Origin of the sequence: Gluconobacter sp. Dm-44, assembly GCF_018256175.1 — a bacterium.
Taxonomy (GTDB): domain Bacteria; phylum Pseudomonadota; class Alphaproteobacteria; order Acetobacterales; family Acetobacteraceae; genus Gluconobacter; species Gluconobacter cadivus.
Window position 1 is genome coordinate 57,672 of sequence record NZ_JAERLZ010000004.1, and the last position, 115,343, is coordinate 173,014.

The window sequence follows — 115,343 nt, forward strand, 5'->3', positions numbered from 1 at the left end:
GGCCTCAGCATGGCCATGTTCGAGGGCACCGAAATCGTCGATGGCACGATCAAGGATCGCAACCTTAACACCTACACCCCGCTGCGTCTTCCAGACGTACCGGAGATGGACATCGAGTTCGTCCAGAACACCGAAAAGCCCACGGGCCTTGGTGAGCCGGGTGTTACGGTTGTCGCGCCTGCCATTGGCAATGCGATCTTCAACGCCGTCGGCATCCGCCTGCGGCATCTGCCGATGCGCCCAGCCGATGTGCGCCGCGAACTGCAACAGCACTCACGCTGAGCCGTCAGCCAATCAGGAAAAGGCCGTAGCCCCAGCCGGGACTGCGGCCTTTTTCATACAGGACCACAGGCCCGAACCCGTCATCCGGGCAGGAGGGTCTTGCCAAGCCCCCCGAAAGTCGTGACAGACTGCAGTGTTCTGGCCCCAACAGGCCCCGAACGATGCGCCGCCGGGAAAAGGACAAACTGTGAGCTGGTTTTACGAAGACCATGGCACCCGCAAGGGACCGGTGTCCGCAGACGGCATGAAAGCCCTCGTGACCGAAGGCATCATCGGGCATTCCACCCTGTGCTGGACCGAGGATTTCGGCGGTGAATGGCACCCTGCCGGAAGCTGCGTCTTCTGGCCTCCTCAACCCGAAGGGGTTCCTCCGGCCCTCCCGGCCAGCCTGATCTCGAACCGCTGGCTGTGGCTCAGTCTGGTTGGGCCGTTTTTCGGCAGCATGGCGGTCAGTATCCTTCAGGGTTTCGGATTCATCCCTGATTTCGCCAGCAATTTCGCGTCCATGATCGTGAGCATCGGCATTTTCTACATGGCTCTCGTCATGGACCGTCGCAGCCTGCTCGCTGCGGGTTTTCGCCCCGGCACGATCCTGTGGATCCTGCTACCACCGCTTTATTTTTGGCGCCGCATCCAGAGTGTCGGACACGGCATGCTGCTTTTCTTCCTGTCGGTTCTGGTGTTTCTCTGCGAATTCGTTCCAGCGCTCACCACGGGGTGGCACATCTTCCCGGATGTCGGCCTGTCGGATTACGTCTCCCGCCGCTACTACGAGCTGTAAGGTTCAGCAGTACCGGCGGTAAAAAGCCTCGACGCTGCTTGCCGCCGTGGCGATCCGGTAACGGGACATATCCCACTGACGCGGCGCCGCAGCTTCAAGACGCCGCAACCCGGCCATCAGCGCCTCCAGACAACCGGACGGCAGCAAACATTCCGGCGCATCTGCCAGAATATCCTTCACCCCACCCGCCGCCGTCGCACAAACCGGCAATCCGGCCTCCATGGCTTCCAGCAGCACCAGTCCGAACGGCTCATGACGTGAGGGCACGACGAACGCATCGAACGCGGCCAGAAGATCAGGCATGTCCGTGCGATAGCCGGTGAAAAGAATATCCGTCCGGCCCTGCGCCGCTTTTTGCAGCGCACACCGCTCCGGGCCATCCCCGACCAGAACCAGCCGGGTCTCGGGTCTGAGACCGGCCTGTTTCCACGCCTTTATCAGAAGCTGGAAATTCTTTTCCTCAACCATCCGACCGGCTGCACCGATCACGACCCCGCCCTCAGGAGGAATCCGCCATTCAAGCCGCATCCGTTCCCGCAAAGCCGCCCGACATGCCGCGGTGGAATGGGGAGGAACCGTCCAGTTGGGAATCAGCGCACAGGCTTCGCGCTGTCGTTCCGGCAGAACATCGCGCTGCCAGGACGCGATACAGACCAGCCCGTCATGCGTGCCATAGCTGCGACCGCGATAGGAGGTGTGCAACGTCGCAACGACAGGCACCGATCCTGCAAGCCCCGCCCGGCGCAGCCAGCTCGCCCGGGCAGAGGCCCGCCCGAGATGGGTATGAACAATATCGTGCCGCCCGCTGCGTAGCTCCGCAGCCAATGCGGGCAGATAACCTGCACGCCCAGCCCGCACGATTTTCACGTCAGGACACAGAAAACCCTGAATGTCCCCGCCCGTGCGTGCATCGGTCGTCCTGCGTTCCAGAAGCAGCGTGACGTCATGGCTCCGCGCCTGAATGGCGGAGAGTTCCGCAAGATGTCGCTCCGTTCCCGCAAATTCCCGGGTCGAGAGACAATGCAGAATTCGCAGTCGGGATGTCACGCGCGTGTTCCTTGATGGGCGTGGCGAAGAAACCGGATGTCAGGAGTTCACCGGCCCCCGGCCGTGCCCCAGACGCCTTCAATGACCCGACCACTACGGCTGGACATGCGCTGGAACGGCGGACGCGGCTGACAGGCCACCAGATAAAGACCAATGGTAAAGAGAAGCTGGGAAATCGTGGTCAGCTGCGTCACCAGCCAGACAAAATCAGGCGCGCCCAGACCCCGGAACAGCTGATACGCCAGAAAGGCCAGAGACAGCAGCCGCATGGCCCGGAGCAGTGGACGCAGCGGGTTGAGCATTCCGGGTCGCACCATGGGCGCAGAACGCCTCATGCCCAGAAAGAACGCCAGACTGACGCACCAGATCAGCGTACTGTCGATCATGTTGCCCAGACTGGCCCCGAACAGCAGCATCGGCAGCAAAAGAGAAAGCCCCTCCAGCATCAACGCCCCAAGCTGACAGCTCAGGCCGAGATGGAGCGGCGTCAGACGCGCTGGAAGACGATCCGCCAGAGGCTGGAACAGCCGGTCGAGCAGCCAGTCATCCACTTGGGCAATGCGTTCAGGTAAAGTCATCACACATACTTTATCCGCCTCTCCGCTCTGCTGCACATAATTTTTTCTTCATCCGGCCGTCAGATACAGCGCTTCAGACACGGGTTACACATGGTGGACAGAAACCGACGTAACAGCTTTACTCTTTTGTGAAGATACGTTTCTCCTCAGGAAAGTTCTGAACCGATGTCCGCACTCTCCCGTCTCTCCCGCCTGTCGCTGCTGGCAGCCACCATGCTTGCCCCTCCGGTTCTGGCGGGCGCGCATGCCGCCCCTGAAGCGGCACCAGTGGCGAGTGCCGCTCCGGCGACGGTCACGCGGGCAACACTGTCCAATGGATTGCGGGTCATCGTGGTGCGCGACACACTCGCGCCGGTCGTGCAGACCATGCTGAATTACGAAACGGGTTCCGTAAATGCACCGAAGGGCTTTCCCGGCACGGCCCATGCGCTCGAACACATGATGTTCAACGGCTCAAAGACCCTCTCGCGCGACCAGCTTTCCACCATCAGCGCGCAGCTCGGCAACAACGACAACGCCGACACGACCTCGGACGTCACGCAATATTACTTCAAGGCCCCCGCCAGCGATCTGGACGTTCTGCTGAAAATCGAAGCCGGACGGATGCGCGGCCTGAACATTACCGAAGCCGAATGGGCGCATGAGAAAGGCGCGATCGAACAGGAAGTCTCGCGTGATCTCTCCAGCCCGATCTACCGCTACCTCTCACAGATCCGCGCAGCCCTGTACGCGGGCACACCCTACGAACACGACGCTCTCGGCACGCGCCCGTCCTTTGACGCGACCACTGCTCCGCTGCTGAAAAAATTCTATGACACATGGTACACGCCCAACAACGCCGTTCTGGTCATCACCGGCGACGTGGACCCGCAGGAAACGCTGAAAAAGGTCGAAGCCGCTTTCGGCAGCATTCCGGCCAACACTCTTCCCGAACGCGGCACCGTCTCCCCGACCCCGGCCAAGGCCCAGAGCATTTCCCTCGACACCGACCTGCCGATTGGTCTCGTGACGATGGCATGGCGGATGCCGGGACAGCGCGACCCCGATTATGCGGCGACAACCCTGCTCGCAGACGCCATCAGCAGCCAGCGCGCCGCCCTGTTCGCCCTCGTACCTGAAGGCAAGGCGCTGGATACGGGCTTTATGTATGACCCCGATGCGCAGGCCGGGCTGGGCGTCGTGTATGCCGGCTTCCCCAAAGGTGCCAATCCCGACGGACTGCGGACGGCCGTTGCGGCCATCATGGAAAATTTCCGCACGCACGGCATTCCGGCCGAACTGATCGAAGCCGCCCGCCGCAAGGAAATCGCAGCGCTTGAGTTCAACGCCAACAGCATTTCCGGCCTCGCCGAAAGCTGGTCGCAGGCCGTTGCGATCCAACACCTCAACGATCCGCAGGACATGCTCGCCGCTTTCCGCAGCGTCACAAAAGAACAGGTCGACGCGCTGGCGAAAAAACTGCTCGATCCGGCCCATGCCATCAGCGCGACCCTGACACCAAGCGCTTCGGGCAAACCCGTGGGCCAGAAGGGCTTCGGCGGTGCGGAATCCTTCAATACCCCCCCTGCGGGCAAAGTCACCCTGCCGGACTGGGCGCAGCAGGCTCTTGCCCGTCTGACGATCCCTGCCGCAGCACCTCTGCCCACGACATACACGCTGCCCAACGGACTGCATCTTCTCGTCCAGCCCGAACATGTCAGCCATACGATCGAGCTGATCGGCAGCATCCGCCAGAACGCGGATCTCGAACAGCCTGCCGGTCAGGAAGGCGTGGCAGACGTCACGCAGCAGATGTTCCTCTACGGCAGCAAAACGCATGACCGTCTGGCCCTCGCCCGCGCGCTTGATGACCTTTCGGCAGACGAAGAAGCCGGTCCGTCCTTCTCGCTGAGCACGCTGACGCCGAACTTCGAGAAGGGCCTCGCCCTGCTGGCCGATCATGAACTGAACCCGGCTTTCCCGGAAAAAGCGTTCCGCGTCACCCAGATGCAGGCCGCGCAGGCACAGGCCGGTGAACTTCAGTCGCCCGGCTATCGCTTTGGCCGCGCCGCCCGCAAGGCGCTCGTTCCCCCGCAGGACCCGACCCTGCGTGAAGCCACGCCTGCCACGATCAGCAAGCTCACACTGGCGGACGTTCAGGCCTATTATGCCCACACATATCGCCCCGACCTGACCACCATCGTCATCGTCGGCGACATCACCCCCGAGGCCGCAAAAGCAGACGTCGAAAAGGCGTTCGGCGGCTGGAAGGCCACAGGGCCCAAGCCTGACGTCGATCTGCCCGCAATTCCCCTCAGCCGCGCCTCTCAGGCCGTGGTCGCGGATCCGGGCCGGTCGCAGGACGAAGTCAAACTCGTCGAGACCATCGGCATGAAAGTGACCGACCCGGATCGTCACGCCCTTGCCGTCGGTAACACGATCCTCGGAGACGGGTTCTCCTCGCGCCTGATGCAGGATCTGCGCGTCAAGACGGGCTATGTTTACGGCGCCGGAAGCGGTTTCAATTATTCCCGCACCCGTAGCGGCTTCGGCATTACGTTCGGCGCTGATCCGGACAAGGTCAGCAAGGCCCGCGCACTTGCCGTGAAGGATATCGAAGACATGCGGACCAATCCCGTCTCACAGGAGAGCCTCGACCTCGCCAAGGCGACCCTTCTGCGCAGCCAGCCCATGTCCCGCGCCAGCTTCAGCGCCCTGGCCGGAAGCTATCTGTCCCTGATCGCGCTGGACCTGCCGCTCGACAGTCAGGCCAAGGCCGCGCAGGCCATCTATGACATGACCCCGCAGCAGGTGCAGGCTGCTTTCCGCAAATGGGTCCGCCCGACCGATCTCGCCCAGATCGTCATGGGCCCACAGCCGAACTGAACCGGCTTTTAAACACAAAAGGCCGCGGAAGCAGTTCCGCGGCCTTTTTTATGAAGGTCGTCCTGAACGAGCGTCAGTCGATCAGGCCCTCGTCTTTGAGAACACGCAGCGCATACTGAATGCGGTGCCGGTACAGATGCTCAGCCTGCGTCCGCGCCTGCGCCTTGCGCGCCATCTTCACACGCAGTTCGTTGTTGTTGAGATAGATCGCAACCAGCCGCTCGAAATCAACACGGTTCGAGAATACCGGGATTTCATCAGCCGAATAATAACGGCGGATTTCATGGGTATCCTCGTGGAACACCTGAAACGCCCCGGCCAGCGCAGCCTCGAAGGTCCGCGGCCCCGGCGTGGAAGGCGCAATGATGAAACGCTTGTTCTCGAAGCTCAGCGAGCGCCCCAGATTCAGCACCAGCTTGGACCGGCGATACAGCTCGACAAGCTGGGACTTCTCGATCCGGGCATCGGAGAACCCGATCCCCAGTTCCCCCCAGCCCGGCCCGACGATCTTGATGTTCAGATCCCGCAATGCTGGCAGAAGATTGCGGACGATATCCTTGCGATTGGTGAACGCAACACCACAGAACAGGACGTCGATCGTCTTTTCCGCATGATCTTCGATTTCGCCGTAATGCAGCTTCGGGCTCGCCGCCAACGGCAGATGGAACACCCTCTCGCGCTGGTAGAAATTATGGCCCCAGCGGTCACAGGAGAAAATCACATCGAAATCGTCAGCAATGCGATAGTTCGCATCCTGCTCATAGGGGTCTTCGGTCGCCCAGAAGACCGTGACGGCGCCGATCTTCTTCGCCTCTCGGCAAACCTCACCGAAATAGGTGCTTTCAGGAAGATAGGAGCCGATGGCAAAGACGATCGTCGGCTTGAGGAACCGGATGGAGCTGGCTGCGGCCGAGATATGAACGGCCGTGACATTTTCCTCGCCAAAACAGTCCGCCCAGCCATCCATGATGGACTCGCGGATCTGCGTGTTGGCCTGACTTTCATACCGTCCACCGCTACAGACGAGCACCCGGCCGGTCATGCCGGCTGGTGCGCTATCCGTCACGCTGACGTTTTCGACGTCCACGACCGTATCATTCACTGCGTCCATAACCTTCCTGCTCTCCCCAAACTTCTAAAACCGGTCGTATCCGGTCCGTCATGCCATGCAGCTCTGAACAATCTCAGAGAGTGTCTGTCGGAAATCGGCCGGAGAACAGTCCCGCTCGACAGCCGCAAGGGCCCCGCTGCGCAGAGTCTCCCACAGTTCTCCGTCCTGATAAAGCCGTTCCACAGCCGCCGCGAAAGCCTGCGGATCATCCGCCGGAGCTGCCAGAATCTCGGCACCCTCAGCCCAGCCAAGCTGCTGTTGAAGCAACGTCGTCACGACCTGCGGCAGACCATAAGACGCTGCTTCATGGACCTTGAAGGGAATACCCCCCGCAAACCGCGTCGGCGCGACAAAAACCCTGTGCCGGTCGAACAGCTCCCGCGGATCCCCGACAGGCCCCACGATCTCGACCCGGCTGTTTGTCGAAAAGACCATCATATCCACATCCGGCCCGACAAAACCCGCAATCGTAAAATGGACATCCGGCGGCAAAACCCTGTCCAGAAGAGGCAGAACGCTCTCCACGAACCAGACAAGACTGTCATGGTTGGGGGCACCCTCGTCATGAATCGCGCCAAAGAACAGGATGTTGTGACGGTTCTCGAACGGGGCGGGGGTCGGCTGGGGGCTCAGCTCATGTCCAAGTACCGAGACATTCACACAACCCGCGCGGCGCGCCAGTTCGGCATCATGGGCCGTCACCGTCAGGACCTTCTGACAGAAACGGGCACAGTCCAGTTCCTGCTGAAGCATCTCGTCGAAACTGATCTCCGGAGCCGGAAGGCCCAGAATCCGTATCCGCTCCAGCGTCCGCGGCGTGGCAATCACCTCCGTATCCAGAACTGGTCCGGCGACCGGAAGATAGCGGCTTGATTCATTGAGCAGCGGCAGAAGGCGTTCCAGATTATGCGTGCGGCCGATCCAGACCAGATCGTAATATCCCACACGTTCCTGAATAAAATCGGCAAAGCTGGAAAAATTACGGTCGACGATCAGTTCCACCGTTTCGGGAAAATCCCCGAACAGGTCGATAGATGTCTGATCCCGCAGCAGAACGGGAAAAACCGTAACCTGATACCCAAGAGCCGTCATCTCGCGGATGATGTCATTGGAACGGACATAGCCCGATCCCAGACGTCGCAGCGGCAGACGATCCTCGATGAAAAGAATTCTCCTGCGCTGGCTGACGCGATGTTCACGGCCAAGCACGGCATTGCGGATATGGGCGGGCTGCTGATGCCGCAGGAAATCCTGTTGCAGACGCGCAAAGGTTTTCAGGTTACCGCGGATCAGGGCATGAGAGCCGGCCGCACCTGAACTTCCGAATTCCAGATGCTCGATGACCACGCTCGGATCATAGACAATCCGCTTCCCAGCCTTGAGAATCCGCACACACAGATCCGCATCCTCAAAATAAGCGGGCATGTAACGCGGATCATATCCGCCAAGACGACGCAGCAGTGCAGTCCGCACCATCAGAAAAGCGGCTGAACAATAATCCACGTCCCGAACAAAATTGGCGCTCGTCAGGTTCGGGTCGTCCTCACGCAGATAGCCGTAAGTCGCTCCGTCCCGCCAGATGATCGATCCGGCTTCCTGAAGACGCATGTTTGTCCGGATCAGTTTGCCGCCGACAGCCCCGATATCAGGTTGCCCATGAAACCGCTTCAGGGCGTGCAGAATGGCATCGGGATAAAGGCGGATATCGTTGTTCAGATACAATGTAAGCGGCGCTTCCGCTTTTTCCAGCGCAAGATTACAGCCCTGAAGATATCCGATGTTGTGCCTGAAACGCAGGACCGTGGCACCACGCACCATCCGGCCGATATGCCGCGTCTGGTCATGAGAACCGGAATCCACGAGGATGAGTTGAATATTTCCGCCATAGTTGGCACGCAGGGATGCCAGCGCCTGTGCCGTCAGGGCGATCCGGTCATAAACCACCATCAGCACACTGACTTCGGGCACGCCATGAACGGTGAAATCCAGCGGATGGCGGACCAGTGACGGCAGGATGGCTTCAGCCTCACGTTCGAACAGCGTCCGGGACTGTTCCTCTGGAATGGCGGAAACAGCCGCAAGAGCCGCCATCCGACCCTCGCCCAGACCCGTGCGCCCCGCCACAAGATGGGCAAACGCGCTGTCATACAGACGATTGCGCACATCGTTGCGGACCTGCGTCTGCGACATATGGGCCGCAAGATCCACGCCTGCCTGCGGAATACGGCCTTCCTGCGCACCGTAACGGACGAAATGATCATAACCGTTACGAAAAAAACCATGCTCCAGCGACGGAAGAATGTCGGGATGGGCCGAATCGTAGAACTGTTCGGAAAAGAACTCCTGAGGATCAAAAAGCCGGGGCGTTTCATTCGTCAGGTAATGATGAAGCGCGCTTGAATAATGCCCGGCGGCGATCTCCTGACGGACTTCGGGATAACGCGTCAGATACCACACCGGATCGAAATACCAGGACACGCGTCCAGCATCGGCAACATGCGCCGGCAGACCAAGCCAGGAGCCGAACAGGCCAATCCGGCTGTCGAAATGATCCGGAAATGTCAGCGCCAGTTCCCGGCAGAGTTCATCATCGAAGAAATGATGCCCCCGGTAGTAATGACTTTCGCCGATCTCAAGAAAATGGTCGTAGCCGTTGAGAAAGCCGTTTTCGGTCAGAAAACGCTGTGTCAGCTCCGGATAGCGGCGGCGATAGCCCGGTTCATCGAACAGCCAGTGCGGCGCGTGGGTTTTGTAACCCGTCGCGATATAGTGCTCAAACCCTGACGCCCACTCTTCACGGATGAGACCCTGACGCACATCCTTGTGGGTCTCGCGATACCACACCTCGTCAAAATACCGATTGGGGGAATGTCCGTAACGCTGGCCCGTCTGCTGATAGAACTCATACGGGCCCTCCTGCCCCTCTTCCCGCATCCAATCCCGAACCTCGGGATAGCGCAACAGATACCACTGCGCATCAAAGCGGGACCATCTAGGGATACGCTTCTCTGACAGTGGCGCTGCAACACTTTCAGACATCAGGGGCAAGCCTCCCGCTCGCAGGTCAGGAAATGATCTTTGCCGCGAGAAGACGCTCGGCACGTTCGACGTCATGGGGTTGCACGTCCGTCCGTTCGACCGTCAGGACAGCCCCCTCGGCAAATGTCACGACGATATCCGTCATTCTCGATCCGTACACATCTCCCACAACGTTCACGAGAATGAAGCGATAGACACCGTCGAGCGGAAGCGCATAGCCTTCACGCGGCAGGAACTCCCCCCTAAACCCGACGCAGAGAGGCGCGTCCCGGTGAACCTTGCCGACATCGGTGCGGGCCACCCGGTCCATCGCAAAGAAGATGATTTCTTCCCGACTTTCCGAAACCAGGCCACCATAAACCTGCCCGGCTCGAGACAGATTACGGAAGAATATCCATCCGCAGACCACCAGAGGAGATTCAGGATCGGAGGGAAGAGAGAGATCACCGATCAGCCCACTGAACTCGTCGATGAAATACTCCAGAGCACCCGCCGTGTACGGATGCATCGGGTGTTTGCCGACACCGGACAGTTTGACATTCCGCATCAGACCATCGCTGTGAGAAACACGATGAAAGTCAGACAGGACGAGATCGTTCGACGGAACACTGCGGGCAATGTCCCGGATCTGGCCGCCTTCAACCTCGATCTGAATCGGAGTCAGCTGGAACGCACCCTGACCGTTGATCACATTGATCAGACCGACGCGGAAACGCCCTTCACACCATTTGCCACGCAGCGCGACCTTCCCCGAGAAACCGGCACGCCGGGGTGCATCGACGAAAAGCTCCGCGATATCGCCCCTGATTTCGCGTTGGCATTCCAGAAAAATCATCGGACTATCCGGATCTTCGCCGATCAGAACCGTAAACATCTGTCCGGCAGAACTCACACCGGGAAGGATCATCCAGCCCCGGATATGGAACTCGGACGCCCCCTGGAAAACGTCTTCCTCCAGACCGGAGAAAACATGATGGCAGATATCGTCGATGTAGCACTCCGCACCCTGCACGGAGAACCAGTCCGAAATCGCGACCGGCAGCTCCACAGACAGGTCACGGGCGGTCGGGGGGTCGAAAATATGACGCGGCGGAGCCTGATGACGCCATGACGCATGCGGCAGCAGGTGAACCTGCCCGGCATCCAGACGCAGCTCGGACACGCCCATTTCACGCCGCGGGGCCGTATCGTGATAAAGGGCGAGAAGCTCGTCCGCATAGTCCCGCGCATGGGTCCAGAGCGCGGGCGTAATGTTCTGCATGATCTGACGGCGCAGCGGCTCGGAAGAACGCAGAAGCTCCAGACGCTCAAGCACCATGCTGGGACGGCTGATGGGAACCTTGAAACCGTTGACACCGTCTTCGACGCGGTCCCCCAGAGCCCCGACATCCGTAACGATGGGAATAAGCCCGTTCTGCCATGCTTCGGAGAGGGAAATGCAATATGTTTCGGGCCAGATCGACAGGTTCAGTGCGACATCCGCGACTTTCAGCGCATCAATGTCCCCCATGTCGTAACGGCCATAAATCTTGACATTCGCACGCGGGACAGCCGTCAGCACCGCCTCATATTCCGGGCTCAGATATCCGAAAATATGAAAAACGAAATGATCCGGATGCGCAATCTCGATCAGGCTGAGGATCGTATCTGCACCCTTGGTCCGCAGGAAATTTCCGACAATCGCGACGCCAAGAGGGCGTTCCCCGAGAGGTTGATACGCTTTTCTCAGAACCGGAACCGTATTGTCCGGGCTCGGAATACCCATCACGAGGCTGCGCTTGCTATCGAGAACTGGATAGATCTCATGCGTCAGATTACGCGAATGAACCGTCCCGAACAGGATGGCATCAACCGAGTGCAGCATCTTCGCCACGAAGGCGCGGCGAGTCTGCTCACCACCATGTTCCACGTTTTCTGACGCCTTGAGGGTAATGTCAGCCGCGAGAACGGAACGGATCTCGTCTTCGACATAACGCAGCTCATGATTGAGCAGATTGTAACGTGCGGAAAGCAGCCAGAAATCATGGGCGGAGAAAATCACGCCCGTACCGTTTGCCTTGGCAATGATCGGCAGCGACAGGGCATGGTGGCCCAGATGCTGGAAATGGACGAGATCAATGTTGTACTGACTGAGAACGCTTGAAAACGCCATTTCTTCGGGCGCATCACACATAGCGTCCTGCCAGCCCACTTCCGGGACGTCAAAACGCTCCAGTTCGTGACCATTGGCTGTTGTCAGGCGGCAGAAATTTCCGCGACGCAACCAGTAGAAATATTCTACGTCACGCGCCAGCAGCGTGCAAAGACCCTGCTGATAGACCTCGACACCGCCCCATGCTTGCTCATGAATTGTGGAATGTGTGCACATCAGCACACGCAGCCGCCTGCGCCGGTGCAGCGGCGCAATCGCATGGGTGCGACGGCCAAAATCGGCTCCGGTAATACTGCGGATTTTCTCAAGTCGATGTTCGTAAAGGTGCTGCGACAGAACCGACTTCTGCGCGGCCAGCGCAGCATTGCGACGCGCACCTTTCTGCTTGAGCAGCTTTGCGATGGCGGCCACGACCTGATTGGCATCCCGGGCCAGTTCAATGCCATTCACTGTCTCGAAATGGGCGGCGTCCATACTTTCCGGAGCTTCCACGACCTGCGCCGCGCCCGCCAGAGCGAGTTCGAAGAAACGCGGGCCGGGCGCCGTCGCCTGACTGACCTCGCCATGGCTCGCGTAATCGCGGAACATGGTCAGAGTAACGGCGCTGACATTCGCGAAATCTATGAAAGCCTCATGGCTGATAGGACGCTGAATGGCGAGAGCCGCCAGATCGGCTGGCAGAGGCGGCAGGAACTCGTTGGTCGGACAGACCAGCTTGAGCCGGGCATCGGGGAACGCCGCAATGACCTTGCGCAGGGTATGGACGCGATTGGGCCACATCGTCCCCGCAAAGAAAATATCGTATTCCAGAGCGTCAGCGGGAAGCACGCTCCGTTCATGGATCGACGGGCTGGCAGCCAAGGGAAGGTAATGTCCCTTGCCATGATAGTATTCGGCGCAGGACGGGTCATTCGTGAAGACAAAATCGAAAAGCTCGGCATTCTCGACATTGAAATCCCGCATGAAAGGATCTTCAAACGTCCAGAGGATCATGGTTTTGAAAGCAGGACGGACCCGACGGATCAGCGGAAGATTGATGCGCTGGGCGTCCAGACAGATCAGGACATCATGTTCGCCTGAAGCGGCGATCCCCGCAAGGCTCATGTTGTCTGCGACCGCGACATTGTCTTTGCCGAAAAGCGCCTGAGCCGCCCGCTGTACGGCCAATGTCAGATAGGAATTGGGATTGTGGGTATAGTTCGTGTTGTAAATGACCGCCATCAATCTCCTGGGCGCTGACGCCCACTCCCATATTCAATATTGGCCAGCCGTCCGGATTTCAGCAGAGCATGCCTTCCGTTTACGGTATTTTTTTCTCAACGCATCTTCTTGTGTAGCGGATGACACGTTTAAGAAAAAGCCCACCGCAAAAGAATGAATTTTTAATAAAAAAAGGGCCGCCGAAGCGACCCTTTATTCTCCGACCGAAAGAGGAAACCCTCTTTCAGTGGCCTGTGCAGATGCTCAGGCGTCCGTGTTGCGACGGCGGATGGCGGCACCCAGGATATCACCCAGGGACGCGCCGGAGTCAGAAGACCCGTACTCGTTGATGGCAGCCTTGTCTTCCTCGACCTCACGGCCGCGGATCGTCAGAGCCAGCTTGCGCGACGCGCGGTCAACGGAGACGACCTTGGCGTCAACCTTTTCACCGACTGCGAAACGCTCCGGACGCTGCTCGGCCTTGTCACGGGCCAGTTCAGCGCGACGGATGAAGCCCTGCAGGACGTCATCAACCTTCACTTCGATCCCGTTGCTCTGAACAGCGGTCACGACGCAGGTCACGACAGCACCCTTCTGAACGCGGGACAGGGTGTCAGCTGCCGGATCTTCCTGAAGCTGCTTGATGCCCAGGGAGATACGCTCTTTCTCGGGATCCACATCGAGAACCTTGGCTTTGACGATCTGGCCCTTCTCGTAGTGCGCCATGGCTGCTTCGCCGGCTTCGTCCCAAGAGAGATCGGACATGTGAACCATGCCGTCGATGTCTGCGGAAAGACCAACGAACAGACCGAACTCGGTGATGTTGCGGATCTCGCCTTCGATGATCGAACCGACCTTGTGCTCTTCCTCGAACTGTTCCCAAGGGTTGCGCTGAACCTGCTTGAGACCGAGGGAGATGCGACGCTTGGAGCTGTCCACGTCCAGAACCATGACGTCGACTTCCTGCGAAGTGGCGACGATCTTGCCCGGATGGACGTTCTTCTTCGTCCAGGACATTTCGGAAACGTGCACCAGACCTTCGACGCCCGGCTCCAGCTCCACGAATGCACCGTAATCGGTGATGTTCGTGACGCGGCCCGTGAAGCGTGCTCCAGCCGGATACTTGATGGCGACGTTTTCCCAGGGGTCAGCTTCAAGCTGCTTCATGCCCAGGGAGATACGCTGCGTATCGGAGTTGAAGCGGATGACCTGCACGCGAACCGGCTGACCGATCTGCAGCGCTTCGGACGGGTGGTTGATGCGCTTCCAGGCGATGTCCGTGACATGCAGGAGGCCGTCAACGCCGCCGAGGTCAACGAACGCACCATAGTCGGTGATGTTCTTGACGACGCCGTCGAGGATCATGCCTTCCTTCAGGCCCTGGATCAGCTCGGAGCGCTGTTCCGCACGGGTCTCTTCAAGAACGGCACGACGCGAGACAACGATGTTGCCACGAGCGCGGTCCATCTTGAGAATCTGGAACGGCTGCGGATGACCCATCAGGGGTCCGACGTCACGAACCGGACGGATGTCGACCTGGCTGCCCGGAAGGAACGCCATGGCGCCACCGAGATCAACCGTGAAGCCACCCTTGACGCGACCATAGATCGTGCCGTTGACGCGCTGGTTGTTGCCGAATGCACGCTCCAGAGCGGTCCATGCCTCTTCGCGACGAGCCTTCTCGCGCGACAGGACGATGGAGCCGTCACGGTCTTCGTAACGCTCGACATAAAGCTCGACAACGTCGCCCGGCTTCACGTCCGGGGCAACGCCGGCCGGACCGAATTCCTTAAGAGAAACGCGGCCTTCGCTCTTGAGGCCGACATCGACGATGGCGAATTCATCGGTCAGGCGGACAACACGGCCCGTGACAACCGAGCCTTCAAAGCCGGTATCGCGACCCAGGGTCTCGTCGAGAAGGGCTGCAAAATCCTCGAAACCGCGATCGGTCGAGGTGTTCTGAGTGGCTGAAGCCATGTAGATACGATATTCCCGGACGCCCGTTCCATGACCGGAGCGGATGTCCACGTCTGCGCCAGACCCAGTAATGGACCGGACGTCTCCCCGCCGCCGCTAAACGGTCAGATCGGGTTGTTGGCTGTTAGACCTGCCCGCCAGACGCGGGACAGACCATCCCCCTCCCCTTCGGGGCGGGCGATACGCTGCACCAACACCCTGCGGGGGCGTGGTGTCAATAAAAAAAGCCGTTTTTCTGCTGCTGTCGCGTCGGTTCAGCGCCGCGTGTGACGCAGGGCCACGATTTCGCAGGCTTTATCAAGAACCTCTGCGGCAGAAAGCCCGTCCGTTTCAATCAGAGCGGCATCCGCAGCCTGTATCAGTGGGGCCGTTTCCCGCGAGGAATCACGTGCGTCCCGCGCCACGAGTTCGGACACGGCCGCCTCAAGGGCAGAGCCTTCCAACGGAGTCTCGCCCGCCACCTGACGATGTCGACGTAAGGCACGGGTACGCGGAGAGGCCGTGATGAAGAATTTCACGTCCGCGTCGGGGAAAACAACGGTCCCGATATCGCGCCCGTCCACGACCGCACCGGTTTCGGACGCAAAAACGCGCTGACGGTCCAAGAGGGCAGCGCGAACAGCAGGCTGTGCCGCCACCAGAGACGCCCCACGATCGATCTCGGGAACACGCAGGTCCGTCCGCGCCAGATCGGTCTGTTGCAGAGCCTGCGCCTCAGCGGAAGCATCACCAGCCGGGTCCAGTCCGGCATTCACCATCCGGCGGGCAACGGCACGATACAACAGCCCGGTATCGAGATAGGGCAAGCCCAGTTTCGCGGCCAGAGCTTTGGCGAGCGTCCCCTTACCGGCCGCCGCAGGCCCGTCGACAGCGATGACAAGCGGACGAGCCGTCACGCCGTCAGCCCTGCGCCGAGAGCGTTCATCAACTCCACGAAGCCGGGGAAGCTGGTTTCGATAAAGGCCGTATCGTCCACGTTTACTGGCTTTGCAGACGCAAGACCAAGCACGACGGCACTCATGGCAAGGCGATGATCCATGTGGGTCTGGACTGTGCCGCCACCGAGAGGCGCATCAGCCCCCTTCACGATAAGGTCGTCTCCGATCACTTCTGTCTCGGCGCCGTTCACATTGAGCAGGGCGACAGTAGAGGCCAGACGATCGCTTTCCTTCACGCGCAGCTCTTCCAGCCCACGCAGGCGGGACGGACCCTCTGCAAAGGCGCAGGCCACGGCAAGGACCGGGTATTCATCGATCATGGACGGCGCACGCTCGGGCGGAACGTCCACGCCTTTGAGCTGGCTGTGACGGACATGCAGATCGCCAACCGGCTCCCCACCTTCCACACGCTCGTTTTCGATGGAGAGGGACGCCCCCATTTCGATCAGCGTTGTGAACAGCCCTGTCCGCAGCGGGTTGAGACCCACACCCTCGATCCAGATATCAGACCCCGGCACCAGCAGGGCGGCGACGATCGGGAAAGCCGCCGAAGACGGATCTCCCGGAACCGTCACATCCCGCGCGGTCATGACGACCGGCCCCGTCAGGGCGATTCGGCGTCCACCCGCATCAAGACGCGAAACATCCACCTCAACCCCGAAATGTCGGAGCATGTTTTCCGTATGATCGCGCGTGGCGACAGGCTCTTCCACGACCGTGGTGCCATGCGCATTCAGACCCGCCAGCAGAATGGCGGACTTGACCTGCGCGGACGCAACCGGCAGGCGGTATTCGATCGGTTTCGCCTCTCCCGTCCCGCGAACGGCCATCGGCAGACGACCGCCTTCACGCGTCAGGAATTCGGCACCATTGGCCGCCAGAGGCGCAGTCACGCGGCGCATGGGACGAGACCGCAGCGAGGCATCGCCCGTCATGACGCTATTAAACGCATGGGACGACAAAATCCCCGACAGCAGGCGGGCCGCAGTGCCGGAATTGCCCATATCCAGAACGTCCGCAGGCTCGGTCAGAGCGCCTACGCCACGGCCTTCAATGGTCCACTCCGTGCCCTCCCGCGTAATGGTCGCGCCAAGTGCGCGCATGGCATCGGCGGTCCGCAGCACGTCCTCACCTTCGAGCAGGCCGGTGACACGGGTACGACCGGAGGCGAGGGCGGCGAGCATCAGCGAACGGTGGCTGATGGATTTGTCACCCGGAACACGGGTGCGGCCGGAAAGTCCCTTAAGGGACGCGGAGACGGTCAGGGGGCGCGAGACTTGCATGAAGATGTTTTTGCTGGGGTGCCCCATACCTGTCAATCGCATCTTGAAGGTGCAGTCATGCGCCTGAAAACTGTCAGGAATCATGCGATGGGATTTGACAGGACGCGCACAAGCTGGCATGGCCGCGTTCCTTATTCGAGGCATCAGCAGGTTCCCGCACAATGGCAAAACCCGAACTCGGTCTGAAACGGACATGCGTTGAATGCAACGCCCGCTTCTATGACCTGAACCGCGTCCCGGCGGTGTGCCCGAAATGCGGCACGACCCAGCCGGACGATTCCCGTCTCAAGCGCAGCGAAGTTCCGCTGCCGGAAGAAAAAGATCCGAAGCCTCAGGCCAACGAGCATGAGGACGACGTGGATCTGGAAGTCGCCGATGACGAGGACGATGACGATGTGATCGCCCCGGACGACGATCTGGACGATGACGACGATCTCAGCAACGACATCGAAGTTCCGAACGACAAGGACGACCGCGACGACAACTAAAGTTGTTGCAAAGCTCCTCTGTGCTGCTCTTCTGGCGGCACTGATGAACGGCTGCTCTGATCCGGAAGGCATTTTCGCCCCGGACAGCGCACCCGTTCGCGCATTCAGGACCCGGCTCGACAGCCATCCCAGCGCAACGGCGGTTCTCCAGTCCCGCTGCCCGTCTCCAATCCGTGTCCTGCGCCTGAGCGTGGACCGGCCCGTGACGGAAGACATCCTGACATTGCTACAGGTTACGGAAACCCATCAGGTCAACACGCGGCATGTCCGGCTGCTGTGTGGAGAGACCGTGCTGTCGGATGCCTGGAACTGGTATGTGCCGGAGCGGCTTTCCCCGGCCATGAACACACTGCTTGAACAGACCGACACACCGTTTGGACGCGTCGTGCAGCAGACCGCTTTCAGGCGGGAAAGACTGGAAACACGTTTTCCGGGGGAAGTCTCCGGAATCGTTCTGGAGAACAGGGCGCTTCTGCGCCGGGGCACGGATGGCGCGCCAATTTCCCTCGTAGTGGAAGACTATCTCCCCGCAGCCCTCCGTCCCTGAGCTTCAGGAGGCCGGAGACCAGTTCAGATGCTGCCCGCCATCCAGCGCCAGCATCTGCCCTGTCACTGACGGCAGTGCAAACAGCGCCAGTGCGGCCTGAGCGATCTCTTCGGGGGATGAGCCATGCTGCAGCGGTGTGCGGGCGCACATGCTGTCAAAATGCTCCTGCGTTTGTCGTACGGCGGGAAGAACCGGACCGGGCCCGATGGCGTTCACCCGGACCCGGGGGGCAAGTGCCAGCGCCATGGTCTGCGTCAGGGTCCATAATCCCGTGCGGGACAGGGTATAGCTGACGAAATGCGGCGTCAGGTTCCATACACGCTGATCCAGCATGTTCAGGATCAGGCCCTCGGCCCCATCAGGAAGCGCCTGTGCCATAGCCTGTGAGAGGACGAACGGCGCACGGAGATTGGTTTCGAGGTGCAGATCCCAGCTTTCGCGGGTAACGCTGCCCATCTCGTCACGAATGAAGGCGGACGCGTTGTTGATGAGGACGCCAACGGGGCCCAAAACGGCTTCTACGCGGGGCAGAAGTGCCTCGACTTCCTCTTCACGATGCAGATCAGCCTTTAGAACGCAGCCTTTGCCACCGATCCGCTCCAGCAGTTCTTCGGCCTCACGGGTACTGTCGCGACAATGGATGGCGACCGCAAACCCCTGCCCGGCCAGCATTTCCACAAGCTCAGCCCCGATACGCCGGGCGCTGCCCGTCACAAGAGCCACACGGGGAACACGCGGAGAAATCTGAAACGACGCCATCCTCACAAAGACCGCCGGGCCGTCAGCGCCGCAGCGAGCGTGCCGTCATCCAGCACGTCCAGCGCGCCGCCCATAGGCACACCGTGGCCCACACGCGTCACACTCATGCCTGTGGGGAGCAGACGCTCCTGAAGCCAGTGTGCGGTGGTCGCCCCCTCAACGGTGGCGCTCAGGGCAAGAATGACTTCCCTCACCCCGCCTTTCTCGATCCGCTCGAACAGCGGGCGAACGTTCAGATCGTCCGGCCCCAGCCCCGCTAGCGCAGACAGGGTTCCGCCCAGAACCTGATAGACCCCGCGATGCACGCCCGCACGTTCCAGCGCCCAGAGATCGCCCACCGTTTCAACCACGCAGATCAGCCCCTGATCCCGCGCCGTGTCCGTGCAGATATGGCACGGGTCGACTGTATCCAAATTACCGCATTGCGTGCAGGTCTTCACGCTCGTGGCCGCGCGCTCCATCAGATGGGCGAGCGGTAGCATCCGGCTTTCCGGCTGGCGCAGAAGCGCCAGCGCGGCCCGACGGGCCGAGCGTGGCCCCAGCCCCGGCAGACGCGCGAGCATCGTAATCAGTTGGTCTATATCGCCGTGGCCCAACATGGGCGTAAAATCCCCGCCAGCCGGATCAGAACGGCAGTTTCAGGCCTGCCGGAAGATCAAGACCACCCGTCACGTCGCGCATGGCTTCGGAGCTTGCAGCCTCGGCCTTGGCTTTCGCGTCCGTATAGGCCGCCACGATCAGGTCCTGAAGCGTTTCAATATCCGTCGGATCGGCCAGTTGCGGATCAATTTTCAGGTCGCGCATTTCGCCCTTCCCTGTCAGCTTGACCGTTACCAGTCCGGCGCCAGCGGAACCATCGACCACGAGAGACGCCAGATTGCTCTTGGCGGCTTCCATCTTGGCCTGCATCTGGCTGGCCTGCTTCATCAGTCCGGCAAGGTTTTTCATGGGTATGTCCTTCAGTTCAGGTTCAGATCGTCTTCATCAAGGAAATCGGCATCCAACGGCGCGAATTCCAGATCGGGTGGAGCATCATCGGTCAGCGGCACCGTGATTTCCGGCGGCAGGCCGTATTCATCAAGGGAGTGGTCTTGAACTTCCCCGATTTTCGCACCGGGAAAAGCTTTCAGGATGGCCTGCACCAGCGGATGTTCCTCCACCGAGGCCTGATTGATGGCCACAACCTCTGCGCCCTGCTCGTCGAGTGTCGGCTCACCCGAAGCGGTCGAGGCACTGACACGCCACTGGCCGGGATAGACACGGTCGAGCAGTTTCTGAAGCTGACGCTCGATACGGGCCTGCGGCTCTTCGGCGCGGATCTGAACATCGGGGGGCGAGAAACGCACGAGATGAACGGCGTTGCGGAGCAGTCCGTGAAGAACGGGCTCGCGCTCCCGCGCCACCATCGCCACCATCTCGCGCCATGTCCGGGGCGGCGGCGGAAGTTCAGGTTCGGGTTCAGGCTCCGGAGCAGCTTCGGCATAACCAACACCGGGCTCGAGAATCGTTCCACCATTCGCAACCAGCCGCACATGCGCCCGAGGCGCAGGACCGCCTGAGCTTTCGCTGACATTAGTCGAGGCGATACCGCTGACTGCAGCCCCTGACTGCGTGGCTACAGTTGCCCCACCTGGCGGCGTGAAAGGCCCGGCTGGCAGGGACAGATCCTGCCCCCCTTCCGTCAACTGGCGGATCAGCCGGTCCGGCGTCGGCAGCAGGCTGGCATGACACAGGCGGATCAGCACCATCTCAGCCGCCTGACGACGATCCGGGGCCGTCTCGATTTCCTGCACACCCTTCAGCAGGATCTGCCATGCGCGACCCAGAACCGCATTGGACAGACGGTCGGCCAGAGCCCCGCCGCGTGTGCGCTCGGCTTCCGGCAGATCCCGACCTTCCCGCAGGGACGGAATAGCCTTAAGACGCGAAATCAGATGCAGCAGATCCAGCAGATCCGCCAGCAGCACACCCAGATCAGCACCGCGGGCATAGGCCTGATCGGTCAGGTCCAGCGCATCAGCAGGCTTGCCCGCCATGAGCGCGTCCAACAGATCGAAAATCAGACCACGATCCGCCAGACCCAGCATGTCCGCCACGGCGTCCGCATCGCTGGCTCCCTGCGCGATGGCCTGATCGAGAAGCGAAAGCCCGTCACGCACGGAGCCGTCCGCCGCGCGGGCGATCAGGGCAAGCGCGTCTTCCGAAAGGGTCGCCCCTTCCTTCAACGCGATGTTGTGGAAATGTCCGGCCAGCAGAGACTGCGGAACACGGCGCAGATCGAAACGCTGACAACGGGACAAAACAGTGACCGGAACCTTGCGCAGTTCGGTCGTGGCGAAAATGAACGTGACCTGCGGCGGCGGCTCTTCAAGCGTCTTGAGCAACGCATTGAAGGCATTACGCGACAGCATGTGGACTTCATCGATGATGAAGACCTTCATCCGCGCCTGCATCGGACGAAAGCGCGTGGCTTCAATGATTTCGCGCACATCATCCACACCCGTGCGGGAGGCGGCATCCATTTCCAGCACGTCGGGATGACGGTCCGCCAGAATGGCGGTGCAGTTGGCGCAGACACCGCAGGGATCAGCGGTCGGGCCACCGTTGCCGTCCGGGCCAATGCAGTTCAGGGCGCGGGCAATGATGCGGGCAGTCGTCGTCTTGCCCACACCGCGCACACCCGTCAGCATGAAGGCATGGGCCACACGCTTGAGCTCGAACGCGCGGCGCAGGATGCGGACGAGCGAGTCCTGCCCGATCAGATCATCAAAAGTCTGCGGCCGGTATTTGCGGGCCAGAACGCGATAAGGCGCGGCCTCGGCAGCCGGGGGCGCAGGAATGTCCTGTGCTGGTGCGTCTCCGAAAAAACCGCCACCAGTGTCGGGCGGCAAGGGGAGATCGTCGTTTTCGTCTGTCATGGAAATGTCGAACCCTCAGCACGGAGGATGGGACCGTTAGAAAACGGTCGGGACGCTGCATAAAAAAGAGCGTCCGGTAACTGTGTGAGGTAGGAGGCCGGACATTCAACCCGGATAAAACTCACTGCGGCTGCTTCCTTCCGGACCTGACCGGGTTGGCAAGGTATCCGTCCAAAGCCGACCTCCCGGCGCTCTCCTAACACGGAGACGGGGGTGTCTGACAACCCCCAATCATCAGAGTGCGCCCTCATCCCCGCGTCTTATTCGCCGACAGCCGCACCGCCCATGTGCCGCGGGTCGGCCGCACCATAGATCAGACCGGTCTTCGGGGCCTTCAGGCTCGGGCGATCAGCAAGAATGCCTTCAGCCACACCCCACGGACGATGCGGCGACAGGGCATAGCCCTCGGCCTTGAGAGTCTGCATGGCGTCGTCAGACAGCGCGCCCTGCTCAAGCTCAACAGCCGAAGGCTCCCACTGTTCATGGATTCGCGGCAGGTCGATGGCCTGACGGATATCCAGCCCGTAATCGATCACCCCGAGAATGGCGGAGAGCGTAATCGTCGGAATGCGCGAACCGCCGGGGCTACCGATCACCATAACGACCTTGCCATCACGCGAGACGATGGACGGCGACATCGAAGACAGCGGCGTCTTGCCCGGCGCAATCGCATTCGCTTCCGAACCGACAATGCCAAACATGTTGGGCGCCCCCGGCTTGGACGAGAAATCATCCATTTCGTCGTTCATCCAGATGCCAGTATGGCCACCCATCACGCCCGCGCCGAACCAGCCATTGAGCGTATAGGTTGCCGAAACAGCCGTTCCCTCATGATCGAGCACGGAAAACTGTGTCGTCTCATGCTTTTCCTGCGTGTCCGGGGCCGCCTGCGCGACAGGTGCGGGAAGCGCTTCGCCTGCCCTGAGGGTGCTGGACGCGAGAGCATGATCGGTCGGGATGCCCTGTCGGATCTGATAGGCGTAAGCCGGGTCGATCAGATGTTCGACGGGATTATGCACGAAATCCGGATCGCCCAGATCGCGCCGGTCGGAATAGGCATGCCGCATGGCCTCGACCTCGCGCTGTACGGCGGGCGCCGTGTGCAGGCCGAGCGCATGCATGTCATAGCCGGAGAGAATGTTCAGGATTTCGCACAGCGCAACGCCACCACCGCTCGGCGGGGGAGCCGTGTCGATCGTATAGCCCCGATAGGTGCAGCGGATCGGGTCAAGATGACGAATATGATAGTTCTGGAAATCGGAAAGCTGAAGAATCCCGCCACCTTCGGTGCTGGCACGCACGATCTCTTTCGCGATCGGACCATCATAGAACGCCTTCGGGCCATCTTTCGAGATCAGCTCCAGCGAGTCCGCCAGATCCTTCTGGACCAAACGGTCACCCACCTGAAGCGGAGTGCCATCAGGACGCAGATAGAAGGCGCGGGCATAGGGGTCATGCTGGAAATAGCGCGTCGAGGTGTGCAGAAGGTCTGCATCGCCCTGGTTCAGAACGAAGCCAGCCCGAGCCAGTGCAATCGCCGGTGCCATCACCTTGGCGCGCGGCAGATGTCCCCATTTCTGCAGAATGGAATCCAGTCCAGCGACCGTGCCCGGAACCGCAACAGCTTTCCAGCCTTCAGTGGACAGACCCGGAATGACCTTACCCGAAGCGTCCTGATACATCGTAGCGGTGGCAGCGGCAGGCGCATGTTCACGGAAATCGATGAAGATCGTCTGGCCGGTTTTCAGGCGCAGAGTCATGAACCCGCCGCCCCCGATATTCCCGGCTGCGGGATAGACCACCGCCAGAGCATAGCCCACGGCCACGGCCGCATCGACGGCATTGCCACCCTGAGCTAGGATTTTCGCACCGGCATCGGAAGCGAGATGCTGCGCCGAGACCACCATGCCATGACGACCTGATGTCAGCACACCAGCGCTGACATTATCCGGACCGAAGGCCAGCGGATCATGCGCCGAACTCAGTGCCTGCGGAGCCGCATTGGCAAGCGTCGTGCCACTGATCAGGGCCGTGGCGAGAAGAAGCGAAAACGCTCTCATGCGGTCTCTCCATAAGGGGGCTTGGTATAGCCTTTGGGGGACAGGGTGAAAATTTCGCAACCATCGGCCGTCACGCCGACCTGATGCTCGAACTGGGCAGACAGGGTGCGGTCACGGGTTACGGCTGTCCAGCCGTCATCAAGAATTTTCACGTCCGGGCGGCCGATATTCAGCATGGGCTCGATCGTGAACACCATGCCCTCCACAAGCCTTACCCCCTCACCCGGACGGCCATAGTGCAAGACATTCGGTTCGGCATGGAAATCCCGGCCAATGCCATGACCACAGAAATCCCGCACGATGGAGAAACGGTTGGCTTCCGCATATTCCTGAATGGCATGTCCGATATCGCCAAGCGTCTTGCCGGGGCGCACTTGCGCAATCCCGCGCATCAGGGCCTCATACGTCACATCGACCAGTTTTTCGGCCTTCTTCGGCGCCTTGCCCACGACATACATGCGCGAGCTGTCACCGTACCAGCCATCCAGAATGGAAGTGACGTCAATATTCACGATGTCACCGTTGGACAACTTCTTCGGGCCCGGAATACCGTGACACACGACATGGTTGATCGAAATACAGCAGGATTTCGGATAACCGCGATAGTTCAGCGGAGCGGGGGTCGCGCCATGGGCAAGCGTGAAATCATGGATCAGCCGATTCAGCTCTTCCGTGGTCACACCGGGCTGCACATGGGGCGTGATCATGTCCAGCGCCTCTGCCGTCAGACGGCCAACACGATGCAGATGTTTGAAATCGTCCTGATCGTAGAGAACGATACCCCGTGCGTTATCCATACCTGCCGCCTGATCCTTCAATCTTCAAAAAGCCCGGACAAAATGCGTCTGTCCGGGCTGGATCGCAAGGAGGCGGGTCAGATTTTCGGGATCAGCTGTGCCGGGAGTGCTTTTTGTGAGCGACGACATGGCGAACGCTGACCATGCGTACAGCCGCACCATGGTGCGAAATCCGGCCATAACGGCGCGGCGCCGTCGGCGCATCAGCAACTTCCATGGGACGCGAAGACGCCAGCAGAAAACCGCGATGGAAACGACCACGGCGGCTGGCAGATGCCATCAGGGTACCGGATGGTGCAGCCGGATGAAGCAGTGGCTGAGGCGCGACACCTTCATCAGCAAACCCCTTGTCGAGCAGCGCCACCATTTCCATGGAACGACGCGCATTACTGGAAGACCCCATGACCACACCGATCAGGCGAACATTGCCGCGCTGGGCAGAGGTAATGAGATTGTGGCCGGCCAGATCGGTGTAGCCCGTCTTGAGACCGTCAGCACCCGCATAGATTTTCAGCATCGGATCATGGTTCGGAACCATGCGACGATGGAAATAAAAGGAGGGGACGTTGAAATAGTGATAATATTGCGGGAAATCCGCAATCAGATGCTGCGACAGCAGGGCCAGATCATGAGCTGTCGTGACCTGATCGGGGTCGGGCAGACCGGACGCATTGCGGAAGGTGGTATTGACCATCCCCAGCGCCCGCGCCTGCTGCGTCATGAGCTGGGCGAAGCGCACTTCGTCCCCGCCACCGAGAAACTCACCGAGAGCACAGGCAGCATCATTGGCGGATTTCGTGACCAGCCCCAGAATGCCCTGCTCTACCGTCAGCTTTGTTCCCGGCACAAGACCCAGTTTGGAGGGAGCCTGAATGGAAGCGTGGATGGACACTGGAACCTGCTCGTCCAGCGTAATCTGATGCGCCTCAAGGGCACGGAATGTCAGATAGAGCGTCATAAGCTTTGTCAGGGACGCGGGGTACCGTTGCAGTTCGGCATCCGTCGCAGACAGAACGGCACCTGTCTTGGCATCCATCACATAGCTTGAGACGTGTCCGGCATATTGCGCCTTCGCCGATCCCAGCCCCATGGTTGTCATGGCGCATAACAGAAAAGCTTTCTGGAACGGGAAACGCATCTACTGACAGCCTCTGAACGGAACGTCGTCTCGGGAAAGATCTGGGCTTTTGAGCCACCTTCATCACAGGCAGTCTAGGCGCATTGAAAACTTCCCGTCCACCAGCTTTGAAGGACTTTCCTTAATTTTTCGTAAGCAGGGCGGAAAGGAGGCAGCATCGTGGCACCCGACGCATAAAAACCTTATTTCAGGGGCTTGCAGCCCTTCTCAAGACCGAAATTCGCACCATATCATACTCGTCATGTCTTCTTACGATCTTCCCCCCTGTCCAAACGGCCTTTCCGGTGTCGCGTCTTTACGGAGTCCAGCCCGTATGGGGCCGGAGTCTCCCGACTCCATTCCGCCTCATGGGCCGGACAGGAGAGACGGGGATCAGGACCTTGAAGTCAGCGTGGTGGTGCGCCCCAGAACCCGGACGCGCAAACCTTCCATGTACAAGGTTCTGATGCTCAACGATGACTACACGCCCATGGAATTCGTGGTGCATGTGCTGGAGCGCTTTTTTGCCAAGACCCGGGACGAGGCAACGTCCGTCATGCTTCAGGTTCACCAGCGCGGCGTCGGAGTCTGCGGGGTGTTCACGTATGAAGTGGCTGAAAGCAAGGTGACACAGGTGATGGATCTGGCACGCCAGAACCAGCATCCCCTTCAGTGCACGATCGAAAAAGACTGATCCGTCTGACAGGCAGAAAAGCTCGGACGCAGGATAATTTCTTGTTTCCATCTGCGTTTCTGACTGGCGTTACACGTTACTCCGCGACAAGATACCTTTCCCACGAGAGGTCGAGAGGAGCGCCATCACATGCTGTCCCGTACGCTCGAACAGACACTCCACCGCGCCCTGACATTCGCAGGTGACCGGCGTCACGAATATGCAACCCTCGAACATCTTCTGCTCGCGCTGACAGAAGACGACGATGCTCTGACGGTCTTCCGGGCCTGCGGCATCGATCTCGACAAGCTGCGCTCCGATCTGACGGATTTCCTGGACAAGGATCTGGCCGGACTAGCGGCGGAACGTCCGACGGAACCCAAACCGACCGCTGCTTTCCAGCGCGTGATCCAGCGCGCGGCCATCCATGTGCAGAGCACGGGGCGCGACGAGGTTACGGGCGCAAACGTGCTTGTGGCTCTGTTTGCCGAACGTGAAAGTCACGCCGTCTATTTCCTGCAGCTGCAGGACATGACACGACTCGATGCAGTCAATTTCATCTCGCACGGTATCGCCAAGGCTCCGGATCGGGGTGCAGGACGGCGCGCGGCTGCGGCCTCCAAGGACACATCCGAGCGCGAGGAGCGCAAGGAAACGCCCAAGGAAGGCGCGCTCGCAACCTATTGCGTCGATCTGAACGAACGTGCGCGTGAAGGGCGGATCGATCCGCTGATCGGTCGCGATCAGGAGATCGAACGCACCATCCAGATCCTGTGCCGCCGCACGAAGAACAACCCGCTTTATGTAGGCGATCCCGGCGTCGGCAAGACGGCGATTGCCGAAGGTCTGGCAAAGCGGATCGTGGAAGGCGAAGTGCCAGACGTTCTGCTGAACAGCACGATCTACTCGCTGGATATGGGCTCGCTTCTGGCCGGCACGCGCTATCGCGGCGATTTCGAAGAGCGGTTGAAGGCCGTCGTGACGGAAATGGACCAGACCCCTGGCGCCATTCTGTTCATCGACGAAATCCATACCGTCATCGGCGCGGGAGCGACCTCGGGCGGGGCAATGGACGCCTCCAACCTGCTCAAGCCGGCTCTGGCTGCGGGGACGCTGCGCTGCATCGGCTCCACAACCTACAAGGAGTTCCGTCAGCATTTCGAAAAGGATCGAGCGCTCGTACGCCGGTTCCAGAAAATCGACGTGCCGGAGCCCTCAATCGAGGATGCGATCAAGATCTTACGCGGTCTGAAGGGCAGCTACGAGAAGCACCACAAGGTTCGCTACACCGACGAAGCCCTGCGCGGCGCCGTCGAACTGGCGGCCAAGTATGTCCATGACCGCAAACTGCCAGACAAGGCGATCGACGTGATCGACGAAGTCGGCGCGGCGCGGATGTTGGTGCCCGAGAACAAGCGCCGCAAGACCGTGACGCTGAAGGACGTGGAAGAGGCTATCGCCAAGATCGCCCGCATCCCGCCCAAGAGCGTTTCGGCCGATGACCGTGAAACCTTGCGCCATCTGGAGCGGGATCTGCGGAACATGGTCTTCGGGCAGGATAAGGCGATCGACGCGCTGGCTGCGGCGATCAAGCTGTCTCGCGCCGGGCTGCGCGATGCGGAAAAGCCGATCGGCAACTATCTGTTCTCCGGCCCCACTGGCGTGGGCAAGACGGAAGTCGCCAAGCAGCTTTCCAACTCGCTCGGGATTGAGCTGATCCGCTTCGACATGTCCGAATACATGGAGCGTCATTCGATCTCGCGTCTGATCGGCGCGCCTCCGGGCTATGTCGGGTTTGATCAGGGCGGTCTGCTAACCGATGCGATCGACCAGCATCCGCATGCGGTCCTGCTGCTGGACGAAATCGAGAAGGCCCATCCGGACCTGTTCAATGTCCTGCTTCAGGTCATGGATCATGGTCGCCTGACGGATCACAACGGCAAGGTCGTTGATTTCCGCAACGTGATCCTGATCATGACCACCAATGCGGGCGCAGCGGACCTGTCCAAGGAAGCGATCGGGTTTGGACGGACGGCGCGGAGTGGCGAGGACGAAGAGGCGGTCAAACGCCTGTTCACCCCGGAATTCCGCAATCGTCTGGACGCGATCATTCCCTTCGCCAACCTCACGCCTGAGACCGTGGGCCGTGTGGTCGAAAAGTTCGTGCTTCAGCTCGAAGCCCAGCTTGCCGACCGCCATGTGACGATCGAGATTTCCTCGAGCGCCAAGGAATGGCTTGCGGAGCGTGGATATGACCGGCTGTATGGCGCGCGCCCTCTAGGACGCGTCATTCAGGAATACATCAAAAAGCCTCTGGCCGAAGAATTGCTCTTCGGACGGCTGGCTCAGGGGGGTGCCGTTCGGATTGGCATGAAGAACGGTGCGCTCGACTTCGATATTCTCGAAGGCGGGGATAACGCCAAGGGCGAGGACGGCGCTTCGAAGAAAGACGAAGCGACAAGCTGAAGCCTTGCACCTCAGAAAAGGCCCGTGACACACTGTCTCACGGGCCTTTTTGTTACTGGTAGCGGGTACCGTTCACCACGACATAGCCCGGCCATGGCCATTTGCGGCCTGTGCCATGATGCGTCCAGTCCACACCCTGACGACGCAGGCTGTCGTAATAGTAGCGACCCTGCACCTCGACCTGATCGCCCTTGCTGACCCAGGGCCATTGCGGTGCATTCATCTGGTCCAGATCGGACACGATCCGGATGGAGACCCCCTGCCCGACCGACAGATAGAAATAGCCGTGCCAGCCGCTGCGAGTCCGTTTTGCTCTGGGCGAGACAGCCAGCACCTGTCCACACAGATGCTCGGGCAGGTCGATGCCGGTCGGGCCGCTCTGTTCCAATCCCTGCTGATCGACGAAGAAACGCGCATTGTCACACTGTGCTGGCATGTCATGCGTGCTGTGGGGTGCAGTATTCTGACCGAAAAAGCCCTGAGCGGATGCGGCTAATGGCGCGCATAGCAGTGCCACAGCAAACGTAGAGAGCAGACGGGATGTCATGAAGGGGTTTTCTCCTGTCGGGGCGGCCCTGTCTGTTGCTCTGCCGCCGGAAGGTCCGGACCGGACACAAAAAAGCCCGCCCCGAAAAGGGAACGGGCCTTTCTGCTGGTCCGCAATAACGGATCAGGGGGCTTCGCTGGCGCCTTCACCGGCGGCAGGCTCAGCCTTGGCGGCGTCGCTAACGGCCGGACGTGCCGGTGCGCCATCCGTGATCATTTCGAGCTGGCCCGTGATCTGACCACCATCTTCAACCTGAAGGCGGCGGCACTTGACTTTGCCAATAAGGCGACCGGTCGCGCGGATCGTGAGGCTTCCATTGACGGTCAGGGTGCCGTCGATCGTGCCAGCCAGTTCCGCGTCTTCAACCTCAACGCCACCCCGGAACACGCCGCCATGCGTGACCTGAAGTTCGGCAGCATGAATCATGCTGGACTCGACCGTGCCTTCAACAACGAGGCGCTCAGCGTCCTGCACGGAGCCCTGAACGCTGATGCCACGGCCGACAACAAGCGTACGACGCTCCGGACCGGTCTGGCGCGGTGCGCCCGGAACGGCGGCCACACCGGGGCGCGGTGCCCCTGCCGGCGTTACGCCCGTCGGAGAATTGGAAGACGGTGGTGCCGGGAAAGGGGTACGACCCATGGGCGCGGGGTCCTTCTGCTGGTTGGGCTGCTGGGCAGGTTGGGGACTGGAGGGCGATCCGGATCCTGACGCGGGAGCCGTCTGGCTGGGAGCGTCCGGCCGGTTGGGGAAAATGGGCTGACCTGCAAGTTTGCCGTTCTCGACAGGCTTGGAGTCATCTTCCGGTTTGCGTCTTCTGAACAAGGAAACCCCGCTGCGGATCTGGAAAAGAACACTCTAATTCTGTCTCGGACGTCTCCCAGAAAATCCATTGCGAGAACTGGACGCTCGCAGACAGAACATTCGGGAGCCGATCTTTCGACAAGGCTACACGCTCACGACCCGGCGGGACAAGACGCGCATTTCCATAAATGTGACGAAATCTCACGGATGAAAACGGCGTCGGGTTAACCGGGAGTTGGCGTGAACCCAGAGGGCACCTATGATCGTGTTGATTTAATGGCGCAGCCTGCCCGTTAAATGTTTTTTTCTGAAGTTTTCAGCGACCTGACCGGAGTTCCAATGTCTGCACCCCAGCATGACCTTCTGTGTATCGGCAATGCCATCGTCGACGTTCTCGCCCCTGTGGGCCAGGACCTGATCGACGGGCTTGGCGCTGCTGCCGGGAGCATGACCCTGATCGACGCTGCCACGGCACATGCCATCGAAAGCCGTGTGGATATCGAAAACGTGACAGGCGGCGGCTCTGGCGCCAACACGGCCGTCGTGGCGGCCCGTATGGGGGCAAAAGTGGCCTATCTCGGCAAGGTCACGGCTGATGAAGCTGGCGACCATTTCACGCGCGACATCCGCGAACAGGGCATCACCTTCCCGTCCGAGCCGCTTCCGGCCGCTGACGGTGTACCGACCGCACGCTGCATCGTTCTGGTAACGCCCGAAGGCCAGCGCACCATGTTCACCTATCTCGGCGCCTGCACGGAGTTTACCCCCGAAGACGTGCATGAATCCGTCGTGGCTGATGCGGCCATCACCTATCTGGAAGGCTATCTGTACGACAAGCCGCAGGCCCAGGAAGCGTTCGAACATGCAGCCCGTCTGGCCCGCAAGGCTGGCCGTCAGGTCGCCCTGACGCTGTCCGACACGTTCTGCGTGGAACGCCATCGCGCTGCCTTCCACGAGCTTGTGGCGGGTCATGTGGACATCCTGTTCGCCAACGAGGCCGAACTTCTGGCCCTGTACGAAGTTACGGATTTCGAAGAAGCCGTCACGCAGGTTGCCGCTGAAACCAAGCTGGCCGTCATCACGCGCAGCGAAAAAGGTGCGGTCGTGATCGGTGAAGGCGAGCGCCATGACGTTCCGACGACCGAAGTGAAGGTCGTGGACACCACGGGCGCTGGCGATGCGTTCGCAGCAGGCTTCCTCGCCGGGTTGAGCAAAAAGCACGACCTCATCACCTGCGCGAAGCTGGGCAATCAGGCGGCCGGTGAGATCATCACCCGTTACGGTGCCCGCCCGACCGAAACGTTCACGCTGACGGCCTGAGACGTACCACTGGGCCGGTCTTAAAGATCGGCCCAGCCAATGCGGGCGACCCTATACCGGTCAAAGGACTCCCGCACAGCCGGGTCCAGAAGCGCGGCCAGTTCGCCTTCCTGCTCATAACCCGGCATGAAACGCTGCATCATGGCGTCCTGAGCCGTGGCGGGGTGAAAATAGATTTCACTCGTGCCGCCCGGCAAACGCGGAATGAGTCCGCGGATATGGTCCGGTGTCATATGGCCGGACCAGCGCAGCCCGAAACACCAGTCGTTGGTTTTCAGCCCCGCCTTGCGGATCTGGTGACGCAGCACGCCGATCCAGTGCCGCAGGGCGCGGTCTCCCAGCGTGTCGTTGGCTTCGACAGGCTCTGGCGGCTCAAATGGCGAGCGGACAGCCCGTACCCCATGCTCCAGACCGGACTCGATCAGAAAGCGCCCCACGGTCGGATGTAGATGCATGTGTTTGTGGGCATTGGCATGATCGAGCGTCAGTCCGCTTGCCGTGAAAGCCCGGAACTGAGATTCGATTTCCCGACACAGAGCGCTTCGGGCCTGCGGGCTGAAAAAATACTCCACACCCAGACGAAGCTGGTTCCGCCCGAACCATCCCTGTTCGTCCGTAATGGCAGGCAGATCGAGCACCGACTTGCCCTCGATCGCCACCACATGCAGCCCGACTTTCAGATCCGGCATCGTCTTCGCTCGCCGGATGGCATCCTCGGCGGCATCTCCGGCAACCATCAGACTGGCCGTGGACAGGATGCCGTTGCGATGAGCCTGTTCGATAGCCTCGTTGACTTCGAGGCTCATGCCAAAATCATCGGCAGAGACGATGGCGCGACGCAGGGAACTGGATGTCATGGCAGATCTCACAAAAAAAGGGGTCATGACATGCGCCATGACCCCTGAAAAATAATACGTCAGGCGCGCGCCGCTCAGGCGGCGTGACGGTCCTTGAGGAACTGGAAGAACTCCACACCTTCGCGCAGACGACGCTTCATCATCTGCGGGCTGCGGATCATCTCGTTGACGATGGAAGCGATCTTGGAGCCACGGAAGTAGAACTTACGGTAAAACTCCTCGACGCTCTCGAAGATTTCTGTATGCGACAGATGCGGATAATGCAGCGGTGCAATCTGCACGCCACTCTCATCAATCAGTTCGGCTTCCGCCTCGTTCAGCCAGCCATTTTCCGTCGCCTGCTTGTGCAGGAACGTGCCGGGATACGGCGCGGCCAGGGAAACCTGCAGGGTATGCGGGTTGATCTCTTTGGCGAACTGGATCGTCTCCTGAATGGTCTCCTTCGTCTCGCCCGGCAGGCCGACGATGAAGGTGCCGTGGATCTTGATGCCCAGCTTGTGGCAGTTGCGCGTGAATTCCTTGGCCGTCTCGACCAGCATGCCCTTCTTGATGTTGTGAAGGATCTGCTGGTTGCCGCTCTCATACCCGACGAGCAGCAGACGCAGGCCGTTTTCCTTGAGAACCTTTAGGGTGTCGTAAGGAACATTCGCCTTGGCGTTGCAGGACCATGTGACACCGAGCTTACCCATTTCGCGGGCAATGGCTTCGGCGCGCGGCAGATCGTCCGTGAAGGTGTCATCATCGAACATGAATTCCTGCACTTCGGGGAAGTACTGCTTGGCCAAACGCACTTCGGCAGCCACATGCTCGGGGCTGCGGGTCCGGTAACGATGGCCGCCCACCGTCTGCGGCCACAGGCAGAACGTGCAGCGCGACTTGCAGCCACGGCCCGTATAGATCGAGATGTAGGGGTGCTTCAGATAGCCGATGAAGTAGTCGTTAATATTGAGGTCACGCTTATAGACCTCGGTCACGAACGGCAGGCTGTCCATGTCCTCGATCATCGCGCGATCCTTGTTCGCGATGATCTCACCCTTCTCGTTGCGCCAGGTGATACCGTCCACTTCCGCGAGCGGTTTGCCTTCGGCGATTTCCTTGATTGTGAAATCGAACTCGTTACGGGCCACGAAGTCGATCGGGCTGCCCTTCTCCATGCTCTCGGTCGGCTGGACGGCCACCTTCGCACCGACCATGCCGATCATGATCTTCGGATTGGCATCCTTAATCATCTGCGCCACGCGGACGTCAGAAGCGAAGGACGGCGTGGACGTATGGATGACGACAAGGTCGCGGTTCTTTACGTCTTCGAGGATGGGGTCCATGCCCATCTTGGCGGGCGGCGCGTCAATCAGGCGTGATCCGGGAACGAGGGCGGCCGGCTGGGCCAGCCATGTCGGAAACCAGAAGGACTTGATTTCGCGCTTTGCCTGGTAGCGGGAGCCCGCGCCACCGTCAAAGCCGTCGAAGGAAGGAGGCTGGAGAAAAAGGGTTCTCATCATGATCGGACACTCCTTTGGGTGGCGCCGGCCTGGAGCGAGGAGGCGCAGGACACGGAATTACGTTTTCTTCGGGCGATATGGACCGTTCTGCCCCGCCATGCAACGCGCGATCCGCGCGCACTGCCCACCATGATGGCAGCAGACAGCCAGTCACGGATGACCAGAAGCGGGATGACGCTGGGGAGCGGACAGTCCGTGGCACGGTCCATGATGCGGCTTCCGATGGCACGGAGCAGCCATGTCAGAAGCAGCAGGAGCCATGTCCACCAGGCATTCGGACGGAACAGCACGGCCGTCACAGCCCAGAATAGGGGAAGCTGAATGGATGACAGACCATAGCCGACCGGCGCGACATTTTTGACGGTCCGCCCCCAGCGCAGCTCATGCGCCAGCAGCTCGCCGAGCGAATGTTCGCCCACAGTCGTGTGGGTCAGGGTCGGGGCGATGGCGATATTGTCGCCCCGACCCCGGATGAGTTGACCCAACTCGGCATCATCCGCCACATGATCAACCAGCGCCTCAAGACCACCGATCTCTTCAAGGGTCTGACGCCGCAGGGCCATGGTCGCGCCCAGACAGTCCTGACGCCCCAGAAAACGGGACATCATGACGCCGGGCAGGAAATTATGATTGATCTGACACGCACCGAGTTGCTGTACGAGCGTCCCGGCAGCAGGGCGGCCAGAATACAGGGTCGTCACCAGACCGGTTCCCTGCTCTTCCAGACTCGTCACAACATGACGTAGATAATTGGGACTGGCGTGAATATCCGAGTCGGAGATCACGATAATGTCATGGCGGGCCTCCCCGTACATGTTCATCAGATTCCCGACCTTGCGGTTCGGACCATATTCGCGCGGATCAATCACTACACTGACCGGAACCTGCGGATAGCGTAACCGAAGGCGTTCAATAACGGCCAGAGCCGTGTCCTGCGCGTCCTGTACACCAAAGACGATCTGAAAGTCGGAATAGTCCTGTGTGAAGACGCTTTCCAGCGCATCCTCGAGCAGCGGCTCGTTACCGTGCAGAGGCTTCATCACCGTGACGGCGGGCCATGTCCGCTCGAACAGGCGCAGCGCGTCATCGGCGCGGCGCTCCGTGCGACGGAACCGGGCGAGCAGGAGGGCGCCCGTCAGCGCCTGTAGGTTTCCAGCGGCAGAAACAAGGGCACAGACGCTGGCTGCAATGGTAAGAGGTAAGGGCACGACGGTGTTCTAGCCTTCCCAAACGCTTTTGGGAAAGACTGCCATCGCGAAACCGGGCTCAGTCATGCAGGAAATGGGCTGTCTTGTCGTCCAGATGATCGGCCAGACCATTGGCACCGCCCTGGCTCAGGGCACCCCCGAAATCGGAACGCTGCGCGGCGACCTGACTGATATGCGCGTTCAGAAGAACGTCCGTAATCCGCCAGCCCGACGCTCCATTCGTCATGATGTAGTCGATGGGCACGGCTTCTGCGCCATCTGTCCCGCCGATCGTAGTATCGACAATCACACCTCCGGTCGGGTTTGGGCGCGTCTGTGGAGAGACGGTAAATGCGGCCTGCGCCTGAGGCTTAAACGATGCGGCATAGTGCGCGATCGTGAACTGACGGAACGATCCCAGAAGGCGCGTGCGATCCGAAGGGCTTAGACTGTTATAACGTACACCGACTGAGCGACGAAGAATCGCTTCAAGATCAAACGCATGATCCACGGCAGGAGCAATCATCGTTGCGCGCTGCTGGGCAGTTTTTCCGGTTTTCTGGGCAACCTTCAGCGCGTCATAGAGAGCTGTGACAGGCGCCACGGCAGCAGCGGAATCCGCCGACGTAACCACATCTGCCGCATCGGCCAGCGCTGCCGGAGAGAGCGACGTCAACGCAACAGACCCTGTCAGAAGGCAGGCAGACAGAAAAGACAGAGTCACTTTCGGGGAAAAACGGCAAATCATGGTCGTACTTTCGTCCTGGTAGACAATTCCGGGCATAGAGATCAGGTTCATGACACAATGTATCAAGTTCCCTGTATCAGGTTCTGGCATCCATAAAGCCATCTGTGCTCGATTAGCCACAGGGGCGGTACGAAATATGCCGTCTGACATTGAGGCGAACACGACAATGGGTCTATAGGCAGTCAATCTAACGCCCGATGGTCCTTCACGTTTCCCGGTTTTCAAAACCGGGGCAGAAAAGGAGGCCACGGGCCATCCACGATGTGCAAGGCCCCGGGCGCCCTGATGGACGCACCTTCCGGAGGCTAGAACCAGAGGATTATAATGGCCGTTCCTTTGATGCAGGCTGTCCGAGTCGGACGGTACGTTGTCAAGCAGCACCTCACGGGCCGCAAGCGATATCCGCTGGTCCTGATGCTCGAACCGCTGTTCCGTTGCAATCTGGCCTGCGCCGGTTGCGGCAAGATCGACTATCCGGCGCAGATCCTGAACCAGCGTCTCAGCCTTCAGGAATGTCTGGATGCCGACACGGAAGCCGGTGCTCCTGTCATTGCAATCGCCGGTGGTGAACCCCTCCTGCACAAGGAAATGCCCCAGATCGTTAAAGGTTTGATCGGGCGCAAAAAATACGTCTACCTGTGCACGAACGGGCTGCTGCTTGAAAAGAAGCTCGACGATTACGAGCCCTCCCCGTTCTTCTCCTGGGACGTGCATCTTGACGGCGATCAGGTGATGCATGACGCCTCGGTGTGTCAGGACGGCGTGTATGACCGTGCCGTAGCGGCCATCCGCCTTGCAAAATCCCGTGGCTTCCGCGTGTCGATCAACTGCACCGTTTTTGACGGGGTGGTGCCCGAACGTCTCGCAGCCTTCTTCGATGAAGTCATGGCCTTGGGCGTTGACGGCATCATGACAGCTCCGGGCTATGCCTATGAGCGCGCACCGGATCAGGAACACTTCCTGAACCGCCAGAAGACAAAGCAGCTTTTCCGCGACGTATTCCGCCTTGGAAAAGGCAAGAAATGGCGCTTCACGCAGTCCCCGCTGTTCCTGAACTTCCTGGCAGGCAATGAAAACTATCACTGCACGCCTTGGGGCAAGCCGCTGCGTACGGTCTTTGGTTGGCAGCGTCCGTGCTATCTGCTCGGCGAAGGTTATGCCAAGACCTTCAAGGAGCTGATGGAAGATACGGCCTGGGAGCAGTACGGCACAGGCGCATATGAGAAATGCGCCGACTGCATGGTGCATTCCGGTTACGAATCCACAGCCGTCATGGACGCTGTCGCACGCCCCTGGCACATCGCGAAGGTCGCCCTGTTCGGCCCCGAGACCGAAAAGCCGATGGTTCCGGAAATCTCGCTCGCCAACCAGCGCCCTGCCGAATACGGCTATGAAGCGCAGGTCCAGCAGCAGATGGAACGCATCTCCACAGGCGCCAAACCCGCCCGTGGCCCGCGTGTCCGCGTCAACGGCCGCCCGGCTGCCAATACAGTTTCAGAAGCTGCCGACGCAGCAGACTGAAAACGGATCTTCTTTCGTCCTCAAAAAACCGGCTCCCTGCGAGCCGGTTTTTTTGTGCCCAAAGCAGCGCATCTCATGCTGCCTTATGAAGGGCATGGTATCCGCCACTCGTCCTGTTATGATCGGCCATCCATTATTCCGGCCGGACCATGCTGACCCCTATTCTTGTTATCTGCCTGCTCATTTTCCTCAATGCTGTATTTGCCATGGGAGAAATGGCTCTCATTTCGGCGAAACGGCCACGGCTTGAGGTTCTGGCCAAGCAGGGAGTCCGGGGAGCAACAACTGCAATCCGTCTGGCGGAAGATCCGCACAGCTTCCTGCCGACCGTTCAGGTTGGCATGACGTTGGTGTCCATTCTTGAAGGTACGTTTGGCGGCAGCCAGATGGAAAGTACCGTCACACCATGGATTGCAGATATTCCCTCACTGCGCCCGATTGCCAGCGAAATCTCGATGGTTCTCGTTGTCGCAATCATCACCTTCGCCATGCTGGTTTTCGGTGAACTGATTCCCAAACAGATTGCCCTGCAACAACCGGAAGCCATTGCTTCACGTCTGGCCTGGCTTCTGGTCGGCGTCGCGCGGATAGCACAGCCGATTGTCTGGCTGCTGAGCGGCACATCCTCGCTGGTTCTCCGGGCACTCCGGATCGGACCTCTGACGCGCGCTGCCGTGACGGAAGAGGAACTGAAGGCCGTTCTGGCCGAAGGTGCACGTGCGGGCGTACTCGAAACCGACGAACAAGCCATGATCGAGCGCCTTCTGCGTCTGGCAGACCGACCGGTGAGAGCCATCATGACGCCGCGCAATGAACTGTTCTGGATCGACAGACATGCGGATCAGGAAACACTGGTCCGCAAACTGCGCCAGACTTCATATGCCCGGATCGTGGTCTGTGAAGGCGATGTCGATCATCCGGTCGGCGTCATTCTTGCCAAGGACATCATGGACCGACTGCTGCTGAAACTTCCGGTTTCCGTTGATGCGGTCCTGCGTGAGCCTCCCGTTATTCCGGATAGCCTTAGCGCCCAGGACATGATCGAACGTATGCGCGGGGTCAATCTCGGAATTACGTTCGTTCTGGACGAATACGGTTCGTTCGAAGGCATCGTGACACCGTCGGACGTTCTGGAGGCAATCGTTGGCGAAGAAAAAACGGAGTCCTCTTCGTCTGAACTGCAGGCCGCCGAAGGCGAAGACGATTATATTTTTGAAGGTTTTATGCCTGCGGATGAACTACGCTCGCGGCTTAACCTGCCGGAACTTCCCGGCGCCGGAGGGTACCATACCCTTGGCGGTGTCATGCTGGCGCTTCTCAGGCGTGTTCCTGCACGTGGAGACAAGGTCGCGTTTGGCGGATGGCTGTTCGAGGTTCTGGAAATGGACCGCCGGCGCGTCGGAAAGGTCAAGGTCAGCCGACAGATTCTTGCTGAGGACTGACCAGACGGTTTCAGGCCCTGCTTGTGAAAAAGGCCTGCCTTTCACTGACCGGCGCATAAGCTCCCTGATTGCCGTAGTTCTGGGGCAAAGTTGTCGCCGGAGTTGAGGTCAAAAGTTCAATCACACGCTTCTGTGCCGTAATTGCCCTTTGCAGAAGTTCACCATTGCGATTGCCCAGTTCTGTCATCTGTTCCAGTAAATCTCGATAAGGCAACGCCGACGACTCCAGTCGCTCTTCACTGTCTTCATCATCCGGACAGCAGGGACAAAGATCCTTTTTTCGATCATTGGCTACCGCGACTTCTTGCTCGAGCGTTCTGGCGGCATTCTGCTTGTCGGGCAGGAGCGCCAACGCATCCGGGATGCGCGCTTCTTCCAAGGCAGAATTTTCTGCTTCCAGAATGGCGATCAGCCGCTGCATGGCGGGAATAATGGACGCGCTCATTTCTGCTCCTGCATGGCCAGCATCTGGCGATCAATCGCATCCGTCATGCCGATACCACCATTGTTTTCCATCTGTTTGGCAATCTGCTCTACCAGCATGGGCCGGAACTGCTTTTCTCCGGCTCCGCCGCTGAACATGTTGTCACTGTCGTCTTCCGTAGCAAACATGGGCTGAAGCATCTGGTTGATAGCCATGGATTCGAAATCCTGGGCAGACTTCAGGGTTTTAGCCGGATCTGCCTTCTGCCCGTGTAACGGAAATCCCGATGATATTGTGCTGCTGGTCGAGGATATGGTCATCAACGCATCTCCAGTTCTGCCTGCAGGGCACCATCTGCCTTGATGGCCTGCAGAATGCTGATCATGTCTCTTGGCCCCACACCCAACGCATTCAGCCCTGCAACAAGCTCTCTGAGCGTTGTCCCGCCTGGCACAACCGCCAGATGTTGGTTCTTGCCCGTATCCACCTTGACGTTCGTGCGCGGCACAATGGCTGTCTGGCCATTGGAAAAGGGGCCGGGTTGAGAGACCTGAGGAGTTTCGGTCACTTGTACGGTCAGATTTCCCTGTGCCACGGCAACCGTGCTGATCCGGACATCCGCACCCATGATGATAGTTCCGCTGGCCTCATCGACCACCACCTTGGCAGGCGTATCAGGCGTCACCAGAAGATCGCCGATTCGCGAAAGTGTAGGCACAGGATCATGGCTGCTCAGATCCAGCAGGACCGTCCGCGGATCCTGAACATTCGCAATCGGCCCGAAGGTCCGGTTGATGATCGCCGCGATCCGACTCGCCGTCGTGAAATCAGGATTCCGCAGGCTCAGATGCAGGTTGGCACGATGGCTGAGGTCGAAAGGAACCTCCCGTTCGACAATACCACCATTCGCAATATGTCCGCTCGTTGGCACATTACGGGTGATGGATGCAGCCGCACCGCGCGCTGAAAAAGCGTTTGTCGCTAACGATCCCTGAGCCACGGCATAAACCTCACCATCAGCCGCCATCAAGGGCGTAACCAGCAGCGTGCCTCCTGTAAGAGAAGATGCATCGCCCGCAGCAGACACCGTTACGTCAATTCGGTTTCCACCATGCGCAAAAGCCGGGAGATCTGCTGTCACCATGACTGCGGCAACGTCATGTGTCTGAAGCTGGGTTTCCTGGTCGCGGATATTGACGCCTAGCCGATTCAGCATCGAAATCAGCGTTTCGCGCGTAAAAATCGTATTGGTGAGTCGGTCGCCGGTACCATTCAGTCCCACGACAAGACCGTAACCGATCAACTGGTTGCTTCGCACACCTTCCATATCTGTGATGTCCTTGATGCGGACACTGGCTGCCAGAGCGAAACCTGGCAGGAGAAGCAATCCAACACAGACGAACGCGGTAAGCCGCTGCATCAGGAGGCGGAAAGATGACGGAGATCGCAAAATAAAACGCATGGGTGACAGGGGGTATCCTGATGCCTGCTAGACAGGTCTGGGGGTCTCAGGTGTTGAGGATGGCCTTACAGGGTAAAGAAACCCCTAACGGAGACGCAGATTTCCGCGCTTTCCGAGAGACAGGCAAAGCATCTTCGGGGTTGGCGGATGCGCCTTCGGTAGTTATAAGCCGCGCGTTATCGCCTGCGGCTGTTAGAAGCGGACGTCGGCGGATCAGCCAGGGATTGGATGCGCATGATTACGCTGCCGCCGGATTATAGGCCTTCCGACAACGAAGAGTTCATGAACCCGCTTCAGGTCGAGTACTTCAGGCAGAAACTTCTGCGCTGGCGTGTCGATCTTCTGAAAGAAGCCGATGGAACACTTGCGAGTCTCTCGGAAGGTGGAATCCATGAATCCGACATTACCGACCGCGCCAGCGTCGAGACGGATCGGGCGTTCGAACTTCGGACCCGTGACCGGGCACGCAAACTGATCACCAAGATCAATATGGCGCTCGAACGTATCGAGGATGGAAGCTACGGCTTTTGCGAAGAGACCGGAGAACCGATCGGCCTGAAACGGCTCGAAGCCCGCCCGATCGCCACAATGTCCATCGACGCACAGGAGCGTCATGAGCGGATGGAAAAAGTCCACCGCGACGATTAAGGCTTGCGCTTGGCGCGCTGACCCGTTACGAAGCGCGCCAAGGCAACGGTATGCTGCTGTAGCTCAGTGGTAGAGCACTCCCTTGGTAAGGGAGAGGTCGACAGTTCAATCCTGTCCAGCAGCACCATTTTTCCTTATTTTCCAAAAAATCCATAATACGACGCAAATCGTATTAAGCGTGATGTAAAATATCGTTTTTTCAGATATTAGAAGTCATGAAGTCTGACCTTGCATGGTCCTGCATTGAACTCTCCTAAAATCAAAAATCAATCCGGCGAAAATCCCCGATATTTTTCGTTGTCCCGATTGACAGAATTTTCTTCTAGGTGCGCGCAATTCTCTCTCCCTATGAACAGACTTCCCCAAGACGGGGACAAGAATGAACACATATTGCAAAGCCGCCTTCCGAGGCGGTTTTTTTATGCCTGGAGATCTTATGCACCAGACTTCCCGCTGGACCATTGCCGATGCCCTGAAGGTTCATGCCGATGATCCTACGACGACCATGCCTGTTATCGCGGCTGACTTTCCCACAATGTCGGAAAGCGTCATGATCTGGGATACGGGTGCACTTCGTGACATCAACATGAATTCTGTCACCGTAAATGGATGGCATGTCATCTGGTCTCTGGCAGCAGACAAAATCGATCTGACCAACGCAAATATTGCAGCCGAATGGGCCAATCGAAACAATACTGCCTATATCGGTTTCTGGTATTCAAAGACCGGAAATGGGTCTGACTGGATCTGGGGCGGCCGACTTCTTCAGAAATCTGCAGATCTTCGCCCTTGGGAGTGGTCCGGCAATCTCGTCATGCGTGAAGGCAGCGAGAACACGGTCGACATGTTCTATACATCATGCGGCCCAGTGAATAACGACTTTGAAAGTGTTATTGCCGTCAGTACCGGCCAGATCCACACTGATGACCAGAAAGTCTGGTTCACCGGTTTTGATACGACGGTCGATATGTTCGATGCGGACGGCGTTCATGAGGCCAACGAAGCGGAAGACCCGTATTTTGATTTCCGCGACCCCTGCCCTTTCCTCAATCCGGACGACGGGCGAGTCTATTGCGTTTACGAGACGAATGTTGCCGGCATACGCGGCCAGTTTGTGATCGGCGCCAATGAAACCGGCCCCATTCCGCCCAACTATACCGTGGATCCGGGCGCAGGTTACGGCGCAGCATCCATCGGGCTGGCCATTCTGGACGACGGCGCCTACGAAGCAGGCGACTTCTCACGCGCCCGCTGGACGCAACTGGGACCAATCGTGTCGGCACTGGGCGTGAATGATCAGACAGAGCGTCCGCATGTCGTGTTTCAGAACGGCAAGCTGTATCTGTTCACGATCAGCCATCACTCCACCTATTCAGGCAATCTTCAGGGGCCGGATGGTGTTTATGGCTTCGTGTCCGATAATGGACTTGCGGGTCCGTTCAGGCCGATGAATGCGTCCGGGCTTGTGCTGGGTAACCCTTCGAGCCAGCCATATTCGACGTATTCACATTTCGTGGATGCTCAGGGGTATGTGCAGTCCTTCATCGACCACGTTCCTACCCCGACGGCTACCGATCCGAACGCCGTCCGGATTGGCGCCACACTGGCACCGACCGTTAAGCTCGTTCTGGACGACGACCGCTCCTACCTCACCGAAATTCATAATTACGGGGAAATTTTTGCACAACGTGCTTGGCCGGCTACTGCGGCGGGTTGAGGCATTCAAACAGGACGGGGAGCATCGTCGGCGGCTCCCCGCCTTTTTTGTTGATCAGGAATACTTCGAGTCGCCCGTATGAAAAAAGCCGCCCTCCCGAAGAAGATGCGGCTTTTTTTCATCATTATCGGGACTGTACTCAGTCGCGGCGATCGCGGATTTTAACGTAGGCGATCGCGGCATGCTCGGCGCAGTATGGTTTTCCGGGAAGCGGTGTCGCCCCGCAGAAATGAAAGCCTGGTGTCCCGGGATCGCCAATCGGCCAGCAGCACGAAGGACCGCGTCGCGTAGGACGGTCGATGCCAGCTGTCGAAAAGCGCGGCGGCACGGCTGGACGGGGCGCGGGAGCGACACGGGGCTCTGGTTTGGGGGGCGTGATGGGAGCCTCCCTGTGAGGCGCAGCAGCAACAGCCTCTTTCTGAACCGGAGAGACGACACGGGCCGCCGCGACAGGCTGGACAGGAGCCTTGGGGGCTTCCGGAGCCGAAGGGGCCTTACGGGCAGGCGTTTCGGCAGTTTTTTCCACAACGCCTGAGGCAGCCTTTGCCGGAGCAGCCTCCTTACCATCGGTGAACAGGTCCGATCCGGCAGCCTCTACGACCTTTGCCTTGGAGGGGCTTTTGCGACGGGGGGCGGCTTCGGTCGTTCCTGCTTCACCATCCGCGGCCTTGCGATTACGGATGGGAGACGGGCGGGGAGGCAGGCCCAGACGATGGGCCTTGCCGACAACGGCATTCTTGGTGATGGAGAGCTGGCGGCCGATTTCGGCGGTCGAAAGTCCCTGACTCCACAGATCGCGAAGTCTGGCGATCGTCTCGTCCGTCCACTCCATATGTTCGTTTCCCTGTCCCGCTTCGGTGCCTGACGTGGCCCGATATGCTGTTGATTTACAGTCCCGGCCCATCGGACCCGAAACATCTTCGGGAGGCTTCTTACCAGAAACTCCCCGCCGCGTCGAAGGCGGTTCTTATGCGACCGTTTCCGCCACGCGCTGAAGCTCCACAAGACCGTTCACGACGGCCAGCGCAATCTCGCCGCGCACCAGCGCCTGGGCATCCAGTCCGAAGAGTTCGCGACGCCAGCCGCGCAGGGCGCCAACATCGGTCTCTCCAAGAGCAATCAGATCCAGATCCTCCGAAGAGGCGACCAGACGGGGGGCCACCTTATGCTCCTCGCATTTGGCAGCCAGCAGGACCCGCAGAAGCGCGACAAGGGCGGCGGAAGGGCGCGCCCGTTCGGATTTCGACGGCGCTTTCGGAAGTTCGGATTCCGGGCATTCCTGAGCGGTGCAGATGGCCTCAAGCAACCCTTTGCCCATCTTGCCCTCGGCAAACCCACGGGTCACGCCACGGATACGGGAAAGCGCTTCAACCGTATCCGGATGAACGGCTGCGATTTCCAGCAGGCTTTCATCGCGAATGACGCGCTGACGAGGAATATCGGCGTTCTGCGCTTCCTGCTCACGCCAAGCGGCCACTTCGCGCAGAATGGCCAGCATCCGGCGGTTGCTCGTGCGGGCTTTCAGCTTTTCCCACAGACGGCGGGGATCAGGGCGGAACGTCTTTTCTTCGGTCAGGACGGCCTGTTCGGAGTCGGCCCAGTGCAGACGGCCCTGCTCAGCAAGCTGTTTGCGCAGGGCCTCATAGACCGTGCGCAGATGGGTCACGTCGGCGGCGGCATAGGCAATCTGTGCATTGCTGAGCGGACGGGCCGACCAGTCGCTGAAACGATGCGCCTTGTCGATGCTACGCCCTGTAATCGCGCCCACCAGACTGTCATACCCGACCTGATCGCCAAAGCCGGCCACCATGGCGGCAACCTGCGTGTCGAAAACCGAAGCTGGAAGACGGTCGAAAATATGAAGGAAAATCTCAAGGTCCTGCCGCGCGGCGTGGAAAACCTTGATGCAGTCCGGCTTGGCCAGAAGATCACCGAGCGGCGCAAGATCAATGCCGGGAGCGAGCGTGTCGATCAGGACAACGTCTTCGGTTCCCGCCAACTGAACGAGGCAGAGCTCCGGCCAGTAGGTTTTTTCCCGGACGAACTCCGTATCGATGGTGACGAAAGGCTCGTGCTGCAGTTTTTCGCAGATACGGGCCACTTCCTCACTGGAGGTCAGGAGAACGGGGGTCGGGAAGGTCGGAGCTTTCGAGCGCATGACACGATCCTACACAAAGCGCAGGATCGTGACCACGCCCCTCACGTCCTTCCCTCACCCGTTTTCCGGGCTTCTCAGGGGAAAACGATCAGAGAGACTGGTCGATCCATGCCTTGAGCTGGCTCTTGGGCAGAGCGCCCATCTGCTGCGCGACCGGCTTGCCATCCTTGAAGACGATCAACGTCGGGATGCTACGGACACCATACTTGGTCGGGGCTTCGGGATTGGAGTCGATGTTGACCTTCGCAACCTTCAGGCGGCCCTGATACTCGGCGCCGATTTCTTCAAGCGCCGGTGCGATCATCTTGCACGGGCCGCACCATTCCGCCCAGAAATCAACCAGAACCGGACCTTCGGATTTCAGGACGTCTGCGTCGAAGCTGCTGTCGCTGACGGCAACGGTGTTTGCGCTCATGGGTATGTTCCTTATGACGAATGAAGTTTCTGCAAAACGATATCGGCTGCCGTGCCCCTCACCGCAAGGGGGCTTTTGATCTGCATCAAAATCAAGACCGCACCTGATCCAGCAGAGTGGTCGGGAGTGTGACAACGGCTGGCCCTTCCGTCCAGACCAGCGAACAGTGAATGTCGTAGCCCGGATGAAGTTGCGCCAGCACGGCACGATAAGCCGCCATCTGACGCAGATAGACGACGGGCGTGCGATCGGCGCGAAGCTGCGGATTACGGTTCGTTTTGTAATCGCAGATCCAGATCTGCTTGTCCCCGATCCGCAGACGATCAACCTGCCCGAGCACGACACGCCCATCACTGACGCCCGAAATCGGCTGCTCGGCACGGCTTCCGGGCGCAAAGAGCGGAGCGAGTTCCGGGTGAGAGAGAACGCCGAGGACCTGCTGGGCCAGACGATGGATTTCCGGCTCCGTCAGTCCAAGAGCCCGACGGGACAGCCAGCGCAGCGCCACCGCTTCACGCTCTGCCGCCAGGGTTTCCGGCAGAAGCTGAAGCAGACGGTGAATCATGGTGCCGCGTCGCATGGCCTGTTCGCGGACCGGCGTGGAGCGACCGGCCAGAAGCTCCAGCGGGGAACGGGCCGCGGGGAGTTCGCCGAACTCGGCCCCATCCGGACGGCTGGGCGCGAGCGGACGCGTCATGGCATCTTCACGCTGGGCAATGAAGGGCTTCCAGTCCGGAGCGCGACCCATCCAGTCTGGCAGCGTCGCACAGGGCGGTTCTGCATCTTCGGCCCGGAAAGCAACCGGCGTGAGTGTGCGCTCCTCTTCCAGCACAAGCCGTTCGCCGTCCCAACCAAGATCCAGAGATTCCGAGCGGGCATTGGCCAGTTGGCGGAACCCGGCCTCGCACTGCCGGTACCAGCTTGTCTCGACGGGCTCGCGCTTACCCGCCGCGCCACAGATCACCAGCCAATCACTGGCACGGGTAAGAGCGACGTAAAGCAGGCGGTTGCTTTCAGCCCGCGCTTTCTCGGCATCCCGTTCGGACAGAGCAGCCGTGATGTCCGTGCCCATGTCCTTTTTCGGAACCCAGAGCGGAAGTTCGAACGCTCCTGCCTCTTCCCAAAGGAAATCGCTGCCGGGCGGCGGCTTGGACAGCGTATCCGGCATGACGACCAGACGCGCCTGAAGCCCTTTGGAGCCATGAACCGTCATAACCCGGACGGCTCCCAGATCGCTCTCGGCCTCGCGCTTGCTGGTAATCTCGCTGGCTTCGAGCCAGTGAAGGAAACCCTGAAGCGACGGCGGATGCAGCCCCTCATAGCGCAGGGCTGCCGTCAGCAGTTCGTCCACCGGCTCGGCCGCTTCCGGCCCCAAACGACGCAGCAGCCGCGTGCGGCCACCATGCTGGCCCAGCGTTTCCGCCAGCAGACGATAAGGAGAGGCATAATCGACGCGCGCATAAAGCGTGGACAGCATTTCCCACGCCGCCCGCCAGTCCTCCCGTTCCCGATGCCGTTCGCGCAAAACGGTCCAGAGCGGCTGGCCTTTCGGACCGAGGGCATGGGTTGTGCCGTTACGGGTCGCGAGCGCCATCAACGAGTCGTCCGTCAGGCCGCCGAGCGGGGATGTGAGAACGGACGCGAGCGTCAGGTCATCCTGCGGCAGGAGAAGCGCCGCACAGAGCGTCATGAGATCGCGGACCGCGACCTGCTGCGTCAGCCCGACGCGGACCAGCGTTGCGACCGGCACATTGCGCGATTTCAGCGCCCGGATCAGCGAACGCAGGAACGGCGAGCGCCGGGGCACGAGGATCAGCACGTCCCCAGCCGTCAGAGGCGCCTGCCCCGGCTGCGGGGGACGCCCGATCTGCCGGTCAATCCATTCCGCAAGCGCTTCGGCGAGGCGTTGGGGCGCGCTTCGCTGTCCGGTATTGGCGGAAGGCGCGCGCCAGGGCGTCAGGCCCTCATCATCGTCTTCGCCCTGAACGACGGGAACGAGCGGCCAGAGTTCCACACGCCCCCCCTGCCCCGGACGCGCCGAGACATGCGGGCGAAGCGTCTTTTCGCCTTCCTGCAACAGGCCATGCGCCGCCAGAGGCTGGGAAAACACCGCATCCACGAACGACAGAACAGGTGGAACCGAACGGAAAGACACGTTCAGTTCCGGATCACGCCACAGCAGCCCGGCATTGCGAACCCGGTCCGCAAACTCGGTCCGCCAGCGATGGAACTCCTCCGGCTGGGCGCCCTGAAACCCGTAAATCGACTGCTTATAATCGCCGACCGCAAAGATGGTGCGCGGACGCGGCCCTACCTCCCACGCCCCTTCCCCCGCAAAAAACTCGGACGTCAGCGCGCCGGCGATTTCCCATTGTAGGCCGGAATTGTCCTGAACTTCATCCAGCAACAGATGGTCGATGCCACCATCAAGCTTGTAGAGCACCCAAGCCGCACCCGGGTCGCGCAGAAGGTTGCGGGTCTCCTGAATGAGATCGTTGTAATCCACCAGACCACGGGCGGATTTTCCGTCCTGAAACGCCGTCAGCATGGGCGCGGTCAGACCGAGCAGCGCACGGTTCAGGAGCACCAGACGCAGGCTTTTAAGGCGGGTCTGAAGATCAAGGAGACGCTGCGCCTCCTCTTCCAGAAGCGGTGCAATCCACGGGACAGCGGCCTGCGCCGCCTTGCCGACGATACCGTTCACCTTGCGCGGGCCACCATCTTTCGTCAGCAGGCATTGCGTCCACCCTGTTGGCACACGCTCACCCGGTTCCGTCCCGAGCCAGTCCAGCATCTGTTCAATAAAAATACGGCCGGACACCGTCGCGCTCCCAAGCGCGTCGCGCAGCCCAGCGCGAAGATCCTCCTCTTTCGGTGGACGACAGGCGAGGTTTTCAAGATCCTCAATGCCCTCCTGCCCGGCTTTCAGGGCCTTGCGATAGGCGCTGACCACACTGTCCGGCAGGGTCGCCCAGCGCTCCAGCAGCGGCCGGGCGCGACTTTCCTCCATGTTCAGCGTGCGGATGCGCCTGAAGAAATCGTCCAGCCCCACCGTTCCGGCCACATCGGCCGCAAGCTCCGGTGCGCGGGCCAGACCGTCTTCCATCGCCTCGCGCAGGGCCAGCGTCGTGTCGGTCTCTTCCATCAGCGTGAAATGCGGATCGACCGAGGCCTCCAGCGGAAACCGCCGCAATAGCGACTGACAGAACGCATGGATCGTCTCGATCCGCAGGCCCCCTGGAAGATCCAGAACACACAGGAATAGTGCCCGCGCCCGCGCCCGGGTCTCGTCCGTATTGGGAACGTCGAGGCTTTCAAGCTCCGCCCCCAGCGTCTCATCCGGCAGCGAGACCCAGCGTCCCAGCTTCTGCTGAAGCCGGTTGGCCATCTCGGCGGCAGCGGCCTTGGTGTAGGTCAGACACAGGATGCGCGAAGGATGCGCACCATCGGCCAGAACGGTACCCCCATCGTCGGTCTGCACATAAAGCGGCAGCATGAGCCGCAGCAGACGGTCGATCAGCAGCTTGGTCTTGCCCGACCCCGCCGAAGCCGAGACGAACACAGAAGCACGCGGATCAGACGCCTGACGCTGCGTGCGGTCGGCAGCGGCGATGACTTCGTCACGGGTGACAGGGCGGGAAACGGGAGGCATGTCGTTCATTCGCCCTCTCCTTCCGCATAGGCCGCGCGCCATTCATCCACGCGCGCAAGCTGCGCGTAGTCGGTATAGCGCGGGACGTGCCCGGCCCAGGGCTGGGAGCGGTAAGGCTGATCGGGATTGTCGTATTCGTCCACGAGGGTCCGGAGCTTTTCCATCGCCCCGGCAATCAGGGTCGGCGCATCCGTATGAGAGCGTGAGCCCGGCACTTCGCTTTCCTTTCCTGGATCGTCACCGCCGGTAAGGTGCCAGTAGAGCAGTTTCTTCGTCTCCACAGCCGGAACGTCCCTGAACGCCCCCTTCGCCAGAAGCGCTCCTTCCAGCACAAGCTGGACAGACCAGCCTTCCGCGACATTTTTGCCGCTGGGCGGCTGGCCGGTTTTGTAATCGAAGACCGTCGCCAGACCATCAGCCCCGATATCAATCCGGTCCGCACGGCCCCGCAACTCGAACGGCGCGAAAGCGGCTTCAAGACGGAAAGACGCCGTGACTTCCACGAACCGTCCCTGCGCAGGGCCGCTTTCTTCCATGTCCGACCGGTAAGCGGCTTCCTTTTCCGCCACCCAGTCTGCAATCCGCGCCAAACGCGGGCCCCACCAGTTCACAAGGGCCGGACGCATATTGGCCTTCACCAGTTCCTCGGCAAAGACGCGGCGCAGAATAATGCTCGCATTGGCAGGCCAGCGCGCGGGGAAGTCCCGCAGGACGCGCTCCATCGCCTCATGCACGATCATGCCGAAATCGGCGTGTTCCGCGCCTTCCTCCAGCGGCTTGAGCGCCCGGAGCTTCAGGACATGCTTGGCGTAGATCGCATATGGGTCCTGCATCCACGTCTCGATCTCGGTGATGCTCAGACCGCGCGGACGCAGGGCGACGGGCGGACGCGGCTCGGGTGGCGCAACGGCTTCGGCGCCCGCGAGCGGCTGATCCAGACAGCGCTGCCAGTCCAGCGCGGGATGCACTGGCAGGCTCTGCGACCGGCCGCCAAGAAACGCCTCCATCCGCACCATCCAGCGCGCCGGAACGCCCGGCGCACCCTCCCGCCGGGCCGAACTGGCGAACACAGCCTCCTTCGACGCCAGAATGGTCGAAACGAAATCATGCGCGCTCACGCCCGTCTGCCGTTCTGGAGAGGGCAGCCCGACCCGCACACGCATCGGACGGCTCAGCCAAGGGCCCGGATCGGTCGCAGGCGGCCAGACGCCTTCGTTCAGCCCGCCCAGCACCACGACATCGAACGCCAGAAGCCGCGCTTCCAGCACACCAAGGATCGAAACACGCGGATGCGACAGTTCCACACCGCCCCGATGCGCGCGCAGACCCGTCAGCATCTGCCCGGCCATGGACGTATTGAGAAACGAATCCAGATGCGTCAGGCGCTGCGGCGGGAGAATACCGGTATTGACGATCAGTGCCGCCAGATGCCGCGACAGCGCCTCCCCATCTTCGCCCAACCACAAACGCGCCCCGGGATGACGCGGCTCCTCTTCCGGCGCATCCAGCTCTTCCGCCGTGGCCGCCAGAGCCTCCGCCGTATGGATCAGGCGTTCGAGCAGTTCCGGCAGGGGAATTGCGCCCTCGATAGAGAGAAGCGGATCAAAGGCCCGCTCGATCCGCGCGATGAAGGCGGCGGGGCCTTCCGGCTCGTCCGGAGCGTCAGCGCTGGCCCCGTGATCGGGGGCATGTTTCTTGTCAGTGTATTCCCGCAGCGCGGCTTTGAGCCCCGCGATCCCCGGCGCAGGGGCGGGTCCACGCAGCAGGAGCCGTTCCAGCCGTCGGGCGGAAGCGTGACAGTCGCCCGGCGTGCGCCCCAGAGCGGCGAGCGGGTGTTTCAGAACAGACAGCAGCGCAACGGGAGAAAGCTGCGCTTCGGCAGCGCTCGCGATCAGACGCAGAAACACGGCAGCAGGGGTCTGGGACAGGGACTCGCCCGCACTGTCATCGGCATGGATGCCGAAACGCAGAAGCTCGGTCCCCACGCGCTGTGCCAGCGCCCGGTCCGGCGTGACGAGGGCGCAGGTTTTTCCGGCTTCGGACACGACATCGCGCAGGATCAGGGCAATGGCTTGCGCCTCCTGCTGCTGGTCCTGCGCGGGAAGGATGGACAGTCTGTCGATACCGCGCAGGCGGCTGTCCTGCCCCCAATGGGCAATGCCCTGCTCTGGCAGCAGCACTTCGCGCAACATCAGCTCACGCCCGCGATCACGTCCGCCATCCCAGTCCGCCAGTTCTTCCCGGGACAGCTCCAGATCCGTCAGGATTTCCTTCAGACCCGCCTGCGGGTGTGAAGGCGGCAGGGCAGCCCAGATCTCGTCCGACATACCCAGATCCACACCCGGCAGAATCACAAGCCCGGCAGGAAGTCGGGCCACCACGGCCAGAACGTCCGATACCGCCGCCGATCCATCTGCGAATCCCACGCCCCAAACGGGCGTCAGCGGCGGCTTTTCCGCCCAGGCGCGGGCCTGCGCCTTCAGCCGTGCAATCTGCCGCGCCACCGGGTTGCACAGCCCCTCTTCCTCCAGCCATTTCGGCCAGATAGCAGTGACGATTTCCAGAAATTTCAACGTCTGCTGCCAGTGATCGGAAAAGCGCTCCTCCACCGCGTCCGGCAGGCGCTCAGCCAGATCCACACCGCTGCGTTCGGCCTCGTCCATCAGGTCCGCCAGTGCCTTGGCAAGCGGCCAGGCCCGGTCGATTCCCTTGGTGCTGTCCACACCAACACTCACAAGCGGCGTCTGAAGGATCAGCATCGACAGCACGGCCAGACGCCTCTGCGGCTCCACCGCCGGGGGCAACATGACGTCGATCCCGATAGAGGCCAGCGCGTCCTCGTCCACGTCATTGATGGCGACGATGCGCGGCAGAAGTGCGGCCTGCTTGTCCAGAACCCGCAGGAAGGCTTCCATCAGTGCACGGCCCGCGCGGCGGCTGGGAACGAGGATCAGGCCCGGACCATCCGTTTGGGCGGCCGGATCGCGATTCAGCCATTCCCGCGCCACACGATCCAGAAACGGCTCCGTGCCCGCAATGGTAACGACGCCGCTCATGGCTTCAGTCCTGTCAGCCGACCATCGGGCCAGCCCGTCAGGTCGACAAGGCGCGAGTCCTCGGTCTTGCCGGGGGAGAATGTGAGATGCAGCGCGCCTTCCGGCAGCAGGTCTTCGGCCCGCTCTGGCCATTCGACCAGCATGATGCCTTCGCATGCCTCGTCCCATGCCAGTTCATGCAACGCATCCGGCCCGTCCAGCCGCCACAGATCATAATGGTAGGCCGCGCCCTTCGGCGTCTCGTATGGCTGGACAAGCGCAAAGCTGGGGCTGGGAACTTCCATCTGCGGATCCCGGGCCAAATGGCGCAGGAAGGCCCGGGAGAATGTACTTTTCCCCGCCCCCAGACCACCCGAAAGCGCAAGGCAGTCTCCGGGCGCACAACGGTCGGCAATCAGGGCCGCCAGAGTTTCGGTCGCAAGCTGGTCATCAAGGCGTATCTGCATGCCGCCAATGTGGACCCGACTGCCCGGTGCCAGCAAGGGCGTTCGGAGCCCGTTCAGCGACCACCGTTCCGAAGAAGATCCATCCACCGCGCCATGACGGCCTCTTCCTGAAACGCGGCGGCCCGCAGCCGGGAGGCGACCGACATGGCCTGACGCTGTTCGGGCGCGCGCATCAACTCCAACAGGGCAACGGCCAGGGCCTCCGGCTCTTCCGGCGGGACGAGCAATCCGGTCTCGCCGTCGCGCACGATTTCCGCAGGCCCCGTCTCGCAGTCGAACGCCACCACCGGCACCCCCGCCGACAGGGCCTCAAGCAGCACCATCGGCAACCCCTCATAACGCGAAGAGGCCACGAACAGGGCGGCACGGGCGTAGTCGGCATCAATGCTCCCGGTTGCAGGCGCAATCGTCATACGATGCAATCCTTCCGCCTGTTGCAGCAGAGCGTCCCGGTCCGGCCCATCCCCCCGGATCAAGAGAGTCCAGCCTGCGCTCGCCGGGTCCTGCTCGACGATCCGCCAAGCCCGCAGCAACAGGTCATAACCCTTCTGCTCTGTCAGTCGTCCCGCCGCCAGAACCAGCCGGGAGTCTGGTGGATAGGGGCTATCCGTCACAGGAGGCGCCATGTTCGGAATAGCCGTCAGCCGAGCACGAACCGTCGTCCCCTCTCGCCACAACGCTATGTCCCGCTGCGTCAGAACAACCACATCATCGGCCCAGCGCGCGGCAATCTGCCGTCCCCAGACACGCTTGCGGCGATTGAGCGTCACGTTGAAGTTGAAATGCTCCCACACCACGCAGCGCACACCCGCCAGCTTCGCAGCAGCCACGCCGTAAAGCGCATGGGTGGACTCCACGACCACCAGCGTGTCGATCTTCTCCTGTTTCAGGAAACGCGACAGGCGCCAGACGATCCGGAACCACGAATTGAAAATCTTTACCGGTCGGTCGAACAGCGCGGTCAGGGAAATGTCAGGAGACAGGGGAAAGGCCGGAACGCCCGCGCCGACCAGTTCCACCACCCGCACGTCGCACCCCTGACGGACCAGTCCGTTCATGACGGCACAGGCTGAACGCTCGGTCCCGCCGAGGCCCTTCAGGTCCTGAATTACAAACGTATATCGTACGTTCAATGCCCTACCCCAAGCCCTTCAAACCGATTATGAAACAGATCATGACGACTGCACCCCACACCCTCAACACCGATGTCGCAATTGTCGGCGCCGGTCCGACCGCCCTCTTTGCCGCGTTCGAATGTGGCATGCTCAAACTGTCCTGCGTCCTGATCGACGCCCTCGACAGTGTCGGCGGACAATGTGCGGCGCTCTATCCGGAAAAACCGATCTACGACATTCCGGCCCATCCCGCCATCGAAGGCGGCGCCCTGATCGAGGCCCTCGAACAGCAGATCGCCCCGTTCGACGTGCCCCGCCTGTTGGGTTCGCGGGTCGAAACGCTGGAAGGGCACCGCGGAGACTTCACGCTGAAAACCGCACGCGGCGACATTATCCGTGCCAAGGCCGTCATCATCGCCGCCGGTGCTGGTGCGTTCGGGCCGAACCGTCCGCCGCTCGACGGGCTCGAAGCCTATGAGCGCACAGGCGCGGTGCAGTATTACGTCAAGAAACGCGCCGATTTCACAGGCAAGCGCGTCGTGGTCGCAGGCGGCGGCGATTCCGCGCTGGACTGGGCGCTGTCCCTCTCCGATGTCGCCGAGAAAATCTATCTGCTACATCGCCGGGACCGATTCCGTGGCGCCCCCGAGACACTGTCTCGTATCGAACAGCAGATTGAGGCCGGGAAGATCGAGAAGGTTGTGCCCTATCAACTCCATGCCCTGCACGGCACGGACGGCGTGCTTTCGAGCGTGGAAGTCACCACCCTTGAAGGTGCATCACGCCATATCGAAGCCGATGCGCTTCTGCCGTTCTATGGCCTGTCCACCGATCTGGGGCCGATTGCGCTTTGGGGGCTGGACACGCATCGCAACACCGTCCCCGTCACCCCGGCCACGCTGGAAAGCAGCACGCCGGGCATTTTCGCGATCGGGGACGTGGCGACCTATCCGGGCAAGCTGAAGCTGATCCTTCAGGGCTTCTCCGAAGGCGCCATGGCAGCTCATGCCATTCATGCCATCGTTCATCCCGACACGGCCCTCCACTTCGAATATTCGACCAGCAAGGGCGTTCCGGGCTAACGCAACGGGGCAGCATTTTTCGTGGCGCTGAGCCGATCACGGTCAGTTCAGGGCGGTTCTACAGACGACAACACAGCAGGACAGATATGAAAGTCATCGTCATGGGCGCCGGAGTGATCGGCGTTACAACGGCCTGGTATCTCGCTCAGGAAGGCCATGAAGTCGAAGTGATCGACCGCCAGCCGGGTGTGGGTCTGGAGACGTCTTTTGCGAATGCAGGACAGGTTTCTCCCGGCTATTCAACCCCCTGGGCCATGCCGGGCCTGCCGCTCAAGGCCGCCAAATGGATGTTCGAGAAGCACAGCCCGCTCGTCGTGCGCCCGCGCTTCGATACGGCCATGTTCCGCTTCATGGGCGAACTGCTCATGAATTGCACGGAAAAGGCCTATGACATCAACAAGGGCCGGATGCTGCGGATTGCGGAATATGCCCGCGACCGTCTGGACGCCCTGCGCGCCGAGACCGGCATCACCTATGACGGCGCCCAGAAAGGCCTGATCCAGCTTTTCCGCACGGACAGTCAGGTCGAATACGCCGCTGAAGATATGCGCCTGCTGGCGGAAAGCGGCGTCGAGCACAAGCTGCTGACCGTGGACGAGATTCTCGCCCGCGAGCCCGGCCTCGCCCATGCCCGACACCTGCTCAAGGCCGGTCTGCTTCTGCCGGGCGACCAGACGGGCGATGCCCATCTCTTTACGCGCCGTCTGGCCAAGATGGCCGAGGAAAAAGGTGTGAAGTTCCATCTCGGCGTCACGATCGAGGCTCTGGAAGCCGCCAGCGACGCCATCGTCAGCATCCGCACCAGCGCAGGCCGCATGACGGCGGACCGCTATGTTCTGGCGCTCGGCAGCTATTCTCCGCGCTTCCTCAAGCCGCTGGAACTGCGTCTGCCGATCTATCCGGTCAAGGGCTACTCCCTGACCATGCCGATCACGGACGAAAGCCGCGCCCCCGTCTCGACCGTCAATGACGAGACGTACAAGGTCGCCATCACGCGTCTGGGGGATCGCATCCGCATCGGCGGCACGGCAGAGCTGAACGGCTTCAACCTGCGCCTCAGCCCGGATCGTCGCGAGACGCTGGAACTGTCCTTCAGCGAAATGTATGGCGGCGGGGACCTGTCGTCCGCGAAATACTGGACCGGCCTGCGCCCCTGCACGCCGGACGGCACGCCGATCGTTGGCCCTTCCCCGCGTTACGGCAATCTGTGGCTCAACACCGGCCACGGCACGCTGGGCTGGACTATGACCGCAGGCTCCGGCCAGATCGTCGCGGACCAGATCTCCGGCCGTCAGACCGCCATTCCGTCGCTCGATCTGTCGCTCGACCGCTACTGATACGTTCCGTCCGTAAGCCAGCACGGTTTACGGACGCTCCAGAACACAAAAAAAGGGGTCTGCCATGAGCAGACCCCCTTTTTGCTTTCCGCAGGTCTTCAAAAGAACCGCAGAAGATACTTAGTTGGACGGTGCAGCGTCTTCAGTCGGCGCGGCATCCGTCGCAGCGGACGTCTTCTTGTGGTGCTTGTGCTTGTGGTGGTGCTTCTTGCCGGAATGCTTCTTCTTAGGCGTCTCGGCTTCGGCAGCCGGAGCAGCTTCAGCGGGAGCGGCCGGGGCAGCAACTGCGGGAGCCGGGGCAGTCTGAGCTTCAGCGGCAGGTGCAGCAGGTGCTGCCGTCGTAGCAGGATCGGCGAATGCCGGAGCGGCCGTCAGAGCCAGAGCAGAAACGGCGGCGATCAGGGACAGATTGAAAAGGCGCATCTGGAAACGAGGCTCCATAACAGAATAAAGACCGATCACATTCAGACGGTCTGAAGTGGTCTCATCCATAACGTTATCATTCCCGCGCCATACGGTCGCGCATTAACTTTATGAAATTTCAGTCTCTTGCGCGTGTAACGTGCGAATACGCCTCAATTCAGACAAAGTCCCTCATCGCCCATAGAAAAAGGCGTGTCCCGAACAAACGGAACACGCCTTTTTCTTGAAACCCCGTCCTGAAAGAGACGATTTAGCTTGCGCGAGACTTCGTGGCGCGCTTGCGATCATGCGGGTCCAGATGCAGCTTGCGGATCCGGATGGCAGACGGCGTCACTTCAACCAGCTCATCGTCTTCGATATAGGCGATGGCCTGCTCAAGGCTCATGCGGCGCGGCGGCGTCAGAAGCAGAGCTTCGTCCTTGCCGGAAGCGCGCATGTTGGTCAGCTTCTTTTCGCGGACCGCGTTGATGTCGAGATCGTTCTCACGGGAATGCTCGCCAAGGATCATGCCCATGTAGATCTTCTCGCCAGCATCGACGAACATCGTGCCGCGATCCTGAAGGGAGAACAGCGCGTACTGCGTCGTCGTACCGTCTTCAGCCGAAATCAGCGAGCCGTTACGGCGGCCTTCAATCGTGCCCACATACGGCAGATAGCCGTGGAACAGACGGTTCATGAGGCCCGTACCGCGCGTGTCGGTCAGGAACTCGCCGTGATAGCCGATCAGGCCGCGCGACGGGATCAGGAACGTCAGACGAACCTTTCCGCCACCGGACGGACGCATATCCTGCATGACGCCCTTACGGAGCGACATTTTCTCAACGACAACGCCCGAATACGGCTCGTCCACGTCCACCAGAACTTCTTCGAACGGCTCTTCGCGCTCGCCGGTCTCTTCGTTTTCACGGAACAGAACGCGCGGACGGCCGATCGTCAGCTCGAAGCCTTCACGACGCATCGTCTCGATCAGAACGCCGAGCTGAAGTTCGCCACGACCGGCGACTTCGAAGGCTTCACTTTCCGGGCTTTCCGTCACCTTGATGGCCACGTTGCCTTCGGTTTCCTTGAAGAGACGGTCACGGATCTGGCGCGACGTCACCTTCTTGCCTTCACGACCACCCAGCGGGCCATCGTTGATGCGGAAGGTCATGGACAGGGTCGGCGGATCGACAGGACGCGACGGCAGCGGCTCGTTGATGGATGGGTCGGCAATCGTGTCGGGAATCGTCGCTTCGGACAGACCGGCCACGGCCACGATGTCACCGGCTTCGGCTTCTTCCACAGGCACGCGATCGAGGCCACGGAAGGACAGCAGCTTCGTCAGACGACCGGTTTCAACGATCGTGCCATCCGGACGCAGCACGCGCACCGGCATGTTCACCTTCGCACGGCCCTGATCGATACGACCCGTCAGGATACGGCCCAGGAAGTTATCGCTCTCGAGAATGGTGGAGACCATTCCGAACGGCGCGTCCTTGTCCACGTTCGGCTGCGGCACATGGCGCAGCACGAGGTCGAACAGCGGAGCGAGGTCCTTCTTCGGTCCGTCCAACTCCAGATCGGCCCAGCCCTGACGGCCCGAAGCGTAGAGCATCGGGAAGTCGAGCTGGTGCTCGTCGGCGCCGAGGGAGGCGAACAGATCGAAGATCTCTTCGTGCACTTCGTCCGGACGGGCATCGGAACGGTCAATCTTGTTGACGACGACGATCGGACGGATGCCACGGGCCAGCGCCTTGCCAAGCACGAACTTGGTCTGCGGCAGCGCGCCTTCAGCAGCATCGACGAGGATGATCGCGCCATCCACCATGCTCAGGATACGCTCGACCTCACCGCCGAAATCGGCGTGGCCCGGGGTATCGATGATGTTGATGCGGGTTTCTTTCCACACAACGGACGTGCACTTGGCGAGAATGGTGATGCCACGCTCGCGTTCGAGGTCGTTGCTGTCCATCGCACGATCAGCAACATGCTGATTGTCGCGGAAAGAGCCGGACTGTTTGAGAAGCGCGTCAACCAGCGTGGTCTTGCCATGATCGACGTGCGCGATGATGGCGATATTACGGAGTTCCATGTGGTCTTCCAGACGGGAGGCATCGAAGAGAGGATTTGCGCCGTCTTCTGCACCGAATCCCGCCAATATGCAAACTCTGTCACCGTCTTTTCGTCCTGAAGATGCCTTGAGCCTGCGGGAAAGCTGGGCCACATCTCACAAAACACCGTCCCTTTGAGGAACTCAGACCATGTCCAACCACCAGCCCACTGGTCCCTCCGCCCCCGGAACCGACGCCCTCAGCCAGCTCGGCCGCGCCACCACGACGCCGCAGAGTCCCGAGGAAGCCATTCTCGAGCGCGTCCCCTCCCCGCATCAGGGACGGCAGTATGTGGTGCGCTTCACAGCCCCCGAGTTCACTTCGCTCTGCCCCGTCACGGGACAGCCGGACTTCGCGCATATCGTCATCGACTACATCCCCGGCGAATGGATCGTGGAGAGCAAGTCTCTCAAACTCTTCCTGACCAGCTTCCGCAATCATGGCGCGTTCCATGAAGACTGCTCCATCGCCATTGCCGAGCGTCTGGTGGCGCTGCTCGATCCGCAATGGCTGCGGATCGGGGCGTACTGGTATCCGCGCGGCGGCATCCCCATCGACGTCTTCTGGCAGACGGGCGAGCCGCCGAAGGGCGTGTGGATTCCCGCGCAGGACGTGCCGGGTTATCGCGGTCGCGGCTGAAGCGTGACCGAAGCCGCCGCCATCGCCCGCTCCAACGGCCCTGTGACGCAGGCGCGGCTGGTGGTGGATCTGCAACGCCTCGGCATCCTGCCGGGAATGACGCTGCTAGTTCACACATCCCTGAGCCGGATCGGCTGGGTCTGCGGGGGGGCGCGGACGGTTATCGAAAGCCTGCTGCAGGCGGTCGGTCCGGACGGCACGATCGTCATGCCTGCGCAATCCTGCGAACTGAGCGACCCGGCAGGTTGGTGTGACCCGCCGGTGCCGGAAAGCTGGTGGGAGACGATCCGCACGACCATGCCTCCCTATGATCCGCATCTGACGCCGACGCGGGGCATGGGGCAGATTGCCGAAATTTTCCGGACATGGCCCGGCGTGCAGCGCAGCGCCCATCCGCAGGTTTCCTTCACCGCTGTGGGGCCGCTGTCAGCGGATATTCTGGCGAATCAGCCGATGGACGATCCGTTCGGCATCCGCTCCCCGCTTGCTGCCTTGTCGGATCATAATGCACAGATTTTGATGATCGGGACGGGCTGGGACACCTGTACGGCGCTGCATCTGGCCGAGCGCCTTGCCGATCCTGACGGACCAAAATTTCAGGACGGAACCTGCATCACGGCAAACGGGGAGCGGCGCTGGATCCGCATCAGCCTCCCCGAGACGCAGACGGAGCGGTTCGAACCTTTTGGCGCAAGGCTCGACGGAAACAGCCTGCTCCGCCACGGGCATATCGGTTCGGCGGCCTCACGCCTGTTCCCGCTCGCCCCGGCCATTTGCATGGCCGTGCAGGACTGGAGCAGACAGGAACAGCCGCCGCAGAGCGATCAGTAAGACGCGCTGATCTCGCCAAGGAACATGCGTCCGGCAGACGGCGTGGCGCGGTTGGAGAACAGGCTCTGGTAATTCAGGCGGTTCGCCAGATTATAGCCGTTCATCGCTACCTTCCAATGCTGGTTGAAGCGGTGTGAAATCATGGCGCTGAAATCCAGATTGGCCGGAGCACGGAACTTGTTGGCAGCATCCAGCCACACATGCTCACGCCATGTCAGGCCGCCGCCAAACGTCACGTTGTAAGGCTTGCCTGCGAAGGCGTTATAGGCCGACCACAGCGTTGCCTGATTATGCGGCACATACTGCACGTTCTTTCCACGATTGGCCTTCGTGGCGGAGTAGGTGGTGCTGCTGTCATACAGGGCGTAGGTGGCAGACACGTTCCAACCCGGCAGAATAATACCACCAACGGACAGTTCGAGCCCCTGATTACGCTGTTTGTCGGACGATCCCGTGATTTCGCCCGTTACCGGATCGGCATTCAGCGCATTGCCCTTGTCCAGCCGGAACAGCGACGCCGTCACGCCCAACCGGTCGTGCAGGATGCTGTACTTAGCGCCGAGTTCATAAAGCTGCGCCTTTTCCGGGCTGGCGAACGAGTTGGTACCAGGACGGATGGGCACGGAGCCGTTGGTCACATACATGCCCATCGGCGTCGTGGAATTGGCCCATGTGAAATAATAGGTCTGATGCGAATCCGGCGTCAGAACGAGGCTGGCATTGGGGTTAAACACCCCGCTCACATCATGGAAATGCTGGTCGGGGTTCTTCGCAACATTCCCACCCGTCATGTTGTAGCTCGTCTGCCAGCGGTCCCAGCGGAACCCGCCCTTGAGGGACAGCCAGTTCGTGAACCAGATCTGGTCGAACAGGAACAGCCCGGTGTCGAACCCGTATCCGTTGCTGTGTGACTTCGCGCCGAGAGACCCCAGCGAGACAAGTCCACCCGGATTCATATCGCCCGGCACCAGATCCAGATTTCCGACATGCGGATTGGGATTGACGAGGTTCGCATAGGGCTTCGGCTTCAGATAGGTCGACTGCGACCGCACGTCATTGACGCGCTCGATGTCAAAACCTGCGACGATCTGATGGCGCAGGAACCCCGTATGGAAATCCGCAACCATCGAGCCAACGTTCTGCACAGACCAGCTCGTCTGCTGATACGGCAGCGGTGCCATATACGTCCCAGGCCCCGTCCCAGCCCCCGCACCGACCGGCCCCGAGCGCGCCACAAGCGCCTTGGACGGATCGCCGCTGAAATAGTTGTTCACGCAGGTCGTATCGCAGGTCGCCTTGGAGGCCGCGAACGTCCGGTAATATTCGCCGCCGCGCAGATCATCATAGAACGTGATGTGTTTGTTCAGCTTGAAGCTGAAACGGGCCGTTTCCATGTTGGCGTTCGTTGCGTTCTGGTCATTGTCCGTGCCGTACCAGTTGCTGCGGCGGATGCCATATTCCGTGATGGGCTGACCATAAGCCGCGCCCGGCTTCGTCACGACCGGCACACCGAAATCCGGAATCGAATTTTCCTGCTGGTGCATGTATTGCAGAACCAGCGTCGTTCTCTTGCCGATACCAAAAGCCAGCGACGGCGCGATGCCCCAGCGATGGGAATAGAGATTGTCACGCCCGACGATATTGTGTTCGTCGCCCATGCCCGTGACGCGGAAGGCCGTTGAATCGTTGATCTTCTGATTGACGTCCAGCGTCCCGCGATAATAGCTGCCAGACCCGCCGGAAAACTCAGCGTTGTAATGGTTTTTCAGACCGGGCGTTTTGGTGACCATGTTGATCGCCCCACCCGTCGTCCCATTCCCGAACACTTCGGAAGACGGCCCCTTGATGACCGAAACGGTCTCGAAATTGAACGCATCGCGCGAATAAACGCCGAAATCCCGCAGTCCGTCTTCATAGATGTCGTTCTGCGCCTGAAAACCACGGATCAGGAACTGATCGCCGTTCATGCCACCCGCGCCCTCACCGATGGACGTCGTGACACCCGGAACGTTCCGCAGCGCCTCATCAAGGGATTTCACATTCTGCTGTTGCATCAGAGCCTGTGGCACCACGTTGATGTTCTGCGGCGTATGCATCACATCCTGCGGCATCCGCGACAGGCCGGTGGAGTCATGCATGGTGTTGAAACCATGCCCCTGCACCGTCAGATATTCTGCATCCGCGCCTTCAAGACTCTGGGTCTTATCCAGGGATTTTGCTGTGGAAGGTGCCTTAGGGTCCGGTTTTTCGTCTTTTTTAACGGGGTCCGCCGCATAACCCTGTGATGACATCAGCAGCGTTCCCGCAACTGATAATGAAGTAATGTGCGTGCGCAGCGAACCGGTCATTGAATGCCTCTTGGTTACGGACATGTCTCGTTATGTTGCAGAGGCAAATATTAGAAATAAGAATCATTCGCAATAAGTTTTTAAAAAAACATTCTCCCGGATCAAAAACCCTCCCAAAACACATCAGGCTCTCCACCCCGCATACAGAAGATGGAGAGCCTGTCAGGTCTCTTCAGAATTTTGCAGACGTCAGAGCGTAATGCCGAGCTGTCCCTGAAAATACAGCAAAGGTGCGCGGTTTTCGTCGAGCTCAAGTGAAACAGGACGCGCCATGAATAGCGCATGCGTACCGCCCTGGAATGTTTCGACCAGTTCGCAGTGCATCTTCACCAGCGAATCCCGAACAAAGGCCGTTCCGTCTGCCGAGCGTTCGATCACGTCGGAGCCGAACTTGTCGCCTGTGCGGCTGGCGAAGAGCATCGCCACGTCCTTGTGGTCGTTGCCCAGAATGCTGAGGCCGAACGTGCCGGCTTCCGCAATCGCGCGATAGGTCGCGCTGGCACGGTTGAGACAGATCAGCAGCAGAAGCGGATCAAGGGACACGGAGGTCAGGGCGCTGATAGTTGCACCCTGCTCGCCTTCGCTGCCTTTGGCCGTCACCACAGCCACACCCGTGGCGAAATGGGACATGGCCTTGCGGAAATCGGTGTCGTTCGGAGTCGTCATGCAGACTCCTTGCCATAATCCGACGCGCAGCGCACCTCCCCTCCAGAAACGAACAGGGTGCAGGGATCAAGATCCCTGCCGGGTCCGGGCAGAGCCCGGATTATCCTTTCAAAACCCCAAAGTCATATCCGCCCCGAACAGAATGCGGCCCATATGGTGCTGGTCATCGAACGGGCGCGTGCCGTTGAGAGAACGGTCAAAACGCAACTCCGGCCGAAACTGGAGCAGCTTGATGTGATGCCCCACATCCGGCCGCCAGACAGTGTTGAGCGTCAACGCGCCATAGGTCGTGGCGGGAGCAGACACAGACCGTGTCGGATTGCCAAGCAGAGCCTGTGCATAGCCTTCATTCTCGGCAAAACTCGCAACGAAACTGCCGGTATTGTCCCGATATAGCTCGGCCCGCGCATTGACGGTCAGGTTCGGATGAATGTGCCACCCGCCCCACACCACCGCGCTCCATGTATCGGCACGCAGCCCTTCGTCATGAAGCTGGTTCACCTCGACGGTGGCGCTCCATGTTTTCGAAAACGTCCAAGTCCCGTTCAGATCGTTCCAGTACCGCATGGCCCCGTTGGCCCTCGGCCCCAGAGCACGCACGGCATCTTCTGGCCCGACCCTCAACAGATAGGTGAAGGACAGATGACCGTCCGCCAGATCATTGCCCGTCACACCCAGATATCCGGCGGGGCGGTCATTGTTATCCCCCCGCCCGAAGGACGTCTGGTTGCCGGTGTCCACGCCAAACTGAAGATCGAAATGCTTGTCCAGATGAAGCTGGAACATGCCTCCCACATGCTCGAACGGCGTGGAATATTCGGTCGTATACGCCAGCGTATAGAAGGCGCGCGTCGAAGGATCGAGCGTCTCCACGCCCATGGGCGACGTCAGAATCCCGATCTGCCCATCCAGCCCCCGGCTCGTAAACCACGGCATATGCAACGCGACATTGGCAAAGGCCGGCATGGCCTGATAGCGGCCATTGATCCAGCGGTCGGACACACCCGCGATCGTGTAACTCCGAGCATCGGAGCCATAGAGCATCCGCAGATTCATCCCCAGCCCATACCCATCCCCGATCGGGTCGACGGGTTTCGTGAACGTGAAAGTCAGCTGGTTCAGCGTGGCCTGATCGGCATAGGGCGAGAGAAGCTGGCCGAAATTGAGATTGCTGGCGGGATGGCTCGAACTACCCATGACGCCGCCTTCGATCTGCGCGCCGAAGGACACATCGGAAAACCACCGATCCGTCCACGCCTTGTCCTGCGTCTCCGCGGCACGCGCCTGCGCGCCTGCCAGCAGAACCGCAAAAACCACTCTCAAACCCAGGCCCAAACGCTGCCTCATGCCATCCACCTTCCGGTTGCATGAGGCAGCCCATAGCACAGGCCCGATTTTTTACTTAATGTTGCTAAAGAGGAATATTTCTCAGAATTTCGCCGTTTTCGGGTCTGCGCCCATCCGGCCATCCGCACGATCCATTCCCCCGATGGCCTGCATGTCGTCGCCGTCCAGCACAAAGCCGAACACATCCAGATTTTCCGCCAGACGCTTCGGATTGACGGATTTGGGAATCACGATCAGCCCGTTTTGCAAATGCCAGCGGATCACGACCTGAGCCGGAGTCCGTCCGTGTTTTTCAGCAATCGCCCCGATCCGCTCATCACTCAGCACACGTCCCTTGCCCAGCGGACGCCAGGCTTCGGTACGGATATTGTGCTTTTCGTGAAATTCCCGCAGAGCGCGCTGCTGGAAATCGGGATGGAGTTCAATCTGGTTGACAACCGGCACCACGCCCGTCGCATCGATGATTCGCTCCAGATGTTCCGGCTCGAAATTGGACACACCAATGGACTTCACCCGACCGGATTTTTTCAGCTCGACCAGCGCCTTCCACGTCTCGACATACTGTCCCTGATCCGGCATCGGCCAGTGGATCAGATACAGGTCCAGCACCGGACGACGCAGCAGACGCGCGCTTTCTTCATAAGCCCGCAGCGCATTGTCGTAACCCTGCTCGTCATTCCACACCTTGGTCGTGAGGAAAATTTCGGGATGGTCTTCCAGACCTTCGCCGACCCCGGCTTCATTCTTGTAAAGCCGCGCCGTATCGACAGAGCGATACCCGAGCTTCACAGCTTCCCGAACGATCTCCGCCGTCTCATCCGGGGGCGTCTGCCAGACACCCAGACCGATCTGGGGCATGGTGTTGCCATCGTGAAAGGAAATAACCGTCTGGGCGTCGGCGGATGGAACCTGTGACGACATGTCTGCCTCCTTGCAGGACTTAAAGAAAAATCATCAGCGCGTGGGGTGCTGGCTTTTCAACGCAGGCTCTGGACGGACGGTTCAGTCTCCGTTGAGCAGAAGGGCCAGTTTGCGATTGAACGTCTCGACCGTGAAGGGCTTGACCAGAAGCGCACATCCAGCGGCAAGTGACTGATTTCCGATGATGTTCTGCTCGGCATACCCCGTGATGAACAGCACTTTGAGCGACGGCCATCGCGCCAGCATCTGCTCGCCCAGTTCGCGACCGTTCATGCCCCCCGGCATCCCGATGTCGCTGATGAGAAGCGAAGGCGGCGCGCCTTCCGCCACGAGCGCCTTCGCGGACGGCCCATCGCAGGCGCCCTGCACGATGCCGCCCAGATCCGCCACCATATCCGTCACGATCATCCGCACCGCCTCCTCGTCATCCACGACGAGCACGCGCAATCCTTCCAGAAGACGGGGTTGCGGCGCCGAAGGCAACGGAGGAGGCTCCGGACGCAAAGTCTCCTGCCCCTCATAACGCGGCAGCCAGAGGGACACGGCGGTTCCCTGCCCCGGAGCAGAACGGATCTCCACCTTTCCGCCCGATTGCTGGGTAAAGCCGTAGATCATGCTCAGCCCCAGCCCGGTTCCCGCCCCCTGTGGCTTGGTCGTGAAAAACGGATCGAAAGCACGCTGGACGACCTCGGGCGACATCCCACAGCCTTCATCCTGCACCGTCAGAACCACATAGTCGCCCGGCGGGATCGCCGTTTCGACAGAGCGTGTCCGGCCCAGAATCCAGTTGGCACTCTTTACCCGCAGCGTGCTTCCCTGCTCGTGCATGGCATCGCGGGCATTGATGCACAGATTAAGGATCGCGTTTTCAAGCTGATTGGCATCCACCCGCGTCCGCCACAGATCCGACTGAAGATCCAGAACAAGATCTATGCCTGGCCCGACCGTCCCACGAAGCAGGCTTTCCAACCCCTGAACCAGCACATTCATGTCCGTCGGGCTCGGATCGAGGGTCTGACGCCGCGAGAAAGCCAGCAGACGATGGGTCAGCGACGCCGCGCGCCGGACCGCCTCCTGCGAGGCCGTAATGTAACGCCCCAGACCGTCCGTCCGCCCCTGTGCAATCCGCAGCCCCAGAAGTTCCAGTCCCCCGCCGATTCCGGCCAGAAGATTGTTGAAATCATGCGCCAGACCGCCCGTCAGCTGGCCAACCGCCTCCATCTTCTGGGCCTGACGAAGCTGTTCCTCCAGTTCGTTACGGCGGGTCAGATCCCGCCCGACCGCATAGATCGCGTCGCCTTCGTCATTGCAGCTCCAGTTATAGGTCCGCCAGGAGCCGTCATGCCGCCGCATCCGCACATCCAGACCCGCCGCCGGCCAGGGCGTGCCTTCCATAAGACGCGCAAATGTGTCCCGGACGGTCCGCTTGTCATCAGGGTGACACAGCGCATCCAGCCGCAGCCCGGCCAGTTCGTCCATTCTGTAGCCCTGCATCTCTTCCCAGCTTGGGCTGACCGCAACGTAATAGCCGTGACGGTCAATGATGACGAACAGATCTTTTGCGATGTTCCACAGCCGATCGCGCTCGCGGGTCCGTTGCAGGATCCGCTCTTCGAGCATGACGTTGAGGTCCCGGATCTGCTGCTGGGTCCGGGCCTGACGCATGGACGCATGGGTGCGGTCCGCCACAGCACGGGTGAAGACGATTTCCTCATTCGTCCAGACATGCGGCACGTCGTGGCAGACGAACATCAGCCCCACAAAGCGCCCGAACTTGAAAATCGGAATAGCAAGAAACGCGACGATCCCCTCGGCCATATAACGTGCGCCATGCCCAGCCGTCAGAACATCCGTATGGACATCGGTAATGGCGACGGGCTCACCGCGCCCCAGAGCGGACCGGAATTCCCCATAATCGGCAAACATCCGCACGCCCACAAGCGGACGTCCGGCTTCGGCGATACCGCCGACGGTCATGCCGGTGCCGTCGTCATTGACCATGCCGTAACCCGCGCCACTGGCATTCAGTTCCCGGCAGATAATCCGGGCAGCGACCTCTTCCATCATGCTGGTATCGTCGAGCGCGCGAAGCTGGTCTCCAAGCTCGACGAGCGCTGCCTGTCGCAAAGCCTGACGCTTGCTCCGGTCGATATCGAACACAATGCCGGGAAAGCGGGCCACACGCCCCTCTTCCCCCAGATCGCAGCGCCCATTGCCCTCAAACCAGCGCTGCCCTTCGGGCGTTTCCGCCCGGAATTCGAAACGGCATTTTCCGCCCCGCCGCGTTGCCGCCGTGACAGCCTGCACCACCGCGAACCTATCCCGTGGATCAACCGCGTCGTAAATGACATTGGGCATGACGCCCTCACGCAGCCAGGCCGGGTCCAGCCCCAGCGTCAGAGCCAGCCGGGCATCGCCCATCATCCGCGATGTGCTGTCATCCCACATCCACGTCCCGGCGATGGCCCCTGCATCGAGGGCAAGCTGGAGCCGCTCGGCGGATTGGTTGGCATCTGTCAGATCGCGCCCGATCGCCAGCAGACGCTGCACGTCCCCGTCTTCCCCGAGCACAGGGGTAACGACCACATCCCAGAAGCGGCGCGTGCCCTTCATGGTCATGGCATAGCCCTGAAACCGCGCCGTTTCGCCCTCAAGAGCGCTCTGCACCGCCAGAGCTGCCCGCCGACGCGGTTGCCCGCGCCACAGATCCACCCAAGGCAGCCCGTGCATGATGATCGGACTGTCCATCTCCATAGAGCGGACGCCCCCTTCGTTGACGAAGCGGATACAGCCGTCGCAGTCGAGAATATGGATGCAGTCCGGCAGGCTCGATAGCAACAGCCGGGTAAAGGATTCACTGGATCGCAGGGCTTCGGCGGTCAGAGACGCGGAGGAGACGTCCATCGCCAGACCGACGCTGCGCCGTCCATCGGGGCGGCTGTCGTCTTCCCGCCACCCGCGCAACAGCACATGACGGAGCATGGGCGTATCCTGCGCCGTATGATCCCCCGCGGACGACTGTGCAGGCTGGTAAGAAAAGCGTGAGGGTACCAGAATCCGGAAACGCAGTTCGTAGCCGCCTTCGTCCCGGAGTTCGTCCTCAATGCTGTCATCATAAATGAACCGGTCATCCGGATGCAGGAACTCCAGCAGTTCATCGACTGGGACGCCGACTGCAAGCCGCTCTGGCGGCAATCCCCACAGCCCGGCGAAGCGCGCATCTCCCGTCACCATCCGCATCGCAAAATCGCAGCGATAGAACGCCACATCCGCCGTCTCCGCCACGCGCTGCATCCGCAGCTGCATCCGTTCGACGGTCGCATGTTCGCGGGTGATATGTTCCTCCGGCGTTTGGGGAGCAGGCTGTTCGCGCAGCAGATCGTCCACCTGCAACTCACACAAGGCCCGGACATGCTCCAGCGCCGGAGCATTCTGCCGTACACACAACCAGACCTCCACAGCGCCGGACCGCACCGGAAGAAGACATACCGTGCACACGCCAAGAGACTGACCGTCCATGAGACAGGCCGCACCCTCTGCGGCAATCGCGCTCCCGCCGCCGTCCAGAACCCGCACGCCCTGACTATCCCGCACCAGAAGTGCGGCTTCTCCGCCGCCTTCAGCCGCAGCAAGGGCCAGAAGATGACCGCACAGAATCGAGGCACGGCCGCCAGCAGGAGAAGACTGCAGCACCAACGCTTCCGTTTCCCGGTCCGTCTCCTGCACGCGATCCATCAACCCACTCCCTCAGCCCTGCCCACCCGGGCACGTCTCCTGCGGGAACTGTATCACTCCATGACAGAACAGGCGATCTGATGCCGAAACGCAGGACTTGCCGAAAAATACGGAACGGGAGAAAACTGTGGCGCAACTGCACCGGCAGCGAAAATCCCGATAATTATAACATATAATTTTGAATATTTTCCCAATTACGTGTTATAGTTTAAGTCTCAAGATGGCGAATCATGGTGCCTGTCACAGAATAGCCCTCTCCCTCGTATCCCGGTACAGGCCCCCTGCCCCGGTTTTTTCTGCTTTTCCCTGACAGGCCCGCTTTGCGGGTCGCCGGAGTTCCCCCGTCATGAGCGACACAGTGCTCACTTCCTCCGCCACCGCCACCAGACCACCGATGGTCGGACGCATGATGTTCGCCGTCATTCTGGCCGCGATCGCCGGCCTGATGTTCGGGCTGGACGTGGGCGTCATCTCCGGTGCGCTCGGCTTCATCCGTGACGAATTCCACGCTTCCGATTTCGAACAGTCCTGGATCGTGTCATCCATGATGTTCGGCGCGGCTCTGGGCGCACTGGGCGCGGGCCGGATGTCCTATGCTTTCGGACGCCGCCGCGCGCTGATCTTCAGCGCGTTCCTGTTCGTCGCAGGCGGACTGATCTGCGCGCTGGCAGCGTCCGTCTCCGCGCTCATCATAGGACGCGCGATGCTCGGACTGGCGATCGGCATCGGAAGTTTCGTCGCACCGCTCTACATTTCCGAAGTCTCGGACGAAAGCCGCCGCGGCAGCCTCGTTTCGATGTACCAGCTCATGATCACGTTCGGCATCCTGCTGGCTTTCGTGTCCAATGCCATCCTGTCCTACAGCGGCTCATGGCGCTGGATGCTGGGCATCATGGCCATTCCGGGCGTGTTCTTCCTGATCGGCTCGTTCTTCCTGCCCGACAGCCCGCGCTGGCTGATGCTGCGGGGACGCCATGAGGAAGCCCTGTCCATCATGAAAGAACTGCGTCACGACCCTGAACATGCCCATCAGGAAATCCGCGACATCCGCGCACAGATCCATGACCGTCAGCGCGGTCTGGCCATGTTCCTTGAAAACCCAAATTTCCGCCGCGCCGTCACGCTGGGCATCTGCCTCCAGATCGCGCAGCAGCTCACGGGCATCAACGTCGTGATGTACTACGCCCCGCGCATCTTTCAGGAAGTCGGCTTCGGCTCCAGCGGACAGATGTGGGGCACGGCCATCGTTGGTGTGGTCAACTGGCTTGCGACCTTCATCGCCATTGCGTTTGCGGATAGCTGGGGCCGTCGCCAGATGCTGATCACCGGCTTCGCCATCATGGCAACCGGACTGGCCATGCTCGCCGCCATCATGTCGGGAAGCGTCGGAACGTCAGACCTGTCTCATTACCTCGCGATTGCAGTCCTGCTGTGCTTCATCGCCGGCTTCGCATTCTCGGCCGGTCCGCTGGTCTGGGTGCTGTGCTCGGAAGTGATGCCGCTTCAGGGGCGTGACTTCGGTATCACCTGCTCGACAGTCACGAACTGGGTCACAAATATGGTCGTCGGTGCGACATTCCTCGGGCTGCTGAGCACACTGGGATCGGCCAACACCTTCTGGCTCTATGCCGGACTGAATGCGCTGTTCATTTTCCTGGTGCTGTTCTTCGTCCCCGAAACCAAGGGTGTCTCTCTCGAATCCATCGAGACCCGCCTCAATCAGGGCATCAAACTGCGCAATATCGGTCGCTGAGGCTTTTGTTGCAGCCATAAAAAAGCCCCCGTTCCGAATGGAACGGGGGCTTTTTTGCGTCCGGAGTTTCAGCCCCGGGAGGCGGCGATCTTGCGATCGGTCTTATACTGGCTCAGCGCATACACCGACCAGATAGCAGCCGGAATCCAGCCAATGATCGTCACCTGAAGCAGCAGACACACCAGACCGGCAAACGGACGGCCAATGGTGAAGAACTGAAGCCAGGGCAGAAGCAGGGCAAGAATGAGACGCATGGTGCGCTCCTTTCACAAAGAGACTGTATCAGCAGTGATCGGTGAGAAACGCGCCAGATGCAACTCCAGATCCCTCAGACGGTCAGAGTGAGGCCCCGACCGGTTTGGAAGACGCCGTTTTGGTGTGCATCCACCCGCCTTCAAACCCAGCGCGCTCCAGACCGGCCCGCAGATACGGATTTTTCTTCATGGTGTTCCAGACCAGCCCGCTGCGCCAGTTTTCCAGCATCAGCAGGATCGGCCCCTGATCGATCCCAAGCTGCTGACCATCGACCCAATAGGATTTCTGATCGGCAAAAGACGGATTGAACGCATCAAGGAAGCCGTATTTGTTATAAATCCGGTCCCCATAGCGCGCGCGCATTTCCTTGAGTGCCGGCAGAGCGATTTCCGGCGCAAACGCGATGGACCCGCCCACAGCCGTCGGCGCGATCGTGCCATCATCCAGAATATAGTCACGCCCGGCGCCACGGGCACTGTAGGCCAGATAATGGCGCTTCTTACCGTCATAAACCTGCTGCGCATCCCCCGGACCGTCACAGGCCGTCAGACCCCAGATATTGGGGCCATAATCCTTCCAGTCGCCCGGATTGGCCTGCGCGTAAGCCCGCTGGGCATAGGCGGCTTCACGGCCATTCTGGAAATAATCGACGTTATGGGCGCGGTCCCACGCATCCTGTACGCCCCGGAAGTCGATCCAGGATTCACTATACTGATGGCCGAACATCGGCGCGAAATTCAGCATCTTGTGCCCCTGAAAATCGCCCCACTGGCCCTCATAAGTCGCCGTCCAGGCCTTCCAGGTCTCGGCCGGGAGCGGATGCGTCGGCGAACCCAGTGCCTGAAGATAGATGATGAGGCCTTCGTTATAGCCCTTCCAGTCGCTCGGCAGGAACGTATGCGGCGGCATCCAGCCCATGCTGAGCCACGGACCATGGGCCTTCATCCATGTCCAGTCGATCCGGCGGTACAGATGATCCGCAATATCGCGGATTTCCTTTTCCTGCGGCGTATCACGATCAAAATAGGACTGCGAGAACAGCACGCCCCCCATTAGCAGCGCGGTATCGATGCTGGAGAGTTCGGACCAGTCCGCAACCCGCAGACCGGTATTGGGGTCAAGGAAATGATAGAAGAAACCCTTATAGCCCGCAGCGCCCGCAACATGATCGTTCTGCGGCAGACTGGCTAAAAAGCGCAGTGTCGTCAGCGTCCGATCCACGGCCTGCTGGCGCGTGATATAGTTACGCTCCACGCCAATGCCGTAGGCCGTTAGCCCGAAACCAACGCTGGCAATGCTGGCCGCTCCATTGGGCAGCGGTGCACGGTCCGGCACCAGACCGTTCTTCGGATTGGCGGTTTCCCAGAACCAGTTGAACGTGCGCTTTTCCAGATCATCGACAAAAGCAGCATCCGCAGCCGGAAGGCTGGAGGGCTGGAGGGCTGTTGAAAGCGCCGTGCTGGCCGTCGGGGCCGCCTGAGCGGTCTGAAGCGTCAGGCTCAATGCACCCAGTGCAAATCCTGCCTGACAGAAACGGGAAATCCGGGATTTCCACCTCTGCCCTGTCGCGGCGGCTGGAGAGAAAAACGGGACTTCAGAAGTCCGCTGCGTCCGGTTCTGCATGCTCATGCGGTGGAGGATAAACAGAAGGACCGCCCGCAACGCACCCACCGTTACATCAACTTTCTGTGATACTCGAAAAGTGTTGAAACTCCGCCCTTGTTTCGCAAAGCCTCACGACAGGATCACGAGGGGATGTAACATTATTGGTATCTGAAATGGCGCTCTCCGAAACCTGCAGCGAATCTGCCTCACACAACATGCGGGCGGCGATCTCAGCCGTCACGAATGTTGCGATCACCTCCGGGCGCTTGTCCCGCACCCCGAAATCCCCGATCGGACAGACCAGACGGTCGATCCGCTCCTGCGGAATGTCGATCTGGCGGAACGCGCTCTCGAACCGTTTACGCTTGGTCCGCGACCCGATCATGCCGACATAGCGCAGATCACCCCGCTCCAGCGCCGCCCCCGTGATGAGCGCATCGAGCGTATGACTCTGCGTCAGAACCAGAACACCCGATCCGGCAGGAGCCCCCTGCATAAGCGGCTCCCATTGTTCTGTCACCCGTGCCTCCACCCCTGACGGCACGATCCCGAACTCCTCCTCCCGCGCATCGACCCAGACCAGCCGCAGCGGCAGCAATGCCAGAGACCGGGCGAGCGCACGGCCCACATGTCCGGCCCCGAACAGCAGAAGTTGCGGCAGTTTTTCCCGGTCGGCGCGCAGTTCATCCTCAAGAGCCTCAGGATCATCCACCCGCTCCATTCGGATGGTGACAGCCCCACCGCAGCACTGGTTGATGGCAGGGCCGAGCGGGATATGGCGCTCAACCGCCTCTCCGCCCGACGCGAGAAGCGCTCGTGCCTCTGCCATGCAGTCCCATTCCAGCCGACCGCCGCCGATCGTACCGCTCTGTTCAGTGCGGGTCAGGAGCATGAACGCGCCCTCCTCGCGAGGTGTCGATCCCTTCGCGCGAATGACGGTCAGACGCGCCATCTCCTGCCCTTCCGCCCGCCAGCGCAGAACATCCGCGAGCATGTCAGCCAGCCTTTTCCCGCAGTGCCATCAGAGTTTTCAGAACCCGCTCCGGCGTGGCGGGTGCATCCAGTTTCGGACAGGTCCGGTAGTCGTCCAAACTGGCGATGGCGTCCGAAATCGCCTGCAAAACCGCAACCCCATGCACGAAAGGCGGCTCTCCCACGGCCTTGGAACGGAAAATCGTCTCCTCCCGGTTGGGCGCGTTTTCCAACAACTCCACATTGAAAATCCGTGGCCGATCCGAACAGGCCGGGATCTTGTAGGTGCTGGGTGCATGCGTCCGCAGACGCCCAGCTCCGTCCCAGACCAGTTCCTCCGTCGTCAGCCAGCCTGCGCCCTGCACGAAGCCGCCTTCAATCTGCCCGATATCGATATCCGGGTTCAGGGACTGCCCGGCATCATGCAGGATATCCACACGGTCAATGTTGTGCTCGCCCGTCAGCAGATCGACCGACACTTCCGCACAGGCTGCGCCATAGGCGAAATAAAAGAACGGTCGCCCACGTCCCGTCTCGGGGTTCCAGGAGATTTTCGGCGTCTTGTAAAACCCATTGGACGACAGCGACACCCGCGCGAAATAAGCCTGCCAAGCAAGCTGCTGGAAGGTCATAACCTCCGCGCCGACATGAACACCATCAGGCCGGAAATGGATATCTTCCGCCGCCACGCCCCATTTTTCAGCGGCGAATGTCATAATCCGGCTCTTGATCTTCCGCACCGCATCCAGCACCGCCATGCCGTTCAGATCCGCCCCCGAAGACGCTGCCGTGGCGGACGTGTTCGGCACCTTGCCAGTCGTCGTAGCGGTAATGCGGACGCGATCCGCCGTCAGACCGAATTCACGCAGGACGATCTGCACCATCTTGGTGTGCAGCCCTTGCCCCATTTCTGTCCCACCGTGGTTCACCTGAACCGAGCCGTCCGTATAGACATGCACCAGCGCGCCGGCCTGATTGTAATGCGTAGCCGTGAAGGAAATCCCGAACTTCACCGGCGTCAGCGCAATGCCGCGCCGGATAATGCGGCTGGTGCGGTTGAACGCCCGGATTTCGGCCTTGCGCGCCTGATAATCACAGCGTTCAACCAGCTTTGTCAGGATCTCGGCCGTAATCGAGTCCTCAACTGTCATATGATACGGCGTGAGATTGCGCGTCCCGGTTCCATAAACATTCCGCAGCCGGACCGCCACGGGATCAAGACCGGTCGCAAACGCGACTTCCTCAATCACGCGCTCCGCCGCCACAATCCCCTGCGGCCCGCCAAACCCGCGATAGGCCGTGTTGGACTGCGTATTGGTCCGCAAAGGCTCGGATTTCAGCCGCACATCGGGATAGAAATAGGCGTTGTCGGCGTGAAACAGCGCCCGGTCCGTCACCGGTCCGGACAGGTCCGCCGCCCAGCCACATCGCGCGGCCAGAACCATATCTACGGCCAGAATGTCGCCCTCATCGGTGAAGCCGACATCGTAATCAATCAGAAAATCATGCCGCTTTCCCGTCGCCATCATGTCATCATCACGGTCCAGACGTGCCTTGACGGCCTGACCCGTCCGGTCAGCGGCGATGGCGGCCAGGCAGGCCCAGGCATTGGCCTGAGTCTCCTTGCCGCCGAACGCGCCGCCCATCCGTCGCACTTCCGTTGTGACCAGATGATGCGGCCGCCCCAGCACGGCCGCGACCAGATGCTGCGTTTCGGACGGATGCTGCGTGGAGGACCAGACGCGCATCTCCCCTGCCTCTCCGGGCTGGGCAAGCGCGGCCTGCCCTTCCAGATAGAAATGCTCCTGCCCGCCAATCTCGATCTGCCCCAACAGGCGACGCGGCGCGGTCTTTAGACCACGCTCCACATCCCCGCGCTGCATGGTCAGGGAGCGCCAGACCATCGCGCTGCCATTTTCCCGCGCTTGCGCGATGTTCAGGATCGCGGGCTTTTCCTCGTATTCGATCTTTGCCAGCCGCACGGCCTGCCGCGCAGCCTGACGCGAGGTCGCCACCACTGCGAACATCGTCTGCCCCCAGAAATGGACATGATCCGTCGCCAGAAGCGGTTCGTCTTCCCGATGCACCGGGCTGATCTGGTTCTCGCCCGGCACATCATCCGCCGTCAGCACACACACGACACCCGGCGCGGCGCGCACGGCATCCAGATCCATCGACACGATCCGCGCATGGGCCTTCGTGCTCAGCCCCGGCACGAGATGCAGCGTGCCGCGCGGCTCCGGCAGATCATCAATATACGCCGCCTGCCCCGTCACATGCAGCAGCGCGCTTTCGTGCTTCATACTGGTGGACGCAGCGCCCGGAACGAGATCAGACATGCGCCAGCCCTCCCGTCCGGGCGAGACGCGCCTGTTTGCTTCCTGTCGTTTCCTCAAAGAACCGCGTCAGCAGATTGGCGGCCACGGTCTGCCGATACCAGGCACTCGCCCGCATATCGGTCAACGGGGCGAAATCTTCCAGAATGGCCGCCCGTGCAGCGTCCAGCGCGTCCTCATCCCAGACCCGCCCCATTAGCGCCGCTTCCGCACCCGATGCCCGCTTCGGCGTGGCCGCCATGCCGCCATAGGCCAGCCGGACCGTGGTTATCCAGCCCTGATCGTCCGTCTCGATCATGAAAGCGCCCAGAACAGCGGAAATATCCTGATCGAAGCGCTTGGAAATCTTGTAGGCCCGGAACTGCGCACCCGGCGCGGACTCAGGAATGGTCAGAGCCTCCACGAACTCGCCGAGCCGCCGGTCCTGCTTTCCGTAAGCGATGAAATAGTCTTCCAGCGCGATGGACCGACGCTCCGCCCCACGCCGCAGATGCAGCGTCGCATTGGCCGCGATGAACATCGGCGGCCCGTCCCCGATCGGGGAGCCATTCGCGATATTCCCACACACCGTGGCACTATTCCGAACCTGCATGGAGCCCAGACGTCGGATCATTTCCCCCGCATCCGGTAGTAGCTCCGCAATGGCAGGGCGCGCGTCCTGATACGTCGCCGCAGCCCCGATCCGCAGCCCCTCCGGCGTTCTGCTCAAAGCCCGTAGTTCCGGGACGCGCCCGATCGGCACGATATGCTTCAGACGACGCATCCCCTTCGTCACCCACAGCCCCACATCCGTGGCCCCTGCAACAATCGTCGCCTCCGGATCGGCCATCAGGATCTCCGCCAGATCATCCGCAGACGCCGGAATGCTGAGCGTGCCCTCCGGCCCTTCAAGCCTCACGCTCTCGCCGTCCTGCAACGCGGTCAGACGGTCGGTAATAGCCTCCACCTGCGCATCAAAACGGTCCGGCCCTGCTGCCATCGCCTGCTTCATCGCCCGCACGATCGGCGCATAGCCGGTGCAGCGGCACAGATTGCCGGCTAGCGCGTCGTCAATGGCTTGATCGTCAGCCGCAGCCCCTTCGGTCTTGCGATAGGCCGCCATCGACATGACGAAACCCGGCGTGCAGAACCCACATTGCGAGCCATGCTGCTCGACCATGGCCGTCTGCACGGGATGCGGCGCATCAGCCGTACCGAGATCCTCGATCGTATAGACCTGCGCCCCGTCCAGCATGCTGACGAACTGAATGCAGGCATTAACCGCCCGCCAGTTCAGCCGCCCGTCCTCAAGCCGGACGACCAGCACCGTACAGGCCCCGCAATCGCCTTCATTGCAGCCTTCCTTGGTGCCGGTCCGGCCACGCTCGCGCAGCCAGTCCAGTAGGGTCAGCGTCGGGGACAGATCCCTGAGCGTGCAGAGGTCTTCCCCCAGATAAAAACGGACAGTCTGGCGCATCGGGCGGAATCTCAGGCAAAAATACGAGGGGGCGTGCAGACTTGTGTGCCCCACGGCAGGCGTTGCCGTCTATATCCAAGATCGGAACGAAGCGTTGCCTTTTCTAGAGCGGGGGGTAGTGACAGGCGACCGTCCGGCCTTCCGCGATCCTGTGTAATTCCGGGCGCTCCTGCGAACAGCGCGACTGGGCGAGCGGACAGCGCGTATGAAATGCACAGCCCCGCGGCGGATGGGTCGGGCTTGGCACGTCGCCTTTAAGCGGCGGCGGCAACGGCCGGTCCGGGCGCGGCACCGCGTTCAGCAACGCCCGCGTATAAGGATGGGCCGGGGCCTCCAGAACCGCCAGCACATCCCCTTCCTCCACAATCCGCCCCAGATACATGACGGCAATCCGGTCCGCCATCTGCCGCACGACCGCCAGATCGTGGGAGATGAACACACACGCCACGCCCAGCGAATTACGCAGATCGCGCAGCAGATTGACGATCTGCGCCTGCACGGACACGTCCAGCGCGGATGTCGGCTCATCCGCGACCAGAAGATCCGGGCCCAGCATCAGGGCGCGCGCAATGTTCAGACGCTGCCGCTGACCACCCGAAAATTCATGGGGATATCGGGACAGAACGGACGACGACAGACCAACCTGTTCCAGCAACATTCCGATCCGCTCGGTGATGCCGGCCCGCCCATGAATCCGCATCGGTTCCGCCAGCGTGTCACCAATGGTCCGGCGTGGATTGAACGTCGAGGACGAGTCCTGAAACACCATCTGCATCCGCGGCCGCCAGCGTCTTAGCGCGCAGTCCGACAGGCCGGAAATCCGCTCGCCTTCGAAGAACACCTCGCCCGAACTCGGCGCTCCAAGCCCGATCAGCGTCCGGCCCAGCGTGGACTTGCCACAGCCGGACTCTCCGACAAGCGCAAGCGCCTCTCCGCGATGCACGACCAGCGACACATCACTCACGGCCCTCAGGGTTTCGCCATGCGACAGGCGATAGTGTTTGCTGAGGTTTTTCGCTTCAAGCAGGACAGTCATACGTCGTACAGCACGCAGGCCACGCGCCGCCCTTCTTCCGGTTCCCGCAACGCAGGGCGCACGACACAGTCCGGCCGCACGAAGCGGCAGCGCGGCGCGAAAACACAGCCTTCCGGCCGCGCATCCGGAGCCGGCGGACGCCCCGGAATGGTGGGCAGCGCCTCCGGCCTCGGTCCATCCAACGGCGGGATCGCCTCCAGCAACGCCTGCGTATAGGGATGAAGTGGCCGCGCCATCACCGCCGCGACCGGCCCCTGCTCCACGACAAGCCCCGAATAGACAACCGCCACATGTGTGCAGGTCTGCGCCACGACGCCCATGTCGTGCGTAATCAGCATGACACCCGCTCCGCTATCGCGGATTTCGCACAGCAACGTCAAAATCTGCGCCTGCACCGTGACATCGAGCGCCGTGGTCGGCTCGTCTGCGATCAGAAGCGACGGACCACAGGACAGCGCCATCGCGATCATGGCGCGTTGGCGCAGACCGCCGGAAAGCTGGTGCGGATAGCGCTTCGCCGCGGCTTCCGGATCGGGCACTCCCATCCGCCCGAGCAGAGCCACGGTCCGCGCCCGCGCTTCACGGCGGCTGATGCGCTTATGCAGACGGATCTGTTCATCAATCTGCGCGCCAATGGAGCGAACCGGGAGGAACGCCGTCATCGGGTCCTGAAAGATCATGGCCATGCCCGCGCCCCGCAAACGCCGCCACTCCCGATCCTTCATTCCCAGAAGTTCACGCCCCTCAAAGCGAATGGAGCCCGAAGCTTTCAGACCCGGCAGCAGCCCCATGACGCTCATGGCGGTCAGGCTCTTTCCCGATCCAGATTCACCCACCACGCCCAGCGCATCCCCGCGCCGCGCACTTAGAGACACGTCTTCCAGCAACGCTGTTCCGTTCGGCAGTTCCAGATGCAGGTGATGCAGCTTCAGAAGCACTTCAGCCTCCATGCCGTCCCTCCCTGATCCTCGGGTCCAGCAGGGCATACAGCCCGTCCACCAGCGCATTGGCGATGACGACGAAAACGGCGGCATACATAACCGTCGCCATGATAAGCGGCAGATCGAGCGTCGCCAACGCCTGATAAGTCAACCGCCCCACGCCCGGCATGGCGAACACGACTTCCGTCAGAAGCGCCCCCCCACCCAGAAGCTGCGCGAAATCCAGTCCGAACAGCGACACATAGCTCAGCCAAGACAGCCTTAGACCATGCCACAGCCACACCCGCACCGGTCCTGCCCCCTTGGCGCGCGCCGTTCGGATGGAATCCTCGCCCATCGCCGTCAGCAGTTCGGACCGCAGAACCCGCGCATAAAGGCCGATAAAACACACGGCCAGCGTCAGAGACGGCAGGAACAACGCCTTCGCCCAGCCCCACGGGCTCTGCGAAAACGGCACATATCCGAGCGGCGGCACCCAGCGAAACAGAAACGTGTCATGCCAGCGGCTCTGTGTGACGAGATTGACGACCTCGCCCAGCCAGAACACCGGCATAGACAGGCCAATCAGCCCCAGAACCATCAGCAGCCGGTCCACCCAGCTATCGCGCAACACGGCGGAGGCAATCCCGAAAACCAGCGACCCGCTGACCCAGAAAAACGCCGCCCACAGCACGAGTGAGAGCGTCACCGGAGCCGCCTGCAACACTTCGGGCACAACGCGCTGCCCGTGATTGACGAAAGACGTCAGGTCCCGGCTCACGAACAGCTTTTGCATCATCGTCACATACTGCACCGGCAGCGGACGATCGAAACCATACTCCGCCCGGATGCGCGCCACGACCTGCGGACTGGCCCCGCGCCCTGCAATTCGCGCCGTTGGGTCCGCACCAGGTGTCGCAAAGAAAATGCAGAACACCAGAACCGAAATCCCGAAAATGACCAACAGCATCTGCCCGGTCCGGGAAGCAAAACTCCGGATCATCGGGCCGCACCTTTCGGATCAATCTGATCCCGCAGCGCATTGCCCAGAACATTCAGCGCCAGAACCGTCAGGACGATCGCAACGCCCGGAGCAATCGCAACCACAGGCCGCGTATAGAGCAACCCTTCACCATCCTGAATGATCGTCCCCCACGATGCTGCCGGAGCCTGCACGCCGAGCGACAGGAACGACAAAGCGGATTCCGCGAGCATGCACAACGCCATCACCAGAGGCGCGAGCACGGCCATGGTCGGCATCAGCCCCGGCAGGATCTCCCGCCACAGAATACGAAAATCCGACGCGCCCATCCCGCGCGCCGCCATCACAAACCCCGCCTGAGACAGACTCAGCGCCCGCGCCCGAAAAGGCCGGGCGGCATAGGGCACATAAACCAGTGCAATAATCCCGATCGGAATCAGCAGATTATCCGCGCCGATGGTGATGAACCCAAACCGGATGCCATGCCCAACCGTGACGACGGAGAGCGAAATCGCAAACAGATAAACCGGGATCGCCCAGAGCATGTCCAGAATGCGCGACAGAATCAGGTCGATCCAGCCCCCGAAATATCCCGCGCAAATCCCAAGACACGCCGCCAGACACAGACATAACAGGGCGGACGATGACGCGATCAGGAGCGAGTTGCGGCCGCCATAAAGCACACGCGCCGCCACATCCCGCCCCTGCGAATCCGCGCCGAGCACATAAGGTCCCGGCCGCCAGTTCGGCCCGATCGGGCTGAGACCCAGATGCAGCGGATTGTCATTCGGCTGCATCAGATCGACGCGCTGTCCATTACGGATCGTGGTGCCCGCAATATCGGACGAGAACGGATCAACGCCATTCAGCGTGGCGTAAAGCGGGGCGCACAGGCAGGCGACAATGATGAAAGCCAGAAGCAGGGCCGCAAAAGCACCGTCACGACGCGTCAGAACAGCGCGGACAACCCGCCGGTAACTTCCTTCCACGCCTGCTCCCATTCGTTCCGGTTTGCGTTGTTTCCTGTTCTACAGCACGAAACCACCCGGACAGAAGAGGCTCTTCGAAATCAGGCGAGATCGAGGGCCGGTTTGCGCACATGCAGACGGATGCGCTGCTGAAGCGTCCCCAGATCGGGAAGGAGTTCATTATGAAGCGCACGCACGCTGTCATGCGCGGCATAAAAGCGCCGTTTCCCGCTGCTGCTGACCAGAATGGCCGCGCCGAGAAAGACGCCGTTGATTTCGATAATGGTTGAACCAAGCATGATGCCGGACCCTGAAGAAAGAGCCCGACAATTCTGTGTCGGGCGTTATGATATGCCGGAGGCAAATGCCTCCGGCTCTGAAAAAAGGCAGCGCGATTGCTGCGAGCTACACATTCGACACATCATCGACCGACTGGCCCTGTTGCTGTGGACGTCACTTCAGAATGTCGAATACGACACCCGGATACGCAGCGTCAACATATAACGTATGAACATGATGTGATATCTATAAATACGTTTTAATTAAGTTGTTTATATGTTGTCGCAAGCCCTTCATTTACCGTCTGCCCTTCCCCCCATTTTCCATGTTAAGTGACAGTCATGAGCAAGAAGGTTCCGTTGTCCCCCGCCCCGTTCGAAGGTTATGCAGCCCCCCGGGGACGCGTTTTCAATTCTTTCCTGGAAACGGTAGGAGGCACCCCGCTGGTCGCGCTGCCTCACCTGACCCAGCGTGAGCATCTCAACGGGCGATTGCTCCTCAAACTGGAATTCTTCAACCCGCTCGGTTCCGTCAAGGACCGCATCGGCGTGGCCATGCTGCGGGATGCCGAAGCGCGCGGCCTGATTACGCCGGGCCGCACGGTCCTGATCGAGCCGACATCGGGCAATACCGGTATTTCGCTGGCTTTTGCCGCCGTGGCGCTTGGCTACAGGCTGATCGTGACCATGCCGGAAAATGCGTCGACCGAACGTCGCAAGATGCTGCGTCTGATGGGGGCGGAAACCGAACTGACCTCTGCCTCCCGCGGCATGGCCGGTGCGATCGAACGCGCTGAACAGCTCAACCGCACCCTCCCCGACGCCTGGATGCCGAGCCAGTTTGAGAACGACGCCAATCCCGCCGTGCATGAAGAGACGACGGCTCAGGAAATCTGGGAAGATACGGCAGGCAAGGTCGATATGGTCGTCGCGGGTCTGGGAACGGGCGGCACGGCCTCCGGCATTGCCCACGGCCTGAAAAAACATCGCAAATCCATCAAAATCTACGGCGTGGAACCGCGCGAAAGCGCAGTCCTGCACGGAGACGAGCCCGGACCACACGGTATTCAGGGCATCGGGCCGGGCTTCGAACCCGATACGCTGGACCTCAAGGCGCTGGACGGCGTGTTCGAAGTCTCGGAACAGGAAGCTGTCGCCACCGCGCGCCTCTGTGCCGCCGTTGAAGGCATTCCCATCGGAATTTCGGCAGGTGCTGCGCTGTTTGCCGGAATGGAACTGGCACGCAAGCCGTCCAACCGGGGCAAAACGATCGTGGCCATCGTGCCGTCCTTCGCAGAACGCTATCTCTCTACACAGCTTTTCGACGGGCTATCCTGACCTCTGAAAAATAACTTTTTTATAAAGTTATTTTATTTAATATCCATATGTGTTCGTTATTAAATCAAATCCTGTTCCGGTTTCTTGCAAAAAGAATCGGGAGGGCTGAGAGGAGATAACGTCATGAACCTGTTTTCCGGCCGTCCCACATCTTTTGACCCCGCTTGGGCCTCGCATGGTCTTTCCGGGACGGCGCAGCCCCGCATCGCCAGAGCGTTCCGCGCTCTGCAGCAGCAGGTCGATCTGCTTCTGGTTCCAGGCCTGTTCGGCTCAGGGCCGGATCATTGGCAGACACATTGGGAACAGGCTTACGGCCTGCGTCGCCTCCATCAGAAGAACTGGGAAACACCCGATCCCGCAGACTGGGAGGCGGCTCTGACGGAGGCTCTCGAAGCCTCAACACGTCCGACTTTTCTGATCGCACACAGCCTCGGCGCAGTACTGACGGCAAAATGGCTGGCACGCCATGGCGGACGGCGCGTTGCCGGAGCCTTTCTGGTCGCCCCGGCCGATATCGACCAGACGACACATCCGGACGTCGCCCTCATCCGGGCGTTTGGCCCTCTGCCCGGAACACCCCTTCCTGCCGCCACAGCCGTCATGGCCAGCAGCAACGATCCCTGGTTGTCCCTGCCCCGCGCGCGCGAACTGGCCGGACACTGGCAGTCGGACTTTCTGGAAGCCGGCGCTGCGGGCCATATCGGTAGCAGCGAGCCGTTGGGCCTGTGGGAGCATGGTGCCACAGCCATGCTCGACTTCGCCAGAAGACGCCTGCCACTCCGGGTCCAGTAACCCGGAGCAGACGCCCTCAGACCTGACGGCCGGAAGGTTTCCAGCGGTTGAGCAGCAGAGAATTGCTGACTACCGAGACGGAACTCATGGCCATGGCCGCCCCCGCCACGATCGGATTCAACATGCCGAACGCCGCCAGTGGCAGGCCCAGAATGTTGTAGATAAAGGCGAAAAACAGGTTTTGCCGGATTTTGGACAGGGTAGCGCTGGACAGGGAAATTGCGTCCAGCACCCCTGTCATTTCGCTCTTCATCAACACGACATCCGCCGTATCGAGCGCCACGGCAGACCCGGCACCGATGGCAAATCCGACATCCGCCGCCGCCAATGCAGGCGCATCGTTGATGCCATCGCCGACCATGCCGACCAGATCGCCCTGAGCGCGATATTTCGCCACGCCCTCAGCCTTGTGCTCCGGCAGAACCCCCGCCAGATACTCATCCACACCAACCTGTCGGGCCACCACAGACGCCGCGCGTTCATTATCGCCCGTCAGCATCACAACACGAATGCCGCGCGCTTTCAGAGCCTGCACGGTCGTCACGGCATCGGTCCGCAGTTCATCCGCCAGCGCGATGATCCCAAGAACCTGACCTGCCTGCGCCACGGCAATAACGGTGTTGCCTTCGCTTTCCAGCGCCGCGACCGGCAGGGACGACAGGTCCAGCCCGCTGTCCTGCATGAACACGGGCGAGCCCAGCCGCGCTTCCTGCCCGTCGATCCGCGCAATAACCCCCTTGCCGGGAACAGCCTCGAACCCTTCGGCCGCGACAGACGCACTGACACCATGGCTCTGCGTGTAATCCACGATGGCGCGGGCCAGCGGATGTTCCGAATTATGCTCCAGCGCCTGTGCCACCCCCAGAAGCGTATCCACCAGAACCCCGTCCGCGGGATGAACCGCCGCAACAGTCGGGCGTCCCAGAGTCAGGGTGCCGGTCTTGTCGACAATGATGGTTTTCAGCTTCTCGGCCCGCTCCAGCGCATCAGCGTTGCGGAACAGAATACCGGATTGTGCGCCCCGTCCCGTCCCCACCATGATGGCCGTCGGCGTGGCCAGACCAAGCGAACACGGGCAAGCAATGACCAGAACAGACACGGCAGAAACCAGACTCCAGACCGCAGATCCGGTGACGGCCCAGCCGATCAGGAACGTCAGAACCGCAATCCCGATAACGGCCGGGACGAAAATACCCGAAACCCGATCGGCCAGACGCTGCACATTCGCCTTGGAGCCCTGCGCCTGCTCGACCATTTTCACGATCCGCGCCAGTGCGGTATCCGCGCCAACCCCCGTGGCCCGCACGCGGAGCGCCCCATTGGCGTTCATGGTGCCGCCAAACACGTCCTGCCCGGCTTCTTTGAGGACCGGCACGCTCTCACCCGTCAGCATGGATTCGTTGACTTCGGACGCCCCTTCAAGGACTTGACCGTCCACCGGCACACTTTCACCCGGCCGCACGACGAAGACATCACCGACATGCATGTCCGCCACGGCCCGGTCCACAATCACGCCATCACGCTCGACATGCGCGATCTGCGGCTGAAGCTGAAGCAGGCTTTCGATCCCGGCGCTGGTGCGGTTTTTGGCCCGCGTTTCCATGAGCTTGCCGAGCGAAATCAGCGTGATAATGGACGCGCTGGCTTCGAAATAGACATGCTGATGCAGCCCGAACACCACAACAACCGCACTGAACAGCCATGCGATGGACGTCCCCAGAACAACCAGCACATCCATGTTGGCCGAGCCGCCACGCACGGCGTTCCACGCTCTGCGATACAGATGCGCGCCACAGACGAACTGAACAATCGTGGCGAACACGAACTGCACCGGAACCGGTACGATCATGCGCCCAAAGAACATGCCGATCATCTCGGCAAAGAGCGGCAGCGAGAGAACAAGCGTCAGGATGAACCGGTTGCGCTCCCGCTTCCAGATTGCCGCACGTTTGGCCTTTGGATCTTCGCGCTCGCCCTCGTCCAACCGAGTTGCGCCAAATCCGGCCTTCTCGATCTTTCCGATCAGATCCGCCGGTTCGACCACGCCAGGAATATAATTGATATGCGCCCGTTCGGCCGCGAAATTCACACTCGCCTGCACGGCAGGCTGCCGGTTCAGGATCTTTTCGATCCGCGCCGCGCAGGCCGCACAGGTCATGCCGGACAACGACAGATCAAGGCTCTGTTCATCCACGGAAAAGCCCGCGCGGCGCACGGCAGCCACAACGGTTTCAATGGAAGACGCCGTATTTTCAAAAGCAACCTGCGCGCGTTCGGAAGCGAAATTGACGGTCGCGCTAACGCCCTCCTGACGGTTGAGGACTTTTTCAATCCGCGCGGCACAGGCGGCGCAGGTCATGCCGCCGACGGGGAAACTGATCGTTTCTGACATCTGCAAAAGGTCCTGTCGGCTAGGGAAGCGGAAGGGAAACTCCGCAAGAAATATACCCCATACCCCTATTTTTCAAGAGTAGAAAAAGCAGCTTTTCCACTTCCAAGAACAATCTCGCGATCATGAAAAACACGCAGCGCATCATGATGCGCCACGCTGATGCATGTGGTGTAGGGCAGAAAGAAAAGAAGGGCCTCGTAAAGACGGCGCTCATTGGCGTCATCCAGAGCGGACGTTGCCTCGTCCAGAAACAGGATCGCAGGCCGGAACAGCAACGCCCGCGCCACCGCCAGACGCTGCTGCTCGCCCGGAGACAGCACAGCGCCCCAGTCCGCAATATCGTCCAGCCGATGGCCGTATTCCGCCAGATTGACGGCTTCCAGAGCCTGCTGACAGGAGGCGGTGTCGTAGTGGTCGGATGTTGCGGGATAGCTCAGCGCCTCACGCAGTGTCCCGGACGGAACATAGCTGCGCTGGGGCAAAAACATGGCCTGCCTGATGTTGAAAGAGACATCCCCCCGCCCGTAACGCCACAGCCCGGCCAGCGCCCGCAGGAACGTGCTTTTCCCCGAACCGGACGGCCCGCGAACCAGCCAGCGTTCGCCGCCCTGCATCGTCAGATCGCCAACCTGCACAATCGGCTTTCCATCCGGCAGGTTCAGGACCAGATCCCGGATCTGCACCGAAGGCGTTTCGGTGGCGAAACGCACAATTCCGCTTTCAGAAGGCTGGCTGACAACCCGCTCGAACTCGCCCAGACGCTGAAGTACCGAGCGCAGGGTCGCCAGATCGGCATAATTGAAAATGAACCATTCCAGACTGATCCGGACCTGCGTATAGGCCGAATTGATCTGCGAATAGAGCCCGAAGCTCAGGGCATGAGCCATCGCTTTGGGGGCCAGCATTAGCCAGAGTGGTATCGTTGCGACTCCGGTATAGAACTCGCTGATGAAATTGACCCGCCACGTATACCGCACAACACTGCGCCAGTTCGTGGCGATATGCGTCAGATAACCAGACAGCCGTAACTGCTCGGCATTTTCGCCCCCATAAAAGGCGATTTGCTCCGAGTTACGCCGAACATCCATCAGCCCCGCACGCAGATCGGCATCGAAATGCTGCTGCCGGTAATTCGCGCCGATCAACGGCGCGCCAAACCGCTCCACTATCCCGGAAGCCAAAAGAGACGTGAGAACCGCGCCCAGAAAAAGATAGCCAGGGATCTGGAAATGACGACCATGCCAGTCAAAAGACAATACCCCCCCGATGTTCCACAGAACAACCGCGAAAGACAGCAGCGTGGTCACCGCATCAATGGCGTCCAGACCCAACTTGAGCGTCTGGACCGTCATCTGGGACAGGTCGTCCGCAATACGCTGGTCGGGGTTGTCGGCCCGGTTGGGGCCATGTTCGAGCCGGTAATACGCCTCTTCCGACAGATACTGCCGCAGATAGACTTTCGTGTTCCACAGACGCCAGCGCATCGAGAGAACCTGCGTCAGATAGGTCTGCGTCGCATGCACCACGACAGAACCGAGTGTCACCAGAAGATAAAACGGCAACATCCCCAGGCAGCGCCCGACCTCTCCTGCGAAGAACGCATCGAAAAACCGGTGATACCACGCCCCGAACCAGACGGCGGACTGAACGTAGAGCACAGACAGCCCGATGGTCCCGCCCAGAAGGGACCAGGCCCACCACTTCTCTTCGGACTTCCAGTAAGGAAAGAGAACTTTCCAGTCCGCAAGGGAATGCGGCGGGGTGGTGTCGTCAGTAGTTTGCACGAAGTGTGGCCATGAAGCTGCGCGGAGCGGCGGGGAAATTGAACTGCCACTGACCGCTGGCCCGTTCGTAATAATACCGGTTGGTCAGGTTGGTCGCATTCAATTGAAGCCGCAGGTGGCGATTGAACCGATACCCCGCCATGGCATCCAGAGTCATGTAACCGCCCTGAATGGTCGTGGCATAACTGCCGCGCAGATTGCTGTTCGCATCAATCCCCGCCCCCACGTTCAGACCTTTAAGAAAACCATCCTGCACATTGTAATGCACCCAGGACTTGAACATGTGATGCGGTGAGAAAACACCCCCGAAATCATTGACCTTCGCATTTGAGACCTTCGTGTCCAGATAGGTATAACCAATCGACACATCCAGCCCCGGCAGGATCTGACCATCGACCTGCGCCTCCCATCCCTGACGGCGGATAGGGCCGGTCGTGATGTAGAACTGCGAGTGATACGGGTCCTGCACCGGCTGGTTGATGCTTTCCATCCGGAACAGCGCGGACGAGAGGTTCAGGCGTCCATGAAAATATTCGGCCTTGAACCCGGTCTCGACCTGATTGCCTTCCTGTGGCGACAGACCACCGCCCCCATAGCTCTGCCTGCCGACAGCCGGCGTGAAAATGCTGGCATAGCTGGCATACCAGGAGATGTTCGGCGTGATCTGATACACCGTGCCCAGATAGGGGGTAAGCTGCCCGCGCAGATCGGCCTGATTGACCCATTCCCCCTTCGGTGCAGGGGAAATGTCCTGAAGTTTTTCATAGTAGCGTGAAACACGACCGCCAAGAATCAGGGACAGATGCCGGATCACTTCCAGTCGGAGTTGACCATAGAACCCCCACTGATAGGCATAGTCGTCCGTCCCGTATCCATCGGCATTCTGCTTGTAATCAAAGCAGCTTGCCGGAGGCTGAGGGACGGCATTGGTGTTTTCGAGGCTGATATTGTTGTAGATATTGTTGCAGTTCACGTTCGCATACTGTGTGATCTGCTCATAGGAATTATAGTTGAACCCGAACAACGCGTGATGCGTCCGGTTGAGCAGCTTGAAACTGCCCTGTGCATACACATCCGCGGAGCGGGACGTATTAGAGCCTTTATATTTGGAGATACCCTGATCCCGGTACTGAAGCGTTCCGGTCGCAGGATTCATTTTGTTCCAGGGCTCGTTATAGAAAGTATTATAGTCCTGGTCATAGAACGTGGCGCGCGCCGTCGCCGTCCAGTCGCCCCAGAGCTTCTGGGTGATGGACGCAATCGTCTGCTGCGTCATGTAGTTCGAATACCCCCAGCTCTGGCTCGGGTTCGCATCCCGGTTACCAGACCACAGGGTATTGGCGGTGGTCAGCGGCAGACCATAATAAGGTGCCGTAATATCCTGCTGCTGGGCAGCATGGGAAACCATAAACGTCGTCGTGGGCGTGACATCCCATTCCAGCGCGCCATAGGCCTGCCATTTGCGCGAATGGGAATATTTGTAGAAAAAATGATTGTCCTGATACAGGTCTGCCGTCCGAAAACGCACGGTTTTCGAGTGGTTCAGCGGAATGGTGATATCCGTATCCACACGATAATTATCGAAACTGCCCACGCTGGCCGATCCGCCCGCAGCGAAGTCCATCCCGGGTTTCTTTGTCACCTGATTGACCACGCCACCCGCGCCGCCCCCGCCCTGCAACAGACCGGAGGAGCCACGAAGCACTTCGATCCTGTCATACATCGACAGGTCAAAGGCCGCATTATTCAGCGTCCCCGCAGCGTTGGGCGTGCCATCAATCGACGTCGTGAGCTGATATCCGCGTGAATAATAATTGGAATTGGCCGTAGAGCCCGGGAAGACCCGGATTCCGTTGATCTGCCGCATCGCATCCGCCATCGTCAGCATGTTGGAATCTTCCATACGCTGCTGGGTGATGACCGAAATAGACTGCGGCACGTCCTTGAGCGCCACGGGGCTTTTCCCCCAGACTTCAACAGCAGGTGCCGTATAGGTGTGGTTGGTGCCCAGAACCTGAATATTTTCGTCTGACGCCGCATCCAGATCTTCGGAAGAGCGAGACGCGGCCGCGACAGGCGCTGGAACAGAGGCCGCGAGAGGAGCTTTCGCAGACTGCACCAAAGGCTTATCAGCGCGGCGCGATACCCCGCAATGCACAGGACGCGGTGCCCTGTGTGTGGCATGGCAAACAGACGGGTGGTTTCTGGCGCGCTCTGAAACCGTATCAGCCAAAGCCGCCGGGCATGCGCCCGCCATCAGGCTGCCCCAGATCAGGGCATGGTGGGAAATAGCGGAAAAGTTGAGCCGACGGCGAGCTGAAATGCCATGCTGTGTCATAATGTCTGTCCTAAAGAGACATGCCAGCCCCATGCAACAGCCCGTTCCACGAAAAGCACCGTGTTACGGCATGAGGCCGGCAATGAAACGCTCCTGTTCAGGAGGAGGCGTGCTCCGGCTTCAGGAAACGACGTCAAATCCCGTGTCTTCGACGACGTCCCTGAACGCTGCGGGCGAAACATGGGCGGGGTCGTAAGAGACCGTCACTTTGCCGCCATCCAGCACGATATCAACGCCCGTTACGCCGTTTACGGCTTCAAGAGCGCGCTGGAGCTTGCCCGAACATCCGTTGCAGGACATGCCCTCGACCGTCATGTGCGCTGTTTCTGTCATGTCATGAAATCCTTGAAAGAGAGAAAAATTCCCCCAGTGAGGGCATATCCACATACGATGCGGGGGTATGGTTTATACAACTATTCGCCATAAAACGATTCTGGCAACAGTTATTATTCAACGATCATATTTTGGTATATATACCGCACCGGGGTATATAATTTTTCATATTGCCTCCGAAACAGATTCGACAAGACAATTTTTTCAGACACGAAAAAATAATCTTTTCCGATCCCCCGGCTGGGTATAGGGTCACATCAGATTCGAACGATGAATCGCTCCGTTTCTTCCCCTTCTGTGGTGATTTCTGATGGTCAGGACACATGCCCGGATCTGGATCGGCCTGCTGGCCTGCCTGCTCATGCAGGTGGGGCTGCTGCTTGGCGCATCCACCGCGCAGGCCAGATCTGAAGCCCCCCACATAGCCATGACCCACATCGCCATGACGATGCATCACATGGCCCATCACCAGAAGCCGGATGCCACGGATTGCTGCAAAACCTCAGCGTTCCACGCAATCCCTCATCCGCAACAGTCTTCCGAAGGCTGCTGCCATACGCATGCGGTCTCGGCCGACCCCATGCTGACAATGGCGTCCGTCCACCCGTCCGGCCCGGCTCATACGGCCGCGCGCGTCTTTGCCTCCGGGCTGCAAGGCCGTTTCAGCGGCACGGACTGGATCCCTGCCTCACCGCCTCCCAAACCCCGCGCAATCTGACACACGCCTGACCGGCGTGGACCCGTCCTGCTGCCCAAAATAGGCATTCAGGGCCTGATCCTCTGTCATTTTTACGGATTTTTCCTCATGACCTTTCCGTCCCGCTTCCGGGGCGGCCTGACACGACGGCGTTTCGTGACGGGGATCGGTGCAGGCGGCCTTCTGGCAGCCCTGCCCCGCACCTCACAGGCGTTCTCGTCCACGGCTGTTCCCCTTGGAGGTTCTCCCCTCAGGGCCTCTTCGGGTATCATACCCCCCACCCCTTCTAACCGGTGGGATCTGAAGGTTGGCCACACGCGCATTTCGCTCGATGGCAAGACCATGCACGCCCCGACCGTCGGCGGCACGGTGCCCGGCCCGATCCTGCGCTTCAGACAGGGCGATACCGTCAGCATCAACGTGACCAACACGCTGGATGAACCGACCTCGATCCACTGGCACGGCATCCGCACGCCCGCGAATATGGATGGCGTCCCGGGGTTGAGTTTCGGCGGCATCGCCCCCGGCGAGACCTTCACCTATCGCTTCAAACTCCATCAGAGCGGCACCTACTGGTATCACAGCCATTCGGGGATGCAGGAAGCGATGGGCCTGTATGGCGCGATGGTGGTCGACCCACGCCTCCCGGACCCGAACGCCTGCGACCGCGATTACGTCATTTTCCTCGCTGAATGGACGGATGTTATGCCCCATGACATCGTCAGCAACCTCAAGATGCAGGACGACTATTACGTCTTCCGCCAACGCACGGCAGCGTCTTTTCCGAAAGAAGCGCGCGAGGCCGGAAGTGCGGGTGCGGCCCTCGCGGACCGTCTGGCCTGGTCGAAAATGCGCATGGCCGCGACCGACATCGCAGACGTCTCGGGCGCGATTTACACCTACACGCTGAACGGCCACGCCCCGGACATGAACTGGAGCGGCCTGTTCCGGCCCGGCGAAAAAGTGCGCCTGCGCTTCATCAATGGCTCGACCATGACGTTTTTCGACATCCGGATTCCGGGGCTCGAAATGCTGGTCGTGCAGGCGGACGGCAATGATATCGAACCCGTCCCCGTGGACGAGTTCCGCATCGGCGTGGCGGAAACCTATGACGTGATTGTCCAGCCGAAGGACGAGCGCGCCTATGCCATTTTTGCCCAGAGCGAAGACCGCACCGGCTACGCAAGAGGCACCCTTGCCCCACGCGAAGGCATGATTGCGCCGCTCCCGCCGATGGACCCGCGCCCCGTCCGCACCATGGTCGATATGGGCATGGGAAACATGAAGCCCGGCGAAAGCATGAAGGACATGGATATGTCCGGAGACATGTCGGGCATGAAAATGGATGGTGACATGGCCGGAATGGACATGAAAGGCATGGAGATGAGCCACATGGCCATGCCGAAAATGGAAGTGGACGACCCCGGCCCGCCGCCCATCAATGTCGAAAACCAGATGCGCGCCATGATGCCCATCGACCGCACTGGCAGCCCCGGCGACGGGCTGGAAAACAACGGCCGCCGCGTCCTGAACTACAAGCAACTCCGCGCCACCCGTCCCGGAGCAGACCTGCGACCGCCAACGCGGGAGATCATCCTGCATCTGACCGGCAACATGGAGCGCTATATCTGGGGCTTCAACGGTCGGAAATTCTCGGAATCCGGCCCGATCCGCCTCAAACTCGGCGAACGTGTGCGCTTCACGCTCATCAACGACACCATGATGGAACATCCGATCCATCTGCACGGACTGTGGAGCGAACTGGAAAACGGTCAGGGCGATTACCGCCCTTACAAGCACACCATCATTTCCCAGCCGGGCTCGAAGCTGAGCTATCTCGTGACGGCCGATACCCCCGGCATGTGGGCGTATCACTGTCACCTGATGTATCACATGGATCTGGGCATGTTCCGCACGGTGATCGTGGCATGAAACACGCCTTTTCTCTCGTGGTTCTGTCCATTCTCGCCCTGTCCGGCACGGCCCGCGCCGACCAGCCGGTCTATCATGCTGCCGATGCGCCGGAAGCGACCCCGGTCGTCTATATCGGCAACATCAAACCCGCCATGGACCAAGGCACCTGGCTGCACGGCATCTTCAACCAGCTTGAAGGCCGCTATGCGCCCGGCGGCACCGATTTCCGCTGGGACGGCGAAGCGTGGTTCGGCGGCGATTACAACAAGATCTGGCTCAAATCCGAAGGCACGCTGGAGAAAGCCCGCCTGAGCGATGGCGACCACGAACTCCTCTATACGCGCTCGATTTCGTCCTACTGGAACCTTCAGGGCGGCGTGCGGATGGACCTTGATGACGGCCCGACCCGCACTTGGGGCGCGTTCGGCATCGAAGGTCTGGCGCTCTATGAGTTCGAGTTCGAGGCCACGGCCTATGTCAGCGATCGCGGACGCTTCGCCGCCCGCGTGGAAGGCTCTTACGACTTCCTGCTGACTAACCGCCTGATCCTCCAGCCACAGGCCGAGTTCAATTTCTACACGAAGTCCGACACGGGACGTCAGGCTGGCGCCGGTCTGTCGGATGTCGATGCCGGCCTGCGCCTGCGATACGAACTCTGGCGGAAATTCGCGCCTTATGTGGCCGTGACCTACTCCGGATATCTCACACAAGCCCGCCGGATCGCCCGTGACCAGCACGACGACACCGGCTCCGTCCGCTTCAGCCTCGGCGTCCGAAGCTGGTTCTGATTCCAAAACCCCACACAAGAAAGTCACACATCATGCGCAAGACCCTCCTCGCACTGACCGCCCTCATCGCAACCGGCACGGCCTACGCCGATCCCTCCATGCCCGGCATGGATATGAGGCATATGGAGATGGGCGGTAAAAATGCCATGACCATGTCGTCCCCCAAAACGCAGGACCCGATGGCCGGACTAAACATGGATCAGCAGATGACCCTGTGCGCGCATCTTGAGACGCTCAGCAAACAGAACAGCCCGCTGACGCCGAAGATGAAGCAGCAGCGCGCCGCCTGTCAGAAAATGGATATGGGCATGACGAGCCAGCCAGCCCCCGGCGAAACGCTGGACCGCTGATTCGTCAGCGCATCATCCGGCGGACGACCTGGAGAAGCTCGTCAATCGCGTCTTCTCCACCGTCTTCCTGCACCGCCCGGCGCACGCAACCATTGGCATGGGAGGACAGGATCTGGATGGACACACCATCCAGCGCCGACTTGATGGCGGAAATCTGGGTCAGGATATCCACGCAGTAGCGGTCGTTCTCGATCATGTTGAGAACACCGCCGACCTGCCCCTCAATCCGGCGGACGCGGTTCGTCAGGGCCTTCTTGCGGGGCTGCTCGACACGGCGGCCGTCATCGTCCAGCGGCGCACAGTTCTCGCAGACATCCACTGCATGCTCATTCCGGGATAGTGCCATTACTGGATCCGCCCTTTAGTCAGACATCCGAACATCACTCATGGGTCCATGTCCGCCCATCCGGGTCCGCCCTCAAGCGCACCCGTAGCGCGTGTGTATGCCCCGCTACGTCGGGAATTGCCAGTCCGCAGACGCCGATCCGCCTTTTCCCAATCGAAAAACCGAGTCTCCCGCAGGAAAACGGGCCTCCTGTTGCGTCAGTAAGGTGCAGATATTCCGTTTCAATATGGGATATTGCTCCGGCCTATGTCCCGTCAGCAGGGATTTTCGTAAAATTTATTATAAAATCCGGCGATTTCTCCAGTCCCAGACAGTGCCCCGGGCCGCACTTGATGCAAATCATTCTCACTCCCCTTCCCGGATGGGCCGGATGCGCCTATCTAGAACGGAGGACGGAGCCTGTAAGCCTCCGTGCATACTCACCGGGGTACGGAACTGATGTTGTATCTGGATACACTGCCCAAGGGCGGACATGCCGTGATCGAAAAGGTCGAACAGCGTGCGCCTCTGGACCCGATCGCCACACGCCTCGGCGAACTGGGCTTCGTGCCCGGCGAAGCCGTACAGGTCGTCGCGACCGGCCCGATGGGCAGAGATCCGATTGCCGTGCGTCTGGGCACATCACGCTTTGCCCTGCGTCGTGGCGAAGCCGCCCGCGTCGGCCTGCGGACCGTTTCCTGACACCCCATGAGTGCAACCGAGTCCCCGCAGACACCCGCGTCCTCTCTGCATATCGCCCTCGTCGGAAATCCGAACTGCGGCAAGACCTCCCTGTTCAACCAGCTGACGGGCAGCCGTCAGAAAGTCGCCAACTACGCGGGCGTCACGGTCGAACGCAAGGAAGGCTTCTTCACCACACCCAACGGCCGCGCCATCCGCGTGCTCGACCTGCCGGGCGCCTACAGCCTTGATTCGACAAGCCCGGACGAGGACGTCACACGCGATGTCTGTCTCGGACGTCATCGGACCGAACCCCGACCGGAAATGCTGGTAGCCGTTATTTCGGCGACCAACCTGCGGTTGCATTTGCGCTTCCTTCTGGAACTGAAGCAGCTGGGCCTCCCCGTCGTCGTCGCACTGAGCATGATGGACGAAGCCCTCCGCCACGGTCTTCAGATCGACGTCGCAGGATTGCAGGCCGATCTGGGCATCCCCATCGTCCCGGTCATCAGCGTCAACCGCGCAGGCGTGATACCGCTGATTCAGGCGCTGGATCTTCCCCTCCCGGCTCCGCCTGTGCCTCTTCCGGCAGGGCTGGACCCGCATATGGAAGTCCGGCGGCTGCTCGCGACCTATGTCGTCGATCCCGCCTCCGGAACGGACCGCCTGACGGACCGGCTGGACCGCGTGTTTCTGCACCCAGTCTGGGGTCCGGTCATTCTTCTGATCGTGCTGTTCGTCATGTTCCAGACCGTCTTCGCGTGGGCGCAACCGCTCATGGACGGTCTGGGCAATGGCATCTCCCTCTTTGGAGAGATCGTTCTCAAACCGCTGCCGGGCGGCGTCCTGCACAGTCTGCTGGCGGACGGTGTACTGGCGGGTGCAGGCACGGTCATCGTGTTCCTGCCGCAGATCCTCATCCTGTTTTTGTGGATTCTCGCCCTTGAGGAATCCGGCTATCTACCACGCGCGGCCTTCCTGCTCGACCGGCTGATGGCGCTGGCGGGACTGAGCGGACGCTCCTTCATTCCCCTGCTGTCAAGCTTCGCCTGCGCCATTCCCGGCATCATGGCGGCCCGCACGATCCAGAACCCGCGGGACCGTCTGGTCACGATCCTGATCGCACCGCTCATGACCTGCTCGGCACGCCTGCCGGTCTATACGCTGCTGATCGGCGCGTTTGTGCCACACCGGAGCGTGCTCGGGATCTTCGGCCTTCAGGGGCTGGTGCTGTTCGGGCTCTATGCCGTCGCCATCGTCAGCGGCGTGATCGCCGCGCGGGTCATGACGCGGGGTGTGAAGTCCGAAGAACATCCGCTGCTGCTCGAACTGCCGTCCTATCGCCGCCCGAATCTCAGGAGCCTTGCGCTCGGACTGTGGCAACAGGCGGTGATGTTCCTCTCCCGCGTCGGCACGATCATCGTCACGCTGAACGTGCTGCTCTGGGCGCTGTCGAGCTTCCCGCTCCCCCCCGCAGGCGCACCCGGGCCGGCCATCGATTACAGTCTGGCGGGGCGGATCGGCCATCTGATGCAGTGGGTTTTCGCGCCCATCGGCTTCAATTGGCAGATTTGCGTTTCGCTCATTCCCGGCCTTGCCGCGCGTGAAGTGGCGGTCAGTTCGCTGGCCACCGTCTATGCCATCGGGGCCACCGATGACGGGGCGGCCGACAGGCTTCTGCCCCTGCTCTCGACGCAGTGGAGCATGGCCACGGCCTTCTCGCTGCTGGCATGGTATGTTTATGCGCCGCAATGCATTTCGACGCTGGCTGTCATGCGTCGGGAAACCGGATCGATCAAAACCGTTCTGGGAGCTGCGGCGTATCTATTCGGTCTGGCCTATCTGGCCGCATTTCTGACCTATCACATCACCCGCGCCATTACGGGAGCTCCCTGATGCTCGAATTTGCTGTTGCCGTCCTGATTGTCTGCGCGGCCGCCATCTATTGGTACGCGCGCCTGTTTCCCGTCGGATGGGGCCGAGTGCGAACGGCTTTGGGCCTGTCCACACCACAGCCCACCGCAGGCAAGGGCTGCGGCGGCTGTTCGGGCTGTGACCGCTCGGGCAAGGGTGGCTGCCACTAAGGTAGCCGCCCTCTTTTTCAGGCTTTCTGAAGGCCCGGATTGCCACGCTCAACCGCAAAGCTGGCATAAGTGGAGAGCTTGCCCCCCGGCACCATGACCCGGTCGATCGTTTTCAGATCGGCATGCCATACTTCCGGCCCCACATCACACAGAACATAACCGCGCTTGTCGGTCGTAGCTTTCAGATGCGGGTTTTCACTGCGGGCAATGCGACTGAAATGATCGTCGTCGCCCAGACCATCCGCTCCCGATGAAATGGACGTCGCAAGGAACTCCACCGAAACCGGCTTGCCACGTCCCGGCTCAATCAGCAGATCCCCAGCGAAGTGCCGATGCGCGTCCCCTGTCACATTCACCACGTTTCCGGGGCAATGCGTATCGATGAAATCCAGCAGGCGCTTGCGGCTGTACAGATAGCCCGACCACTGATCCATGCTGTAGGTCAGTTCGGAATGCGCGGACTTCCGATGCGCCAGATCCATGATCATGACCTGATGCGCCAGCAGGTTCCATTTCGCGTCCGACCGCCCCAGACCATCAAACAGCCACTGCTCCTGCTGCGCGCCCATCATGGTGCGCTCGGGAGACCAGACGTCCTTGCCCTGCGCAGCATTTGTGTCACCATACGCCTGATCGCTGCGATACTGGCGCGTGTCCAGCACGAACATGTTCATCAGATCGCCAAAGGTGAAGCTGCGATAGAGCTGCATGTGGCTGCCATCGGGAATGGACGTCGCCCGCAGCGGCATGTTCTCGTAATACGCCTGTAGTCCGACCGCCCGGCGCAGACGGAAAATCTCCGGCGGCGTCCCGTCCTGATCGGTATCTCCGGCCCAGTTATTGTCGATCTCGTGGTCGTCAAAGCTGACAATCCATGATGTCGCCGCATGGGCGGCCTGAAGATCCGGGTCCAGCTTATACTGGGCGTAACGGCGGCGATATTCGTCCAGCGAATAACATTCCGGCCCGACATGACGCCGCAGAACATGCGCCTTGCGCCCGTCGATATCACGCAGATGGTCGCCGCTATCCGCGCTTTCGTAAATATAGTCGCCATAATGGAATACGAAGTCGATCGGCTCGTTCGCGATGGCGCGCCAGGCGGTGTAGTAGCCATATTCGTAGTGCTGGCAGCCGGCTGCGGCAAAACGCACGCGCGACAGCGGCGCACCCGGCATTGGCAGCGTCCGCCCCCGCCCAACCGGGCTCTGATAGCCCGCGATGTGGAAACGGTACCAGTACGGCCGGTCCGGCCTCAACCCCGCAACCTCGACATGAACCGAATGGCCAAGCTCCGGATGGGCGAGCGCCTGTCCGCTCTGCACGGGTTTCGAGAATGTCTCATCCTCGCTGACCTCCCAGCCCACCAGAACCGGTTTGAGAGCCTCCATGCCGCCTGCCTCTTCCAGCGGGTCGGACGCAAGGCGCGTCCACAGCACCAGACCGTCCGAAGCCGGATCGCCGGAAGCCACGCCAAGCTGGAACGGAGTGGCTTTAAAACTCGGATTTTTCTCCAGATCGCGCGGGACAGCAGCCCGCAGCGCACGCACGCGCGTCGAGAGGAGGAGACCCGCACCAAGGCCGGTCAGCAGGCTTCTACGTTTCATGAACACCATGCAGCAGTTCTTTCCTACGAAGCCCGGCTTCCTGCGAAACCGGGCTTCCAGAGGTCTTTGGACACACGCCCTCCGCTCTGTGGACACATGAAATGGAGATTTGCCCACTCCCCCAAACGCCATTTCATGAAACTGTCACGAATGTGGCCGCGCGAATTCCCTAAACGCTATCGCGCCGCAGCCCCGAGGGGGTCTTTCAGGGCGCGGTGATTCGGAAACATCCAGAAACGGGAACATGGATGCGCTGTCAGCAGGAATGGTTGCGCCTTTATCGCAGGGTGCGTTCCCGGACCCGTCGGGATGATGCGGACGACCACCTTCAGAACGCGCTCATGAGCTATTTCGAGCGTCCCGAAGGCAGCGTGCAGCATCAGGACGCCTATATCACCCGAAGCGCCGTGAATTCCTCGCTCAACGCGATCCGCCGCGAACGGCAGGGATATGTGCAAGCGGCGGACGACTTCGAAACCCTCGTCAATGTCCCCGACCCTGCGCCCTCGCAGGAGGATATTTACGAATCAACGCAGAAACTGGCGCATTTCCACGAAGGCTGTGAACAGCTTCCAGACCGGACCCGACAGATCTTCCTGATGAACCGTGTGGAAAAAATGAAGTACAGTCATATTGCGAAATCGCTGGGGATCAGTGAAAGCAGCGTTGAAAAACATATCGCAAAGGCGCTGATCTTCCTTTCAACATGGATGGATCACTGAAATACCAATCTGATGGACTTCATCAAACTCCGCGCGGCAGAATGGATTGCACGTCTCCATGCCGAGGACTGCACACCGCTCGACCATGACATGTTCCGCGACTGGCTGGCGAGCGATCCCCGGAACGGACCGGTTTTCGAACATCTGACGGAGCTGTGGGAACTCTCCGGAGGCGCACGCACACCACCCGTCGTTGCAAAACCAGTTCAGATCGCCCGCCGCCCTGTGCTCAGCCGAAGACATGCGCTGGCCGGGTTGGTGGCTGCGGCTTTTCTGGCCGTTCCGCCATGGGAAGGGGCCCATGCCAGCCGGATCGAAGAGACCGGAATTGGAAGCATCCGCGACGTCCGCCTCACGTCCCGGACGGATTGCCGCCTCGACACCCAGACGCGCCTTGTGGTGGGCGCGAACAGTCAGCAGGCGCGGCTGTGTCACGGGCAGGTCCTGCTCTCGGTGGCCGGACCGGACCCGTTCCATCTTTCCGCCGACGGCATGACCGTACAGCTTCATGACAAGACATCCGCCGATATCCGCATCAATCGCGGCAATACGGAAGTCACAGCTATCCGGGGCAAGGTGTTCCTGACCGCAGCCGCCCTGCGCGAGGCCGGACGCTGGGTGATGCCGGGACAGCGCCTGCGGATGGATCGCCACGGCGGCTGGAACATCGATTATCCCGATCTGGAAACATTGCTCTCCTGGCAGAGCGGCGAACTGGTGTTCCGCAATCAGCCGCTGGCGGAGGTGATTCAGGAAATTAACCGTTACGCCTCCCGCCAGATCGTCCTGTCCGCGCCGCGTCTGGCCTCGCAGCGTCTGAGCGGCGTGTATCATGTACGTCAGGGGGATGCGTTTTTGCAGATGCTCCCGCATCTGCTGCCCCTGCGGATCCGTCCGGCCCATAACGCTTACGAAATCGTCGCTTTATGACGTTTCGATGAAAACCGCTGCATCGCGCTGAGGTTTTCATTTTCTCATCTGTCTTCCTGTCGAGACCGCTTTCAGGCCCGACGACAGGAAACGAGCCCCATGACCCCGCCCCCCGTTACCCCCGCCGCACCGTTCTGCTTCTGTCGGCAGGCGCGACCATTCTGACGCATTCGCTGTCCAGCGCCTTCGCAGCCCCCAGCACTCCGGTGCATATCGCGCCGCAGCCCATGGCACAGGCCCTCGTGACGCTCGGGCATCAGACGGGCCGCAACATCATTTTCACCTCCGATGCCGTGGCCCATCTGCGCGCGCCTGCCGTGGACGGCACGCTGTCGCCCGACGATGCGGTCAAACGCCTGCTGCGCGGGAGCGGACTGAAGGCAGAGGCCATGCCGGATGGCGGCGTCATCATCCGCAAGGACCCCTCCGCGCGCCCAAAGCCGCAGCGCCTGCGTGAAGCGCAGGCGCATGACATCGAACAGATCGTCGCCACCGGCCACCGCACACGCTCCGTCATGAGCGTCAGCGGCGACGAAATGCAGACGCTGATGCCGGGTCAGAGCCCGATGCAGGCACTGGACCTTTTGCCGGGTGTGACGTTCACCAACGTCGATCCGTGGGGCAATAACGAGCAGAATTCCAGCATTTACGTCCACGGTTTCAACCAGAACCAGCTCGGCTACACGATGGACGGCGTCCCGCTCGGAGCAGGGGCTTACGGCAACTATAACGGCCTGTCTCCGCAGCGTGCCGCCATCAGTGAAGACATCGGTTCAGTTTCCCTGTCGTCCGGCGCCGGTGCGCTGGGCACGGCTTCAACCAGCAATCTGGGCGGAACGATCGAATTCACCACGCGCGATCCGAAGCAGAAGGCTGGTGCCACAATCAACCAGACCTTTGGTAGCTATTCCACCTTCAGAACATTCGCGCGCGTCGATACGGGCAATTTCGGCAACGGCAACTCGGCCTATATGGCGTTTGCCCGTCAGGACGCCCGCCCGTGGAATCTCGGCAATGCCAACCGGCAGGGCGGTTATCAGGTGAACGGGAAATTCGTCCACAAGGGCGAGAACACCACCATCACCGCCTATTTCGACTGGCAGAACAAGGCCGAGCCCAACACGCAGGGCCTGACGGCGCCTACCGACCTCTATGCGCGCGGGGCCTTCTTCCCGGACCTGAACGCCGCCATGGCGGGGTATCCGGCTGAAAGCTCAACCAAAGCCGGACCGGCAACGCCGAACAACAAATATTACTTTTCCGCCGCACAGCGCACGGACTACCTGACCTATCTGAAAATTTCCCACCGGTTCTCCCCGAACCTGAACTGGGACAACCAGCTTTACTTCCATTACGACGACGGCGCGGGCGTGGTCGCGACCTCCATCCGCACCAATGCGATCCTGACGATCCTCGGCTCCTATCTCGACCCGACCGGCACGAAATACATCAAGAACGGACAGTTCACCTACAGCGTCGCGGGTATTGATCCGAAGGTCTGGAACGCCACGGGTGGCACGGGTTTTGCCGTCCGCACCACGGAATACAGCGATTATCGCGGCGGCCTGATCAGCACGCTGCACTACCGCCTCGGCCATCACAATATCGAGCTGGGTGGCTGGTATGAGCGCAACAACAACGAACAGGGGCGCTACTGGTATCCGCTGACGCAGAATGACACGCTGACGCCCTATACGCGCCCGACCAACCCGCTGTTCACGCAGTGGAACAACGCGTTCTACACCAATACTTTCGTGACGCATCTTCAGGATAGCTGGAAGGTGACGTCTCGCCTGACGCTGACGGCGGGCTTCAAGTCCGAAATGGTCTATACGAACGGCACACTCCCGGTGGCCGCCCTGCCGCAGTCCCTCGCCTCTTCGGTGAAGGGGGCGAAGAAGATCGTCGATACCAGCACCAATACTGTCGCGGGCGGAACCATTCCGTCCTACAAACCGTTCCTGCCCGCCTTCGGTGCGTTATGGAACGTCACACGGCACGAACAGCTCTTTGCCAATATTCAGGAGAACATGAACTCCTTTGCCGCCACCGGATACGGCTCGACCTCACCCTGGGCGGTGTCGGATCAGGCGGATTTCGAGAAGTTCAAGCGCAGCGGCAAGCCGGAAACATCTTGGACCTATGAAACCGGCATCCGCACCAGCCATCCGATCAATACGCGCATCCTGACCGGGGTCAGCGGACAGCTCGAATATTATCACGTCGATTTCTACAACCGCCTCGGCACCATTTCACCGCCGGGTCAGGGTATTTCAGGCGTCGGCAATACGGTGGCAAACCTTGGCAGCGTCTCGACCAACGGCATGGACATGTCGTTTACGCTGCGCTTCGGACCGCATTTCTCGATCTATGATGCCGTGTCCTATGTCAGCAGCATTTACGGCAACGATTTTATGGATGGTGCGACGCTCTATGCCACCAAGGACAAGAAGGTTCCGGCCATTCCGGCATGGTCCGACAAGTTTGCCGTCAACTACAATCAGGGCGGCTTCAACGCCCAGTTCAGCGGCAGCTATATGGGCGTCCGTCCGGGCACCATCACCAACAGCGTCATGGTGCCACCGCGCGTGCAGCTTGCCTTCAGCTCCAGCTACACGTTTCACCAGATCCCGCACATGAACAGCCTCAAGCTCCAGTTCAACGCCAGCAACCTGACGAATGCGCGCTCCTGGTCCACGATCGCCGCCGGAGATGCCAGCACCTATACCGGCTACCCCACGGCCCCGCGCATGTTCTTCGGAACGGTGTCCGCAGCTTTCTGAACATGCCCTGAATGCCGGCGAGCCCTTCCGACCGGGCGGCTCACCGGCATTTCCCGCATTCTCAGTTCAGCGGAATAATACCCTGCTTCCTCATCATCTCCGGTGCGGTTTTCTTAAGCTCGTCCACTGTTGCAGCCGTGACTGGCGGAGCATTGTTTCCCCATGCTTTTCGGATGAACGTTACGACATCTGCAATCTGCTGCGAGCTGAGCATGTTTCCATAGGCCGGCATGGCAAAGGCGGACGGCGCTCTGGTCATTCCTGGCAGCACCGCACCACTTTGCACCACATGCACCAGAGAGGCCGGATCATCACTCATGAGCACCGGATTACCCGCGAGCGGCGGAAAAGCGGGCGCATATCCACGACCATCGGAACGATGGCACGCCGCACAATGATCCACATAAACCTTGGCTCCCGGAGCCGAAACATCTCCCGCCTGTAACGCGGACGCCGCTTCCGGATCATACCTCCATGCCGACAAAGCCGGATTATGCGGTTGCAGCGACAGCAGATACTGCGCCATCGCGTGGAGGTCTGCATCCGTCAGATGCTGCGTTCCATGGAAAATGGCATCGGTCATACCTCCGAATGCTTCACCCCGCCGGTTACGACCGGTCGCAAGAAACTGGACGATATCGTCTTCGGACCAGCCCGCAAGACCGGTCCGCTGATCCTGCCGCAGACTGGTCGGGACGAAACCGTCGATTGGCGCGCCCCCGGAGAGGAACAGTGATCCACTGCTGTTTGAAAGCGACTTCTCCTGCATCGCCAGTCCTCGGGGAGAATGGCAGGCCCCGCAATGGCCTGGTCCTTCCACAAGATAAGCGCCGCGTCCTATCCCATCATTGGGAAGAGACCGCATGACGTCTTTCTGTGCTGCGCGAATAGAAGGCGAGAACACCGCCCGCCAGATGGTCATTGGTAGACGGATGGACAGCGGCCATGCAATCCGGTTGGAAGGCGCCGGCTGATCAACCGGCTGAACACCCTTCATGAAATAGACATACAGAGCATGAATGTCTGCATCGCTCATGCGGGCATAGGACGGAAAGGGCATTGCCGGATAAAGGCTTGCTCCGTCCCGGCGTACGCCTTCACGTACGGCACGGGAAAATTCGGCCTCCGAATAGGCACCAATTCCATGCGTGGCGTCCGGAGTGATATTGGATGAATAGATCGATCCAATCGGTAGCTTGAACTCCATACCGCCCGCGAAATTACCCCGTCCGCTGACCGTATGACAGGCGCTGCAATCGGAAGCCTCCGCAACATATTGTCCCTGTTTGACAAGGGCATTTGTATCTTCTGCATGCAGATCCGAAACGAAACCTGTCAGCAGGACAGCAGCGCTGAAAAACGCTGCGCGGGAAAACAAACCGTATGTCATGCCTGCACCATCGGACCTGGATTTTTCAGATAGGTCGTCCGGATATGATAAGCCGCCCAGTAAGCCAGAGCCGCAACCATACCGGTCGGATTATACCCCATTCCCTGCGGAAACGCGCTGGCTCCGATGACGAAAACATTCGAAACGTCCCAGCTCTGCAGATAACGGTTGACGCAACTGGTTTTAGGATCAGTACCCATGACAGCGCCTCCACCCAGATGTGTGGTCTGATACCGGCGGGTATCGAAAACCTCGCCGTCTTTCAGCATTCCCAAAGAATAACGGGTTGCCCCCATCGCCTTGATAACAGGCTCGATTTTACCAACCACATACTGGTTCATACGGATGTCATTCTCTTTCCAGTTAAACGTCATCCGCAGCAAGGGCTGCCCATAGGCATTGGTGTAGGTAGGATCAAGATCCAGATAAACATCCCGATACGCCATGTTGCTGCCATGGGCGTCGATCGTCAGAGAATGACGATACGTGTCCACCATTGCGTCTTTGTACCCTTCGCCCCATGTGGGGGCCTTGCCGCCCGGCCCGCCGACAGCCGCCGCAATCGGCTTGACGCCCGCCTGATTGACCCAGACCGGTGATCCGCCCACAAAACCAAGAGGGCCGTGATCGAAATTCATGCTGTTGAAATCATCAATCGCCACACCTGCCCCACCAGCACCGACAAAAAGATTCGTGTACTGTTTGGGAGAGAGCCAGGCCCGGGACGTCGTGATTGTCTGATAGACGAAATTCCGTCCGACCGTTCCGGTATTCTGTTTCGGATCATAAGGCTGCCCAATACCCGAGAGCAGCATCAGATGAACATTGTGAAACTGAAAAGCGCTGATAATGACAAGATCAGCGTCCAGCTCGACCTGCTTCCGGGTTCGCAGATCGAGATAGGTCACACCAGTCGCCTTTTTCCTGTCAGCATCCAGATTGACTTTAAGAACATGCGCTTTGGTGATCAGTGTGAACTTTGAATCCTGACGCAGCGCAGGGAGAATATTCACATTCGGGGAGGCCTTCGAATACATGTAGCAGTCATATCCACTGCAATATCCGCAGAAATTGCATGGCCCCATCTGCGCACCATACGGATTGGTGTATTGTGCCGACGCATTCGCGGCAGGCAGCGCGTACGGGTGGTAACCCACGCTCGCAGCAGCAGTCCTGAACAGACTGGCCGAATAAACATCGCCCATCGCCGGGAGCGGAAAGGCATCGGAACGGTCAGGGGCAAAACGGTTTCCCTTCCCCACAACCTTCCCGTTGATTGTATATGGCTCTCCTGACGTGCCGAAAACCTTCTCCGCCTTATCGAAAAACGGCTCCAGCTCTTCATAGGTCACGCCATAGTCCTGAAGATTCATACCCTCGGGAATGAAGCTCTTGCCATAACGGGCGACAACATTGGTGCGCAGGGCCAGATCGTCCGGCGCAACACGGAAATGCACGCCCGACCAATGCAAACCGGCACCGCCAACCCCCTCGCCCGGCAGAAACGCTGCCAAACGGCGATATGGCAAGGCTTCCTGATCCAGCGTGTTCCGGATCGTGACGGTAGACTTCGACATATTCTGGAAAAGGCGATGACGGATCGCCCCCCTCAGTTCGTCGATGGAGGTTGGATAATCGCCCTCAACAGCAGTGGCGCGCTCATCACCACGCTCCAGCATGACAACAGACAGCCCCGCTTCCGTCAGTTCCTTGGCCAGGATTGAACCCGCCCAGCCCGCACCGATCACAACGGCATCAACTTTTTTTGCACACATATTCTGAAAATCCTCAGGCAGTTTCGCCAGATATCGAAACAGGCCCGAAAGGATACGGCGCCCCTTTCTGGTTGACCCAGTCCATGAAATCAGCCCGCGCGCCGGGGAAGCCGAGAAGCATCCAGCCCGCAAGACCCTTGTTGCCGCCGTAAAGGGGATCGGAGAAAACGCCTTCGAGCGTGTTCTGGCGCAGCTGCTCGAAAAACGTATGGGCAGGTACCGCGCCCAGCATCATTTTTCCCTGTTCGAACGTCTTGAGAAGAGCGGTCTGGTCCGAAGGTTCAAGCTCGTCGAAACGCTGTCCTTTAAGCTGGCGCGCGTAGGCATTCGCAGCTTCAATAGACTGTCGATAGAGATCACGCGGCGGCAAAGAGAGCTGATACCCCAGATTAGGCGCCCCTGACCGAAACGGGCCGGACATGTACCACAACTCACCATGGCCATAAGGAGTATTCATCTGCCGATCGATGAACTCCGGCGCCCCGAGTACCGCGCCATCAGGCCCATGAGCATCTGCAGGGAATATTCTCGCACAGGCGGCATTCAGAAAACGCCATTCCTCGGGCGTAAAATATTGCGGTTGATACGGTCGGCTGCTTTCCGACTGTAACGCATCAGCCCAGACCTTGTGGCCCCCGTAAATCCAGAACGACGTTGACCCCAAAAGACCCGCGGTGAAATTCCGCCGCGTTGAAGAAGGTAGCTTCATTTGATACTCCACTGACACACATGACGTGACGACATGAAATGATTCTGCATAATGGCATCCCTCTGCCTTTTCCCTTTGCGCACTTGAGGAAGTATGGGATGCTCACGAAAAAGAGATCCGCTCCCGGAGAGACCTTATTTTGAATAATGACGACACGCCGCAGCTCCCAGGAGGGATTTGACAAGCATGAATGGCCCTCAGAAAGCAGTAACTCTCAATTCTGTTGCTGTTGAAGCAGGGGTCTCGCGCGCCACTGCGTCTCTTGTTCTTCGAAGCAGCCCCCTGGTTTCTGTGAGCACGAGAGAACGGGTCATCGCTGCGATGGACAAGCTGGGCTATATTTACAATCGAGGTGCCGCAAATCTCCGGGGGCAGAAAACCGGCACCATCGGACTGGTTCTTTGTGATATCGGCAGCCCTTTCTACAGCCAGTTGATGCTGGGGATCGACGAGATCATCGTGGAAGCCAGTATTGTCGCAATCCTGGTCAACAGTGCCGAAAACCCCGAGAGACAGCTCAGACAGGTCCGGCGTCTGCGCGAACATGGGGTGGATGGCCTGATTATCTGTCCGGCCGTTGGAACGCCCGAGGCGCTCCTGTCCGAAATCGCAAACCTCCGCATCCCCTGCGTGCAGGTTCTGCGGCATGTCTCGCAGACGGGCGGTGACTATGTCGGCCCCGACTATGCGGAGGGTACCTCCCTCGCAGTCAAACATCTTATCAAACACGGCCGGCAGAACATTGCTTTCCTCGGCGGAAGAGCCATACATTCTGCCGCCCGGGAACGTCTGGACGGTTTTCGGAAGACCCTCAAAAGACACAAACTCCGGCATGACCTGATCATCCCCACCAATCTGGAGAATCTGGCTGATTTCGGCAGCCTCCCGGATCTCATGGCGTCCTCCAGTCCGCCGGATGCTTTCATCTGCTACAATGACATGGTCGCTCAGTCCCTGATGGGACATCTGCTGTCTCTGGGGAAAATGCCCGGACGCGATTTCGGTGTGATCGGTGCCGACAACCTGCCGCAGAGCGCGACGTCCTTCCCTCCCCTGACCACGATCATCACAGATCCTGTGGGCGTTGGTCGCAACGCTGCGCGCCTGCTGCTGGACAGAATTGAAAATGCCAGTCCCTCCAGTACCCGCATTCTGGTGTCCGGACAGTTGATGGTGCGTCAGAGTTGCGGAGGCCACGCGCCCTGATCCTTCCGAATGATGTACAGCCGATGGGTTCCTTGGAGCGGTTTGTATATGGGAAATCATCATAACCATAACTCCATGGATCGATCTAAAAGAGAGACACATAAGATTTGAAGCCGAGCATCGCCGAATTGCGCAGACCAGTTTGTCCGTTAGGGTTCATATAATACTGAAAATCAGGTCTGAACGTTACGCCGCGCATCACATTTATGGAATAATCGACTTCGAAAACCTCGGCGTTGGTCTGAACGCCTGTCGCATGGTTGGGCATACCGACATATTTCCCCGCCGCAACCATCGCAAGCGTCGTATCACGCGTTCCCGGGGCAATGCTGACATAAGAAAAAGCCACACCAAACATGTCTTCCGGACGACCAGGTATCAGTCCCTGACTGATCAAAGCGCCATAGACCTCAAAATCGCGCACGGCAGTATGAGGGGAATTATAAATATACCCCCCCATGAATGTCAGTCCTGCCGTTTCTGGTCTGTTGGAATAGTTCATGAGTTTCTGGTCGAACATGAAATACGTTTGCCACGATGAGTCTCGCATGCGCTGAACGCCACCATAGACATAATAGGATTGGCCTTTGGTGTTATAATAATTATCAGGGCGACGAACATCGTCATACACAAACCCTAGTTTATAATGGCCCGGAAGATTATGATGACTTCCGAAATGTGGCTCCCATTGCGCTTCGACCGGAATTTCATAGCCAACAATATTGGCTCCGTTGAATTTGAATCCCGTTCTATGTTGATAGTTCATGTAGATGCCATTTTCAGCGAAATATACAGCCGTCTGAATATAAAGATCTTTTCGAGGCCGACCTTTCATATGGAACGCCCATGTCGCCGCTGGATAACTGCCATAATAATTACTATCCGCCGCAGCCTTGGGACGACCGCAGAACGAGTTATTTTGAAAGCTACAGAAAATGGGGCTGGAGGCGAAGTCAGACATCTGAGACATCCGGCCACCTGAAATCAGAAACCGTCCCCCGAACAGACTTTCTTCTCCGTAAAGAGAAACAAGGTGCACCACCACATTTCCACCACCACCATAGATTTCGGAGCTGTGTGCTAACCAGTCACCAAACATTCTGTTGGCAGTTGTTCCATATCGACCGATGGTCGTCATGCGCGTCACAAAGCCCTTGATACCGGCCAGATGTTCCCAATCAACAACAAGATTGGCTGAATACTGTCCGGCGTTACTCGATCCATCTCTATAGTTTTTATAGTGGGGCCCTTTCGTTGGGTTTTGAAGCGCTCCTGCATACTCATTGGTATTATCAAAATGAAACCCAATACCGTTTTTTCTCAGCCAGGACGTCATACCGAACGGGTCTGAGAAAATGGAGGGCGGCCCTTCTGTAATAGGCGACGGGGCCGCATGGGGAGGCGACAAAGGTGGGGCCGGGTAAGTGGTGAAGATACCCGGCGGAATAGCGACCTGCGGGGGCGCATTCTGCTGAACCGAATTTAAAGGTGTGGAGGCATTCTGCTGAGGCCCCAGAACTTGGGATTGAGCTTGAGTATCACTCAGGTCCTGAGCAGAAACAAAAGAATTTAATCCAGAATATGAAAAGATAAAAGTAATATATAAAAATATTTTATAGAATCTTGATGCCTTATTTAGCGAACCTCCAAAACGATATATTTCTAATATATCCTTAGACATTTCCATTCCAGTAAAACACTTTGATACTTATTCAAACTTGATTCAACGACTCCGAATCAAAGCGGATAAGTACTTCTCGTCATCTGCGGAGCGGACATGCCATATAATTTTCTCATTTCCCATCCCGCCCTTCATCACGAAATCTGTGAAGGCTTTCTCGCAAAACTAAGAGACAGGGCAAAAATTTAGATCGGTTCAAATTTTCCAATTTTCGGCCAAATGAAAAAATGGTTTTTTTTCATTGAGATAATAGCCAATTCCTTGCCATCAAGAGGGCCAAGCCCCCTCACCAGAACAAGACAAGTTCCGTTATTTCCATACTTTGTCACAATATAGTGAATTAGATCGATCTAGGTGGACTCCTGAGTCTCATGGCAAATGCCCCTTAGCCGTTACGAAATATGACCGAAAGGCGCGCCACGTGCTGCTATTCAGGAATAGGCCCACCGGGGCTTATTATAAGCTCTTCCGACACATCTGTTATGTGACGGTTCTCGGGGTGAGCATCATTCCCAGGATTGTTCAGGCAGATGAACCATCGTCCTCGAACATATCTCTTGCTCAGGCACGCATTCTGGCGCGAACCGCAGAAGACAGAGCTGCATCCAATCATACAGCCATTGTCGTGACGGTTGTGGACCCTTCGGGACAACCGCTTCTCGTCGAACGTATGGCAGAAGCGCAGCTTGCCAGCCTCGAACTCTCAAAACGGAAAGCTGCCAGCGCAGTCTTTTACAAGCGGCCATCTTCAGCTTTCGAAACCGCATTGAGTGGCGGAAAAATGGCAGTTCTGGCTCTTCCAGATGCCATGCCCGCCGGTGGCGGCGTCCCGATATTCCGTAACGGACAGATTGTTGGCGGCATTGGCGTGAGCGGCGGCAATAACGCTCAGGATTCCGAGGCTGCAAATGCCGCGGTGGAGGCTTTGAAATGATGATTACGTCTCTTCCGGAGTCTGGTGGAAAAGGAACAGTGCTGTGAAGAAAGTCAGCCCTCCGCCCGTCTCTTCCGGAACCGCGCTTCTAGGGCGCCGTTCGCTCCTGCTCGGCACCATCATGGGCAGCGTCTCTGTAGCAATCGGCAATTCCGTCCTCGGCCGCGCCAATGCGCTTGCAGCACCCCCGCTCGATGAGACATTTCTGGGTGTCTCAAGGGCGATTACCGGAAGACCGGATCTCGATCCGGTCCTGAGCAGCCGCCTCTGCGCTGCCATGCAGACCACATTTCCGGGTTATGCCAGCACGATCCAGTCCCTCGCCAGAATTACAGCACAGGGCGGCCAACCACATGAAATTCTGGATCGATCTGGTGACCTGAAGAAGGCTTTTCTGGCGCTCAATGCCGCCTGGTACACAGGCTCAACCGAAGACAAGACCAACGCACCAATGGTCGCTTACTACGATGCCCTCATGTACCAGCCCACCAAAGACGGTCTGCCGGTACCAACCTACTGTTTCGGCCGTCCCGGATGGTGGACAGAGGCTCCGCCGCCTCTCGGTATTCCAATTCATGCACCGCTCCCTGCGACGCCCCCGCCTCCGGCGCCTCCAGGCGTGGAAAGCAAGATCCCACCCCAGTCGCCTCCTCTCAAACCCATTACGCCGTCCTCTCCCCCCTACATTCCCAAACCCCGTCAGGAGCACTAAACCATGGCCAAACCGGATTTTACATCATCTGGAGACGTCTCGGCGGATGTCGTTGTCGTCGGGTCCGGAGTGGTCGGCGGGCTGGTGGCAAACGAACTGGCTGCTGCCGGTCATTCCGTCGTGATCCTGGAAGCGGGTCTGCGCCTCAAGCGTGCGGAATATGTGGAAAACTGGCGCAACATGTCCTTCCACAACCGACTTCATTCGGACTTTCAGGGTCTCTATCCCCAGTCCCCCATGGCTCAGGCGCCGCTCTATTTTCCGCCCAACGATTATGTTGGACTATCCGGCCCCAATGGGTCTGCCTTCAAACAGGGCTATCTTCGTACTGTGGGCGGAACGACATGGCACTGGGCCGCATCGTGCTGGCGACATCTACCTTCCGATTTCGAAATGAAATCGCGCTACGGCGTCGGACGCGACTGGGCCATATCTTACGATGACCTTGAGCCTTTTTATTGCCGGGCAGAAGAGGAAATGGGTGTCTCAGGCCCTCATGACAAAGCTCTCCAGTCTCCTCAGGAACGCAGCCGTCCCTACCCCAGAGACATGATCCCCTTCGGTTACGGAGACCGCCGGGTTGCCGAAATCGTCAATCCCCATGGTTTTCATCTGGTTCCCATTCCGCAGGGCCGAAGCATGGAGCCTTTCGGAGACCGCCCGGCCTGCTGTGGCAACAATAACTGCCAACCCATTTGCCCGATCGGGGCGATGTATAACGGTATCCAGCATATCGAAAAAGCCGAGGCCAACGGGGCCGTCACCATTGCTGAAGCCGTGGTCTATCGCATCGATACCGACGAAAATAACCGTGTAACGGCGGTGCATTGGTACGACGCCCACCGACAGTCTCATAAGGCGACCGGAAAGACTTTCGTTCTCGCGTGTAATGGGATCGAAACGCCCCGTCTGCTTCTGCTGGCCGCCAATGCCCGCAACCCGAACGGAATTGCCAATTCTTCCGATCAGGTTGGTCGCAACATGATGGACCATTCCGGCGTGCACGCCTCTTTTCTGGCCAACGAACCCCTTTGGTTCGGACGTGGACCAGCGCAAAGCAGTTGCATCGTCGGCCCCCGGGACGGAGATTTCCGCCGGGATTATTCAGCCAACAAGATGATCCTGAACAATATCAGCCGTGTTGCGCCTGCAACAGAACAGGCCCTCAAGCTGGGACTGGTCGGGAAAGAGCTCGATGACGAAATCCGCCGCCGTGCCGCCTGTGGTGTTGACCTCTCCATCAGCCTCGAACCCCTGCCCGATCCGGAAAACCGCCTGACGCTAAGCAAAACCCGCACAGATCCGCTGGGTCTCGCATGCCCGGACATTCACTACGATGTAGGCGATTATGTCCGCAAAGGACTGAATGCCGTTACCACACAGGTCAAGGAAATTGCCGGCCTGATGGGAGGAACTGAACTCCGAATCACGACGGACTATAACGCCAACAACCACATCATGGGCGGCACGATTATGGGTCGGGACCCCAAAGACTCTGTTGTCGATGGCGATTGCAGGGCCCACGATCACGCCAATCTATGGATTCCGGGAGGCGGCGCAATGCCGTCCGCCAGTGTCGTCAACACCACACTCAGCATGGCAGCGCTTGGACTGAAAGCGGCTGATTCCATCAAGGCCGCTTTCGCACGGGGGCAGGCATGAAACAGAAATATCCCAAAAAACCGCCACTTTCAGGGCTAACTGCTCTCGCTGTCGCCACTATTCTCGGTTCCTGCACAGGCGCTTATGCCCAGAGCAGCGGACCCGACACGAATGTTGCCCAACGCGGGCACTATCTGGCGATCGCGGCCGACTGTGCAGCCTGCCACACCGCACCCGGCTCAACGCAGCCTTTTGCTGGCGGATACGGCATCGCGTCCCCGCTTGGATCGATCTATTCGACCAACATCACGCCCTCCAAAGAGCACGGCATCGGAAACTACACTGAAAAAGAATTTGCCCACGCTTTAAGAGAAGGCATCCGGCGCGACGGAGCCCATCTTTATCCGGCGATGCCTTACACGTCTTATACCAAGCTGACAGATGATGACGTGCATGCCCTGTACGTCTACTTTATGTCGGCAGTAAAGCCGGTCGAGAGTACTCCACAAAAAACCGCCCTCCCCTTCCCCTACAATATCCGGGCATCCATGGGGATCTGGAATGCCCTTTTTCTGGATGACACGCGGTTCAAACCGGATCCGTCCAAATCCGCAGAAATCAATCGCGGGCAGTATTTGTCCTATGCTCTGGCCCATTGCGACACCTGTCATACCCCCCGCAATGCAATGATGGCGGAGAAAGGCGGCAGCCCTCTTGCTGGTGCTTCACTGTCCTCATGGTATGCCCCCAATATTACTTCGGATCCGGTCAGCGGCATTGGTGGCTGGAGTAGCGAGGATCTGTTCCGATATCTCAAAACCGGCGACGTCCCCGGCAAAGCCCAGGCAGGCGGCCCTATGGCCGAAGCCATTGAGCATAGCTTCCAGTCTCTGGACGACGCCGACATCCGCGCGATGGTCGCCTACATCAAACAGGTTCCAGCCATCTCGGACAATAAGGATACAGCGCCCCGGGAAAGCTACGGAAAGGCCTCCGGACGTGAGGCCGTCTATCGTGCTCTGCCTGCCAACCGGCTCAGTCGGGGTGAATATCTCTTTTCAGGAGAATGCGCGGCCTGTCACCGTCCGACCGGACAGGGCAGCCCGGATGGATACTATCCGCAGCTTTTCCACAATACGGCCGTGGGTGCCCCTATCGCCGACAACCTGATCACTACCATCCTCATGGGTGTGCGCCGGGAAGTGAACGGTCATACGACCTACATGCCGGGATTTGGGCCGGGATCGTATGTTGATACCCTCTCCGATCAGGACATCGCGGATATCAGCAATTACGTTGAACAGAATTTTGGCAATCCGAACGTCAAAGTCAGCCCTGATGATGTGAAGCTCATCCGATCCGGCGGCCCCAAACCTCTTATTGCACAGCTCGGTGCTTTC

92 protein-coding genes, 1 tRNA gene and 1 other RNA gene (2 of these 94 cut by a window edge) are annotated in these 115,343 nt (G+C 60.0%); 35 read left to right on the plus strand and 59 right to left on the minus strand.

What is annotated here, in order from left to right:
- Positions 1–282, plus strand: the end of a protein-coding gene (locus tag JK213_RS06770; RefSeq protein WP_194261709.1) for a xanthine dehydrogenase family protein molybdopterin-binding subunit. The gene continues 2,034 nt to the left of window position 1, outside the view; 282 of the gene's 2,316 nt are visible here — the last part of the coding sequence; the start codon falls outside the window, past its left edge; its stop codon occupies positions 280–282.
- A gap of 187 nt (positions 283–469) precedes the next feature.
- Positions 470–1,063, plus strand: a complete 594-nt coding sequence (locus JK213_RS06775) for a DUF4339 domain-containing protein (protein WP_194253691.1) — start codon at positions 470–472, stop codon at positions 1,061–1,063.
- Positions 1,064–1,066: 3 nt separating this feature from the next.
- Here the strand turns inward: JK213_RS06775 and JK213_RS06780 are convergent, their stop codons facing one another.
- The gene (locus JK213_RS06780) at positions 1,067–2,110 is read right to left on the minus strand and encodes a glycosyltransferase (protein WP_194261708.1); all 1,044 of its coding nucleotides are present in this window, start codon (positions 2,108–2,110) and stop codon (positions 1,067–1,069) included.
- Positions 2,111–2,157: 47 nt separating this feature from the next.
- Positions 2,158–2,688, minus strand: a complete 531-nt coding sequence (locus JK213_RS06785; protein ID WP_194261707.1) for a hypothetical protein — start codon at positions 2,686–2,688, stop codon at positions 2,158–2,160.
- A gap of 165 nt (positions 2,689–2,853) precedes the next feature.
- Here JK213_RS06785 and JK213_RS06790 point away from each other — a divergent pair, with 165 nt between their 5' ends.
- Positions 2,854–5,553, plus strand: coding sequence for a pitrilysin family protein (locus tag JK213_RS06790; RefSeq protein WP_194261706.1), 2,700 nt, complete (start codon positions 2,854–2,856; stop codon positions 5,551–5,553).
- Positions 5,554–5,626: 73 nt separating this feature from the next.
- Here JK213_RS06790 and JK213_RS06795 read toward each other — a convergent pair whose 3' ends face one another.
- The 6 genes from JK213_RS06795 to aroA form a co-directional block, all read right to left on the minus strand.
- A complete protein-coding gene (locus JK213_RS06795) occupies positions 5,627–6,595 on the minus strand; it encodes a glycosyltransferase (protein WP_194261937.1) in 969 nt (322 codons plus the stop codon).
- Between the two features lie 117 nt (positions 6,596–6,712).
- Positions 6,713–9,703 (minus strand): glycosyltransferase, encoded by a 2,991-nt coding sequence (locus tag JK213_RS06800; protein ID WP_194261705.1) that lies wholly within the window; start codon positions 9,701–9,703, stop codon positions 6,713–6,715.
- 25 nt (positions 9,704–9,728) lie between these two features.
- Positions 9,729–13,076: a glycosyltransferase gene (locus JK213_RS06805; RefSeq protein WP_194261704.1), complete on the minus strand. Its 3,348-nt coding sequence runs from the start codon at positions 13,074–13,076 to the stop codon at positions 9,729–9,731.
- Between the two features lie 243 nt (positions 13,077–13,319).
- Positions 13,320–15,032 (minus strand): 30S ribosomal protein S1, encoded by a 1,713-nt coding sequence (gene rpsA, locus JK213_RS06810; RefSeq protein WP_099286339.1) that lies wholly within the window; start codon positions 15,030–15,032, stop codon positions 13,320–13,322.
- Between the two features lie 254 nt (positions 15,033–15,286).
- On the minus strand, positions 15,287–15,928 hold the full coding sequence (gene cmk / locus JK213_RS06815; RefSeq protein WP_194261703.1) for a (d)CMP kinase: 642 nt from the start codon (positions 15,926–15,928) through the stop codon (positions 15,287–15,289).
- Complete coding sequence (gene aroA / locus JK213_RS06820; protein WP_194261702.1) at positions 15,925–17,253, minus strand: 3-phosphoshikimate 1-carboxyvinyltransferase; 1,329 nt, start codon at positions 17,251–17,253, stop codon at positions 15,925–15,927. The genes cmk and aroA overlap by 4 nt, the downstream gene beginning before the upstream one ends.
- A 161-nt stretch (positions 17,254–17,414) precedes the next feature.
- On the opposite strand from aroA, the gene JK213_RS06825 reads away from it, so the two are divergent.
- Positions 17,415–17,741: a TIGR02300 family protein gene (locus tag JK213_RS06825; protein WP_062031788.1), complete on the plus strand. Its 327-nt coding sequence runs from the start codon at positions 17,415–17,417 to the stop codon at positions 17,739–17,741.
- A gap of 43 nt (positions 17,742–17,784) precedes the next feature.
- Entirely contained in the window at positions 17,785–18,288 is a 504-nt protein-coding gene (locus tag JK213_RS06830) for a hypothetical protein (protein WP_194261701.1), read from the plus strand.
- A 3-nt stretch (positions 18,289–18,291) separates the two neighbouring features.
- Here JK213_RS06830 and JK213_RS06835 read toward each other — a convergent pair whose 3' ends face one another.
- The 8 genes from JK213_RS06835 to JK213_RS06870 form a co-directional block, all read right to left on the minus strand.
- On the minus strand, positions 18,292–19,047 hold the full coding sequence (locus JK213_RS06835; RefSeq protein ID WP_194261700.1) for an SDR family oxidoreductase: 756 nt from the start codon (positions 19,045–19,047) through the stop codon (positions 18,292–18,294).
- Positions 19,048–19,049: 2 nt separating this feature from the next.
- The gene (recR, locus tag JK213_RS06840; RefSeq protein WP_194261699.1) at positions 19,050–19,646 is read right to left on the minus strand and encodes a recombination mediator RecR; all 597 of its coding nucleotides are present in this window, start codon (positions 19,644–19,646) and stop codon (positions 19,050–19,052) included.
- Positions 19,647–19,671: 25 nt separating this feature from the next.
- Positions 19,672–19,995 carry a YbaB/EbfC family nucleoid-associated protein gene (locus JK213_RS06845; protein WP_194261698.1) on the minus strand — a complete coding sequence of 108 codons (324 nt, stop codon included), beginning with the start codon at positions 19,993–19,995 and terminating at the stop codon, positions 19,672–19,674.
- 11 nt (positions 19,996–20,006) lie between these two features.
- Positions 20,007–21,965, minus strand: a complete 1,959-nt coding sequence (locus JK213_RS06850) for a DNA polymerase III subunit gamma/tau (RefSeq protein WP_194261697.1) — start codon at positions 21,963–21,965, stop codon at positions 20,007–20,009.
- 89 nt (positions 21,966–22,054) lie between these two features.
- Positions 22,055–22,151, minus strand: an RNA gene (ffs, locus tag JK213_RS06855) — signal recognition particle sRNA small type.
- A gap of 74 nt (positions 22,152–22,225) precedes the next feature.
- Positions 22,226–24,025, minus strand: a complete 1,800-nt coding sequence (gene ggt / locus JK213_RS06860) for a gamma-glutamyltransferase (protein ID WP_194261696.1) — start codon at positions 24,023–24,025, stop codon at positions 22,226–22,228.
- The gene (gene map, locus JK213_RS06865) at positions 24,022–24,822 is read right to left on the minus strand and encodes a type I methionyl aminopeptidase (protein WP_194261695.1); all 801 of its coding nucleotides are present in this window, start codon (positions 24,820–24,822) and stop codon (positions 24,022–24,024) included. Before map ends, ggt begins: the two co-directional genes overlap by 4 nt.
- 91 nt (positions 24,823–24,913) lie before the next feature.
- Complete coding sequence (locus JK213_RS06870) at positions 24,914–25,960, minus strand: D-alanyl-D-alanine carboxypeptidase family protein (protein WP_194261694.1); 1,047 nt, start codon at positions 25,958–25,960, stop codon at positions 24,914–24,916.
- A 313-nt stretch (positions 25,961–26,273) separates the two neighbouring features.
- Between JK213_RS06870 and clpS the strand changes: the two genes are divergently transcribed.
- Positions 26,274–26,633 carry an ATP-dependent Clp protease adapter ClpS gene (gene clpS, locus JK213_RS06875; RefSeq protein ID WP_194261693.1) on the plus strand — a complete coding sequence of 120 codons (360 nt, stop codon included), beginning with the start codon at positions 26,274–26,276 and terminating at the stop codon, positions 26,631–26,633.
- Positions 26,634–26,762: 129 nt separating this feature from the next.
- Complete coding sequence (clpA, locus tag JK213_RS06880) at positions 26,763–29,078, plus strand: ATP-dependent Clp protease ATP-binding subunit ClpA (RefSeq protein WP_194261692.1); 2,316 nt, start codon at positions 26,763–26,765, stop codon at positions 29,076–29,078.
- Between the two features lie 52 nt (positions 29,079–29,130).
- Here clpA and JK213_RS06885 read toward each other — a convergent pair whose 3' ends face one another.
- The gene (locus tag JK213_RS06885) at positions 29,131–29,625 is read right to left on the minus strand and encodes a DUF3465 domain-containing protein (RefSeq protein ID WP_194261691.1); all 495 of its coding nucleotides are present in this window, start codon (positions 29,623–29,625) and stop codon (positions 29,131–29,133) included.
- A 123-nt stretch (positions 29,626–29,748) separates the two neighbouring features.
- Positions 29,749–30,450, minus strand: a complete 702-nt coding sequence (locus JK213_RS06890) for a polymer-forming cytoskeletal protein (protein ID WP_228125381.1) — start codon at positions 30,448–30,450, stop codon at positions 29,749–29,751.
- A 318-nt stretch (positions 30,451–30,768) separates the two neighbouring features.
- Here JK213_RS06890 and JK213_RS06895 point away from each other — a divergent pair, with 318 nt between their 5' ends.
- Positions 30,769–31,749, plus strand: coding sequence for an adenosine kinase (locus tag JK213_RS06895; protein WP_194261690.1), 981 nt, complete (start codon positions 30,769–30,771; stop codon positions 31,747–31,749).
- Positions 31,750–31,769: 20 nt separating this feature from the next.
- On the opposite strand, the gene hpnK is transcribed toward JK213_RS06895, so the two are convergent.
- From hpnK to JK213_RS06915, 4 genes are all read right to left on the minus strand, one after another.
- Positions 31,770–32,606, minus strand: a complete 837-nt coding sequence (hpnK, locus tag JK213_RS06900) for a hopanoid biosynthesis-associated protein HpnK (protein ID WP_194261689.1) — start codon at positions 32,604–32,606, stop codon at positions 31,770–31,772.
- 74 nt (positions 32,607–32,680) lie between these two features.
- Positions 32,681–34,105 carry a hopanoid biosynthesis associated radical SAM protein HpnJ gene (gene hpnJ, locus JK213_RS06905; protein WP_099286248.1) on the minus strand — a complete coding sequence of 475 codons (1,425 nt, stop codon included), beginning with the start codon at positions 34,103–34,105 and terminating at the stop codon, positions 32,681–32,683.
- Positions 34,102–35,313, minus strand: a complete 1,212-nt coding sequence (gene hpnI, locus JK213_RS06910; RefSeq protein ID WP_194261688.1) for a bacteriohopanetetrol glucosamine biosynthesis glycosyltransferase HpnI — start codon at positions 35,311–35,313, stop codon at positions 34,102–34,104. Before hpnI ends, hpnJ begins: the two co-directional genes overlap by 4 nt.
- Before the next feature lie 58 nt (positions 35,314–35,371).
- Positions 35,372–36,091, minus strand: a complete 720-nt coding sequence (locus tag JK213_RS06915) for an ABC transporter substrate-binding protein (RefSeq protein ID WP_228125380.1) — start codon at positions 36,089–36,091, stop codon at positions 35,372–35,374.
- A gap of 273 nt (positions 36,092–36,364) precedes the next feature.
- On the opposite strand from JK213_RS06915, the gene hpnH reads away from it, so the two are divergent.
- On the plus strand, positions 36,365–37,561 hold the full coding sequence (gene hpnH / locus JK213_RS06920; protein WP_099286250.1) for an adenosyl-hopene transferase HpnH: 1,197 nt from the start codon (positions 36,365–36,367) through the stop codon (positions 37,559–37,561).
- Positions 37,562–37,710: 149 nt separating this feature from the next.
- Complete coding sequence (locus JK213_RS06925; protein WP_194261687.1) at positions 37,711–39,003, plus strand: hemolysin family protein; 1,293 nt, start codon at positions 37,711–37,713, stop codon at positions 39,001–39,003.
- Positions 39,004–39,013: 10 nt separating this feature from the next.
- Here JK213_RS06925 and JK213_RS06930 read toward each other — a convergent pair whose 3' ends face one another.
- The 3 genes from JK213_RS06930 to JK213_RS06940 all read right to left on the minus strand — a co-directional run bounded on the left by JK213_RS06930 (position 39,014) and on the right by JK213_RS06940 (position 40,847).
- Positions 39,014–39,448: a flagellar protein FlgN gene (locus tag JK213_RS06930; protein ID WP_194261686.1), complete on the minus strand. Its 435-nt coding sequence runs from the start codon at positions 39,446–39,448 to the stop codon at positions 39,014–39,016.
- Entirely contained in the window at positions 39,445–39,642 is a 198-nt protein-coding gene (locus JK213_RS06935; RefSeq protein WP_228125379.1) for a rod-binding protein, read from the minus strand. The genes JK213_RS06930 and JK213_RS06935 overlap by 4 nt, the downstream gene beginning before the upstream one ends.
- A 104-nt stretch (positions 39,643–39,746) precedes the next feature.
- Complete coding sequence (locus JK213_RS06940) at positions 39,747–40,847, minus strand: flagellar basal body P-ring protein FlgI (RefSeq protein ID WP_228125408.1); 1,101 nt, start codon at positions 40,845–40,847, stop codon at positions 39,747–39,749.
- A 276-nt stretch (positions 40,848–41,123) separates the two neighbouring features.
- Between JK213_RS06940 and dksA the strand changes: the two genes are divergently transcribed.
- From dksA to JK213_RS06955, 3 genes are all read left to right on the plus strand, one after another.
- Positions 41,124–41,537 (plus strand): RNA polymerase-binding protein DksA, encoded by a 414-nt coding sequence (gene dksA, locus JK213_RS06945; RefSeq protein ID WP_099286346.1) that lies wholly within the window; start codon positions 41,124–41,126, stop codon positions 41,535–41,537.
- A gap of 52 nt (positions 41,538–41,589) precedes the next feature.
- A tRNA-Thr gene (locus JK213_RS06950) sits at positions 41,590–41,664 on the plus strand.
- Between the two features lie 309 nt (positions 41,665–41,973).
- A complete protein-coding gene (locus JK213_RS06955) occupies positions 41,974–43,254 on the plus strand; it encodes a glycoside hydrolase family 68 protein (protein ID WP_228125537.1) in 1,281 nt (426 codons plus the stop codon).
- A gap of 139 nt (positions 43,255–43,393) precedes the next feature.
- Here the strand turns inward: JK213_RS06955 and JK213_RS06960 are convergent, their stop codons facing one another.
- The 7 genes from JK213_RS06960 to JK213_RS06990 form a co-directional block, all read right to left on the minus strand.
- Positions 43,394–44,086, minus strand: coding sequence for a GcrA family cell cycle regulator (locus JK213_RS06960; protein ID WP_194262698.1), 693 nt, complete (start codon positions 44,084–44,086; stop codon positions 43,394–43,396).
- 135 nt (positions 44,087–44,221) lie between these two features.
- A complete protein-coding gene (gene rnd, locus JK213_RS06965; protein ID WP_194262697.1) occupies positions 44,222–45,412 on the minus strand; it encodes a ribonuclease D in 1,191 nt (396 codons plus the stop codon).
- 88 nt (positions 45,413–45,500) lie between these two features.
- Complete coding sequence (gene trxA, locus JK213_RS06970) at positions 45,501–45,827, minus strand: thioredoxin TrxA (RefSeq protein WP_062029874.1); 327 nt, start codon at positions 45,825–45,827, stop codon at positions 45,501–45,503.
- Between the two features lie 91 nt (positions 45,828–45,918).
- Entirely contained in the window at positions 45,919–49,488 is a 3,570-nt protein-coding gene (gene addA, locus JK213_RS06975) for a double-strand break repair helicase AddA (protein ID WP_194262696.1), read from the minus strand.
- Positions 49,485–52,535 (minus strand): double-strand break repair protein AddB, encoded by a 3,051-nt coding sequence (gene addB / locus JK213_RS06980; RefSeq protein WP_194262695.1) that lies wholly within the window; start codon positions 52,533–52,535, stop codon positions 49,485–49,487. The genes addA and addB overlap by 4 nt, the downstream gene beginning before the upstream one ends.
- Entirely contained in the window at positions 52,532–52,981 is a 450-nt protein-coding gene (gene tsaE, locus JK213_RS06985; RefSeq protein ID WP_194262694.1) for a tRNA (adenosine(37)-N6)-threonylcarbamoyltransferase complex ATPase subunit type 1 TsaE, read from the minus strand. Before tsaE ends, addB begins: the two co-directional genes overlap by 4 nt.
- Before the next feature lie 53 nt (positions 52,982–53,034).
- Positions 53,035–54,114, minus strand: a complete 1,080-nt coding sequence (locus JK213_RS06990; RefSeq protein WP_194262693.1) for a glycosyltransferase family 4 protein — start codon at positions 54,112–54,114, stop codon at positions 53,035–53,037.
- Between the two features lie 41 nt (positions 54,115–54,155).
- Here JK213_RS06990 and JK213_RS06995 point away from each other — a divergent pair, with 41 nt between their 5' ends.
- A complete protein-coding gene (locus tag JK213_RS06995) occupies positions 54,156–55,178 on the plus strand; it encodes an NAD(P)/FAD-dependent oxidoreductase (RefSeq protein ID WP_194262692.1) in 1,023 nt (340 codons plus the stop codon).
- 86 nt (positions 55,179–55,264) lie between these two features.
- Positions 55,265–56,515: a D-amino acid dehydrogenase gene (locus JK213_RS07000; protein WP_099286258.1), complete on the plus strand. Its 1,251-nt coding sequence runs from the start codon at positions 55,265–55,267 to the stop codon at positions 56,513–56,515.
- Between the two features lie 120 nt (positions 56,516–56,635).
- On the opposite strand, the gene JK213_RS07005 is transcribed toward JK213_RS07000, so the two are convergent.
- Positions 56,636–57,007 carry a hypothetical protein gene (locus tag JK213_RS07005; protein ID WP_211571313.1) on the minus strand — a complete coding sequence of 124 codons (372 nt, stop codon included), beginning with the start codon at positions 57,005–57,007 and terminating at the stop codon, positions 56,636–56,638.
- Between the two features lie 181 nt (positions 57,008–57,188).
- Positions 57,189–59,009: a translational GTPase TypA gene (gene typA / locus JK213_RS07010; RefSeq protein WP_099286351.1), complete on the minus strand. Its 1,821-nt coding sequence runs from the start codon at positions 59,007–59,009 to the stop codon at positions 57,189–57,191.
- Positions 59,010–59,178: 169 nt separating this feature from the next.
- On the opposite strand from typA, the gene queF reads away from it, so the two are divergent.
- Together queF and JK213_RS07020 are read left to right on the plus strand one after the other, a co-directional pair.
- Positions 59,179–59,667, plus strand: a complete 489-nt coding sequence (gene queF / locus JK213_RS07015) for a preQ(1) synthase (RefSeq protein WP_194262691.1) — start codon at positions 59,179–59,181, stop codon at positions 59,665–59,667.
- A 3-nt stretch (positions 59,668–59,670) separates the two neighbouring features.
- A complete protein-coding gene (locus tag JK213_RS07020; protein WP_194262690.1) occupies positions 59,671–60,498 on the plus strand; it encodes an aminoglycoside N(3)-acetyltransferase in 828 nt (275 codons plus the stop codon).
- Here the strand turns inward: JK213_RS07020 and JK213_RS07025 are convergent.
- From JK213_RS07025 to JK213_RS07045, 5 genes are all read right to left on the minus strand, one after another.
- Positions 60,492–62,846, minus strand: coding sequence for a TonB-dependent receptor (locus tag JK213_RS07025; RefSeq protein ID WP_408869898.1), 2,355 nt, complete (start codon positions 62,844–62,846; stop codon positions 60,492–60,494). The two genes, JK213_RS07020 and JK213_RS07025, sit on opposite strands and share 7 nt — an antisense overlap.
- 189 nt (positions 62,847–63,035) lie before the next feature.
- The gene (locus JK213_RS07030) at positions 63,036–63,512 is read right to left on the minus strand and encodes a flavin reductase family protein (protein WP_099286261.1); all 477 of its coding nucleotides are present in this window, start codon (positions 63,510–63,512) and stop codon (positions 63,036–63,038) included.
- Positions 63,513–63,620: 108 nt separating this feature from the next.
- A complete protein-coding gene (locus JK213_RS07035; protein ID WP_194262689.1) occupies positions 63,621–64,859 on the minus strand; it encodes an outer membrane beta-barrel protein in 1,239 nt (412 codons plus the stop codon).
- An 81-nt stretch (positions 64,860–64,940) separates the two neighbouring features.
- Positions 64,941–65,780 (minus strand): aldo/keto reductase, encoded by an 840-nt coding sequence (locus JK213_RS07040; RefSeq protein WP_194262688.1) that lies wholly within the window; start codon positions 65,778–65,780, stop codon positions 64,941–64,943.
- 81 nt (positions 65,781–65,861) lie between these two features.
- Entirely contained in the window at positions 65,862–69,515 is a 3,654-nt protein-coding gene (locus JK213_RS07045) for a PAS domain-containing protein (RefSeq protein ID WP_194262687.1), read from the minus strand.
- A gap of 346 nt (positions 69,516–69,861) precedes the next feature.
- Here JK213_RS07045 and JK213_RS07050 point away from each other — a divergent pair, with 346 nt between their 5' ends.
- Positions 69,862–71,268 carry a sugar porter family MFS transporter gene (locus JK213_RS07050; RefSeq protein WP_283091827.1) on the plus strand — a complete coding sequence of 469 codons (1,407 nt, stop codon included), beginning with the start codon at positions 69,862–69,864 and terminating at the stop codon, positions 71,266–71,268.
- A 68-nt stretch (positions 71,269–71,336) separates the two neighbouring features.
- On the opposite strand, the gene JK213_RS07055 is transcribed toward JK213_RS07050, so the two are convergent.
- From JK213_RS07055 to JK213_RS07100, 10 genes are all read right to left on the minus strand, one after another.
- On the minus strand, positions 71,337–71,522 hold the full coding sequence (locus JK213_RS07055) for a YqaE/Pmp3 family membrane protein (RefSeq protein WP_099286269.1): 186 nt from the start codon (positions 71,520–71,522) through the stop codon (positions 71,337–71,339).
- A gap of 82 nt (positions 71,523–71,604) precedes the next feature.
- Complete coding sequence (locus JK213_RS07060) at positions 71,605–73,152, minus strand: glucoamylase family protein (RefSeq protein WP_194262686.1); 1,548 nt, start codon at positions 73,150–73,152, stop codon at positions 71,605–71,607.
- A gap of 49 nt (positions 73,153–73,201) precedes the next feature.
- Positions 73,202–74,122: a xanthine dehydrogenase accessory protein XdhC gene (gene xdhC, locus JK213_RS07065; protein WP_194262685.1), complete on the minus strand. Its 921-nt coding sequence runs from the start codon at positions 74,120–74,122 to the stop codon at positions 73,202–73,204.
- A gap of 1 nt (position 74,123) precedes the next feature.
- Complete coding sequence (xdhB, locus tag JK213_RS07070) at positions 74,124–76,439, minus strand: xanthine dehydrogenase molybdopterin binding subunit (RefSeq protein WP_194262684.1); 2,316 nt, start codon at positions 76,437–76,439, stop codon at positions 74,124–74,126.
- On the minus strand, positions 76,432–77,892 hold the full coding sequence (gene xdhA, locus JK213_RS07075; RefSeq protein WP_194262683.1) for a xanthine dehydrogenase small subunit: 1,461 nt from the start codon (positions 77,890–77,892) through the stop codon (positions 76,432–76,434). Before xdhA ends, xdhB begins: the two co-directional genes overlap by 8 nt.
- Positions 77,893–77,995: 103 nt before the next feature.
- On the minus strand, positions 77,996–78,928 hold the full coding sequence (locus tag JK213_RS07080) for an ABC transporter ATP-binding protein (RefSeq protein ID WP_194262682.1): 933 nt from the start codon (positions 78,926–78,928) through the stop codon (positions 77,996–77,998).
- The gene (locus JK213_RS07085; RefSeq protein ID WP_194262681.1) at positions 78,925–79,878 is read right to left on the minus strand and encodes an ABC transporter ATP-binding protein; all 954 of its coding nucleotides are present in this window, start codon (positions 79,876–79,878) and stop codon (positions 78,925–78,927) included. Before JK213_RS07085 ends, JK213_RS07080 begins: the two co-directional genes overlap by 4 nt.
- Positions 79,868–80,851, minus strand: coding sequence for an ABC transporter permease (locus JK213_RS07090; protein ID WP_194262680.1), 984 nt, complete (start codon positions 80,849–80,851; stop codon positions 79,868–79,870). Before JK213_RS07090 ends, JK213_RS07085 begins: the two co-directional genes overlap by 11 nt.
- A complete protein-coding gene (locus JK213_RS07095; protein ID WP_194262679.1) occupies positions 80,848–81,831 on the minus strand; it encodes an ABC transporter permease in 984 nt (327 codons plus the stop codon). The genes JK213_RS07090 and JK213_RS07095 overlap by 4 nt, the downstream gene beginning before the upstream one ends.
- Positions 81,832–81,899: 68 nt before the next feature.
- Entirely contained in the window at positions 81,900–82,097 is a 198-nt protein-coding gene (locus tag JK213_RS07100; protein WP_062029912.1) for a hypothetical protein, read from the minus strand.
- A gap of 321 nt (positions 82,098–82,418) precedes the next feature.
- On the opposite strand from JK213_RS07100, the gene cysK reads away from it, so the two are divergent.
- Together cysK and JK213_RS07110 are read left to right on the plus strand one after the other, a co-directional pair.
- Positions 82,419–83,414, plus strand: a complete 996-nt coding sequence (cysK, locus tag JK213_RS07105; protein WP_194262678.1) for a cysteine synthase A — start codon at positions 82,419–82,421, stop codon at positions 83,412–83,414.
- 123 nt (positions 83,415–83,537) lie between these two features.
- Positions 83,538–84,206, plus strand: a complete 669-nt coding sequence (locus tag JK213_RS07110) for an alpha/beta hydrolase (protein WP_194262677.1) — start codon at positions 83,538–83,540, stop codon at positions 84,204–84,206.
- A 16-nt stretch (positions 84,207–84,222) separates the two neighbouring features.
- Here JK213_RS07110 and JK213_RS07115 read toward each other — a convergent pair whose 3' ends face one another.
- From JK213_RS07115 to JK213_RS07130, 4 genes are all read right to left on the minus strand, one after another.
- Complete coding sequence (locus JK213_RS07115) at positions 84,223–86,598, minus strand: heavy metal translocating P-type ATPase (protein WP_194262676.1); 2,376 nt, start codon at positions 86,596–86,598, stop codon at positions 84,223–84,225.
- A 65-nt stretch (positions 86,599–86,663) separates the two neighbouring features.
- The gene (locus tag JK213_RS07120) at positions 86,664–88,382 is read right to left on the minus strand and encodes an ABC transporter ATP-binding protein/permease (protein WP_194262675.1); all 1,719 of its coding nucleotides are present in this window, start codon (positions 88,380–88,382) and stop codon (positions 86,664–86,666) included.
- Complete coding sequence (locus JK213_RS07125) at positions 88,369–90,720, minus strand: TonB-dependent siderophore receptor (RefSeq protein ID WP_228125536.1); 2,352 nt, start codon at positions 90,718–90,720, stop codon at positions 88,369–88,371. Before JK213_RS07125 ends, JK213_RS07120 begins: the two co-directional genes overlap by 14 nt.
- Positions 90,721–90,840: 120 nt before the next feature.
- Positions 90,841–91,053: a heavy-metal-associated domain-containing protein gene (locus JK213_RS07130; RefSeq protein ID WP_099286281.1), complete on the minus strand. Its 213-nt coding sequence runs from the start codon at positions 91,051–91,053 to the stop codon at positions 90,841–90,843.
- Between the two features lie 310 nt (positions 91,054–91,363).
- Between JK213_RS07130 and JK213_RS07135 the strand changes: the two genes are divergently transcribed.
- The 4 genes from JK213_RS07135 to JK213_RS07150 all read left to right on the plus strand — a co-directional run bounded on the left by JK213_RS07135 (position 91,364) and on the right by JK213_RS07150 (position 94,802).
- Positions 91,364–91,771: a hypothetical protein gene (locus JK213_RS07135; RefSeq protein WP_194262673.1), complete on the plus strand. Its 408-nt coding sequence runs from the start codon at positions 91,364–91,366 to the stop codon at positions 91,769–91,771.
- An 87-nt stretch (positions 91,772–91,858) separates the two neighbouring features.
- Complete coding sequence (locus JK213_RS07140) at positions 91,859–93,682, plus strand: copper resistance system multicopper oxidase (RefSeq protein ID WP_194262672.1); 1,824 nt, start codon at positions 91,859–91,861, stop codon at positions 93,680–93,682.
- Positions 93,679–94,452 (plus strand): copper resistance protein B, encoded by a 774-nt coding sequence (locus JK213_RS07145; RefSeq protein ID WP_194262671.1) that lies wholly within the window; start codon positions 93,679–93,681, stop codon positions 94,450–94,452. Before JK213_RS07140 ends, JK213_RS07145 begins: the two co-directional genes overlap by 4 nt.
- Positions 94,453–94,484: 32 nt before the next feature.
- Positions 94,485–94,802: a hypothetical protein gene (locus JK213_RS07150; RefSeq protein WP_194262670.1), complete on the plus strand. Its 318-nt coding sequence runs from the start codon at positions 94,485–94,487 to the stop codon at positions 94,800–94,802.
- Between the two features lie 4 nt (positions 94,803–94,806).
- On the opposite strand, the gene JK213_RS07155 is transcribed toward JK213_RS07150, so the two are convergent.
- The gene (locus JK213_RS07155) at positions 94,807–95,148 is read right to left on the minus strand and encodes a metal-sensitive transcriptional regulator (protein ID WP_228125535.1); all 342 of its coding nucleotides are present in this window, start codon (positions 95,146–95,148) and stop codon (positions 94,807–94,809) included.
- A 438-nt stretch (positions 95,149–95,586) separates the two neighbouring features.
- Between JK213_RS07155 and JK213_RS07160 the strand changes: the two genes are divergently transcribed.
- Genes JK213_RS07160 through JK213_RS07170 form a run of 3 tightly spaced genes read left to right on the plus strand, consistent with a single transcriptional unit; the run spans position 95,587 to position 97,892 of the window.
- Positions 95,587–95,829 carry a FeoA family protein gene (locus JK213_RS07160; protein ID WP_099286286.1) on the plus strand — a complete coding sequence of 81 codons (243 nt, stop codon included), beginning with the start codon at positions 95,587–95,589 and terminating at the stop codon, positions 95,827–95,829.
- A 6-nt stretch (positions 95,830–95,835) separates the two neighbouring features.
- Positions 95,836–97,704, plus strand: a complete 1,869-nt coding sequence (locus JK213_RS07165; protein WP_194262669.1) for a ferrous iron transporter B — start codon at positions 95,836–95,838, stop codon at positions 97,702–97,704.
- Positions 97,704–97,892, plus strand: a complete 189-nt coding sequence (locus JK213_RS07170; protein WP_194262668.1) for a hypothetical protein — start codon at positions 97,704–97,706, stop codon at positions 97,890–97,892. Before JK213_RS07165 ends, JK213_RS07170 begins: the two co-directional genes overlap by 1 nt.
- 17 nt (positions 97,893–97,909) lie before the next feature.
- Here JK213_RS07170 and JK213_RS07175 read toward each other — a convergent pair whose 3' ends face one another.
- Positions 97,910–99,508, minus strand: coding sequence for an alkaline phosphatase (locus JK213_RS07175; protein ID WP_194262667.1), 1,599 nt, complete (start codon positions 99,506–99,508; stop codon positions 97,910–97,912).
- 239 nt (positions 99,509–99,747) lie between these two features.
- Between JK213_RS07175 and JK213_RS07180 the strand changes: the two genes are divergently transcribed.
- The 3 genes from JK213_RS07180 to JK213_RS07190 all read left to right on the plus strand — a co-directional run bounded on the left by JK213_RS07180 (position 99,748) and on the right by JK213_RS07190 (position 103,934).
- Complete coding sequence (locus JK213_RS07180) at positions 99,748–100,221, plus strand: RNA polymerase sigma factor (RefSeq protein WP_194262666.1); 474 nt, start codon at positions 99,748–99,750, stop codon at positions 100,219–100,221.
- Positions 100,222–100,233: 12 nt separating this feature from the next.
- Entirely contained in the window at positions 100,234–101,151 is a 918-nt protein-coding gene (locus JK213_RS07185) for a FecR domain-containing protein (RefSeq protein ID WP_194262665.1), read from the plus strand.
- Between the two features lie 227 nt (positions 101,152–101,378).
- Positions 101,379–103,934, plus strand: coding sequence for a TonB-dependent receptor plug domain-containing protein (locus tag JK213_RS07190; protein ID WP_249200449.1), 2,556 nt, complete (start codon positions 101,379–101,381; stop codon positions 103,932–103,934).
- A gap of 61 nt (positions 103,935–103,995) precedes the next feature.
- Here the strand turns inward: JK213_RS07190 and JK213_RS07195 are convergent, their stop codons facing one another.
- The 3 genes from JK213_RS07195 to JK213_RS07205 are packed head-to-tail and all read right to left on the minus strand — an operon-like array spanning position 103,996 to position 107,808.
- Complete coding sequence (locus JK213_RS07195; RefSeq protein ID WP_194262663.1) at positions 103,996–105,324, minus strand: cytochrome c; 1,329 nt, start codon at positions 105,322–105,324, stop codon at positions 103,996–103,998.
- Positions 105,321–107,099 carry a GMC family oxidoreductase gene (locus JK213_RS07200; protein ID WP_194262662.1) on the minus strand — a complete coding sequence of 593 codons (1,779 nt, stop codon included), beginning with the start codon at positions 107,097–107,099 and terminating at the stop codon, positions 105,321–105,323. The genes JK213_RS07195 and JK213_RS07200 overlap by 4 nt, the downstream gene beginning before the upstream one ends.
- 13 nt (positions 107,100–107,112) lie before the next feature.
- Positions 107,113–107,808, minus strand: coding sequence for a gluconate 2-dehydrogenase subunit 3 family protein (locus tag JK213_RS07205; protein WP_194262661.1), 696 nt, complete (start codon positions 107,806–107,808; stop codon positions 107,113–107,115).
- 186 nt (positions 107,809–107,994) lie between these two features.
- Here JK213_RS07205 and JK213_RS07210 point away from each other — a divergent pair, with 186 nt between their 5' ends.
- Positions 107,995–109,014, plus strand: a complete 1,020-nt coding sequence (locus JK213_RS07210; RefSeq protein ID WP_194262660.1) for a LacI family DNA-binding transcriptional regulator — start codon at positions 107,995–107,997, stop codon at positions 109,012–109,014.
- 85 nt (positions 109,015–109,099) lie between these two features.
- On the opposite strand, the gene JK213_RS07215 is transcribed toward JK213_RS07210, so the two are convergent.
- Positions 109,100–110,695, minus strand: coding sequence for a carbohydrate porin (locus JK213_RS07215; RefSeq protein ID WP_228125534.1), 1,596 nt, complete (start codon positions 110,693–110,695; stop codon positions 109,100–109,102).
- Between the two features lie 499 nt (positions 110,696–111,194).
- Here JK213_RS07215 and JK213_RS07220 point away from each other — a divergent pair, with 499 nt between their 5' ends.
- The 4 genes in view from JK213_RS07220 to JK213_RS07235 are tightly spaced (at most 43 nt apart) and all read left to right on the plus strand, a layout consistent with a single transcriptional unit that may run on beyond the window.
- Positions 111,195–111,629: a heme-binding protein gene (locus tag JK213_RS07220; RefSeq protein ID WP_194262658.1), complete on the plus strand. Its 435-nt coding sequence runs from the start codon at positions 111,195–111,197 to the stop codon at positions 111,627–111,629.
- 43 nt (positions 111,630–111,672) lie between these two features.
- Positions 111,673–112,341, plus strand: a complete 669-nt coding sequence (locus JK213_RS07225) for a sugar dehydrogenase complex small subunit (RefSeq protein ID WP_322783046.1) — start codon at positions 111,673–111,675, stop codon at positions 112,339–112,341.
- A gap of 3 nt (positions 112,342–112,344) precedes the next feature.
- Complete coding sequence (locus JK213_RS07230; protein ID WP_194262657.1) at positions 112,345–114,003, plus strand: GMC family oxidoreductase; 1,659 nt, start codon at positions 112,345–112,347, stop codon at positions 114,001–114,003.
- Positions 114,000–115,343, plus strand: partial view of a cytochrome c gene (locus JK213_RS07235; protein WP_194262656.1) — the 5' portion only. It continues 87 nt past the right edge of the window; only the first 1,344 of its 1,431 coding nucleotides appear in the window; it begins with the start codon at positions 114,000–114,002; the stop codon falls past the right edge of the window. Before JK213_RS07230 ends, JK213_RS07235 begins: the two co-directional genes overlap by 4 nt.

What these genes read in the sequence shown, in the direction of transcription:
- JK213_RS06940 (WP_228125408.1), bottom strand. Translation starts at nt 40,847, where the DNA reads ATGCAGCGGCTTACCGCGTTCGTCTGTGTTGGATTGCTTCTCCTGCCA.
- JK213_RS07130 (WP_099286281.1), bottom strand. Translation starts at nt 91,053, where the DNA reads ATGACAGAAACAGCGCACATGACGGTCGAGGGCATGTCCTGCAACGGA.
- JK213_RS07115 (WP_194262676.1), bottom strand. Translation starts at nt 86,598, where the DNA reads ATGTCAGAAACGATCAGTTTCCCCGTCGGCGGCATGACCTGCGCCGCC.
- JK213_RS07085 (WP_194262681.1), bottom strand. Translation starts at nt 79,878, where the DNA reads ATGGAGGCTGAAGTGCTTCTGAAGCTGCATCACCTGCATCTGGAACTG.
- JK213_RS07200 (WP_194262662.1), bottom strand. Translation starts at nt 107,099, where the DNA reads ATGTGTGCAAAAAAAGTTGATGCCGTTGTGATCGGTGCGGGCTGGGCG.
- JK213_RS06825 (WP_062031788.1), top strand. Translation starts at nt 17,415, where the DNA reads ATGGCAAAACCCGAACTCGGTCTGAAACGGACATGCGTTGAATGCAAC.
- xdhA (WP_194262683.1), bottom strand. Translation starts at nt 77,892, where the DNA reads ATGCGCCAGACTGTCCGTTTTTATCTGGGGGAAGACCTCTGCACGCTC.
- JK213_RS07045 (WP_194262687.1), bottom strand. Translation starts at nt 69,515, where the DNA reads ATGGATCGCGTGCAGGAGACGGACCGGGAAACGGAAGCGTTGGTGCTG.
- clpA (WP_194261692.1), top strand. Translation starts at nt 26,763, where the DNA reads ATGCTGTCCCGTACGCTCGAACAGACACTCCACCGCGCCCTGACATTC.
- JK213_RS06805 (WP_194261704.1), bottom strand. Translation starts at nt 13,076, where the DNA reads ATGGCGGTCATTTACAACACGAACTATACCCACAATCCCAATTCCTAT.
- rpsA (WP_099286339.1), bottom strand. Translation starts at nt 15,032, where the DNA reads ATGGCTTCAGCCACTCAGAACACCTCGACCGATCGCGGTTTCGAGGAT.
- JK213_RS07030 (WP_099286261.1), bottom strand. Translation starts at nt 63,512, where the DNA reads ATGACGACTCCGAACGACACCGATTTCCGCAAGGCCATGTCCCATTTC.
- JK213_RS07230 (WP_194262657.1), top strand. Translation starts at nt 112,345, where the DNA reads ATGGCCAAACCGGATTTTACATCATCTGGAGACGTCTCGGCGGATGTC.
- addA (WP_194262696.1), bottom strand. Translation starts at nt 49,488, where the DNA reads ATGAACGACATGCCTCCCGTTTCCCGCCCTGTCACCCGTGACGAAGTC.
- JK213_RS06915 (WP_228125380.1), bottom strand. Translation starts at nt 36,091, where the DNA reads ATGAACCTGATCTCTATGCCCGGAATTGTCTACCAGGACGAAAGTACG.
- JK213_RS07050 (WP_283091827.1), top strand. Translation starts at nt 69,862, where the DNA reads ATGAGCGACACAGTGCTCACTTCCTCCGCCACCGCCACCAGACCACCG.
- JK213_RS06830 (WP_194261701.1), top strand. Translation starts at nt 17,785, where the DNA reads ATGAACGGCTGCTCTGATCCGGAAGGCATTTTCGCCCCGGACAGCGCA.
- cysK (WP_194262678.1), top strand. Translation starts at nt 82,419, where the DNA reads ATGAGCAAGAAGGTTCCGTTGTCCCCCGCCCCGTTCGAAGGTTATGCA.
- rnd (WP_194262697.1), bottom strand. Translation starts at nt 45,412, where the DNA reads ATGCGCTCGAAAGCTCCGACCTTCCCGACCCCCGTTCTCCTGACCTCC.
- JK213_RS07150 (WP_194262670.1), top strand. Translation starts at nt 94,485, where the DNA reads ATGCGCAAGACCCTCCTCGCACTGACCGCCCTCATCGCAACCGGCACG.
- JK213_RS07155 (WP_228125535.1), bottom strand. Translation starts at nt 95,148, where the DNA reads ATGGCACTATCCCGGAATGAGCATGCAGTGGATGTCTGCGAGAACTGT.
- JK213_RS06795 (WP_194261937.1), bottom strand. Translation starts at nt 6,595, where the DNA reads ATGACCGGCCGGGTGCTCGTCTGTAGCGGTGGACGGTATGAAAGTCAG.
- xdhC (WP_194262685.1), bottom strand. Translation starts at nt 74,122, where the DNA reads ATGCTCGCGGATGTTCTGCGCTGGCGGGCGGAAGGGCAGGAGATGGCG.
- JK213_RS06785 (WP_194261707.1), bottom strand. Translation starts at nt 2,688, where the DNA reads ATGACTTTACCTGAACGCATTGCCCAAGTGGATGACTGGCTGCTCGAC.
- JK213_RS07135 (WP_194262673.1), top strand. Translation starts at nt 91,364, where the DNA reads ATGGTCAGGACACATGCCCGGATCTGGATCGGCCTGCTGGCCTGCCTG.
- trxA (WP_062029874.1), bottom strand. Translation starts at nt 45,827, where the DNA reads ATGAGCGCAAACACCGTTGCCGTCAGCGACAGCAGCTTCGACGCAGAC.
- JK213_RS07000 (WP_099286258.1), top strand. Translation starts at nt 55,265, where the DNA reads ATGAAAGTCATCGTCATGGGCGCCGGAGTGATCGGCGTTACAACGGCC.
- JK213_RS07215 (WP_228125534.1), bottom strand. Translation starts at nt 110,695, where the DNA reads ATGTCTAAGGATATATTAGAAATATATCGTTTTGGAGGTTCGCTAAAT.
- dksA (WP_099286346.1), top strand. Translation starts at nt 41,124, where the DNA reads ATGATTACGCTGCCGCCGGATTATAGGCCTTCCGACAACGAAGAGTTC.
- JK213_RS06995 (WP_194262692.1), top strand. Translation starts at nt 54,156, where the DNA reads ATGACGACTGCACCCCACACCCTCAACACCGATGTCGCAATTGTCGGC.
- JK213_RS06955 (WP_228125537.1), top strand. Translation starts at nt 41,974, where the DNA reads ATGCACCAGACTTCCCGCTGGACCATTGCCGATGCCCTGAAGGTTCAT.
- JK213_RS07090 (WP_194262680.1), bottom strand. Translation starts at nt 80,851, where the DNA reads ATGATCCGGAGTTTTGCTTCCCGGACCGGGCAGATGCTGTTGGTCATT.
- JK213_RS07165 (WP_194262669.1), top strand. Translation starts at nt 95,836, where the DNA reads ATGAGTGCAACCGAGTCCCCGCAGACACCCGCGTCCTCTCTGCATATC.
- JK213_RS07185 (WP_194262665.1), top strand. Translation starts at nt 100,234, where the DNA reads ATGGACTTCATCAAACTCCGCGCGGCAGAATGGATTGCACGTCTCCAT.
- JK213_RS07190 (WP_249200449.1), top strand. Translation starts at nt 101,379, where the DNA reads ATGGCACAGGCCCTCGTGACGCTCGGGCATCAGACGGGCCGCAACATC.
- JK213_RS07025 (WP_408869898.1), bottom strand. Translation starts at nt 62,846, where the DNA reads ATGACCGGTTCGCTGCGCACGCACATTACTTCATTATCAGTTGCGGGA.
- JK213_RS06870 (WP_194261694.1), bottom strand. Translation starts at nt 25,960, where the DNA reads ATGCGTTTCCCGTTCCAGAAAGCTTTTCTGTTATGCGCCATGACAACC.
- JK213_RS07170 (WP_194262668.1), top strand. Translation starts at nt 97,704, where the DNA reads ATGCTCGAATTTGCTGTTGCCGTCCTGATTGTCTGCGCGGCCGCCATC.
- JK213_RS06790 (WP_194261706.1), top strand. Translation starts at nt 2,854, where the DNA reads ATGTCCGCACTCTCCCGTCTCTCCCGCCTGTCGCTGCTGGCAGCCACC.
- tsaE (WP_194262694.1), bottom strand. Translation starts at nt 52,981, where the DNA reads ATGCAGATACGCCTTGATGACCAGCTTGCGACCGAAACTCTGGCGGCC.
- addB (WP_194262695.1), bottom strand. Translation starts at nt 52,535, where the DNA reads ATGAGCGGCGTCGTTACCATTGCGGGCACGGAGCCGTTTCTGGATCGT.
- JK213_RS06960 (WP_194262698.1), bottom strand. Translation starts at nt 44,086, where the DNA reads ATGGAGTGGACGGACGAGACGATCGCCAGACTTCGCGATCTGTGGAGT.
- JK213_RS07140 (WP_194262672.1), top strand. Translation starts at nt 91,859, where the DNA reads ATGACCTTTCCGTCCCGCTTCCGGGGCGGCCTGACACGACGGCGTTTC.
- aroA (WP_194261702.1), bottom strand. Translation starts at nt 17,253, where the DNA reads ATGCAAGTCTCGCGCCCCCTGACCGTCTCCGCGTCCCTTAAGGGACTT.
- ggt (WP_194261696.1), bottom strand. Translation starts at nt 24,025, where the DNA reads ATGAGAGCGTTTTCGCTTCTTCTCGCCACGGCCCTGATCAGTGGCACG.
- queF (WP_194262691.1), top strand. Translation starts at nt 59,179, where the DNA reads ATGTCCAACCACCAGCCCACTGGTCCCTCCGCCCCCGGAACCGACGCC.
- JK213_RS07040 (WP_194262688.1), bottom strand. Translation starts at nt 65,780, where the DNA reads ATGTCGTCACAGGTTCCATCCGCCGACGCCCAGACGGTTATTTCCTTT.
- JK213_RS06935 (WP_228125379.1), bottom strand. Translation starts at nt 39,642, where the DNA reads ATGGCTATCAACCAGATGCTTCAGCCCATGTTTGCTACGGAAGACGAC.
- JK213_RS06835 (WP_194261700.1), bottom strand. Translation starts at nt 19,047, where the DNA reads ATGGCGTCGTTTCAGATTTCTCCGCGTGTTCCCCGTGTGGCTCTTGTG.
- JK213_RS06885 (WP_194261691.1), bottom strand. Translation starts at nt 29,625, where the DNA reads ATGACATCCCGTCTGCTCTCTACGTTTGCTGTGGCACTGCTATGCGCG.
- JK213_RS07125 (WP_228125536.1), bottom strand. Translation starts at nt 90,720, where the DNA reads ATGACACAGCATGGCATTTCAGCTCGCCGTCGGCTCAACTTTTCCGCT.
- hpnJ (WP_099286248.1), bottom strand. Translation starts at nt 34,105, where the DNA reads ATGATGAGAACCCTTTTTCTCCAGCCTCCTTCCTTCGACGGCTTTGAC.
- JK213_RS07100 (WP_062029912.1), bottom strand. Translation starts at nt 82,097, where the DNA reads ATGCTTGGTTCAACCATTATCGAAATCAACGGCGTCTTTCTCGGCGCG.
- JK213_RS07145 (WP_194262671.1), top strand. Translation starts at nt 93,679, where the DNA reads ATGAAACACGCCTTTTCTCTCGTGGTTCTGTCCATTCTCGCCCTGTCC.
- JK213_RS06845 (WP_194261698.1), bottom strand. Translation starts at nt 19,995, where the DNA reads ATGAAAAACCTTGCCGGACTGATGAAGCAGGCCAGCCAGATGCAGGCC.
- JK213_RS07195 (WP_194262663.1), bottom strand. Translation starts at nt 105,324, where the DNA reads ATGACATACGGTTTGTTTTCCCGCGCAGCGTTTTTCAGCGCTGCTGTC.
- typA (WP_099286351.1), bottom strand. Translation starts at nt 59,009, where the DNA reads ATGGAACTCCGTAATATCGCCATCATCGCGCACGTCGATCATGGCAAG.
- JK213_RS07035 (WP_194262689.1), bottom strand. Translation starts at nt 64,859, where the DNA reads ATGAGGCAGCGTTTGGGCCTGGGTTTGAGAGTGGTTTTTGCGGTTCTG.
- recR (WP_194261699.1), bottom strand. Translation starts at nt 19,646, where the DNA reads ATGTTGGGCCACGGCGATATAGACCAACTGATTACGATGCTCGCGCGT.
- JK213_RS07080 (WP_194262682.1), bottom strand. Translation starts at nt 78,928, where the DNA reads ATGACTGTCCTGCTTGAAGCGAAAAACCTCAGCAAACACTATCGCCTG.
- hpnH (WP_099286250.1), top strand. Translation starts at nt 36,365, where the DNA reads ATGGCCGTTCCTTTGATGCAGGCTGTCCGAGTCGGACGGTACGTTGTC.
- JK213_RS06800 (WP_194261705.1), bottom strand. Translation starts at nt 9,703, where the DNA reads ATGTCTGAAAGTGTTGCAGCGCCACTGTCAGAGAAGCGTATCCCTAGA.
- JK213_RS07205 (WP_194262661.1), bottom strand. Translation starts at nt 107,808, where the DNA reads ATGAAGCTACCTTCTTCAACGCGGCGGAATTTCACCGCGGGTCTTTTG.
- JK213_RS07055 (WP_099286269.1), bottom strand. Translation starts at nt 71,522, where the DNA reads ATGCGTCTCATTCTTGCCCTGCTTCTGCCCTGGCTTCAGTTCTTCACC.
- JK213_RS06850 (WP_194261697.1), bottom strand. Translation starts at nt 21,965, where the DNA reads ATGACAGACGAAAACGACGATCTCCCCTTGCCGCCCGACACTGGTGGC.
- JK213_RS07175 (WP_194262667.1), bottom strand. Translation starts at nt 99,508, where the DNA reads ATGGTGTTCATGAAACGTAGAAGCCTGCTGACCGGCCTTGGTGCGGGT.
- JK213_RS07210 (WP_194262660.1), top strand. Translation starts at nt 107,995, where the DNA reads ATGAATGGCCCTCAGAAAGCAGTAACTCTCAATTCTGTTGCTGTTGAA.
- JK213_RS06895 (WP_194261690.1), top strand. Translation starts at nt 30,769, where the DNA reads ATGTCTGCACCCCAGCATGACCTTCTGTGTATCGGCAATGCCATCGTC.
- hpnK (WP_194261689.1), bottom strand. Translation starts at nt 32,606, where the DNA reads ATGACATCCAGTTCCCTGCGTCGCGCCATCGTCTCTGCCGATGATTTT.
- JK213_RS06930 (WP_194261686.1), bottom strand. Translation starts at nt 39,448, where the DNA reads ATGAGCGCGTCCATTATTCCCGCCATGCAGCGGCTGATCGCCATTCTG.
- JK213_RS07005 (WP_211571313.1), bottom strand. Translation starts at nt 57,007, where the DNA reads ATGGATGAGACCACTTCAGACCGTCTGAATGTGATCGGTCTTTATTCT.
- clpS (WP_194261693.1), top strand. Translation starts at nt 26,274, where the DNA reads ATGGGGCCGGAGTCTCCCGACTCCATTCCGCCTCATGGGCCGGACAGG.
- JK213_RS07095 (WP_194262679.1), bottom strand. Translation starts at nt 81,831, where the DNA reads ATGGGAGCAGGCGTGGAAGGAAGTTACCGGCGGGTTGTCCGCGCTGTT.
- map (WP_194261695.1), bottom strand. Translation starts at nt 24,822, where the DNA reads ATGGATAACGCACGGGGTATCGTTCTCTACGATCAGGACGATTTCAAA.
- JK213_RS07060 (WP_194262686.1), bottom strand. Translation starts at nt 73,152, where the DNA reads ATGAGCATGCAGAACCGGACGCAGCGGACTTCTGAAGTCCCGTTTTTC.
- JK213_RS07160 (WP_099286286.1), top strand. Translation starts at nt 95,587, where the DNA reads ATGTTGTATCTGGATACACTGCCCAAGGGCGGACATGCCGTGATCGAA.
- JK213_RS07110 (WP_194262677.1), top strand. Translation starts at nt 83,538, where the DNA reads ATGAACCTGTTTTCCGGCCGTCCCACATCTTTTGACCCCGCTTGGGCC.
- JK213_RS06925 (WP_194261687.1), top strand. Translation starts at nt 37,711, where the DNA reads ATGCTGACCCCTATTCTTGTTATCTGCCTGCTCATTTTCCTCAATGCT.
- xdhB (WP_194262684.1), bottom strand. Translation starts at nt 76,439, where the DNA reads ATGTCTGATCTCGTTCCGGGCGCTGCGTCCACCAGTATGAAGCACGAA.
- JK213_RS07180 (WP_194262666.1), top strand. Translation starts at nt 99,748, where the DNA reads ATGCGCTGTCAGCAGGAATGGTTGCGCCTTTATCGCAGGGTGCGTTCC.